Genomic DNA, 83,051 nt, shown 5'->3' with positions numbered 1-83,051 from the left:
GCCATGATGATGTCCTTGTTGCCCGTCGTCGTGATGAAGATGTCCGCGATCTCCACCACGTCGTCGAGGGTGGCGACCTGGTAGCCGTCCATCGCGGCCTGCAGCGCGCAGATCGGGTCGATCTCGGTGACGATGACACGGGCACCCTGGCCGCGCAGCGACTCCGCACAGCCCTTGCCGACGTCGCCGTAACCGCACACGACCGCGACCTTGCCGCCGATCAGCACGTCGGTGGCGCGGTTGATGCCGTCGATCAGCGAGTGGCGGCAGCCGTACTTGTTGTCGAACTTCGACTTCGTCACCGCGTCGTTCACGTTGATCGCCGGGAAGAGCAGGGTGCCCTCGGCCATCATCTCGTAGAGGCGGTGGACACCGGTGGTGGTCTCCTCGGTGACGCCGCGGATCTCGGACGCGAGCTGCGTCCACTTCTGCGGGGCCTCGCCCAGGGTGCGGTTGAGGAGCGTGAGGATGTGGCCGTACTCCTCGGAGTCCGCGGTGGACGGGTCCGGAGCCGCGCCGGCCTTCTCGAACTCGACGCCCTTGTGGACGAGGAGGGTGGCGTCACCACCGTCGTCGAGGATCATGTTCGGGCCGCCGGTGGGGGTGTTCGGCCAGGTCAGCGCCTGCTCCGTGCACCACCAGTACTCCTCCAGGGTCTCGCCCTTCCAGGCGAAGACCGGAACACCCTGCGGGTTCTCCGGGGTGCCGTTCGGGCCGACGGCGATGGCGGCGGCCGCGTGGTCCTGGGTGGAGAAGATGTTGCAGGAGGCCCAGCGGACGTCGGCGCCGAGGGCGACGAGGGTCTCGATCAGGACGGCCGTCTGCACGGTCATGTGCAGGGAGCCGGTGATGCGGGCGCCGGCCAGCGGCTGCGCCTCGGCGTACTCCTTGCGGATCGACATCAGACCCGGCATCTCGTGCTCGGCCAGGGTGATCTCCTTGCGGCCGAAGGCGGCAAGGGAAAGGTCGGCGACCTTGAAGTCCATGGGTGCTGCTCCTCATGGTTCGAGAGGTGGGTACGGCTGGGCCGTGCACGGGGCTGGCCGGTGCACTGAGCACAGTCCGCCGCGGGGCCCTCTCTCCCCTCGGCCGGTCACGAGGACCGCCCGACCGCCATCAGCAGCGACGCCTGACACTGATGACGAATCTACACCGATCGGCGCAGCGGACCCCAGTGGGGACGGGAACAAGTCGCGCTTCGATTTCAGGCCGTCCGGCGGGATGTTCGGGGCCTTTCGGACTTTTGATCCGCCCCTTATCTGTTGCAGGATGCCGGTGGATCGGTTCGTGCTCGCGATCTCGCGGACCCCTGGCGTGAAGGAGATTCAAGTGACCAGTCCAGCCGGCCCTCCCGGTGACCGTGCGAGCGGGCGGAAGCGCCTGAGGCTGCTCGCCGTCACGGCGTGCCCCACGGGGATCGCGCACACCTACATGGCCGCCGAGAAGCTGACGCAGGCCGCCGCCGAGCTCGGCGTGGACATCAAGGTGGAGACCCAGGGCTCGATCGGGGCCGAGAACGTGTTCTCTGACAACGATGTCAGAGAGGCGGACGGGATCATCATCGCCGCCGACAAGGAGGTCGACCGCGAGCGCTTCGCCGGCAAGCGGGTGCTGTCCACCGGGGTCGCCGACGGCATCCACAGGCCGAAGGAGCTGATCGAGGGGGTGCAGAGCGCGCCGGTCCAGACGGGCACGGCCCCGGCGGGCGGCGGCGCGGGCGGCGGCGGCAAGGAGCGGAGCCTCGCGTACAAGGCGCTGATGAACGGCGTCTCGTACATGATCCCCTTCGTGGTGGTCGGCGGTCTGCTGATCGCCATCGCGCTGGCGCTGGGCGGCCACGCCACGGCCGAGGGGTACGCGGTCACGCCGGGCACCTTCTGGGACCACGTGTTCCAGATCGGCGTCCTGGGCTTCACGCTGATGATCCCGATCCTGTCCGGCTACATCGCGTACGCCATCGGCGACCGGCCGGCACTGGTCCCCGGCATGATCGGCGGCTTCATCGCGAACACCGGGGCGCTGTACGACTCGAAGTCGGGCGCCGGCTTCATCGGCGCGATCGTGACGGGCTTCCTGGCGGGCTATCTGGTCCTGTGGATCAAGAAGGTCAAGGTCCCCAAGGTCGTCCAGCCGATCATGCCGATCATCGTGATCCCGATCGTGGCCACGACGGCGCTGGGCCTCTTCTTCATCTACGTCATCGGCAAGCCGATCTCCTGGGTGTTCGAGAGCCTGACCTCCTGGCTGTCGGGCATGACCGGCACCAGCGCGATCCTGCTCGGCGCGCTGCTCGGCCTGATGATCGCCTTCGACATGGGCGGTCCGGTCAACAAGACGGCGTTCCTCTTCGGTACGGGTCTCATCGCCTCCGGGAACTACGCGGTCATGGGCATGTGCGCGGCGGCCATCCCGGTGATGCCGCTCGGCCAGGGCCTGGCGACGGTGCTGCGCCGCAAGCTGTACTCGGAGCAGGAGCGCGACACGGGCATGGCCGCGCTGTTCATGGGCGTGTTCGGCATCTCGGAGGGCGCGATCCCGTTCGCGGCGGCGCGGCCGGCGATCGTGATCCCGGCGAACATGCTGGGCGGCGCGGTGGCGGGTGCGGTCGCCGGTGTGGCGGGCGTGGGCGACCACGTGCCGCACGGCGGGCCGATCGTGGCCGCGCTGGGTGCGATCAGCGGCTGGGCGTGGTTCCTGATCGCGATCGCCACCGGCACGGTGGTGACCGCGCTGACGACGAACGCGCTGATCGAGATCAAGGCGCGCCGGGGCGGGAAGGCCGTGCCCGCCGGGGCCGCGGCGCCGGAGCCGGTGCTCGCCGGCGTGGGCGCCGGAGCCGGGGCCGGGGCCGCCGGGACGGCCGTGCGGACGCACCCGGAGCCGGCGCCCGCCTCCGCCGCGGCGGACGCCGAGCCGGAGGTGCTGTCGGGGTACCTGACCGCGCGGACGGTCAGGACGGAGCTGGTCTCGGACACCAAGGAGGCCGCGATCCGCGAGATGGCGGAGATGCTGGCGGCCACCGGGAACGTGCGGGACGTGGACGAGCTCGTACGGGTGGCCCTCGCCCGGGAGGCCCAGGGCACGACGGGACTCGGCGAGTCGATCGCGATCCCGCACGCCAAGACGGACGCGGTGGCCCGCCCCACGGTCGGCTTCGCCCGGTCCTCGGAGGGCATCGAGTGGGGCGCGCTGGACGGTACGAAGGCCCGCCTGGTCTTCATGATCGCGGTGCCGGAGGCCGCCGCGGGCGACGAGCACCTGCGGATCCTGGCGCTGCTGTCGCGGAAGCTGATGGACGCGGACTTCCGTGAGCGGCTCCGGACCGCGCCGGACGGGCCGGCCGTACTGGAGGTGCTGAGCGAGATCCGGTAGGGGGTGTCTGACGGAGGTCCGTGGGGAAGGAGCGGTGTCCGGTGCGTGCTCTCGGCGTGCCGGCCGGATGCCCGCGTACTGGACGTACGTGGGCTTTCGGCCGGTGCGGCGAGAGTGCGTGCCGGGCATCGCGACGCCGCGGACCTCCGTCAGACACCCCCTAGCCCCGGACCGTACCCCGTACGGGCGAAGGCCCCCGCAGCCGGTGAGCTGCGGGGGCCTTCGCGGGCGTGCGGGGGGCGGTCAGCGGCCGTCGGCCTTGGCGGCCTCGGGGTTGTAGATGTCCGGCTCCAGGTAGATCACGCGGGCGATCGGGACGGAGGCGCGGATGCGGGCCTCGGCGGCGTTGATGGCGTTGGCCACCTCGGTCGCGGTGTCGTCGTGCTGGACGGCGATCTTGGCGGCGACGAGGAGTTCCTCGGGGCCCAGGTGCAGGGTGCGCATGTGGATGACACGGGTGACGGTGTCCCCGTCGACGAGCGCGGCCTTGATCTTCTCGACCTCGGCGGTGCCGGCGGCCTCGCCGAGCAGCAGGGACTTGGTCTCCAGGGCGAGGACGACGGCGATGACGATCAGCAGGACGCCGATGCAGAGGGTGCCGATGCCGTCCCAGACGCCGTTGCCGGTGAGCAGGGCCAGGCCGACGCCGCCGAGGGCGAGGACGAGGCCGACGAGCGCGCCGAGGTCCTCCAGGAGGACGACGGGCAGCTCGGGGGCCTTGGCGCTCTTGATGAACTGCTTCCAGCTCTGGCTGCCGCGGCTCTCGTTGGACTCCTTGATCGCGGTGCGGAAGGAGAAGCCCTCGGCGACGATGGCGAAGAGGAGGACGCCGACGGGCCAGTACCAGGCCTCGATCTCGTGCGGGTCGTGGATCTTCTCGTAGCCCTCGTAGATGGCGAACATGCCGCCGACGGTGAAGAGCACGATGGAGACCAGGAAGGCGTAGATGTAGCGCTCGCGCCCGTACCCGAAGGGGTGCTGGGGGGTCGCCTCGCGCTGTGCCTTCTTCCCGCCGAGTAGCAGCAGGCCCTGGTTTCCGGAGTCGGCGACCGAGTGGACGCTTTCCGCGAGCATCGACGAGGAGCCGCTGAAGAGGAATGCCACGAACTTGGCTACAGCGATGGCGAGGTTGGCGGCGAGTGCCGCCACGATCGCCTTGGTACCGCCCGACGCGCTCATGGGTGCTGGGTTTCCTTCCTGGCCACTGACTACGGCCGCACATTGTTGCAGCTGCGGGTGCGGCCGACGCTACGTCAGAGGACCACGGTGGCCCGGAAGACAGTGCCCGTACCGGACAGTTCGGTCTTTTCGCCCGCGGGGACGAAGACCGACTCGCCGGGGGCGAGGGCCAGTTCGCCGACGCGGGGGGCGCCTGCGGTGCAGAGCAGGATCTGCGGGGTGCCGTCGGGGAGGGTGCGGGGGGCTCCGCCCGGGGCCAGGACGTGGCGGGAGAGCCGGAATTCGTCGATGGGGGTCTCGTAGACCTCCTCGCCGTCGCCCTCGGGGCGCAGGACGCCCGGGGTGCTCGGCTCGAAGATGACGACCTTGAGCAGCTCGGGGACGTCCACGTGCTTGGGCGTCAGCCCGCAGCGCAGCACGTTGTCCGAGTTGGCCATGAGCTCGACGCCGAGGCCGTCGAGGTAGGCGTGCGGGATGCCGGCGCCGAGGAACATGGCCTCGCCGGGCTGGAGCCGGACGTGGTTGAGGAGCATCGCCGCGATGACGCCGGGGTCGCCCGGGTAGTCGTGGACGAGCCCCGCGTAGGCCTCGTACGGGCCCCCGAGGCGCTCGGCGGCGGCCGCGGCCTCCGCGACCGTACGGGCCATCTCCTCGCGGTCGGCGGTGAGGACGGCGGTCAGGACCTCGCGCAGGGCCGCCTCTTCGGGGTGGGCGCGCAGCAGGTCCACGTACGGCTTGAGGGAGTCGACGCCGAGGCCTTCGAGGAGGTCCGCGGCCTCCATCGGCGGGCGGAAGCCGCACAGGCCGTCGAAGGGGGTGAGCGCGCAGATCAGCTCGGGCTTGTGGTTGGCGTCCTTGTAGTTGCGGTGGCCCGCGTCGATCGGGACGCCGCGGCGCTCCTCGTCCTCGAACCCGGCCCGGGCCTGGGCGAGGTCGGGGTGGACCTGGAGGGAGAGGGGGGCGCCGGCGGCGAGGATCTTCAGGAGGAAGGGCAGGCGGGGGCCGAACTTGGCGACGGCGGCGGCACCGAGCTCGCCCTCCGGGTCGGCGGCGATGACGGCCGCCAGGGTGGTCTCGCCGGCTCCGCGGTCGAGGCGGGAGGGGGCACCGGGGTGGGCCCCCATCCACATCTCGGCCTGCGGCTCACCGGTCGGCTCGACCCCGAGGAGGGCCGGGATCGCGCTGGTGGACCCCCACGCGTAGGGGCGGATCGTGTTGGTGAGGCGGTCCATCGTCGTCGTCTTCCTGGATCTGGATGTGGTGCGGGCACGGGTGTGTGCCTAGCTGTGTCCCCGGGCCGCCAGCGCCAGGTAGGCGGTGGCGAAGTCCGTGACGGCGAGGAGTTCGGCGAGCTGTTCGAGGTCGCCGCCCTCCTCCGGTTCGAGCTCGCTGATGGCCGTGTCGTGGCTGAGGGCGAGCTCGCGCGCGGCCGGGGCGGCGGTGAGCCCGCCGGCCGGCCGGTCGCGCAGCAGGACGATGCGGGCGCGCAGGGCCTGGGGCTCCTCGACGCGGTCCCGGAAGAAGTCGTCGGGGTCGGCTCCGGCGGCGAAGGACCCGGCGAGCAGCACCCCGTGGGCGGGCAGCGCCTCGGGGAGGGTCGCGCAGAGCGCGGGGCGCCCGGCCAGTTCGGCGAGGGTGGCGGCGAACCGGCGGCCGACGGGGCCGGCGCCCTCGCCCTCGCTCCAGATCAACGGGAGCGAGTCGGCCAGCTCGGCGGCGAGGGTCTTGGCCGGGTTGGAGTACGTGGTGATGGCCGGGCCGCAGCGCTCGGCGGTGCGGTCGAGCCGGTCGGCGACGCGCTGGAGGGCGTCGGGGGCGGCACTGATCAGGCCGACCTTGTCGAGGAGGACCAGCAGCGGGGTCAGCAGGGCCCAGAGGGCACCGGGACCGGCCGCGGCGGACTCGTCGTACTCCTGGTACGGGGCCTTGGCCATCGGTACGAGGACCCCGTGCGCGCCGTCCACCGCCTCGCTCAGCGGTGAGCGCTCGGGGGCGACGGCGACCACGGCGCAGCCGCGCCGGTAGGCCTGCTCGGCGAGGACCGCCAGGCCGGGCTCGGTGCCGTCGGTGGTGGCGATGAGCAGCAGGTCCACGGGGCCGGCCCAGCCGGGCAGGGCCCAGCGCAGTGCCCCGGCGGCGTGCGCGACGCCGGTGGGGTGCAGGCGGGTGACCGGGGCGGAGGCTCCGGCGAGGGCGCCGAGCAGGTCGGCGACGCCGGTGGCCGCGGTGCCGGACCCGGCGATCAGGACGGCGCGGGGGCGCCCGTCGGGGCGCAGGTCCGCGAGGCCGGCCTCGGTGGCGTGCCGGGCCGCGGTGCGCACTCTGGCCCCGGCCTCGGCGGCACCGCGGAGCAGGCCGCGGCGGTCGGCACGGGCGAGATCGTCCGGTGCGTCGAGGAGTGACTCGTCGAGCATGGGGGCCTCCGGCGGTGTTGACGGATCCAGGCTGGTCGAGCGGCGGGGAACGGGGCCGGTCAGGCGGGGCGGCGGGCCTCGTCCACGAGGAGCACCGGGATGCCGTCGCGGACCGGGTACGCGAGACCGCAGTCCTGGCCGGTGCAGATCAGCTCGGGGGTGGTCTCGTCCGCCGACTCGTCCCGGAGGGGGGCGTGGCAGGCGGGGCAGGCGAGGATCTCCAGCAGGCCGGCTTCGAGCGGCATGGGCGGTTCCCTTCGGGGATGCGGATCGCTTATCGCGGATTGGGCGAGGTCAGCGTACCGCCGAGTCACTGGGCGTGCGGCCTGAAGGGTGTCGGGCTGGGCCCGCCGTCCCGGGTTGCCCTGCCGGCGGGGTGCACGGTTTCTGGTGCGGCGCCTCCCCCGGACTCCGTCCGGGGGGACCCCGAGGGGGCTCTGCCCCCGGGCCCCCGCGCCTCGAACGCCGCGGGGCTGGATCGGCCGGCCCGGCCGGATGTACCGGCCCGGCCGGAATCGTTGCCGGCGCGGGGAACGGGGGCGGTGCCCCCGGACCCCTCTCGAACGCCGGCCGGGCGTCAGGCGCGGACGAGGGCGAGGACCTCGTCGCGGATCTTGGCCAGGGTGGCCTCGTCGCGGGCCTCCACGTTGAGGCGCAGGAGCGGCTCGGTGTTGGAGGGGCGGAGGTTGAACCACCAGTCGGCGGCGGAGACCGTGAGGCCGTCCAGCTCGTCGAAGGTGATGCCGTCCTGGCCGGCGTAGGCGGCCTTGACCTCGGCGGTGCGGGCGGCCTGGTCGGCGACGGTGGAGTTGATCTCGCCGGAGCCGACGTAGCGGTCGTACTCGGCGACGAGGGCGGAGAGGGTGCCCTCCTGGCCGCCGAGGGCGGCGAGGACGTGGAGCGCGGCGAGCATGCCGGTGTCCGCGTTCCAGAAGTCCTTGAAGTAGTAGTGCGCGGAGTGCTCGCCGCCGAAGATGGCGCCGGTGGTGGCCATCTCCTGCTTGATGAACGAGTGGCCGACGCGGGTGCGGACCGGGGTGCCGCCGTTCTCCTTGACGACCTCCGGCACGGACCAGGAGGTGATCAGGTTGTGGATGATCGTGCCGGTGCCGCCGTTGCGGGCCAGCTCGCGGGCCGCGACCAGGGCCGTGATGGCGGACGGGGAGACGCCCTCGCCGCGCTCGTCGACGACGAAGCAGCGGTCGGCGTCGCCGTCGAAGGCGAGGCCCAGGTCGGCGCCCTCGGCGAGCACGCGGGCCTGGAGGTCGACGATGTTCTTCGGGTCGAGGGGGTTGGCCTCGTGGTTCGGGAAGGTCCCGTCCAGCTCGAAGTACATGGGGACGAGGTCCAGCGGGAGGCCCTCGAAGACGGTGGGGACGGTGTGGCCGCCCATGCCGTTGCCCGCGTCGACGACCACCTTCAGCGGGCGGATGGCGGTCAGGTCGACCAGGCCCTTGAGGTGCTCGGCGTAGCCGGTGAGGGTGTCCTGCTCGGTGATGGTGCCCGGGACGGTGCCGGCGGGGATCTCCGGGGCGCCCTCGTCGGTCCACTTCTCGGCGAGCTCGCGGATGGTGGCGAGGCCGGTGTCCTGGCCCACGGGCGCGGCGCCGGCGCGGCACAGCTTGATGCCGTTGTACTGGGCCGGGTTGTGCGAGGCGGTGAACATGGCGCCGGGCAGGTCCAGCTTGCCGGAGGCGTAGTACAGCTGGTCGGTGGAGCACAGGCCGATCAGGGTGACGTCGACGCCGCGGGCGGCCGCGCCCCGGGCGAAGGCGGCGGACAGGCCGGGCGAGGAGGGCCGCATGTCGTGACCGACCACGATCGCCGTGGCGCCGGTGACCTCGACGAACGCAGCACCGAACAGTTCTGCCAGGGGCTCGTCCCACTCGTCGGGTACGACGCCACGTACGTCGTACGCCTTGACGATGTTCGAAAGATCTGCGGCCACTGCCTGCCCTCCTGAAGGTTCTGTGCGGTGGAGCAAACCTACCTTGTACGCAGAGCGGCTTTTCAGACGATCCGTGCGTCAGGAATCGGGCGAACGCAGGACGCGCAGGTGTCCGCGGCGCGTCTCGCCGGCCACGGGGGCACCCGGTCCGGACCCGCCGGCCCCGGCCGCGCGCTCGGGCGGACGGGCCGCCTCGCGGACGGCGTTGGCCAGGGCTTCGAGGTCGTCGCCGCTGGGGCGGGACGGCCCGGAACCGTCCGACAGGCGCACGACTTCCCAGCCGCGCGGGGCGGTCAGGCGCTCGGAGTGCTCGGCGCACAGGTCATAGCAGTGGGGTTCGGCGTAGGTGGCGAGCGGGCCGAGAACTGCGGTCGAGTCGGCGTAGACGTACGTCAGTGTGGCGACGGCAGGGCGGCCGCACGCGGTGCGCGAACAGCGACGTACAAGGCTCACGACGTTGGACGGTACCGCACTCTTGACCGGGCCGCGACGACTCACCCCGGGCCGCTCCCCCGTGTCGTACTCCCGCCCGTGCTCCGCTGCGGGTGACGAAGAGGGGCAACGGGTCGGTAATGCGGCCCGATCTTGGCCGGATCGTTCGGGCGGTGACACCGACGTGACACCAGGTCGTGACCGTATCGGGTCCTGGCCGGCGCGTGAGGGCTACCCTGCGGGGGTGACGGACAGTTCGCTTCCCCCCCGCCCGGCGGTTCCCGCCTCGGCCCCCTCCGAGCCGCGGCAGCGGCGGCGCGACCGGCACGGCCGGGGGATGCGCGGGCCGCTGGCCCCGCCGCAGGTGCCGCTGGCCGCGAGCCGGGCGGAGCTGTTCGGGGACCTCGTACGGGATTCCGTGGAGCGGCTGGAGCGGCGCTGGACGCAGCTGGCCGAGGTGGAGTTCGTGATCGCGGACGTGCCGGGTCCGCCGGGCGGCCCCGACGCGGGCTGGAACGACGAGGCGGTGCCGCTGGGCGGGCTGGTGGAGGCCCGGGACGGGAAGCCGGCGCGGATCGTGGTGTTCCGGCGGCCGGTGGAGATCCGGGCGAAGACGCGGGACGAGCGGGCGCTGCTGGTGCACGAGATCGTGGTGGAGCAGGTCGCGGAGCTGCTCGGGCTGTCGCCGGAGACGGTGGACCCCCGGTACGGGCAGGACTGACGCGCCCGTACCGGGGGTGCCGGGCCCGCGGGCTCAGCGCAGCAGGATCGAGGGGTCCTCGGCGGCCTTGGGGACCGAGACCGTGGAGCGGTCGTCGCCGAAGGCCTGGACGGTGAACATCGGGACCCCGTCGTGCGGCAGGGTCAGGGTGCGGGCCGCGTGGACGGGGCCGCCGGACAGGGTCTCGACGGTCAGGGCGTACGGGCCCTTGCCGCCGGAGGGGGCCGGCGGCGGGGTCACCGCGCGGGTGGTGCCGGCCTTGAGGGTGATCTCCTGGGCGGCGGGCTGCCCGCCCTCGGTGCCCGGGGAGGCGGTGACGCGGACCTTCGCGTCGGCGCCGGAGGCCGTGAGGGTGAGGACGGTGCTCCTGTCGTCGGCCCGGTTGTCGGTGACGGTGGCCCGCTCGCCGACGGGGGTGCTCGCGGGGACGAAGCCCAGGTCCTGTTTGGCGGCGGTGCCGCGGACCACGCGCAGGGCGGCGACGACGGGTACGGCCTTCTCCGGGTCGGCGGGGGCCAGCAGCAGGGAGCCGGCCTCGCCCCGGGTCACGTCGCCGAGGTCCAGGACCGCGGTCATGCCGCCCTTGAGGTGGAGGCGCTCCTTGCCGGCCGGGCTGATGGTGCCGGTCGGGCCGGACAGCTTCACGGTGAGGTCGGCGTCGTCCTCGCCGGGGGCGAAGGCGACCAGCCGTACGGAGGTGGCGTCGGCCGGGATGCCGGGCAGGACGAGGGTGTCCGCCGGGCCCGCGGAGGCGGGGAGCCAGTCGGTGCCGGTGCCGTCCTCGGCGACGTGGGTGGATGCGCCGACCCGGCCGGAGCGCGCCGTGACGTGCGCGGTGGCGTCCGCGAGCTGGCTGTCGGGGGCCAGCTGGGACAGCGACACCTTGGTGGTGGACCGGGGGGCGACCTCGTAGACGGGGTCGGGGGTGCCCGGCTTGTCCTTGAGCAGGCCGTCGGGGCCGTGGAGCTTGACGGCCACCTCGGCGACGGTGTCGTCGGGGTTGGTGAGGTGGACGTAGTCCTGGCGGCCCTTGGCGGTGCTGACGCCGGGGAACCAGAAGTCGGTGCCGGGCGCGGTGCAGGCCAGCCCGAGCAGGCCGCGCGCGTGGCCGACGGAGACCTTGGTGGTCTGCTGGGCGGTCCAGCCGGGGGCCAGGGCGCCCTCGGCTGCGCCCGTCAGCGCCGGTGCCTCCGCGCCGGAGGCGGTGGCCGAGACGGGCTTGCCGGGCTCCTTGGGCTCCAGGACCGCCTTGCCGTCCTTGTCGGCCAGCCGGGCCGTGCCGGCGCCGCCGCCCTCGCCGGGGGTGAGGGAGGTGTACGTCGTCTCGGCGATGTCGGAGGAGCTGGGCGCGGGGCACACCAGCACGGACCGCTCCACCGGCATCCGGGCGGCGGCCGCCCGCCCGGCGGCGGCGCCGGCCGGGGTGGCGGCGGGGGCCGTGAGGAAGGCCAGCCCGGTGGCGGCGGCCAGCGCCGCCGTCACGGCCGCGAGCGTCAGGGGGGCGCGCTGCTTCACTGCTGGTGGCTCCCGTCCGGACGCGGGTGGTGCTGTCCGTAGGCGTCGTACCGCTGCTCGTACTCGTGGGCGGGGGGCTGCTGTTGCTGCGGGAAGTGCGGCTGTGCCCCGGGGTGGGGGTACTGCCCGGGGTACTGCCCGTAGGCGTCGTGGGCGGGCTCCGGCTGGTGCGGCCGCTGCGCCTCGTACGGGTAGGGCTCCTGGTAGGCGTACGACTCCTCGCCGTAGACCTGCTGCGCGGGGATCTGCGCGTACGGGTCGACGACGGCCTCGGCGGGCACCGGCTCGGGGTCGGGCGCGGCGGCCGTGCCGGTCCGGCGGCGGCGGCCGTGGCCGGGCTCGCCGGGGCGGTCCCCGGGGGCGGCGCCGGGCGCGGTCTCCTCGGGCAGGTCGTCGTCGAGGCGGGCGCGGCGGCCGGGCAGGGCCATCACGAGCAGCAGCAGGACGAGGGAGCCCTGTGCCCAGTGCCAGGCGATGCGGGGGAAGGAGTCCTGGTGGACCAGGTCGAGGTGGCCGGCGTCGGTGGGCAGTGCGAAGCCCTGCGCCCAGCCGTCGACCGTCCTGGGGGTGAGGGGCTCGCCGTCGAGGGTGGCCCGCCAGCCCGCGTCGGCCCGGTCGGCGATGCGCAGGGTGCGGCCTTCGGGGCCGGCCGGGAGGTCGGCGTGGACCTCGACGGGACCGGCTTCGACGGTGAGGGTGGCGGTCTGGCCCTGTCGGGCGGGGACGATCGCGACGCGGGAGGTCAGCCGTTCGACCTCCCACAGGGCGGTGCCATCGTTCTGGTGGCGCTGTTTGAGGCCGGGGGTGCCGTCGAGGATGCGGCGCATGGGGGCGGAGCCGCCGGCCGGGGTCATCACGTAGCGCACGGCGAAGGCGCTGAGCTGCTCGGACTGGTTGGCCCCGGAGCCGGAGACCAGGCCGGAGACGGCTTTGGCGAGGCGGGGTTCGGGGCCGGCGGCGGCGAGGAGCTCGCCGTCGCCGAGGCGGGCGCCGGAGCCGCGGACCAGGGCGTAGGAGACGGTGGCGGGCGAGTCTCCGCCGAGGACCAGGGTGCGGGTGCGGTTGGTGTCGTTGGAGTGCTCGGCGACGACGGCCGGGACCTGGACGGGGTCGCGCCGCTTGATCGGTCCGTCGGCGCCGGCCGCCGCCCAGGCGGCGGCGAGGAGCAGCGGGCCGGCCGCGGCGGCGAGGGCGGTCAGGGCGGCGAGCGGCTGGCGCCAGCCGAAGCTGCGGGCGGCGACGCGGTACTTGGCGCCGTCCGCGCCGAGCACGGCGGCCGCGAGCAGCCCGAGCCCGTACAGGAGGGTGCCGGGGCCGCCCCAGCCGGAGCGGTTGAGGAGGACGGCCAGGAGCAGTCCGGCGAGGGCCGCGGTCCAGGCGGTGCGGACGGCGAACCGCCGGTCGGCGCGGAGCAGGGCGGCGAGGGCGGCGAGCAGCACGCCGGTGAGGAGCAGCCGGCCGGTGGTGCCGGGTCCGCCGGGGTCGGCGGTGAGGAGGCCGAGGGGGGTGGCGGAGCCGGTGCCGTAGGGCAGTCCGGCCTCGCGCAGGAAGCGGCCGGGGTGGCTGAGCAGGCCGAGGGACCAGGGCGCGAGGACGGCCAGGGGGACGGCGAGGGTGGCGAGCAGGCGGGGGGCGTACGTCTTCCAGTGCGCGCGGCGTGCGAGGACCGCGGCGGTGCCGAGGACGGCGGCGAGGGGCCACACGACGGGGGTGAAGGCGGTGGCCAGGGTGAGCAGGAGGGTGTACGTCCACACCGCGCGGCGGCCGCCGCCCGGCTCGGCGCCGGTGAAGCCGTGGGCGGTGGCGGCGGAGCGGGCGATGGGCGGCAGGAGCACGGCGAGGACGGCGGTGCCGAGGCGGCCGCCGGCGAGGGCGCCGGTGACGGCGGGGAGGAAGGCGTAGCCGACGGCGGCCCAGGCGCGCAGCAGCCGGGAGGTGACGAGGGGCCGGGAGGCGAAGTAGGCGGTGAGGCCGGCGAGCGGGACCGAGCAGACGAGGAGCAGGGTCAGGGCGGCCTGGGTGGAGCCGAGGAAGAGGGCGGACAGGCCGGCGAGGACCGCCAGGTAGGGGGGTGCGCCGGCGGTGGTGCCGGTGCCGACGCTCTGCCAGTCGCCGGTGTAGGTGTGCCAGAGGCCGCCCGCGCCGGAGGGGGCGGGGAGCAGGGCGCCGCCCATGAGGCTGCCGCCGCCGATGAGGGCGCGGCAGGCGACGAGGGAGACCAGGAGGAGGCCGGCGACGAGGGCGGGTGAGGGGTTGCGGGCGATCCGCTTGAGCCGGCCGGGCCGGCTGGTGTCGAGGTAGTCGGCGTCGTCGACGGGGCCGGGTTCTAGGGCGCCGCCGTGCCGGCCGGCGGGGGCGGGGTCGCTGTCGCGTCCGGAGCCGAGGTAGGCGGCGAGCTGTTCGGCGCTCGCGCGCAGGGTGGCGCCGGGCGGGGGGAAGAGGGTGCGGAGTTCGGCGGCGGCGACCGCGGGGCGGCGGCGGGCCTTGCGGGCGGTGAGGATCCGGCCGGGGCGCAGCAGGGTTACGAGGAGTCCGGTGAGTTCGTCGACGGCCTGGCCGGGGGCTTTGCCGACGAGGTAGCCGAGGGTGCGCAGCAGGGTGCCGAGGACCAGGCGCAGCAGTACGTAGGGCAGGGCGCGGCCGGGGGTGTTGGCCAGCATGGTGTGGACGGCGCCGGCCTTGTCGACGCGGTGGGGGCTGACGGCGGAGCGGCCGGCGCAGTCGACGGTGCGGCGTTCGCGGGCGGCGGCTTCGGCGTGCCGCAGGACGGCGTCGGGGGCGACGAGGACGGTGTGGCCTGCGCTGTGGGCGCGCCAGCAGAGGTCGACGTCGTCGCGCATCAGGGGCAGTCGGCGGTCGAAGCCGCCGAGGGCGTCGTACACGTCGCGGCGTACGAGCATGCCCGCGGTGGAGACGGAGAGGACGGGGCGGACCTGGTCGTGCTGGCCCTGGTCCTGTTCGCGGCGGTCGAGGCCGGTCCAGCGGCGGCCGCTGCGGGCGATGGTGACGCCGGCTTCGAGGAGCTGCTTGCGGTCGTACCAGCCGCGGAGTTTGGGGCCGATGACGGCGGCGTCGGGGTTGCCGTCGGCGACGCGCAGCAGTTCGGTGAGGGCGTCGGGTTCGGGTGCGCTGTCGTCGTGGAGCAGCCAGAGCCACTGGACGGGTTCGCCGTGGGGGAAGTCGGGGAGGTCGTAGGCGTCGTCGCGCCAGGTGCGGCTGACGGGGTCCCATCCGCTGGGGCGCTTGAGGTAGGGGAGTTCCTCGGGGGTGAGGGTGCCGGCGCTGCGGGCGGCCTCGTCGACGGCGGCGCCGAATCCGGTGCGGCGGGCGAGGTGCAGGACGCGGTCGTCGCCGAGGGCTTCGGTGAGGAGGCGGGCGGAGTCGTCGGCGCTGCCGGTGTCGGCGGCGAGGTGGTTCTGCGCGGGGCGTTCCTGGGCGAGGAGTCCTGCGAGGGTCTCGGGCAGCCAGCGGGCTCCGTCGTGGGCGACGAGGACCGCGGTGACGACGTGCCGGGGGAACTCGGGGGTGGCGGCCGCCTGCTGGGAGGCCTGCGAGCTGCTGTGCGGGGACATCGCGGTACGGGCCCTCCGGCCTGGGGATCCGGGGGTGTTGTGCCCTCGGAGGCTGCTGGACAGCGCCCCACACTAACGGCTGGGAAGGGGAGGGTACGCCGCGTCGGGAGAAGGTCCGGAACGCGACGGTCCGCCTCCTGCGGGGAAGGTGCGGGAGGCGGACCGTTTGCTCAGTCTGTCGTTGTTTCCGTTGCTTTCGTTGGTGCTCCGGGACCGTTTCGGATCGCCGGTCGCCGCCGCTCTCAGACCGCGGCCTTTTTCAGCCGCCGCCGCTCGCGCTCGGACAGCCCGCCCCAGATGCCGAATCGCTCGTCGTTGGCGAGGGCGTACTCAAGGCATTCGGAGCGGACCTCGCAGGCGAGGCAGACCTTCTTGGCTTCGCGGGTGGAGCCGCCCTTCTCGGGAAAGAAGGATTCGGGGTCGGTCTGCGCGCACAGTGCGCGCTCCTGCCAACCGAGCTCCTCGTCCGCCTCTTCGACCAGCAGTTCCTGAAACAGCTCGGTCATGTGCGCCCCTCGCTCTGTCTGTGCGTCCCCGTGATGTTGCCGTTACTGATCGCCGAGCAACGACACGAGTGAAATTACAAGTGTGTGGCTCCTGTGCAGTCAAGCCGAGATCTGCTATTGGGGCCCTTATTCACTCTGCGGAACCAAGCGTATACAGAAAGTGTTCATATCGCCAAAAATCGTGACACAAGCCACAGGCTGTCCGCGACTGCCACCCTCGTTCGAGGTCGACGCGTCACCCCGAGGAGGGGTTGCGATTCGGCCGAAGATGCAGCCGAGATCACATTCCGATCACGAGTGACGCCAACGGGTTTGAGGTCGGTTCCCGCGGCTTGGAGCGGCACATCCCCTGGCCGTGAATGCACAAACCTTTCTCCGCGCACAGCAACCGGATGAGGTGAAACTTTTCCCTCAAACCGGACATTGGGTTGACAGTCCGGCCCTCCGCCCGGTCTCCTTGTCCTCATGTCAGCGCCCGCAGCCGCCACCCGGACCCCCATTCGTGGGTTCCTGTGCGCTGCCCAGGTTCGCTGTTGCTGTTGCAGCTGTTGATGCCTCCGGAGCCCCTGGCTCCGCCGAGCTCCGGCCACTCCCCCACAGCAACCGCCCCGCACGACTGACACCCGTCGAGGACACCCCCACGATGAACAGCGCCCCCGCAGCTTCCGCCGTCCCCACCGCTCCCACCGCTCCCGCGACCACCCCGGCCGCCGCCCCGGCCCCGGCCGCCGCCGCAGAGGCCGTCATCGAGAGCGACCTCCAGATCGCCGGCGACATCCTCGCCGTCCAGCACCTCCTCCAGCCCGCCCGCGAACACCCCGTCACCGTCGCCGAGTTCGCCGGCCTCGCCCGTTCCATCGCCGAGGACCGCGCCGACTGGGAACACCTCGTCCAGTACGACGCCACCACCCGCTGGTACCACCGCCTGCGCACCGGCCCCGGCTACGAGGTCTGGCTGCTCAGCTGGGTCCCCGGCCAGGGCAGCGGCCTCCACGACCACGGCAGCTCCTCCGGCATCCTGACCGTCCTCGACGGCGAGCTCACCGAGCACACCCCCCGCGGCCGGCTCAGCCACCGCGCCGGCTCCCAGCGCGTCTTCGCCCCCGGCTACGCCCACGAGGTCGTCAACGACACCCTCGAAGGAGCGGTCAGCCTGCACGTCTACTTCCCCGGCCTGACCCAGATGCCGATGCACAGCTGCTCCCCGGCCCGCGAGGAGCACGTACCCGCCTGACACACTGCGGTGCATGCGCATTGTTGTTCTGGCCGGCGGCATCGGCGGCGCCCGTTTCCTCCGCGGACTCAAGTCCGCCGTCCCCGACGCGGACATCACGGTCATCGGCAACACCGGTGACGACATCCACCTCTTCGGGCTGAAGGTGTGCCCCGATCTGGACACGGTGATGTACACCCTCGGCGGTGGCATCAACGAGGACCAGGGCTGGGGCCGCACCGACGAGTCCTTCACCGTCAAGGAAGAACTCGCGGCGTACGGGGTCGGACCCTCCTGGTTCGGCCTCGGCGACCGCGACTTCGCCACCCACATCGTCCGCACCCAGATGATCGGCGCCGGCTACCCGCTCAGCGCCGTCACCGAAGCCCTCTGCGACCGCTGGCAGCCCGGCGTCCGGCTGCTCCCCATGTCCGACGACCGCGTCGAGACCCACGTGGCGGTCACCGACCCGGAGACCGGCGAGCGCCGCGTCATCCACTTCCAGGAGTACTGGGTCAAGCTCCGCGCCTCCCTCGACGCCGAAGCCGTCGTCCCCGTCGGCGCCGAACAGTCCAAGCCCGCCCCCGGAGTGCTCGACGCCATCGCCGGCGCCGACGTCATCCTCTTCCCGCCGTCCAACCCCGTCGTCTCCATCGGCACCATCCTGGCCGTCCCCGGCATCCGCGAGGCGCTCACCGCCTCCCCGGCACCCGTCGTCGGCCTCTCCCCCATCGTCGGCGGAGCACCCGTTCGGGGCATGGCCGACAAGGTCCTCGCCGCCGTCGGCGTCGAATCCACCGCCGCGGCCGTCGCCCGGCACTACGGCTCCGGCCTCCTCGACGGCTGGCTCGTCGACACCTCCGACGCCGACGCCGTCACCGAGGTCGAAGCCGCCGGCATCCCCTGCCGGGCCGTCCCGCTGATGATGACCGACACCGACACCACCGCCGCCATGGCCCGCGCCGCACTGGAACTCGCGGAGGCCGCCCGGTGACCGTCCCCTCCTACGAGGTACGGGCCGTCCCCGGCATCCCGGAGGTCCGGCCCGGGGACGACCTGGCCCGCCTCATCACCGACGCGGAGCCCGGCCTGCGCGACGGAGACGTCCTGCTCGTCACCTCGAAGATCGTCTCCAAGGCCGAGGGGCGCATCGTCCGCGCCGACTCCCGCGAGGACGCCATAGACGCCGAGACCGTACGGGTCGTCGCGCGCCGCGGCACGCTGCGGATCGTCGAGGACCGGCGGGGACTGGTCATGGCAGCGGCCGGCGTCGACGCCTCCAACACCGAACCCGGCACCGTACTGCTGCTGCCCGAGGACCCCGACGCCTCGGCCGCCGCGATCCGCGCCGGACTGCGGGCCGCGCTCGGCGTCGACGTCGGCGTCATCGTCACCGACACCTTCGGCCGGCCCTGGCGCTCCGGGCTGACCGACGTCGCCATCGGCTCCGCCGGCGTGCGCGTACTGGACGACCTGCGCGGCGGCACCGACGCCCACGGCAACCCGCTCAGCGCGACGATAGTGGCGACGGCCGACGAGCTCGCCGCCGCCGGTGACCTGGTCAAGGGAAAGGCCGCCGGGCTGCCCGTGGCCGTCGTGCGCGGGCTCGGACACGTACTCGGCGACGGCTCCACGGCCGCCGACCTGGTCCGCGCGCCCGCCGACGACATGTTCCGCCTGGGCACCTCGGAAGCCGTACGGGAAGCCGTCACCCAGCGCCGCACCGTACGCCACTTCACCGACGACCCCGTCGACCCCGGCGCCGTACGCCGCGCCGTGGCCGCCGCCGTCACCGCCCCGGCACCGCACCACACCACGCCGTGGCGGTTCGTCCTGCTGGAGTCGGCCGCGGCCCGCCTCGAACTGCTCGACGCGATGCGGGACGCCTGGATCGCCGACCTGCGGCGCGACGGCAAGTCCGAGGAGTCCATCACCAAGCGGGTGCGGCGCGGCGACGTCCTGCGGAACGCCCCCTACCTGGTCGTGCCGTGCATGGTGACGGACGGCGCGCACGACTACGGGCACGCCCGGCGGGACGCCGCCGAACGGGAGATGTTCGTCGTCGCCATGGGCGCGGGCGTGCAGAACTTCCTCGTCGCCCTGGCCGGGGAACGGCTCGGCTCCGCGTGGGTGTCCTCGACGATGTTCTGCCGGGACGTGGTCCGCAAGGTGCTCGCGCTGCCCGACCACTGGGACCCGATGGGTGCCGTCGCCGTCGGCCACCCGGCGGCGCCCGCCGCCGAACGGCCGGCGCGGACGCCGGACGCGTTCATCGAGGTGCGGTAGGGATACCGGCTGCCTACAGCCTGCCGATGTCGCTGCGCGGCATCCGGGGCGTGCGGCGGGGTGGGGTACGGCCCGCCAGCAGCACGAGCCGGGCCGCGCGGTGGCGCTGCCCCTCGTACGGGGCCAGCAGCTCCAGCATCCGGGCGTCGTCGGCGTCCCGCTCACCCGCGAGGGCGAAGCCGATGATGCCGGGCAGGTGCAGATCGCCGGTGGTCACCGCGTCGGGTGCGCCGTTGCTGCGCTGGAGGGTCTCGGCGGAGGTCCACGGGCCGATGCCCGGCACCGCCTCCAGCCGGGCGGCGGCCGGCCCCAGCTCCATCACGGCCGCCTCCTCCAGCCGGGCGGCCACCCGGGCGGCGCGCACGATCGTGCCCGAACGCTTCATGTCCACCCCGGCCCGGTGCCAGTCCCAGGAGGGGATCAGCGCCCAGTCCCGGGCGGCGGGCATCACGTACAGCTCCCCTCCCATCGGCCCGGGCGCGGGCTCCCCGTACTGGCGGACGAGCCGCCGCCAGGCGCGGTACGCCTCGTCCGCGGTGACCTTCTGCTCCAGGACGGTCGGGATCAGCGACTCCAGCACCAGCCCGGTACGGGTCAGCCGCAGCCCCGGCCGACGGCGGTGGCTGGCGTGCACCAGCCGGTGCCGGGGTACGAAAGCGGCCGGATCGTCGCCGGCTCCGAGCAGCGCGGGCAGGTTGTCGAGCACCCACTCCCGCCCCGCCCCCCACGCCTCGGCCTCCACCCCGCCGGGCCCGGCGGCGACCCGCAGCGTGGCGGGGCCGCCGGGGGTACGGGTGGCACGCCAGACGGAACCGTCGGGGGTGGTCCGGAACGTCGGATCCCCGGGCCCCCGGCGGAGCGGGCCGAGCACCAGCCCGAGGTCCACGGGTGCTCCGGGGTCCCAGCTGCGGGTCTTCCCGCCGCCGCCTGCGGGCCGCCCCTGCCCCACGGGCACGGCGGCATGACCACCGCGAACGGTGGTGCGGGTGGAGGGGGTGGAGGGGGTGAACCGGCCGGCCATGCGTCGAGCGTAGCCCGGCGGGGGCGGGGGCCGGTCCCGCGCGGCTGGGGCCGGCTATCTCCCCCTTGAGGGGTGGGGGCGGGGCGGTGTTTGCCGACCCGCCTCCCCGGGTGCGGGGCGGTGGGGGTGGGGAGCGGTGTCCCCTGGGGCGGTCTCATGGCCGGTTCGGGGGTTTCCCGTCAGTCCCATCGTCCTTCCGGTTCGGGCCGGTCCCTCAAGGGCGCTCCCTTCGGTCGCGTCGCTACGCGATGGCCTTCGGCCACCCTTGACCGACCGACCCGCCCCGGAAAGCCGAAAGACTGCCGGGAAACCCCCAAAAGAACGGCACGGTCCAGAGGAGAAGGGACGGCCGTGTCAGGGACCAGGCGAGGGGCCGGGCGCCGGCCCGCCGGGCATCCGGGCCCTCAAGAGTCGAGATTCCGGGCCGGGGCGCGACTAAGCGGACGAGAGGCTGATGAAAGCGACCTCCGGCGCCCCCAGGCGCGTCAGATCGCTACGCGCTCCTCTGATCTTGGCGTCGGACGGCGGTCTGGGGCTGGTCTGTGAGCAGTTGACGTCTGTCATGGCTTCGCACGTGGGGGCTGTTGCCGTCGAGGGCGTCCAGGAGCCGGATGGCGTAGACCTCGGACATGCGCTCGGCCACCTCATCGGGTGTGAGCCACTGGACTGCCGTGCTTTCGCCAGAGAGGCGTTCTGTGCCACCGGAAGGCTTGCAACGGAAGCCCAGTGCCACCACTCCTGCCGTGATGTTCTTGTACACACCGGTGAGCCGGTCTACCTCGACGAGGATGCCGGTTCCTCCAGCACTTCCCGCCGCACGCCGTCCTCAGGGGATTCCGCCGGCTCCAGCACGCCGCCCGGCAGCTCCCACGTCCCGTTGTCGGCTCGGCGGATGGCCAGCAGCCGGCCGTCATCACGCACCACTACCCCGGCGACCGACACGGAATGGCGTGGCGTTGACCTGCCCGGCGGGACGCTGTTACTCATGTAGAGGCAAGGCCGTCCCCCGGTACTTGCAGATCGCCGTCACCACGAGCAGCGGTGCGGCCCTCTCTCGGCCGAATCCCAACGTGCAGCCCGTCAGGTTTTCGCCATCTGACAGTCCATCAACGGACTCCCAAGCACGCCTGGGCGGACTGTCCAGTCACCAATTGATGTTCTTGCCGGCCAAGACGGTCGCGCGTAGTGATCTCACGCGCCCATCCGCTTCCCACACCGCTCTGATCAACCTCTGGTGCGGGTATCAGCCCAAGACGGTCGTCGGACGCTGAGAAATGAGGAGCGCGTAGCGATCTGGTGCGCCTGGGTGCTCCGCAGGTCGCTCTGATCAACCTCTCGTGCGCATAGTCGCGCCGCGGCCCTGGACCAGGGATCACGGGGCCCGGATGCCCGGCCGGCCAAGGCCCGGCCCCGCCGCCTCATCGCTGACAGGCCCGTCCCTCCCCCTCTGGACCGTGCCGTTCTTTTGGGGGCTTCCCGGCAGTCCTTGTCTTTCCGGGGCGGGACGGGCTGTCAAGGGTCGCCGAAGGCGATCACGAAGTGACGCGACCGAAGGGAGCGCCCTTGACAGGCCGGCCCGAACCGGAAGGACGATGGGACTGACGGGAAACCCCCAAACCCTCTCTGATCCCGCCCGAGGAGATCCCGCCCCCACCCCACCGGCCCGCAGGCGAGGAGGCGGGTGGGCAGCCACCGCCCCGCCCCCACCCCTCGAGGGGGAGATAGCGGGCCCGGGCCACGAGGCGACGTACTCCGCCTACCGTCCCTGGAGCTTCGCCGACGAGGCGCGGGTCGGGGGGAGCTGCTTGTAGAGGAGGCGGCCGGGGCATTCGGTGGCGAAGCCGTCGCGGTGGCCCGAGATGACGTTCAGCTTCACGTTGCTGCCCTTCGGGTAGCGGTTGCCGCCGCCCGACTTCAGGGTGGTCTTCGCCCGCGGGTCCGCCCCGAAGATGCCCAGCTTCCAGGCGGTCAGGCGTGCCACCGCGTCCACCGCCGGGGCCGGCGGGGCGGTGGAGGTGTAGCTGCCGATCACCGCGACGCCCATGCTGTCGGCGTTGAACCCCATGGTGTGCGCGCCGAGTACCGGCTTCGCGACTCCGCCCGCCCGGCCCTCGTAGACCGTCCCGCACTTGTCGACGGCGAAGTTGTAGCCGAAGTCCCGCCAGCCGCTGCTCACCACGTGGTAGCGGTACAGGCTCCGCAGCACCGCCGGGGCGTCCTTGCAGGCGTAGTTGTTGCCGGAGGCGGTGTGGTGGACGAAGGCGGCCTTGACGGTGCTGGTGTAGACGAAGCCCGTCTCGCGCAGGGACTCGTCCGCGCCCCAGCCGCGCCGGGTCACGATCTTCGGGCGGGGGCCGATGTACGGCGCGGCGGCGGCCGTGAGTTCGCCGTCGCTCGCGAAGACGGCGTCGGCCGTGGAGTCCGCCTTGTTCAGCGCCGGGATCTCCAGTGCGCCGAGCGGGGCGTGCGGGAGGTTGGCGGAGGAGGCTTCCGCCATCTCCATGGTCATGCCGGTCTGTACCGCCGTGTCGCCCTTGCCGTCGTCCGTCTCATCCGGGTCGTCCGGGTCGTCCGCGGGGCGCTGCGCCGGGCGGGTCGTGGTGCCGCCGGCGCCGTTCTTGCCGTCCAGGACGGCCACGGGCGCCTCCGCCCCCGGGTCGACGAGTTCGATCCGCATGCCCGACGGCAGCCGGGACGCCGACCGGGTGGCCGGGGTCTCCGCCTGGACGCGGACCTCCACGGCGTCGGAGGCGCCGACCCACAGCGGGGCTGTGCTGCCGCGGACGCGGCCGGTGCCGCGTTCCATCGCGTCGGGGTCGGCGGCGTGTTCGCCGTTGTGGGTCTCGATGTCCTGCCAGTGCGACCACTGCCTCGTGGCCACCGCGCGGGTACGGACTTGGACGCGGCCGACGAGCGGGGTGCTGACGTCGTCCCAGACGACGCCGACCAGCGAGAACGTCTTGACCTCGCGCGCGCCCAGGCCCCGGGTCTCGGCCGGGTCCGGGGCGGCGCTCATGCCGGGCACGCCGGGGATGCGGGCGCCCGAGGGTGCCAGGGGGACGAGCGGCAGCGACTGGGTGGAGCCGGCGGGGTCAGCCGGGATCGACTCTGCGAGGGCAGGAGTGGATAGCGCGAGCGGCAGGGCCAGTGCGGCAGCCGTCGCGACGGCGATGGAGGAAGCAAGAAATCCGCGCATGGAAGCGATGCTGGGCACAGCCACCACGAAGCGCCATCGGAGAACTGACGCTCCGTCCGACGATCAGTACGGCCGCCCACCCCCGTACGGACGAGCCGTCGCCCCCCGTACGGGGGACGGGCCCGCGTACGCTGGGCCGGGTGAACGCCACTGACCGCACCCCTGCCGACCTGCTGCGATCCGCGCTCGCCGCCGATCCGGGCCGCCCGCTCGTGACCTTCTACGACGACGCCACGGGCGAGCGCGTCGAATTGTCCGTCGCCACCTTCGCCAATTGGGTGGCCAAGACCGCCAATCTGCTCCAGGGCGACCTGGGCGCCGAGCCGGGTGACCGGCTCGCGCTGCTGCTCCCGGCGCACTGGCAGAGCGCCGTGTGGCTGCTCGCCTGTGCGTCCGTCGGGGTGGTCGCCGAGGTGGGCGGGGATCCCGCCGGTGCCGACCTGGTGGTGAGCGGGCCCGACACCCTGGAGGAGGCCCGTGCCTGCTCCGGGGAGCGGGTCGCGCTCGCGCTGCGTCCGCTGGGCGGGCGGTTCCCGCAGCCGCCGGCCGGGTTCGCGGACTACGCGGTGGAGGTTCCGGGGCAGGGTGACCGGTTCGCGCCCTTCGCGCCGGTCGACGCCGACGGCCCGGGCCTGGTGGTGGGCGGCGAGGAGCTCTCGTACGCGGACGTGGTCGATCGGGCGCGGGCGGACGCGGCCGGCCGGGGCGCGGGCGAGGGCGCCCGGGTGCTGTCGGGCCTGGGCTACGACAGCTGGGAGGGGCTGTCGGCCGGGCTGTACGGGGCGCTGGCCACGGGCGGCTCGGTGGTGCTGTGCCGGAACCTGGACGCGCTGTCGCCGGAGGCGCTGGAGCAGCGCGTCGAGAGCGAGCGCGTCACCCTCAAGGTCTGACCCCACCCGCCGGGGCCTGACCCCACCCACCGGGGTCCGGCCGCATCCGCCGGAGGTCCGGCCGCATCCGTCCGGACGGCGGCTCCGCCGCCATTTGTCACCCACATGGCCCTTGCCGGGCCCCTGCCCCCGGGCCCGCGACGCCGCCCGGGGGCAGGATCGGCTCCAGGCCGTACTCACCCGTACGGCTGGTCGCCGACAGGGTGAGGGGACGGAGCGCGAGTGACGGGCAGCGCGGGCATACCGTTCGGCGCCGGTGTTGACGGAGGCAGCGGGAGGCCTCCGCACGGGCGCCGGCGCCGGCTGCTGCGCTGGATCGGGCTGGGGCTCGTCCTGTTCGTCCTGGCGGGGGCGGCGGCCGGCTGGTGGCTGTACGCCAAGCTCGACGGGAACATCACCGAGGACAGCTCCGCCGAGGCCGAGCTGCGGCGCTACGAGCGCGAGCGCCCGGCGCACTTCGGGGCCGGCGCCCAGAACATCCTGCTGATCGGCTCGGACTCCCGCTCGGGCACGGCCAACTCGCGCTACGGGCAGGACCAGGGCACCCAGCGCTCGGACACCACGATCCTGCTGCACCTTCCGGCGGACCGCGGGAGCGCCACGGCCGTGTCGATACCCCGGGACCTGATGGCGGAGGTCCCGAGCTGCCTGAAGCCGGACGGCACCCGGACCGGCGAGCGGTTCGCGCAGTTCAACTGGGCCTTCCAGTGGGGCGGGGCCGCCTGCACGATCCGTACGGTCGAACGGCTGACCCGGATCCGCATCGACCACCACATGGTGGTGGACTTCGGCGGGTTCAAGAAGATGGTCGACGCGGTCGGCGGGGTGGAGGTGTGCCTGAAGCGGCCGGTGGTGGACGAGGAGGCGCACCTCAGGCTTCCGGCGGGGCGCCAGCTGCTCCAGGGCGAGCAGGCGCTCGGGTTCGTCCGGGCCCGGTACGGCCTGGGCGACGGCAGCGACACCGAACGGATGGAGCGCCAGCAGCAGTTCCTGGGCTCGCTGGTGGAGAAGGTGAAGAGCAACGGGGTGCTGCTGAACCCGGCGCGGCTGTATCCGCTGCTGGACGCGGCCACCTCCTCGGTGACCACCGATCCGGGGCTGGCGTCGCTGCGCGACCTGTATGAACTCGTACGGGGCGTACGGGACATACCGACCGAGCAGGTCAAGTTCCTGACCGTGCCGCGTCGCCCGTACGCGGCGGATCCCAACCGGGACGAGCTCGTGGAGCCCGACGCGGCCCGGCTGTTCCAGCAGCTGCGCATGGACCGGCCGCTGACGATCACCTCTCCGGAGCCCGACCCGCAGGTCCGTCCGGAGCCCGATCCGGCACCCGATCCGGAGCCCCGTCCGCGGTCCTCGGAGCCGGTCCGGGACGGTGCCGGACGGGCCACGGCGACCGGCCCGGCGGCGACTTCGGGGGAGCCCGCGCCGGCGACAAGCGGAGGCTCCGGGGCGGCCACTCCGGTGCCGACTTTCACGGGAACCACGGCGGCCGCGGCCGACTGCCGGTAAAGCAATCCAAAAGCCCGGGGCCGGACCGAGCCCGATGGGCGCTTTGGCCCGTTATAGAGGGAGTGGATTTTGTCACCAGCATGGTTTGGGGCTGACCTGGCCGGATAAGGTGAGCGATCCGGTGCACCGGCCGTGACAGGGGCCGTGCACCAGCAGCCGGATCGTTGACCGCGTGCCTGGGGGGAGGCGCGTCGCGAAGCACCGACGGAGGATTCGAGCAACCGTGGATGCGCAAAGCCGTGGGCGGGCGGACGAGATCGACCCCGCAGACCAGTGGGTGCTCAATCCCCGCACCGGCAACTACGAACTGCGACTGGAGCATTCCGCTGCGCAGCAGCAGACCGTCGCCGCACCCCGCAGATCCCGCAGAACCGCCACCGCCCCCTCCGCGCCGACGGCCCCCTCCCCGGCCGTACCCAAGCCCCGCCGCGGTGAGGGCACGCCCGGCGGGAGGCGCGGCGGGCGCCCGCGCAAGGGCGGCGGCCGGCCCCGGCGCCGCAAGGTCCTGGTGGCGACGGGCGGCACCCTGGCGCTGCTGCTGGTGGCCGGCGGGCTGGGCTCGTACCTCTACTACGAGCACCTGAACGGCAACCTGAAGGTCATCGACACCGGTGGCGCGGGCGGCGGTTTCAAGAAGGACCAGCCGATCAACATCCTGGTGATCGGCACCGACAAGCGCAGCGGCAAGGGCAACGAGGGCTACGGGGACGCGGAGAGCGTCGGCCACGCCGACACCACGATCCTCTTCCACGTGTCCAAGGACCGCAGCAACGCGACGGCGCTGTCCATCCCGCGCGACCTGATCACCGACATCCCGGCCTGCCCGACCAAGCAGTCGAACGGTGCGGTGAAGGACATCCCCGGCACCAAGGGCACCCGCTTCAACAACAGCCTGGGCCAGGAAGGGCGCGACCCGGGCTGCACGATGCGCACGGTCAAGCAGCTGACCGGCCTTGAGGTCGACAACTTCATGATGGTCGACTTCAACGCGGTGAAGAACCTGAGCACGGCGGTGGGCGGGGTGCCCGTCTGCGTGGAGAAGGACGTCGACGACCGCGATTCCAAGCTGAGCCTGAAGGCGGGCGAGCACCGCCTCCAGGGCGAGCAGGCGCTGGCCTTCGTACGGACGCGGCACGCGTTCGGCAACGAGAGCGACCTGGACCGGATCAAGACCCAGCAGCAGTTCCTGGGTTCGATGATGCGGGAGATGAAGTCCAAGGAGACGCTGACCAGTCCGAAGAAGTTCGTGTCGCTCGCGGAGGCGGCCACCAAGTCGCTGACGGTGGACCAGGGGCTGGGGTCGATCGGCAAGCTCACCGATCTCGCCGGTGAGCTGAAGGACATGAACCTCAAGAACATCACGTTCACCACGCTCCCGGTCCTCGACAATCCGAACGAGCCGGCGAACCGCAAGTCGACCGTGGTCCTCAACTCGGCGCAGGCCGAGCCGCTGCTCCAGATGATCCGCGGGGACGTCTCGCTCACCGAGGTCGAGAAGAAGGAGGCGGCGGCGAAGGAAGCGGCCGACGCCGACGCCAAGAGCCGGCAGGACGCGGTGCTCCAGGGCAACCGCGCGCCCGCCGGGGACGTCCGGGTGGACGTGTACAACGGCGGCGGGCCCCCGGGGTCGGCCTCCACTACCCTGACCTGGCTGCAGAACGCCAAGGGCGTCCACAAGGCCAGCAACCACGGCAACGCCTCCACCCGGCTGGGCGCCACCCAGCTGGAGTTCGCCCCGAACCAGGCCGACCAGGCCCGGGCGCTGGCGGACATGATGGGGCTGTCCGGCGCCGCTCTGAAGATGGGTTCCGTGGACGCGGGTCCGAGGACGCCGATGAAGCTGACGCTCGGCTCCGACTTCAAGGAGCCCGGGAAGCCGCTCGGCGCGCCGGAGACTCCGCAGCAGGCGCCCGAGGGGCTCCAGCGGGTCGAGGCGGACAAGGCGGTCTGCGCGAAGTGAGCGGTCTGCGCCACGCGGGCGGACGGCTGTTACGGCACGAGGACGGCACGTACCAGCACCTGCACCAGCGAGCTTTTCGACCGACCGGCGTATGACGGGCGGTAGCCGGTGGGACCGGCACCATACCGACCAGTAGTGATCTTGAGGGGGGACGCGTGAAGCACAGCAGCGTGCGGGGGGAGGGGGCGCCCGACCAGGCCGCCGACGGCATATCCGACGGCGACGGGAAAGCCGCCGCCTCGGTGCCCCCGCCCCGGAAGGGCTCGGGTACGACCCGGCCCCCGGACGGTGGGCGCCCGGTGCGGCGGCGGCGCCGCCGGGTGCTGTTCTGGGTGGCGTCCGTCATGGCGTTCCTGATCCTGGGGACCTCGGCGGCCGGGTACCTCTACTACCGTCATCTCGACGGCAACATCCGCAGCGGGCAGCGCCTGAGCGGAGAGAGCGGCGTGGAGAAGACCCACGCCAACGCCAAGGGCCAGCGGCCGCTGAACATCCTGCTGATCGGCTCGGACAGCCGCAACAAGCCGGAGAACGTCGAACTCGGCGGCAGCCGCGACACCGTGGGGAACCCCCCGCTCGCGGACGTGCAGATGCTGCTGCACGTGTCGGCCGACCGCGAGAACGCCTCCGTGGTGAGCGTCCCGCGCGACACCCGGGTCGAGATTCCCGAGTGCACGGACCCGAAGACCGGTGAGAAGTTCAAGAAGACCCGGGCGATGATCAACGAGTCCCTCGGCCGCGGCGGCCCCGGCTGCACGCTGGCCACGTGGGAGAAGCTGACCAACGTCTACATCGACCACTGGATGATGATCGACTTTTCCGGTGTGGTGCAGATGGCCGACGCGGTCGGCGGCGTCCCGGTCTGCGTCAAGGACAACGTCTGGGACCGGCCGCTGGCCACTTCCGGCGGCGGCTCCGGCCTCAAGCTCCAGAAGGGCACCACCCGGGTCAAGGGCGAGCAGGCCCTCCAGTGGCTGCGCACCCGGCACGCGTTCAGCAGCGACCTGGGCCGGGCGCAGGCCCAGCACATGTACATGAACTCGATGATGCGCGAGCTGAAGAGCCAGAACGCCTTCACCGACGTCGGCCGGATCACGGCGCTGGCGGAGGCCGGGACCAAGGCGCTGGAGGTCTCCGAGGAGATCGGCTCGGTCAAGAAGCTCTACAACCTGGCCATGCAGCTCAAGGACGTGCCGACCAACCGCATCACGATGACGACGATGCCGACCTTCCAGGACCCCTCGGACCCGGACCGGCTCATCGTGAACCCCGCGGACGCCGACAAGCTGTGGGCGATGCTCCGCAAGGACGTGGCCTTCGACAAGAACGGCACTCCGACGGCCCCGCAGAGCCCCTCCGCGCAGGCCTCGCCGTCCGCTCCCGCCCCGGGCGCCTCGCAGCCCGCGCAGCCGGGCCAGTCGGCACAGCCGGGCCAGCCGAGCCAGGAGCCGTCGAAGGAGCCGTCGACCGCCCCGGACAAGATCCAGGTCAACGTGGTCAACGGCACCGCCGTGGAGAAGATGCCGCTGGCGCCCCGGCGGGCGAACGTGGTGGCGGAGGCCCTGGTCTCCAAGGGCTTCACGGGGGCCCGCGCGGACAGCGCGCTGACCCCGGAGAAGACCACCGTGGTGCGCTACCCGACCCCCGACCTGGCCGACGAGGCGCAGAGCGTGGCGGCGGCCATGGGCATCCCGGGCACCGCTGTGCAGCAGTCGGCGGACGTCTCCCGGATCACCCTGGTCGTGGGTGGCGACTGGCGCGACGGCGCCGCCTACCCGCAGCAGGCGCCCCCGGAGGCCGGTTCCGTGCCGGACACGGCCGACGCCCTCAACGGTTCGGACACCGGGGCCTGCATGGAGGTCTACAAGCCGTACCGCTGGTGAGCCGGCCCGGATGAACGCGAAGGGGTGACCCGGTCCGCGAAGGACCGGGTCACCCCTTCCACCGTGTCCGGGTCCGGACGGGAGGTGTCAGACCTGCGAGCGGTCCCGGGCGGGGACCGGGCCCGCAACCGACGGGCGGCGGCTCGCGATGACCTTGCGGGCCAGCGAGCGCGGGCTGGTGAGGAAGCCGAAGCCCCAGCTCATGTGCATGGTGGCGAGGGCGACGGGGATCTGCGCCCGGGCCTTCAGCGGCAGCCCCTTGCCCGCCGGTACGGAGCCGGCGGTGATCGCCGCGAGGTAGCCGGCCGGGACGGCGAAGGCCCACGGGGTGACGGCCACGCCCGCCACCACACCGGCCGCGATCGCGCAGACGGCGGCCGGCGGGGCCAGGTAGCGCAGGTTGATGGAGCCCGAGTGGTAGCGGGCCACGACGTGGCGCCAGCGGCCGTAGTCCTTGTACTGCTTGGCCAGGGCCCGTACGGAGGGCCGCGGGCGGTACTGGACCTTCAGCTCGGGCGAGAACCAGATGAGCCCGCCCGCCTCGCGGATGCGGAAGTTCAGCTCCCAGTCCTGGGCGCGGATGAACTCCTCGTTGTACCCGCCCTGCTGTTCGAGGGCCTCGCGGCGGAAGACGCCGAGGTAGACGGTATCGGCCGGGCCGGCCTGGCCACCGGTGTGGAAGGCCGCGTTGCCGACGCCGATCTTCGAGGTCATCGCGGCGGCGACGGCCTCCTCCCAGGCGTTCTCGCCCTCGGCGTGCATGATGCCGCCGACGTTCTGCGCGCCGGTCTCCTCCAGGAGGCGGACCGCGGTGGCGATGTAGTTCGGGGAGAGCATGCCGTGGCCGTCGACGCGGACGACGATCGGGTGGCGCGAGGCCTTGATCGCGGCGTTGAGGGCGGCGGGGGTCCGTCCGGTGGGGTTCGGGACGGTGTGGACGCGGGGGTCTTCGCGTACGAGTTCGGCGGCGATCTCGTCGGTGCGGTCCGTGGACGGCCCGAGCGCGATCACCACCTCCATCTCGCCTGCGTATTCCTGTCCGAGGATGTGCCGGACGGAGTCACGCAGGTGGCGCTCCTCGTCGAGCACCGGCATGATCACCGAGACTGCGGGCTGCTGGGCGGGCATGGCGTCCTTCACGGTCGGGTATCGGTGTCACGTTACCGCGTACGGGGGAAACGGGTGCGCGGCGGACGAGCGGTACGGACAGCAGCTGATCGTATGGGCCTACTGTTCTGACAAATCTGCCCGATGTGCCGGCCGGTCAGCACCGTGAGCGAACCGCCGGCTCCGTCCCCGTGCTGTCCCCGCGGAGGTGTCCACCGTGCCCCAGCCGCACCGTCCCACCCCACCCGCCAGGTCCTCCCAGCCGCAGCGTGCGCGCGGCGGCGGCCGTCAGGGCCGGCGCCGGGACGGCCGGCCCCGGTGGGGGGTGCGGATCGCGGCCGGGATGTCGCTGGTGGTGCTGGGGTCCGGGGCCGTCGGGCACGCGGTGATGACCGGCCTGGACACCGGGATCGAACGGGTCGACCCCTTCAAGGACATGAAGAACCGCCCGCAGGCCGGGCACGGGATGAACTTCCTGCTCGTCGGCACCGACGGCCGCGACAGGATCAGCCCGGACGAGAAGCGCGAGTACCGGCTCGGCGGCGCCCCCTGCCACTGCACCGACACGATCATGCTGGTGCACCTCTCCGCCGACCGGGAACGGGCCAGCGTGGTCAGCCTGCCCCGGGACAGCTACGCCGAGCTGCCCGCCCACCCCGACCCGGTGACCGGCAAGCCGCACCGGCCCCACCCCGTGAAGCTCAACGCGGCCTACGCCGAGGGCGGGCCGAACCTGACCGTGCGCACCGTGGAGAACATGACCCGGGTCAAGATCGACCACTATCTGGAGGTGGACTTCAGCAGCTTCATGAAGACCGTCGACGCGATGGGCGGCGTGGAGATCTGCACCGTCAAGGCCCTGCACGACCAGAACACCGGCCTGGACCTGCTGCCCGGCACGCACCGGCTCAGCGGCGGCCAGGCCCTGCAGTACGTCCGCTCCCGCCATGTCGACGGGGCCTCCGACCTGGGCCGCATGCAGCGCCAGCAGCGGTTCGTCGCCGCCCTCGTCAAACAGGCCACGGGGGGCGGGGTGCTGCTCAACCCGGTGAAGTTCAAGGAGGTCAGCTCCACCCTGCTGGGGTCGGTGCGGGCCGACCGCGGCTTCGGCTCGGAGCAGATGCTGGCGCTGGGTCAGGCCATGCGCGACTTCACGCCCTCCTCGTCCGAGTTCGCCTCGGTGCCGGTCGGGGACGCGTCGTACCCGGTCAAGGGCATCGGCTCGACGGTGAAGTGGGACGAGCCGAAGGCCGCCCGGCTCTTCGAGTCGCTGCGCCAGGACCGCCCGCTCGCCCCGCCCAGGCCCGGCGGGGGCGCCGGCGGGCGGCAGCGGCCCGCCGCCGTGCCGGTGGACGTGCCGCCGCAGCAGATCCGGGTCCAGGTCGAGAACGGGACCCGGATCGACGGGCTCGGCGGCCGGGTGGACGAGGCCCTGCGCGCCACCGGCTTCGACACCACCCGCGCCCCGGGCAACGCCGCCAGCCGCCACGTCCGGCGCACGGTGATCGCGTACGACCCGCGCTGGGACCGCTCCGCCCGCACGGTGGCGGCGGCGCTGCCGGGCAGCGAGCTGCGCGCGGTCGCCGGGCAGGGCCGCACGGTGCTGGTGACGGCCGGCTCGGACTACCGCAAGGTGGTGCCGGTGCGGGCCGAGGACCCCTACCAGGGCGGGGAGGGCCAGGCCGTCACCGGCGACCAGGTCGTGTGCGGGCCGTGAACAGGCCCTAGGCGGCGCGCTCCAGCAGGGAGACGGTCAGGCCGCGCACCGTCTTGCTCTCGACCACCCGGAAGTGGCTGCGCAGCGCGTCGGCCTGCCCCTTCGGGAACTTGTGGAACGGGTCGTCCGTGCCGCTCCAGGTCACCACCCACACCCGCGGGGTGGCGCGCAGGCACTCCACGGGCCGGGCGCACTCCTTGGGGAACAGGTCGTCGCGCTCCAGCGCCGAGCGCTCCGTGAAGACGTCCCTGAGGTGGACGCGCTCCGGCAGGAAGTACCCCACCTGGAAGTCGATCATGAACACCTTGTCGTCGCCGCGCACGGGCGCGAACCCGTCCCCGGGCCGGTAGCCCTTGGCGATGATCTGCGCCACGGCCTGGCCGTCGAGCTCGACCCTGGCCCACTCGGTACGCATCTGCCGCTGGTCGGGAAGGCCGAGGAGGATCAGCCCGGCCAGCACGAGCGCCCCGGCCCGCGGCGGCCGCAGCGCGGCCAGGGCGGCGGCCGCGAGCACCGCCCAGGCGGGCAGGGTGAAGAGCAGGTAGCGGTCCATGAAGTACGAGGTGCTGCCCTGCGAGACCACCCAGGCGGCCACGATCGGGGCCGCGCCGGTCAGCAGGAGCTCCACGGCGGGCCGCCGGCCCCGGCTCCAGGCGAGCGGGAGCAGCACCAGCGCGGCGAGGGCGAGGGCGACCATCGGGGAGCCGAAGAGGCTGTCCCACAGCTCGGCGACGGTCCGCAGGCGCGGGGTCTTGATCCAGCTGATCTGGCGGCCGACCTGGCGCCGCCCGAGCAGCACCAGCGGGACCACGGGGAGCAGGGCGACGGCCACCGTCAGCGCGAACGCGGCGACGGTGCGCCCGCGCCGGTCCCCCCACCAGCGCAGCAGCACGATCAGGCCGTGCGGCAGCAGGATGAGCAGGGACACGACGTGGAACAGCCCGGCCGCCGCCACGGCGAGGGCGTACGGGGCCCAGCGCCGCAGGACCGGCCGCTCCAGCGCCCGCAGCAGCAGCCAGGTCGCGGCGCTGACGGCGAGCACGACGAAGGCGTACGACCGCGCCTCCTGCCCGTACCGGGACACGGCGGGCACGAAGGCGAAGAGCAGCCCGGTGAAGACGGCCGTCCGGCGGTCGAAGAGCGTACGGGCCGTCAGGACGGCGAAGGCGGCGGCGCCGGCCATGGCGAGCGCCGACGGGAGCCGGAGCATGGCGATGGAGTCCCCGAATACGGAGACCCAGCCGTGCAGCAGGAGGTAGTAGAGGCCGGAGACGGCGTCGACGTGCCGCAGCATGTCGAGCAGCTCGCCGGTGCTCCGCGAGGCGGCGTTCCAGCTGGCGAGTTCGTCCCGCCAGAGCTGGGCGCGGCCGATGCCGAAGGCGGCGACGGCGAGGGTCAGCAGGGCGGCCCACAGCCAGTCGTAGCGGGCCTGCGGCCGACGGGGGGCCGCGGGCTCCTCGCCCGTCCCGGCGCGTCGGCGCCCGGCCGGACCGGCCGGGGAATCGGGCAGCGTGCGTGCGGAGGTCATCGGGTGGAAGTGCCTTCTGCGGAGACGGCAGGGCGCTCGACGGTCGCGGCGCGGCTGCGTACGGGTGGGTCGGACTTCGGCAGGGCAGGGCCGGAGGCGTCCGGCATCCGCCGCATGAGCTTCTCGGGCTTGCCGCCCCACACCGTGACCACCATCGGCGTGGCCGCCGGCCGCGGGCCGTCCAGGGCACGCAGCCGCGGCGGGCGGGCTCCGGGGGTGCCCGTGCGCGGGCCCGGGATCGCCGGCCGGGTCCTCGGATCCGGCGGTGGCGGCATGGCCTTCGGCATCGTGAGTGCATCTCCGCGGCAGCGACTGGTGGGGGCCACGCCACCGCCCGGGTGCCGGGCGGTCGTACGTCAGCGCAGCAGTCTACGGGGGGCCGCTGCCGCCGCCGAATGGATCACTCCTCGATGCCCTCGGCGGCGCGCCGCGCACGCAGCTCGGTGATCGCCTGCCGGCGGGCGAGCCGGTGGGTGCGGCGGATCTGGGCCTCCTGGTAGCGGCGCTCGTCCTGCTCGGTCTCCGGGATCACGGGCGGGACCGTGCGGGGCTTGCCGTCGGAGTCCACGGCCGTGAAGACGAGGTAGGCGCTGCCGACCTGGGTGGCGGGGGTGGACTCGTTCCACCGCTCCGCGAGGACGCGTACGCCGATCTCCATCGAGGAGCGGCCGGTCCAGTTGACCTGGGCCCGGACGTGGACCAGGTCGCCGACGCGGACGGGGGCGAGGAAGGCCATCTCGTCCATGGAGGCGGTGACGGCGGGCCCGCCGGAGTGGCGTCCGGCGACGGCGCCGGCGGCGTCGTCCACCAGCTTCATGATCACGCCGCCGTGCACGGTGCCGAGCAGGTTGGTGTCGTTGGCCGTCATGATGTGGCTGAGGGTGGTCCGGGACGCCGAGATCGGCTTGCCCTCGGGTGCGTCCGGTATCTGTGTCATACAGCCACCTTAAAGGCGGCCCGTAGGCATCAGGTGTGCAACAGGCGCGGTACGAAGCGTGGACCGGGGTGTCGGGCGGCGGTCCCGGGCGGGCATCCTTGTCCGCATGAGTGACTGGGACGGGTACGGCGAGCGCGACGCGCGGGGCCGCCGCGATGACGGGTACGGGCGCGGCAGCGGGCAGGCGCAGCCGGACGGTGCGCAGCGGATGCGCCACGTCCAGCGGCAGCGGCAGCCGCAGCGCCCGCCGGTCCCGCCGCAGGCCCCGCCGCCGGGCGGCCGTCCGGGGTACGGGGTGCCGCAGCAGCAGGCGCAGGGCCCCGACTCCGCGTACGACAGCGGCTACAACACCGGCCAGGTGTACGGCCGTCCCGCCGGCCCCGGCGGGCCGGGTCAGCGGCCGCCCGGCGGGCCCGGCCGGCCGCAGGGGCCGGCCCCGGACTGGCGCAAGCGGATCAAGATCGGTTCGATCGCGGTGGTCTCCGTACTCCTCGTGACCGGCATCGGCACCTACTTCTGGGCGGACTCCCAGGTGCGCCGCGAGGTCGACCTGTCGAAGGTCATCGAACGCCCGAAGGAGGGCGACTGCACCACGTACCTCATCGTGGGCTCCGACAGCCGCGAGGGGATGTCCGACGAGGAGAAGAAGAAGCTCCACACGGGCTCCGCCGAGGGCAAGCGCACCGACTCGATGATGATCCTGGCGAAGTGCTCCAGCGGGAACACGATGATCTCGCTGCCGCGCGACTCGGACGTGGAGATCCCCTCCTTCGTCGGCTCCCAGTCGGGCAAGAAGTTCGCCGGCACCGGAAAGCGGACCAAGCTCAACGCCGCGTACGCGGAGGACGGGCCGGAGCTGCTGGTGCGGACGGTGGAGTTCAACACCGGGCTGCGCATCGACCACTACGCCGAGATCGGCTTCGCCGGCTTCGCGAACATCGTCGACGCGCTCGGCGGCGTGGAGCTGGACATCGAACAGGGCTTCAAGGACGAGAAGTCGGGCGCCGACTTCAAGGCGGGCAAGCAGACCCTCAACGGCGAGCAGTCGCTGGCCTTCGTCCGCACCCGGTACGCCTTCGCCGAGTCGGACCTCCAGCGGACGAAGAACCAGCAGAAGTTCCTCTCCGCGCTCGCGAGCCAGGCGGCCACGCCGGGCACGGTCCTGAACCCGTTCTCCCTCTACCCGGTCATGGGTGCGGGCCTGGACACGCTGATCGTGGACAAGGAGATGGGGCTGTGGGACATGGGGCAGATGTTCTTCGCGATGAAGGGCATCAGCGGCGGTGAGGGCGTGTCGATGAACATGCCGATCTCCGGTCAGCGCGGCGGCAACCTCGTCTGGGACAAGGCGAAGGTGCAGCAGCTGGTCAAGGAGATCCAGAACGACCAGAAGGTGACCGTCAGGGGGCAGTGATCCGGCCCGGGCCCCCGGAGCGGAGACCGCGAGACCGCGACACCGCGAGACCGCGCGGGAAGAAAGGAAGGAGGGGTACCCCGCCCGGGGTACCCCTCCTCCTCGTTCCGTCCTACCGTCCGTGCGCTACTTGCCGGCGCGGGCGCGGAGCTTCCACGGCATGGCGATGGACTCCAGCTGGACGGCCAGGTTCATCTTGGACTCGCCGACGGTGCGGTCCTCGAAGTGGATCGGGACCTCCATCACCTGGAAGCCGCGGCGCAGGGCCTTGAACTTCATCTCCACCTGGAAGCTGTAGCCGGCGCTGCCGATCGACGCGAGGTCGATCGCCTTGAGCGCGCCGGCGCTCCACAGGTTGAAGCCGCCGGTGATGTCGCGGACGCGGGTGCCCAGGATGGTGCTCGCGTACGCGTTGGCCCAGCGGGAGAGCAGCTTGCGGTGCGCGCCCCAGGCGTCGGAGAGGGTGCCGCCCGGCACGTAGCGGGAGCCGACGACGAGACCGGCGCCGGTGGAGCGGGCGACGCCCAGCATCTCGGCGATCTTGCCGGCCGGGTGGGAGCCGTCGGCGTCCATCTGGAGCACGTACTCGGCGCCGTCCTCGACGGCCTTGGCCATGCCCGCCGCGTAGGCACGGCCGAGGCCGTCCTTCGCGGTGCGGTGCAGGACGGACATGCGGGGCTTGCCGTCCTCGGTGAGGAAGCCCTCGGCGAGCTCGTCGGCGATCTTGCCGGTGCCGTCGGGCGAGGAGTCGTCGACGATCAGCAGGCGCAGGCCCGGCTGGTCGAGACCCATGAGCAGCTCCACCATGCCCGGCAGGTTGCCCGCCTCGTTGTAGGTGGGCATGACCACGGTGAGCGGCGTGTCCGCCCAGGTGTCGGGGAGCTTCGTGGTTGCGACGTCGGTCGCGCGGGGAGTCTGCTGCTCGCCTATCACAGGTTGTGCCTCACTGAAGTTGGTCACCGGTCGGAGGAGAAGCGGACGGCGGCGTCGGGCAGTTCAGCCTCGCACCACACCCGCACCCCTGCGCGAAGTTCGTTGTCAGCCCCCACGACGGCACCGTCGCCGATGACCGCGCCCGTCAGCACCGTGCGCGTTCCCACCGAGGCGCCTGCGCCGATGAGGCTGGCGCTCACCACCGTGTCCGCGCCGAGGATCGCGCCGTCCAGCACGATGGAGCCCTGGACGACAGCGCCCGATTCGATCCGGGCGCCGGCACCCACAACGGTACCGCCCGAGAGCTTGGCGCCCTCCGCCACCTCGGCACCGGGGAGCACGAGGGCCTCGCCGCGCGGGCCGGGGACGGCCGGGGAGGCGACGATGCCGCGCACCAGGTCGGCGGAGGCCTGGACGAAGGACTCGGGCTTGCCGAGGTCCAGCCAGTAGGTGTCCTCGGTGACGCCGTGGAGCTTGGCACCGGAGGCGAGCAGGCCGGGGAAGGTCTCGCGCTCGACGGATACCGCCCGGCCGGCCGGGATCGAGTCGATCACGCTGCGGCGGAAGACGTAGCAGCCGGCGTTGATCTGGTCGGTGATGATCTCCTCGGGGGTCTCCGGCTTCTCGGTGAAGGCGAGCACCCGCCCGTCGGAGTCGGTGGGGACCAGGCCGAAGGCGCGCGGGTCCTCGACGCGCACGAGGTGCAGGGAGACGTCGGCGTCGGCCGCCTGGTGCGACTCGACCAGGCCGGCGATGTCGAGACCGGTGAGGATGTCGCCGTTGAAGACGAGGACCGGGGAGTCCGGGCCGCCGGTCAGGCGCTCGGCGGCGTTGCGGATGGCGCCGCCCGTGCCCAGCGGCTCGTCCTCGACGACGTATTCGAGGGTGATGCCGAAGTCGGAACCGTCGCCGAAGTAGGGCTCGAAGACCTCGGCGAGGTAGCAGGTGGCCATCACGATGTGCGTGACACCGGCGGCGGCGGCCCTGGCTATCTGGTGGGCGAGGAACGGGACGCCCGCTGCCGGAACCATCGGCTTGGGGGTGTTCACCGTCACGGGGCGCAGTCGCGTCCCCTGCCCACCGACCAGCAGGATCGCTTCCGTCATTTTGTTCTCTCCCCAACCGGTTCGGGCGTACGAAGCTTCAAAGTTAGCCCATCCCGGGCGGTGCAAAGCCCGGAGGCGGGCCGGGCGGGCCGCCTCCGGCAACGTTCCGGTTACGGCGGGTTCCGCGCTCCGCGCGGGCGCGTGGGCCCGCCCGTCCCCTCTATATGCACGGCGTCCGGGCCGCGCGGCCGAAGACCCGCTGCTCAGCGGCGAAACCCCGCCCGCGAGATCCGCCCGCGGGCCGCGGGCGGTGCGGGCGGTGCGGGCGGACGGGGAGCCTCCCCCTCGGGCGGGGCGCGGCAGCCCACCGGGGGCACGCGCTCGCGGCCCGGCCGCCCGCTGGATCGCAATCGTTACAAAGGAGGGCGACGGAAAGGCCCCCGGCGGATGCGGGGGCCTTTCGCGCGCGTACGGGCCGGGCCGCGTTACGGCAGGTTGCGGGCCATGACGATCCGCTGGACCTGGTTCGTGCCCTCGTAGATCTGCGTGATCTTCGCGTCGCGCATCATGCGCTCGACCGGGTAGTCGCGGGTGTAGCCGTAGCCGCCGAGGAGCTGGACGGCGTCCGTGGTGACCTCCATGGCCACGTCGGAGGCGAAGCACTTGGCCGCGGCGCCGAAGAAGGTCAGGTCCTCCTTTTCACCTCCGGCGGCAACGCGCTCCGACTTGGCGGCGGCCGCGTAGGTCAGCTGGCGGGCGGCCTCGATCTTCATGGCCATGTCCGCGAGCATGAACTGGACGCCCTGGAAGTCGCCGATCGGCTTGCCGAACTGCTTGCGCTCCTGGACGTAGCCCTTGGCGTAGTCCAGGGCGCCCTGGGCGATGCCGAGGGCCTGGGCGGCGATGGTGATGCGGGTGTGGTCGAGGGTCTTCATCGCGGTGGCGAAGCCGGTGCCCTCGGCGCCGATCATGCGGTCGGCGGGGATGCGGACGTTGTCGAGGTAGACCTCGCGCGTCGGGGAGCCCTTGATGCCGAGCTTCTTCTCCGGGGCGCCGAAGGAGACGCCCTCGTCGGACTTCTCGACGACGAAGGCCGAGATGCCCTTGGAGCGCTTCTCCGGGTCGGTGACGGCCATGACCGTGTAGTAGTCGGAGACGCCCGCGTTGGTGATCCAGCGCTTGACGCCGTTGAGCACCCAGAAGTCGCCGTCGCGCACCGCGCGGGTCTTCATGCCGGCCGCGTCGGAGCCCGCGTCGGGCTCGGAGAGGCAGTACGAGAACATCCCGTCGCCCTTGGCCAGCGGGCCGAGGTACTTGGCCTTGAGCTCCTCGGATCCGGAGAGGATCACCGGGAGGGAGCCGAGCTTGTTCACGGCCGGGATGAGGGAGGAGGAGGCGCAGACGCGAGCCACCTCCTCGATCACGATCACGGTGGCGAGGGCGTCGGCGCCGGCGCCGCCGTAGGTCTCGGGCACGTGGACGGCGTGCAGGTCGTTGGCGACCAGGGCGTCGAGGGCCTCCTGCGGGAATCGGGCCTCCTCGTCGACCGCGGCCGCGAACGGGAGGATCTTCGCCTCGCAGAGCGCGCGGACGGACTCGCGGAGCATGTCGTGCTCCTCGGCCGGGCGGTACAGGTCGAAGTCGGCAGAACCCGCCAAGATCTCTCACTCCCCAAGGTCACGCGCCGTGGGGCGCCGACAGCCGTGTGTCTCGCTGTCGCACGCTCGGCGCGGGATGCTAACTACCGTTAAGTAACCCAAATTCTAGTTCCCGGCGTCCTTACAGCGATATGCGGCACGTACGTGAGCTGCGTGACAGCCGGATGCTCCTGGGAACGTCCCCCCGGACCGGCCCGACTATGCTCGGGGGCCGCAAACGGCCCCGCACCTCTGGAGCATCCATGGCCCCCCTCAAGATCACCGTGATCGGTACCGGCTACCTGGGCGCCACCCACGCCGCGGCCATGGCGGAACTCGGCTTCGAGGTACTGGGCCTGGACGTGGTCCCGGAGAAGATCGCGATGCTGGAGGCCGGCCGGGCCCCGATGTACGAGCCGGGCCTGGAGGAGCTGCTCGCCCGGCACGTGGCGGGGCTGCCGGGATCCACCGGGCGGCTGCGGTTCACGCGGTCGTGGGAGGAGCTCGGGAAGTTCGGCGACGTCCACTTCGTCTGCGTGAACACCCCTCAGAAGCACGGCGAGTACGCCTGTGACATGTCGTACGTGGACGCGGCGTTCGAGTCGCTGGCCCCGCACCTGGACAGGCCGGCGCTGGTGGTCGGCAAGTCGACGGTGCCGGTGGGCTCCGCGGCGCGGCTCGCGGCGAAGCTGGCGGAGCTGGCCCCGGCGGGCGCGGACGTGGAGCTGGCGTGGAACCCGGAGTTCCTGCGCGAGGGCTTCGCCGTGCAGGACACCCTGCACCCCGACCGGATCGTCATCGGAGTCCGGGGCGAGCGCGGCGAGAAGCTGCTGCGCGAGGTGTACGAGACCCCGATGTCCGAGGGCAGCCCGCTGGTGGTCACCGACTTCCCGACCGCGGAACTGGTCAAGACGGCCGCGAACTCCTTCCTCGCGACCAAGATCTCCTTCATCAACGCGATGGCGGAGGTGTGCGAGGCCGCGGGCGGCGACGTGGTCAAGCTGGCCGAGGCCATCGGCCACGACGAGCGGATCGGCTCGAAGTTCCTGCGCGCCGGCATCGGCTTCGGCGGCGGCTGCCTGCCGAAGGACATCCGCGCCTTCATGGCCCGCGCCGGCGAGCTGGGCGCCGACCAGGCCCTGACCTTCCTGCGCGAGGTCGACTCCATCAACATGCGCCGCCGCGGCCACATGGTCGAGCTGGCCCGCGAGGCCGTCGGCGGCTCCTTCCTCGGCAAGCGGGTCGCCGTCCTCGGCGCCACCTTCAAGCCCGACTCCGACGACGTGCGCGACTCCCCCGCGCTCAACGTCGCCGGGCAGATCCACCTCCAGGGCGGCCAGGTCACCGTCTACGACCCCAAGGGCATGGACAACGCCCGCCGCGTCTTCCCCACCCTCGGCTACGCGGACTCCGCGCTCGCGGCGGCCCGCGGCGCCGAGGTCGTCCTGCACCTCACCGAATGGCGCGAGTTCCGCGACCTCGACCCCGCCGAGCTCGGCGCCGTCGTCACCGACCGCCTCGTCCTGGACGGGCGCAACGCCCTGGACCCGGTGCGCTGGCGGGCGGCCGGCTGGACGTACCGGGCCATGGGACGGCCGCAGGCGTAGCCCGCTCCCGAACGACCCCGGCCAAAAGATCTCCGCCAAATCGGACAACCGACTGGGTAGGCTTTGCGCCGATGACCACGACCAGCAGCCCTCCGGCCGCCACCGCATCCGCGCCGGCGGTGCCCGCCGCGCGCGGCCGGCGGGCGTCCTTCGAAGCGGCCGCGCGAGGACGCGCGGCCCTGCTCGGCATCGCCGTCTTCTGGCTGGCCAGCCGGGCCGCGATGCTGTGGATGCTCGTCAACGACTTCTTCAGCTCGAACCTCGTACGCGTGGAGGTCACCGGGACCTACCACAACTGGTACGACATCCTCGTCACGTGGACGCTGCCGCAGAACGACATCATGTGGCAGTACCCCCCGGCCGCCGCGGCGATCTTCCTCTCGCCCGACCTGCTGCCGTTCCTCACCTATTTCCAGGCCTTCGTGGCCCTGACGGTGCTCTGCGACGGCGTGGTCCTGCTCGGCCTCGTCCGGGCGGCGCGCAGGAGCGACGGCAGCATGGCCGGCGCCCTGGTGTGGCTGGTGACGCTGCCGATGATGATGGCGACCCCCTTCGCCCGCTACGACATCCAGGTCACCCTGCTCGCGGTCTTCGCGCTGCTCGCCCTGCGCAACCGCCCCAAGGCCGGCGGGGTCGTCGCCGGCATCGGCGCGATGGTCAAGGTGTGGCCGCTGCTGACCCTGCTCGGCACCCCGCGCGGCAAGTCGACGCGGGACGCCTTCGTCGCGGCCGCGCTGTCCTGCGCGGCGCTGCTCGCCGTCTTCGCGGTGCTGTTCCGCGACACCCTCGGCTTCCTCGGCAACCAGGGCGACCGCGGCGTGCAGATCGAGTCCCTCGGCGGCTCCGTGCTGATGGCCGCCCGCTTCCTGGACCTGTGGCCCGGCGGGATCGAGTACCAGTACGGCGCCTTCGAGTACATCGGCCCGTACGTGCCGGACATCGCTCGGGCCTCGCTCGCCCTGACCGTGGCCGGCTTCCTGCTGCTCCTGCTGTGGCGCGTCCGGGCCAACCACTGGACGAGCGCGACGCCTTTCGACGCCGCGCTCTGCGCGATCCTGGTCTTCACGGTCACCAGCCGCGTCATCAGCCCGCAGTACATGATCTGGCTGCTCGGCCTCGCCGCCGTCTGCCTGACCTCCAAGAACACCACCCAGCGTCCGATCGCCTGGCTGCTCGTCGCCGCCAACCCGCTGACCACGCTGATCTTCCCGGTCTCGTACTGGGACATCCTCACCACCAGCACGTTCGGCACGATCCTGCTGTGCGCGCGCAACGGCCTCCTGCTCTACGCCACGGTGTGGTCCGTGATCCGGCTGTGGAAGGCGACCGTCCTGCCCGAGCCGGCGCCGGACAGGCCCTAGGGCGCTCTGCGGTGCTGGGCGGCGCGGGCCGTGAACTCCGCGTCGCGCAGCACCCTCTGGGCGTTGCCCCAGGTCAGCAGGGCCAGGTCGGATTCCGACCAGCCGCGTTCCAGTAGTTCCGCGATCAGGTGCGGGTAGCCCGAGGGGTCCGCCAGGCCGGTCGGGCGGGGGCCGCCCCGTTCGGCGCCGAAGGCCGCGCCGAGTCCGACGCAGTCCGGGCCCGCGACGGCCCGTACGTGGTCCAGGTGGTCGGCCACCGCGTGCAGGGAGTCCCCGGTCCGCGCGGTGTCGAAGGTGACCATCGCCAGTCCGTTCGCCGCCCGCAGCGCGAGCAGCACCTCGTCCGTGACGTTGCCCGGATGCGGGTTGAGGGCGGCGGCCCCCGTGTTCGAGATGATCACCGGCGCCTTGGACGCCGCCGCGAGCTGGCAGGCCGCGGCCGGCGGGCAGCCCGTCAGGTCCAGCAGCATCGCCAGCCGGTTCACCTCCTTGACCACCTCGTGGCCGAAGGCCGTCAGGCCCTCCTCGGCCCAGGGGGCGCCCGCGGGCGCCAGGACGCGGACGCCCAGCGCGTGGAAGGCCCGCAGCGCGCCGAGGGAATCGGTGAGCGTACTGCCGGGGACCGGGCCGAGGAACGAGGCGATCCGGCCCCGGTTGCGGGCGTCGGCCATGTCGTCGGCGCTCAGCGCGAGGCAGAGGCTGTCGGAATAGCGGCGCATCAGGGACCGCGCCACGTCGATCTGTTCGAGGGTGTCGGACACCACCTGGTCGGCGGCCGCGCCCTCGCGCGGCCGGCCCGGGGGCACGAGCAGCGTCCAGAACTGGGCTCCCACCCCGCCGGCGCGCAGCCGGGGGATGTCGGTGTCGACGCCGGTGTCCGGGGTGTCGATGTCGTGGTACGGACTCTGGCGCAGGGTCCAGACGAGGGTGTTGCACCCGTCCGCGACGGGATGGACGGCGAGCAGCGCGGCTGCGCGGTCCAGGGCGCCGCCCGCGAAGGCGGGGGCGGGGACGTCTTCGGCTCCGACGCCCACGGAGTGGGGTTCATCCTGCAGGTCGGCCATGGCAGTGGCTCCGGTCTCGGCGGCAGCAGGGAGAGAAGATGGTGCCACCGTGACACGGAGGGCGCCGGGGCCGCCCGGCAGGTGTGGCATTCGGGTGGTGCCCCGGTGCGGGGGCGGCCTCCGGGGGTCCGGGGGCCGGACCGGGCCGGGGGCCGGGAGCCGGGCCGGGCCGGGAGCCGGCAGCCGGACCGGGCCACGGTCCTGGCGGGGTCCGGGCGCGGTCCGGGCCGGGGTCCGGGCGCGGACCGGGCCGGGCCGGGGTCCGGGGTTGGGCCCGGGCCCCGTACGCCGGGGCCGTCAGGGGCGGGCGTTGGACGGGCCGCTGAGCGCCGAGAGCTCCCGGGCCGCCGATTCCGCGTCGCGCAGCACCCGTACCGCGTTGGACCAGGTCAGCTTCGCCAGGTCGGCCCGGGACCAGCCGCGCCCGATCAGTTCCGCGATCAGGTTCGGGTAGCCCGACACGTCGTCCAGGCCCTCCGGGGTGAACGCCGTGCCGTCGAAGTCGCCGCCGATGCCGATGTGGTCGACGCCGGCCACCTCGCGCATGTGGTCCAGGTGGTCGGCGACGGTGGCGGCGGTGGCCACCGGGCGCGGACGGGCCGCTTCGAACTCCCGGTGCAGGGCCATCGCCTCCGGGGTGGTGTCGAGGTGGTGGAAGCCGTGCGCGCGCAGGTTCTCGTCCGCCGCGAGGGTCCACTCGACGGCGGCGGGGAGGATGAACTTGGGCACGAAGGTGGCCATCGCCACCCCGCCGTTGCCGGGCAGCCGCTCCAGCACGTCGTCGGGGACGTTGCGCGGGTGGTCGCAGACCGCGCGCGCCGAGGAGTGCGAGAAGATCACCGGCGCCCGCGAGGTGTCGAGGGCGTCGCGCATCGTCGTCGGGGCGACGTGCGAGAGGTCCACGAGCATGCCGATGCGGTTCATCTCGCGCACCACCTCGCGGCCGAAGCCGGTGAGGCCGCCGTGCCGGGGTTCGTCGGTCGCCGAGTCCGCCCAGTCGATGGTGTCGTTGTGGGTGAGCGTCATGTACCGCACGCCCAGCTGGTGCAGGGCGCGCAGGGTGGCGAGCGAGTTGTTGATGGAGTGGCCGCCCTCGGCGCCCATCAGCGAGGCGATCCGGCCTTCGGCGCGGGCCGCCTCCATGTCGTCCGCCGTCAGCGCGCGCACCAGCGAGCCGGGGTAACGGGTGATCAGCTGGTCGACGGCGTCGATCTGTTCCAGGGTGGCGCTGACCGCCTCGTCGCCGCTGTAGTCGGAGCGCACGTACACGGACCAGAACTGGGCGCCGACCCCGCCGGCGCGGAGCCGGGGGAGGTCGGTGTGCAGGTGGTCCGACTGGTCGCCGGCGATGTCCCGCCGGTCGAGGTCGTAGCGGACCTGCTGGCGCAGCGCCCAGGGCAGGTCGTTGTGCCCGTCGACGACCGGGTACTCCGTGAGCAGCTCCCGGGCCTGCGCCAGCAGGTCCGCCGCGCTCACTTGCCGAACCCGAAGGACTCCGCGCCCGCGACCTTCGTACGCAGCCGCTTGCCCTTCTCGGTGGCCTGGTCGTTCAGCTCCTGCTGGAAGTCGCGCATCCGGCCGAGCAGCTCCGGGTCGTGCGCGGCCAGCATGCGTACGGCCAGCAGGCCCGCGTTGCGCGCCCCGGCGACGGAGACGGTGGCGACGGGGACCCCGGCGGGCATCTGGACGATCGACAGCAGCGAGTCCATGCCGTCGAGGTACTTCAGCGGGACCGGTACGCCGATGACGGGCAGCGGGGTGACCGACGCGAGCATCCCGGGCAGGTGGGCGGCTCCGCCCGCGCCCGCGATGATCGCCTTCAGGCCGCGGTCGGCGGCCTGCTCGCCGTACGCCACCATCTCGCGCGGCATGCGGTGGGCGGAGACGACGTCGACCTCGTAGGGGATCTCGAACTCGTCCAGGGCCTGGGCGGCGGCCTCCATGACGGGCCAGTCGGAGTCCGAGCCCATGACGATGCCCACGACGGGGGAAGTGCTCATTCGGTGATCGTCCCTCTGAGGTAGCCGGCTGCGTGACGTGCGCGCTCCAGCACATCGTCCAGATCGTCGCCGTAGGTGTTGACGTGGCCGACCTTGCGGCCGTGTTTCACGTCCTTGCCGTACATGTGGATCTTCACCTGCGGGTCGTGGGCCATGCAGTGCAGGTACGCCGCGTACATGTCGGGGTAGTCCCCGCCGAGCACGTTCGCCATGACCGTCCAGCGGGCCCGGGGGCGCGGGTCGCCCAGGGGGAGGTCCAGGACCGCGCGGACGTGGTTGGCGAACTGGGAGGTGACCGCGCCGTCCTGGGTCCAGTGGCCGCTGTTGTGCGGGCGCATGGCCAGTTCGTTGACGAGGATGCGGCCGTCGGTGGTCTCGAACAGCTCCACGGCCAGGTGGCCGGTCACGTCGAGCTCACGCGCGATGCGCAGGGCGAGGGTCTGGGCCTCGCCCGCGAGGGACTCGGACAGGTTGGGGGCGGGGGCGATCACCGTGTCGCAGACCCCGTCCACCTGGATGGACTCGACGACGGGGTAGGCCACCGCCTGGCCGTGCGGGGAGCGGACGATGTTGGCCGCGAGCTCGCGGACGTAGTCCACCTTCTCCTCGGCGAGGACCGGGACGCCCGCCTTGAAGGGGGCCTCCGCGTCCTCGGGGGTGCGGACGAACCACACGCCCTTGCCGTCGTACCCGCCGCGCACCGTCTTGAGGATGACGGGGAACCCGCCGACCTCTTCCGCGAAGGCCGCCACGTCCGCCGGATCGCTCACGATCCGGTGGCGGGGGCTGGGCGCGCCGATCTCGTCGAGCTTGGCGCGCATCACCCCCTTGTCCTGGGCGTGCACCAACGCGTCGGGCCCCGGCCGGACGGGGATGCCGTCCGACTCCAGGGCCCGGAGGTGCTCGGTGGGTACGTGCTCGTGATCGAAGGTGATCACGTCGCAGCCGCGCGCGAAGGCGCGCAGCGTCTCCAGATCGCGATAGTCGCCGATGACGACGTCGCTCACGACCTGGGCCGCCGAGTCCTGTGGGGTGTCACTGAGGATCTTGAATCTGATGCCGAGGGGGATACCCGCCTCGTGGGTCATGCGGGCGAGCTGACCGCCGCCGACCATGCCGACTACCGGGAACGTCACGCCTCCAGGGTATCCGCCGGTATTCCGCCATTCGGACGGGACCCTGGCGCGGACCCGTCGGTCGTCCCCCGGAGGCAGCCGTGTGCCGTGCGTCGCACGGGGTGCCGGGGCGCGGACTCCCGCCACGGGGGACACTTAGCATGGTGTGATTGACGACATCGGGTGACGCGCCGCCCCGGGGGCGACGACGACGGACAGGACTGAACCATCACATGAGCAGCACGCCGAACGCCGTACCGCTGTCCGAGCGCTTCCGCGGTCTGGCCCGGGAGGTCGTCAAGTTCGGGGCGGTCGGCGGTGCGGGCGTCCTGGTCAACTTCGGCGTCTTCAACCTGCTGCGCAGCACGACCGACCTGCAGACGGTGCGCGCGAACGTGATAGCCATCGTGGTCGCGATCATCACGAACTACGTGGGGTTCCGCTACTTCACCTACCGTGACCGCGACCTGGGCAGCCGGCGCCGCGAGATGGTCCTCTTCGTCCTGTTCAGCCTGATCGGCATGGTCATCGAGAGCGGTGTGCTCTACGTGGGCACGTACGGCTTCGGCTTCGACAGCTCGCTCGCCAACAACGTCTTCAAGTTCGTCGGCATGGGCGTGGCGACCGTGTTCCGCTTCTGGTCCTACCGGACCTGGGTCTTCAAGGCCCTGCCCACGCCGGCCGCGCACTCGCTGGTCGTCGAGCAGCGCGACGGGCACGAGACGCCCGCCGCCCCCCGCGCCCCCGAGCCCGCGGCCAACCAGGGCTGACGCCTACCTGACCGTACGCTCCGGCTCCGCGCGCTCCGGGGCGGTGCGGCTGAGGAAGAGCGCGAACACCGGCGGCCGGCTCTGGAGGAGTTCCAGACGGCCGCCGTCCGCTTCCGCGAGGTCCCGGGCGACGGCCAGGCCGATGCCGGTGGAGTTGCGGCCGCTGATGGCCCGCTCGAAGATCCGGTTGCCGAGGTCGGCCGGGACGCCGGGGCCCTCGTCCGTGACCTCGATGACCGCCTGGTTGCCGGTCACGCGGGTGCGCAGGGCGACGGTGCCGCCGCCGTGCATCAGCGCGTTCTCCACGAGCGTCGCCAGGACCTGGGACACCGCCCCGGGGGTGCCGACGGCCCGCATGCCGGTCTTGCCGGAGCGGACCACGGCCCGTCCGGCGCTGCGGTAGGCGGGCCGCCACTCCTCCACCTGCTGCTTGACGACCTCGTCCAGGTCGAAGGGGACCGCCGAGCCGGTCCGCGGGTCCCGGGAGTTCGTGAGCAGCCGCTGGACCACGTCCGTGAGCCGCTCCACCTGGGTGAGGGCGATGGTCGCCTCCTCCCGCACGGTCTCCAGGTCGTCGGTGACCGTGATCTCCTCCAGCCGCATCGACAGGGCGGTGAGGGGGGTGCGCAGCTGGTGGGAGGCGTCGGCGGCCAGGCGCCGCTCGGCGGTCAGCATGCGGGCGATCCGCTCGGCGCTGGAGTCCAGTACGTCGGCGACCCGGTCCAGCTCGGGGACCCCGTAGCGCTTGTGCCGGGGACGGGGGTCGCCCGAGCCGAGCCGTTCGGCGGTCTCGGCGAGGTCGGTGAGCGGGGAGGCCAGCCGGTTGGCCTGGCGTACGGCGAGCAGTACGGCCGCCACGACGGCCAGCAGCGCCACCGCGCCGACCACGGCCAGGGTGCGCCCGACCTCCTTGGTGACGGTGGCGCGGGACTCCTCGACCACCACGAGCATGCCCTGCTCGCCGCGCGCGGTGCCCCGGATGACGCTGCCGTCGATCCGGTCGCCGACCTCGACGGCCGGCCGGCCGGGGATGGTGATGCGGGCGTACGTGCCGAGGTCGAGCTGCTCGGCGAGTGCGCCCGCGTCGACCGGCTTGTGCTCCAGGGCGTCCGCCTCGACGATGCCGAGCAGCCGCAGCGCCTCGGAGCCGATGCGGTCCTGGGCGCTGCTGGTGATGGTCCGGGTCTCCACGATGACGAGGGAGACCCCGAACACGGCGATCACGACGAGCACCACGGCGAGCGTGGAGTTGATGAGGCGGCGGCGCATGCCTTAGAGGATGCCCGATGCGCCGGAGGGCCGAGGTCCGCCAGGGTGGACCTCGGCCTTGAGGGGGGTCAGCTCTTCTCGAAGCGGAAGCCGACGCCCCGGACGGTGGCGATGTACCGGGGGTTGGCGGCGTCGTCGCCCAGCTTCTTGCGCAGCCAGGAGATGTGCATGTCGAGGGTCTTGGTGGAGGACCACCAGGTGGTGTCCCAGACCTCGCGCATCAGCTGGTCGCGGGTGACGACCCGGCCGGCGTCGCGGACCAGGACGCGCAGCAGGTCGAACTCCTTGGCGGTGAGCTGGAGCTCCTCCTCGCCCATCCAGGCGCGGTGCGATTCCACGTCGATGCGCACGCCGTGGGTGGCGGGGGCCTGGCTGGCCTCGGCGGCGCCGCGCCGCAGCAGGGCCCGTACGCGGGCCAGCAGCTCGGCGAGCCGGAAGGGCTTGGTCACGTAGTCGTCGGCGCCGGCGTCGAGGCCGACGACCGTGTCGACCTCGTCGGCCCGGGCGGTCAGTACCAGGATCGGGAAGCCGTGGCCTTCGGCGCGCAGTCGCCGGGCCACCTCCAGGCCGTCCATGCCCGGCAGGCCCAGATCCAGGACGACGAGGTCGACGCCGCCCTGCAGTCCGGCGTCCAGGGCGGTGGGGCCGTCCTCCCGGACCTCGACCTCGTAGCCCTCCCGGCGCAGGGCGCGGGCGAGGGGTTCCGAGATGGATGCGTCGTCCTCGGCGAGCAGTACACGCGTCATGTGGGTGATGGTAGTCCGCGGCGGCTGAAAGCAGGCGCTTGCCCGCACACCCCTCTCGAACTGGGGTTATGAACTACTACCCGCCTTCGAACATGACGGATCGGTTCCCCGGAAGCCTGTGATCCATATCTCAAGGGCTTCCATATGCGGCGGTGTCCTGTCGTATGGTGGCGAGACGCCTGATGCACTACTCAGGGGATCTTTGTGCCGAAATCCGAGCCAAAGACCTCAAATTCTGCTCTGGTCGGTTGGATCCGGCCCAGATGACAGTGAATGACCTATGGGCCGGGCCCGGCGCGCGAGGAGGCGCGCAGGGCGTGGATCCCGGTTACGGCTGCCCCTTCACCCCCGCACCGCGGGGGACGAAACCCCAGGGCGTGGGGTGGGACGGCCGTCGCCGGTGCCGGCCGCCCCCCACCGGGCGCTGAACAGCTCACGAAGCCAAGCGTCCCGAGCAAGCAAGGATCGACCATGGCTTCCAGCCTGACGAAGGACTCGGCGACTCCGGCGCCCGAAAAGACCTTCTTCGGCCACCCCCGTGGCCTGGCCACTCTGTTCATGACCGAGATGTGGGAGAGGTTCTCCTACTACGGCATGCGGGCCCTTCTCGTCTACTACCTGGTCTCGGGCGGCGCGGACGCCGCCACGGGCAGCCAGGGCGGCGGTCTGGCCATGACCGCGGCGACGACCACGGCGATCTACTCCGTGTACGTCTCGATGGTCTACCTGATGGCCATGCCCGGCGGCTGGTTCGGCGACCGCGTCTGGGGTGCCCGCAAGACGGTCACCATCGCCGGTTTCATCATCATGGCGGGCCACCTCTCCCTGGCGCTCCCCGGCCAGGCGATGTTCTTCGTCGGTCTGATCCTGGTCGCGGCCGGCTCCGGTCTGCTGAAGGCCAACATCTCCACGATGGTCGGCCACCTCTACGACGGCCCGGACGACCCGCGCCGTGACGGTGGCTTCACCCTCTTCTACATCGGCATCAACCTCGGCGCCTTCGTCGCTCCGTTCGTCGTCGGCACGATCGGCAAGGAGCACAACTGGCACCTGGGCTTCGCGCTCGCGGCCGTCGGCATGGGCCTGGGCCTCGCCCAGTTCCTGATCGGCACCAAGAACCTGAGCCCGAAGAGCAGCCAGGTCCCGAACCCGCTGTCGCCGGAAGAGCGCAAGGCCGTCCTGACCAAGGCCGCCCTGGTCGCCGTGGTCATCGCCGTCTTCTACGGCGCCGTCGTCGCCCTCGGCATGTACACGCTCAACTGGGCCCTGGTCCCGCTGACGCTGGCCGGCCTGATCATCCCGATCGCCGTCCTGGCGCGCATCAAGCGCGACAAGGACCTGTCGGGCGCCGAGCAGTCGAAGATGACCGCCTACATCTGGTTCTTCATCGCCGCCGCCGTCTTCTGGATGATCTACGACCAGGGTGGCTCCACGCTGTCCCTGTTCGCGGACTCCAAGACCGCCGACACCGTCTTCGGCTTCGAGTTCTCGGCCACCTGGTACCAGTCGCTGAACCCGCTGTTCGTGATGGCGCTGGCCCCGGTCTTCGCCTGGCTGTGGCTGTGGCTGGCGCGCAAGAACCAGGAGCCGAACACCATCGTGAAGTTCGCGATGGGCCTGGTCCTGATCGGCGCCTCGTTCTTCGTCTTCATCGTCCCGATGGGCATGGCGACGGGCGACACCAAGGTCTCCCCGATGTGGCTCGTCTCGATCTACATGATCCAGACCATCGGCGAGCTGTGCGTCTCCCCGGTCGGCCTCTCGGTCACCACCAAGATGGCTCCGCAGAAGTACGCCTCCCAGATGATGGGCGTCTGGTTCCTCGCGGTCACCGCCGGTGACTGCACCACCGGTCTGCTGTCCATCGCCGGCGTCGACCTCAACGGCACGTGGGTGATCGGCTTCCAGGCCGCCGCCGCGGCCCTGGCCGGCTTCGCGGTCTACACGTACCGCAAGAAGGTCCAGGCCCTCATGGGCGACGTGCACTGACACACCCCGCGCGAGCGCTGAACGGCCCGGCACACCGGAAGGTGTGCCGGGCCGTCCTGCTGTCAGCGGGTGCCGCGCAGGCGGCGCCACGGGGTGAGGGTGAAGACCGCGCCGCCGAGGAGGATCACGGTGCCGGCGATCAGGGCCAGGGCCTTGATGCCGCCGTCGTCGTCGGCGCCGGTCTCGGCGAGACCGCCCGAGGTGCCGGAGCTGCCGGAGGCCGCGGAGCCCGAGGAGGTGGAGCCGGAGCCGCCCGGCTGGGCGGTGGTGTCCAGCTCCAGGGAGACGCCGCTGCTGGCCGCCTTGCAGGGCACGTTGATCGGGGTGGAGCCCGGGGCCATCGTGACGTCGATCGTCAGCTGGTCGGGGCTCAGCGTCACCTTGCCCGACTTGCCGGGCTTGTAGGTGCCCGTCATGTCGCTGAGGCTGACCGGGGCCTTGTCCGGGATCGGCTCGGCGTTGGCCGGGCCGGTGACCTTGACCGAGCCGCTGTCGGCGCCGCCGAGCTTGATGTCCATCGAGGGCTTGAGGGCCCCCGCGGGCAGGGCCATGGGGGCGGCCATGGCCCCCTTCGCGGTCTTGACCGTGAGGTCGAAGGCGCCGCTCGCGTTCTTCTTGGCGTTGACGGTGACCGGGGTCTTGATGCCGCCGGGGACGACCGCGCCGCAGTCGTAGGCCACCTCGACCGCCTTGCCCGGGAAGTCGGTCTGGCCGCCGCTGCCGCCGGAGCCGCCGCCGGAGCCGGAGCCGCCCGAGGTCGTGGTCGAGCCGCCCGTGGTGGTGGAGCTGCCGGTCGTGGTGCCTCCGGTGGCCGTGCCGCCCGTCGTCGTACCGCCCGTCGTCGTACCGCCGGTGCTTCCGCCGCCGTCCGTCACGTCGATGACCGCCCCGCCCTTCACCTCGCCGACCGGGGAGCACTTGGTGACGAAGGTGCCGAAGGAGAAGGTCACCGCGACCTCGTACTTGCCGGGGGTGACGGTGATCTTGCCGGCCTTGGTCAGCTTCAGCTTGCCCTTCATGGTGGACATGACCATGGGGGCCTTCTTCGGGATCTCCGGGTTCTTCTTCTCCCCGACGACCTTGACCTCCCCTCCCCCTCCGCCGACGGTGAGCCAGCCGGTGGGCTGGACGGAGTCCTTGGGGATCACCATCAGGTCGGTGTTGTTCGAGGCCGGCTTCACCGTCTCCCACGACACGTCGACCTCTTCGCCGACCTTGGCCGTGGCCGGTGCGGTGATCTTGGCGGTGGTCTCGCCCTCCACCGGGTCGCCGCCGCCGGCCGGCGGTACGCACTTCACCTTGAACGTGGCTTCGGCGGCCTGGGCGGGGGAAGCCGCCACGGCGATACCCGCGCCGCTGAGCAGCAGCGCGGCCAAGGCCGCGCTCGCCCTCCGTTGGGTCTTCACGATGGTCCCTTCGTCGTCGGACTGTGATCGGACGGTGCGGATGTCTGCGGGGGTCCTGCGTCCTGCGGGTGCGGCCCGGATTCCGGCGGCTGCGGGGTCGGCTGCGGGGTGAACCACGGGAGGGCCGGCGGCGCGGCCCCGGGAGCCCCGGCGGCGGTGACCTCGGGGAGGCGGGCGGTCACCGCCCGGGCCGGGTCCGGGGCGGGCTTCGGGCCCCGGTGGCGGCCGGCGGCCCCCGCGCGGGGGCGGACCCGGTCGACGACGGCCATGCCCGCCCGGAAGAGCCCCGTCGGGATCACCACCAGCAGCAGGCCCCAGAAGAGCAGCACCCCGTACGGGCGGTCCACGCCCCAGGGCTGGGCGGCCAGGACCGTGTCCCCGTACTTGAGGGAGACGGTGTAGTCGCCGTGGGCGCCCGCCGGCAGGGCCACGTCCAGCGCGACCTCCGCCTTCCCGCCGGGCGGGATCGTCCCCTTCCAGCGGGCCTCCTCCCACACCGGGGCGAACACCCCCCGCGCGGTGCCGAGCTGGAAGACGGGGTCCTTGACCGGGGCCGAGCCGAGGTTGCCGACGGTGGCGGTGAACGTGCGGCCGGGCGGGGCGCCGAACCAGGTCAGCACCCCGTCCTCGCCCTTGAGCCGGACCCCCGTCAGCATCGCGAGGCGGGCCGTGCCGGACTCGGCGGGCAGCTCGGCCACCGGGTGGCCGGTGATCCTGATCGGCACGGCCACCGTGGACTGGTCCCCGTTGACGGAGGTCACGTTGACCACGCAGGGGCAGGGCTTGGGCGGTTCCGCGACCGGCAGCCGGGCGGTGAAGCGGCCGTCGTCGGTGACGGAGACGGCCGCTCCGTCGGCGTTGGCGCAGCTGTTGGTGCCGCCGATCATGTTCTGGCCGCAGACCAGCAGCATGACGAGGGTCTTCGGCCGCCAGCCGGTGCCGGTGACCGTGATCTCGGTGCCCTTGGCCGCCTCCTGGAGCGAGAGCGTCGCGGCGGGCTTGCCCTCGGCCGCCGCGGCCGGGGCGGCCGCCGGGAGCAGCGCGAGCAGCGGGAGCAGCGCCAGGGCGAGTGCCGACAGGGCCGCGGCGAGGGGGGATGCGGCCTTCGCGCCGACCGTGCGGCTCACCTGGTTGCTCCCGTCAGCTCGTGCGTGTGCGCGTGCGCTTCCGCGTCCTCGTGGGCCGGTGCCCGGGCCGGTGGGCGCCGCGGTGCCCCGGGGGCCTCCTCGCGCCGGGTGCGCCGGGTGCGCCGGGCCCGTACGAGGAGCAGCGCGGCCAGGACGGTCCCGCCGAGGGCGAGCAGGGCGCCGGCGGCCAGGCCGGCGGTGCCGCCGGGTGCCAGCCAGGCCGGGGCGGTGGCGGTGGCCGGGGCGGCGCCGGGGGCGGTGGCGGTGAGGGTGAGTGCGACCCGGTCGAGGGCGGGCGCGCCGGGCCAGGGTTCGCTCAGCCGGGCCCGCCGGCCGGGCAGCAGCTCGACGGGCAGGGCGCGGGCGGGCCGGCCGGGGAGCTCGTGCAGGGTGCCCTCGGCGCTCAGGGCGAGCTCGGGGGCGAGGGCCACGTTGCCCCGGTTGACCAGGGTGTAGTCCACGACGGTGGCCGCGCCGTGGCCGCGTACGGAGACGTCCTCGACAGTGAGGGCGGCCAGGGCCGGGCCCCCGACGCGCAGGTGGATCCGTACGCCCGCCTCACGGCCGGCCTCGGTGGCGACGACGGCGGCCGGGTGGTCGCCGGGCGGGGCGGCGGGCGGCACGGTGACGGTGAAGGGGACCACCGCGCGGGTGCGGGGCGGGAGCTTGACGGTGGCGGAGCCGCCGAAGCTGATCCAGGAGCCCGCGCCGGAGGCCCCCGGCGCGGCGGGGCGCACGGCGAGGGCGCCGTCGGGGGTGTTGTAGGCGTCGGCCCCGCGCAGGGTGACGGTGTGCTCGCGGTCGCCGGGGTTGTCGAGGGTGAGGCGGTCCTCCAGGACGGTGCCGGCGGGGCCCGCGAGGTAGAAGTACGGGCGCGCGGAGCCGGGGCGGGCGGTGGCCGGCCCGGCGGTCCAGCCGGGCGCGGCGGGCTCGTCGGCGGCCGCGGCCGGGGCCCCGTACAGGGCGGCGGCGAGGAGTACGGCGCCGAGCCGCCCGGGGCCGCGTCGTCTGAGGGTGGGGAGCACGGGCGGACGCTCCGTTCAGGACCGGGTCCGCTGGGGCTGCCGGCCGCGCCGGGTCAGCCAGAGGACTCCGGCGGCGCCGGAGAGGAGCACGGTGGCGCCGAGGGTGCCGAGGGCGAGGGCGGAGTCGGCGGGGCCGGTCTGCGGGAGGGCGTCCCCGCCGTCCCCGTCGCCGCCCGTCTGGGAGGCTCCGCCACCGGCCGCCGTGACGTCCATCTCCAGGGACGGCTTGGGGCTGTTGCCCGGGGTGCAGGTGGTGGTGGTCCCCATGGCCTTGATGGTGAGGACGCCCGCGGTGAAGGTGACCTTGCCGCTCTTCTTCGGGGTGTACGTGCCCGACAGATCGGTGATCTTGATGGGGGTGTTGGCGGGCGCGGCCTCGGGGTTGGGCGGTCCGGAGACCGGTACGGAGGCCTTCTCGGCGCCGTCGGCCATGATCACGGCGCTGGGGTTCATCGCGCCCTTGCCGAGCTCGATGGGGCTGGAGGAGACGCCCTTCTGGAAGGACATCGTCAGCTTGTAGCCGTCGCCCTCCTTGACGGCCTTGATGTCGATGGGCGAGACCGCCGACTTGTCCCCGATCGGGGTCTGGCATTTGTACTCGACGTCGACCACGTCGGCGTGGGCCGCGGGGGCGGCGAGCAGGACCGCGGACCCGGCGAGCGCGAGCGCGAGTGCCGGCGCGAGTGCGGTGGAGCGTTTCCGGTCGGACACCTTCGTCTTCCCCTCGGGCCACAAGTTACTGACGACACATCAGATGGGTGGCACAAGGTACGCCCGGGACCCTACGGAGGGAAGACAAAGGGCGAACGGTACTTCGGGCGGTCCGGCGGGCGGCGCCCGGCCGCCGGTCAGGCGGCGCGGACCCCCCGCTGCCAGACCGCGGAGACGAGCGGGACGCCCGGGCGGTACGCGAGGTGGACGTGGCTCAGGGCGTCGAGCAGGGCCAGGTCCGCGCGGGCGCCGGGCGCCAGGCGGCCGATGTCGCCGCGGCGCAGCGCGCGGGCCCCGCCGGCGGTGGCGGCCCACAGGGCCTCGTCGGGGGTCATGCCCATGTCCCGGACGGCGAGCGCGATGCAGAACGGCATGGAGCTCGTGTACGAGGAACCGGGGTTGCAGTCGGTGGACAGGGCGACGGTGACGCCCGCGTCGAGCAGCCGGCGGGCGTCGGGCCACTGGGCGCGGGTGGAGAACTCGGCGCCGGGCAGCAGGGTCGCGACGGTGGTCCCGGCGGCCTGGGCGAGGGCGTCCACGTCGGCGTCGGTGAGGTGGGTGCAGTGGTCGGCGGAGGCCGCCTCCAGCTCCACGGCGAGCTGCACGCCGGGGCCGTGGGAGAGCTGGTTGGCGTGCACGCGCGGGATCAGCCCGGCGGCGGCGCCGGCGGTCAGGATCGCGCGGGCCTGGTCGCCGTCGAAGGCGCCCTTCTCGCAGAAGACGTCCACCCAGCGGGCGTACGGGGCGCAGGCCGCCAGCATCTCGCCGGTGACGAGGTCCACGTAGCCGGCCGGGTCGTCGGCGTAGTCCGGGGAGACGATGTGCGCGCCGAGGTAGGTGACCTCCTCGGTGTGCGCGGAGGCGATGCGCAGGGCGCGGGCCTCGTCGGCGACGGTGAGGCCGTAGCCGGACTTGGTCTCGAAGGTGGTGGTGCCCTGGCGGCGGGCCTCGTCGAGGTGGCGCAGCAGGTTGGCCTCGAGCTCCGCGTCGGTGGCGGCGCGGGTGGCGGCGACGGTGGTGCGGATGCCGCCGGCGGAGTAGCTGCGGCCGGACATGCGGGCGTTGAACTCGGCGGTGCGGTCGCCGGCGAAGACGAGGTGGCTGTGCGAGTCGACGAAGCCGGGGATGACGGCGCGGCCCTGCGCGTCGAAGGACGCGTCGGCGGCGGGCGCGTCGGCGGCGGGGCCGGTCCAGGCGACGGTGTCGCCGTCGAGGACGAGGGCGGCGTTCTCGATCAGGCCGAGGGGGGTGCCGTCGCCGAGGGCGGGGTCGTTGGTGACGAGGCTGCCGATGTTGGTGATCAGGGTGGTGGACACGGGGTTCCTCTCGGAGGGTTCTGTTCCCCCACCCCGCCCTTTCTCCGTTTCCCGGGGCTCCGCCCCGGACCCCGCGCCTCAAACGCCGGCGGGGCTGGATCTCGTGGCGGGGTGGGGGAAGCTCCAGGCTGTCAGCCTCGGACGGCGGCGATCGATTCGGCCAGGGCGGCGGCCACGTCCCCGACCAGGGTGTGGGCGCCGTCGCGGACCACGTGGCGGCCGCCGACCACCGTGTGGCGGACGTCGGCGGCCGAGGCGGCGAAGACGGCCGTCTCCGCGCCGAGGCGCGGCAGCGGACCGGCCGTGCGTACGGAGTCCAGTGCGACGGTGGTGAAGTCGGCGAGGGCGCCCGCCTCCAGGCGGCCCGCGTCCGGCAGGCCGAGCGCGGCGTGGCCGTCCTCGGTGGCGGCCCGGAGCAGGGCGTTCGCCGTCCAGTGGCCCCGGGTGCGGCTGGCGAGGCGCTCGTTGAGCTCCATCGCGCGGGCCTCCTCCAGGAGGTCGATCACGGCGTGGCTGTCGCTGCCCAGCGACAGCGGGCTGCCCGCCCGCTGGAGCCGGCCGGCCGGGCCGATGCCGTCGGCGAGGTCGCGTTCGGTGGTGGGGCACATGCAGGTGCCGGTGGTGGTCCCGCCGAGCAGGGCGATGTCCGCGTCCGTCAGGTGCGTGTTGTGCACGCCGGTGGTGCGCGGGCCGAGCACCCCGTGGTCGGCGAGCAGCTGCGTGGGCGTGCGGCCGTGGGCGGCCTGGCAGGCGTCGTTCTCCGCCGTCTGCTCCGACAGGTGCACGTGCAGGGGGGCCTGCCGCTCCTGCGCCCAGCCGGCGACCGTGGCGAGCTGGTCCGCCGGGACCGCGCGCACGGAGTGGACGGCCGCGCCGATCAGCGCGTGCTCGCGGGGCTTGAGGGCGGAAACCCGCTCGGCCCAGGCGCCGGCGGTGCCGTCGGAGAACCGCTTCTGGTGCTCGTTGGGGGCCTCGCCGAAGCCGGAGGAGAGGTACGCGGTGTCGAGGAGGGTGATGCGGATGCCCGCCGCGGCGGCGGCCTCGATGAGGGCCTCGCCCATGGCGTTGGGGTCGGCGTACGGGGTGCCGCCGGGCGCGTGGTGGACGTAGTGGAACTCGCCGACGTTGGTGATGCCGGCCAGGGCCATCTCCGCGTACACGGCGCGGGCCAGGTCGAAGTAGGTCTCGGGGGTGAGGTTCTGGGCGACCTTGTACATGACGTCGCGCCAGGTCCAGAAGGTGCCCGAGCCGACCTGGACGACCGAGCGCAGGGCCCGGTGGAAGGCGTGGCTGTGCGCGTTCGCCAGGCCGGGGAGGGTCAGGCCGCGCAGTACCTCCGCGCCGGGGGGCGGGGTGTCCGTCCCGGTGCGCAGGGCGGCGATCCGCCCGTCGGCCGAGACCTCGAGGGCGACGCCGGGCTCGACGGTGTCGCCGAGCCAGGCGTGCTCCAGCCAGTACGTCTTCAGCGGCATGCCAGGCCTTCCAGTACGTCGGCGAGTGCGAGGACTCCGGCGACGCAGTCGTCCTCGGCCGCGAACTCACGCGGCGAGTGGGAGACGCCGGTGGGGTTGCGTACGAACAGCATCGCGGTCGGGACCGACGCGGAGAGGATTCCGGCGTCGTGTCCCGCGCCCGTGCCGAGGACCGGGACGGATCCACCGAGGATGCGGTTGAGCTCGTCGCGCAGGGCGTGCTCGAACTCGACGACGGGGGTGAAGGACTCCCGTACGACGTTCAGGTCGATGCCGTCGCGGTCGGCGTGCTCGCGGGCGGCCTTCTCGACGGCCGTGACGACCGTGTCGAGGGTGGCCTGGTCGGCGGCGCGGGAGTCGAGCCAGCCCCGGACGAGTGAGGGGATGGCGTTGACGCCGTTCGGCTCGACGGAGATCTTGCCGAAGGTGGCGACGGCGCCGGCGAGGGCCGCCTCCTGCCGGGCGGCGAGCACGGTGTGCGCGTACGACAGCATCGGGTCGCGGCGGTCCACCAGGCGGGTGGTGCCCGCGTGGTTGGCCTCGCCGTGGAAGTCGAACCGCCAGCGGCCGTGCGGCCAGATCGCGGAGGCGATGCCGACGCGGTCGCCGGACAGGTCGAGGGCGCGGCCCTGTTCGACGTGGAGTTCGACGAAGGCGCCGATGCGGGAGAGGCGTTCGGGGTCGGCGCCGATGGACGCGGGGTCGTACCCGGCGGCCTCCATGGCCTGCGGGAGGCTGACGCCGTCGGCGTCGCGCAGTTCGTACGCCTTCTCCTTGGTCAGCTGTCCGGCGGCGAGCCGGGAGCCGACGCAGGCCAGCCCGAAGCGGGCGCCCTCCTCGTCACCGAAGTTGGTGATGGCCAGGGGCCGGGTGAGGGCGGTGCCGCGGGCGCGGAGCTCGTCCAGGGCGGCGAAGGAGGACACCACGCCGAGGGGGCCGTCGAAGGCCCCGCCGTCGGGGACGGAGTCCAGGTGGGAGCCGGTGACCACGGCGTCGCCCGCGAGGGGGTCGCCGAGCCAGGCCCACTGGTTGCCGTTGCGGTCCACCTCGTACGTGAGCCCGCGCGCCTCGGCCTGCCCCCGGAACCAGGCCCGGCAGTCGGCGTCGGCGCCGGTCCAGGCGTAGCGCCGGTAGCCGCCGGTGTCCGTGTGGCGGCCGATGGGGCGCAGCTCGTCCCACATGGCGTGGAAGGAGGACCCCTGCGAGGGCCCCTGGGAGGGCCCCGTCCCCGGCCGTGCGGCCGGGGACGGGTCGTGCGGCAGGCTCACGCGGAGTCACCCTCGCGCATCGGGACGCGGACGCCGCGCTCGCCGGCGACGTTCTCGGCGATGTCGTAGCCGGCGTCGACGTGGCGGATGACGCCCATGCCGGGGTCGTTGGTGAGGACGCGGCGGATCTTCTCGCCGGCCAGCGGGGTGCCGTCGGCCACGGTGACCTGGCCGGCGTGGATGGAGCGGCCCATGCCGACGCCGCCGCCGTGGTGGATGGAGACCCAGGAGGCGCCGGAGGCCACGTTGACCATGGCGTTGAGCAGCGGCCAGTCGGCGATCGCGTCGGAGCCGTCGAGCATGGCCTCGGTCTCGCGGTACGGGGAGGCCACGGAGCCGCAGTCGAGGTGGTCGCGGCCGATGGCCAGCGGGGCGGCCAGCTCGCCGCTCGCGACCATGTCGTTGAAGCGCTCGCCGGCCCGGTCGCGCTCGCCGTAGCCGAGCCAGCAGATGCGGGCGGGCAGGCCCTGGAAGTGGACGCGCTCGCCGGCCATCTTGATCCAGCGGTGCAGGGACTCGTTCTCCGGGAAGAGCTCCAGCATCGCCTTGTCGGTCTTGGCGATGTCCGAGGCCTCGCCGGACAGGGCGGCCCAGCGGAAGGGGCCCTTGCCCTCGCAGAACAGCGGGCGGATGTAGGCGGGGACGAAGCCGGGGAAGGCGAAGGCGCGGTCGTAGCCGGCCAGCTGGGCCTCGCCGCGGATGGAGTTGCCGTAGTCGAAGACCTCGGAGCCGGCGTCCATGAAGCCGACCATGGCCTCGACGTGCTTGGCCATGGACTCGCGGGCGCGGGTGGTGAAGCCGGCCGGGTCCTTGGCGGCGGCGTCGGCCATGTCCTCGAAGTCGACGCCGATCGGCAGGTAGGCCAGCGGGTCGTGGGCGCTGGTCTGGTCGGTGACGATGTCGATCGGCGCGCCCTCGGCCAGCATCTGCGGGAGCAGCTCGGCGGCGTTGCCGAGGAGGCCGATGGAGAGCGGACGGCGGGCGTCGCGGGCCTCGGTGGCCAGCTGGAGGGCGTGGGCCAGGCTGTCGGCCTTCACGTCCAGGTAGCGGTGCTCGATGCGGCGCTCGATGGCGCGCGGGTCGACGTCGATGCAGATGGCGACGCCGTCGTTCATCGTCACGGCCAGCGGCTGGGCGCCGCCCATGCCGCCGAGGCCGGCGGTGAGGGTGATGGTGCCCGCGAGGGTGCCGCCGAACTTCTTGGCGGCGACGGCCGCGAAGGTCTCGTAGGTGCCCTGGAGGATGCCCTGGGTGCCGATGTAGATCCAGGAGCCGGCCGTCATCTGGCCGTACATGGTCAGGCCGAGGTGCTCCAGGCGGCGGAACTCCTCCCAGTTGGCCCAGTCGCCGACCAGGTTGGAGTTGGCGAGCAGGACGCGCGGCGCCCACTCGTGGGTCTGCATCACGCCGACCGGGCGGCCGGACTGGACCAGCATGGTCTCGTCCTGCTTGAGGGTGCGCAGGGTGCGGACCATCGCGTCGAAGGAGCGCCAGTCGCGGGCGGCCTTGCCGGTGCCGCCGTAGACGACGAGCTTGTCGGGGTGCTCGGCGACCTCGGGGTCGAGGTTGTTCTGCAGCATCCGGAGGGCGGCCTCCTGCTGCCATCCCAGGGTGCTGAGCTCGGTGCCTCGCGCGGCCCGTACGGGGCGGGGTCCTGACATGGCTGTTGCCTCCTCCGGTGTTGGTCAATCCATTCACATCCTCGCGGTATGAATAGTTCCAGTCAACAGCTGCGGGCGGGTCGGCCTGATGATGGGATGGCGGACATGGCTGGCGACACGCACACGCAAGGCGCCGCGGAGCGCCGTGACCGGGCCGTACGGGCCGCCGTGGAGCAGGGGCTGCTGGAGCGCGAGCCGGTGGTCTGCCTGCTCGACACGGCCGGTATCCGCGCCTCCGCCGCCGCCCTGGCCGGCGCCTTCGGGGCCGCGGTGGCGCCGGGGACGCCCGTCCTGCACACCTTCGCGGTGAAGGCCGCCCCGCTGGTGCCCGTGCTGCGGCTGCTCGCGGACGCCGGGCTCGGCTGCGAGGTGGCCAGCCCCGGCGAGCTCGCGCTGGCCCGGGCGGCCGGGGTCCCGGCGGAGCGGACGGTGCTGGACTCCCCCGTGAAGACGACGGCCGAGCTGCGCGGGGCACTGGCCCTGGGGATCGCCGTCAACGCCGACAACCGGCAGGAGCTGGAACGCCTCGACGCCCTGGTGGCGGCGGCCCCCACCCGCTCCCCGGCCGGGCTGCGGATCAACCCGCAGACGGGCGCCGGGTCCATCGGCGCCCTGTCCACGGCCACCGCCACCTCCAAGTTCGGCTTCGCACTGCGCGATCCGGGGGCGCGCGAGGGGCTGGTACGGGCCTTCGCGGAGCGGCCCTGGCTGACCCGGCTGCACGTCCACTCGGGCTCGCAGGGCGTAGCGCTGGAGCGGATCGCCGAAGGGGTGCGGGAGCTGTACGGGCTGGCCGAGGAGATCAACGCGGCGGCCGGGGAGCGCCGGGTCGACACCCTCGACATCGGCGGCGGGCTGCCGGTGGACTTCGCCTCGGACGAGCACGCGCCGGGGTACGGGGAGTACGTGGCGGCCCTGCGCGAGGCCGTACCCGCGCTCTTCGACGGCTCGTACGGGCTGGTCACCGAGTTCGGGCGGTCACTGCTGGCCAAGCACGGGCTGGTGCTGGCGCGGGTCGAGTACACGAAGACGGCCGGCGGCCGCCGCATCGCCCTGACCCACGCGGGCGTCCAGCTGGCCACCCGCACCGTGTACGCGCCGGCGGCCTGGCCGCTGCGGATCCTGGCGTACGACGCCAAGGGCGCGCCCAAGGCCGGCGCCCCGGTGGCCCAGGACGTCGCGGGCCCGGCCTGTTTCGCGGGGGACCTCCTCGCCACCGCCCGGGAGCTGCCGGGGCTCTCCCCGGGCGACGTGATCGCGGTCCCGGACACGGGCGCGTACGCCTTCACGGCCCACTACGGCTACAACAGCCTCCCCCGCCCGGCGGTCCACGGCTTCACGGCCGCCCCCGGCCCGGGCGGCGGGGTCCGCTTCAGCCTGGCCCGCCCGGCCCAGTCCCCGGCGCAGATCGTCGCGGAGGCGGGCGGCGGCTACCGGGACGCGCTGCTGTAGGGGCGGCCGGGGCCTGCCCGGCGCCGCGGCCCGGCAGCCCGGCGGGTGGTGGCCCTCACCGACCGGACGACCCGGATCGCGACCACCCGCACCCGGCCCTGCGCGCCGTACGCGACACCCCGCGCCCGCCCCGTCCCGGATCCCCGCGCCGCGCGGCCGGCCGGCCGCGGAGCCGGCCGGGCTCGACTGCCGCCGAGGGCCCGCGGGGGTGGCGGCTACTCCACGAACAGCCCGCGCGCCGCGGCCCGCGCGTCGAAGTCCTCCAGCCGCGCCTGCGCGTCCGGCAGGGCGTCCGCCATCGCCTCCAGCAGCACCCGGCCCAGCAGCATCGGCGCGCACGCCGTGTCGAAGGCCAGCCCGGTGCCGACCGGCGCCGGGATCAGCAGGTCCGAGTGCCGGGCGACGGGCGCGAAGGCCGAGTCGGCGACCGTCACCGCCGTCAGCCCGGCCGCCCGCGCGTGCTCCAGGGCCTCCACCACCTCGCGCGGGTGGCGCGGCAGCGCGAAGCACAGCAGCGCCGAGGCCCCGGCGGCGGCCGCCGCGTCGATCCGGTCGGCGAGCATGGAGCCGCCCTCGTCGAGGAGGCGTACGTCCGGGTGCACCTTGGCCGCGAAGTACGCGAACCCGCGCGCCTGCGAGGACGCCGCCCGCAGCCCCAGCACCGGCAGCGGCGCCGAGGCCGCGAGCACCCGGCCCGCCTCCTCCACCGGCGCCGGGTCCGCGAGCATCGCCGAGAGCCGCTGGAGGTTCTCGATCTCGCCCTGCACGGCCTGCTGGTACTCGTTGTACTCGCCCTCGCGCGCGGGCTCGGGACGCCCGGCCGGAGCCACCTCGCGCAGGTGCCGGCGCAGGGCCGGGTACCCGTCGAAACCGAGGGCCACGGCGAACCGGGTCACCGAGGGCTGGCTCACGCCGGCCAGCTCGGCGAGTTCCACGCTCGACAGGAAGGGCACCTCCGCCGCGCCGCGCACCATGCAGTGCGCGATGCGCCGCTGGGTCGGCGTCAGCCGGTGTCCCTCGAACAGCCGTTGCAGCCGTGCGGCCGGGCTGTCGTTCATCGCCGCCCCCTCCGTCCCGTCCCCGGTGAGATATTCAGTCACCCTGCACTCTGCATGTGTCTATGCAGCTCGGCAAGCCGTGACCGCGATCCGGATACGGGGGCTACCCCCAGTGCGGGCCGCCGCGGCGCCTCCTACGGTGGCCGCATGACAGACCTCGAGAAGGAACTCGCGGCGACGCTGGAGGCCCGGCGGGAGCTCGGACCCGAGTACGAGGCCGCGCTCGTGGAGTCCTTCGTGGACAAGGTCGACACCCAGGTCCGGCGCAGGCTCGCCGAGGAGCGGCTGCTCCAGGCCCGCGGCGGGCAGGGCCCCGGCGGGTCACCGGTGAGCGCCTTCGGGGAGCGCTTCGGCTTCGCGATCGTCACGCTGGTACTGGCGGTCCCGCTGTCGGCCATCGGCATCACCCAGGGCATCGGCGGCCTGGTGGCGACCTGGGCGGGCATCGTGGGCGTGAACCTCGCCCACACCGGCCGGCTCCGCCGGCCGGGCCGCGACCCGCGCGCCTAGGCCCTGTCCGGGCGATCTCGTGGATCAGCACACGCCTGCCCCGGCTACCGCGGGGAGGGGCCCAGGCGCGGTGCATCGCAAGGGGCGCGGCTCGTACTGGACGTACGGGCGCGGACCGACAACGCGGCGAGGTGCCGTGCCTGGGGGCCCCTCCCAGCGTTAGCTGGGGGAGGCGTGGGCCCGCGAAGATCGCCCGGACAGGGCCTGGCGACCGGCCCGCACCCTTCGCGCAAACGGTACGGGGGCGACACGTGACGGCAGCACCGGCTTAACACGGCTGCGCCACAGTGGTGTCGTCGGCAGGGAGCCCGGGAGACCGGGCAGGCAGCGAACCCGGCCGACGCCTCGCACGGCGCCTGCGCGCCTCCGGAGCGGCTCCCGGAACGCGCCGGTGACGCGGGGGGTGTCTTGTGGATCAGGACGGATCAGCTCGCGGTGCCCGGCGCCGTGCACCGCAAGACGGACGAAGGAGTCCGTGCGGAGCCCCGGCGACTGAGGACGACGCGGCGAGGCGCGGTGCCGGACACCGCGGGCCCGCCATGATCCACAAGGCATCCCCCAGGACGCGGCCGGCCCTGACCCGGCCCGCGTCCCGGGCGGGGACCGCCGTCGTCCCGCCCCCCGGCCCGCCGGGGGTGCGGCGGTCCCCGTCCCCTGCGCGAGCGCGGGGAGGCGGCGGCCCCGCGGCCCGCCGCCTCCCCGGCCGCGTACGCGGGGACTCCCGGACTACTTGGCCGTCTTGGCCAGGAACGCCAGCAGGTCCTGGCGGCTCACCACACCGGTGGGCTTGCCCTCGACCAGCACGATCGCCGCGTCGGCCTCGCCGAGCACCGCCATCAGCTCGGACACCGGCTCACCGGAGCCGACCTGCGGCAGCGGCGCGCTCATGTGCTTCTCCAGCGGGTCGCCGAGCGAGGCCCGCTGCGCGAACAGCGCCGCGAGGAGCTCCTTCTCCACGACCGACCCGATGACCTCGGCGGCCATCACGTCGGGGTGGCCGGCGCCCGGCTTGACGATCGGCATCTGCGAGACGCCGTACTCGCGCAGCACCTCGATGGCCTGGCCGACGGTCTCCTCGGGGTGCATGTGGACGAGCGACGGGATGCCGCCCTCCTTGTCGGCGAGGACGTCCCCGATGCGCGCGGCGGGACCCGCCTCCTCCAGGAAGCCGTGCCCGGCCATCCACTCGTCGGAGAAGATCTTGCTGAGGTAGCCGCGGCCGCTGTCCGGCAGCAGGACGACGACCACGTCGTCCGGGCCCAGGCCCTCGGCGGCGCGCAGCGCGGCGACGACCGCCATGCCGCAGGAGCCGCCGACCAGCAGGCCCTCCTCCTTCGCCAGGCGGCGCGTCATCTGGAAGGAGTCCTTGTCGGACACCGCGATGATCTCGTCGGTGACGTTCGGGTCATAGGCCGTCGGCCAGAAGTCCTCGCCGACACCCTCGACGAGGTACGGGCGGCCGCTGCCGCCGGAGTAGACGGAGCCCTCCGGGTCCGCGCCGATGACCTTGACCTTCCCGCCGCTGACCTCCTTGAGGTAGTTGCCGGTACCGGAGATCGTGCCGCCGGTGCCGACGCCCGCCACGAAGTGCGTGATCTTCCCGTCCGTCTGCTCCCACAGCTCGGGACCGGTGGTCTCGTAGTGCGAACGGGGGTTGTTCGGGTTGCTGTACTGGTCCGGCTTCCAGGCGCCCGGGGTCTCGCGCACGAGGCGGTCGGAGACGTTGTAGTACGAGTCCGGGTGCTCGGGGTCGACGGCGGTCGGGCAGACCACGACCTCGGCACCGTACGCGCGCAGCACGTTGATCTTGTCGAGGGAGACCTTGTCAGGGCAGACGAAGATGCACTTGTAGCCCTTCTGCTGGGCCACGATGGCGAGTCCCACGCCGGTGTTGCCGCTGGTGGGCTCCACGATGGTGCCACCGGGCTTGAGGGCACCGCTCTGCTCGGCGGCCTCGATCATCCGAACGGCGATGCGGTCCTTCACCGAACCGCCGGGATTGAAGTACTCGACCTTGGCAAGCACGGTGGCCTGCAGGCCTTCGGTCACGCGGTTGAGCTTCACCAGCGGGGTGTTGCCGACGAGGCTGATCATCGAGTCGTGGAATTGCACCATGTTCTCCAAGAAGGGGACTCCACGGGTTCTCCGGGAGGTCCGGCCAGAGTATGCGGAAAGGGATTGGCCGACCGGCAGTACGGGGCAGGTAGGTCAACACGACGCAGGAGGTGGCTGCAAGGGTGTCCAGGGCGAGGACGGCCCGCCGGATCGCGGCGGGGGCAGCGTACGGCGGAGGCGGACTCGGACTGGTCGGAGTCGCCGCGTTCGGGCTGGTGCTGGCGGAGGTGCAGTTCGCGAAGCGCACGGTGGGCAACGGGCTGGGTGAGCCGCCGCGCGCGGACGGCCTGTACGGGAGCGAGTTCAGCGGGCCGGAACTGAGCCCGGGCCCGCTGCGGATGGGCATGCTGGGCGACTCCACGGCGGCCGGGCTGGGCGTCCGCCGGGCCCGCCAGACCCCGGCCGCGCTGCTGGCGTCCGGGCTGGCGGCGGTGGCCGAGCGGCCGGTGGAGCTGCGCAACGTGGCGCTGTCCGGGGCCATGTCCGACGACCTCGACCGCCAGGTGAGCCTGCTGCTGGACGGGCGCGGGCCGGCGCCGGACGTGTGCGTGATCATCATCGGCGCGAACGACGTGACCAGACGGATGCCGCTGACGCAGTCGGTGCGGCTGCTGACGGCGGCGGTACGGAGACTGCGGCTCGCTGGTTCGGAGGTGGTGGTCGGGACCTGCCCCGACCTGGGCACCATCGAGCCGGTGTACCAGCCGCTGCGGTGGATGGCCCGCCGGGTCTCGCGGCAGCTGGCGGCGGCACAGACGATCGGCGTGGTCGCGCTGGGGGCGCGCACGATCTCGATGGGGGACCTGCTGGGCCCGGAGTTCGCGGCGAACCCGCGTGAGATGTTCGGCCCGGACTCCTACCACCCCTCGGCGGAGGGGTACGCGACGGCGGCGATGGCGGTGCTGCCGACGCTGTGCGCGGCGCTGGGGCTGTGGCCGGGGTCGGACCGGCTGGACGTCTCGCGGGACGAGGACATGCTGCTGGTGGCGAAGGCGGCGTCCGCGGCGGCGGGCGAGCCCGGTACGGAGGTCACCCCGGCCCGCGGCCCGTGGGCCCTCCTGAAACACCGCCGCCGCCGGCGCCTCCCGGAACCGGAATCCCCAGCCCCGGCCACCACCCCCGCCGCCGCCCCGGAGGACCCGGCGTAACCCCGTCCTCTGCCGAGCCTCGATCGGCCGCTGCGCGGGGCTGGTCCCCTACCCGCCCTTCCACCGTTCCTCCCCCAGCTACCGCTGGGAGGTGCCCCCAGGGCTCCGCCCGGACCCGCGCCTCAAACGCCGGCGGGGCTGGAAAATCCAGCCCCGCCGGCGTTTGAGGCGAGAACGGTTGAAGGGCGGGTAGGGGACCTCGTCCCGCGTAGCGGGCCACCCACCCGCACACGCCCCACCGGCCCCACCACCGACCCCGCCCCAGGTCCGACGGCCGGAGGCTGTCGCAGCGGCGCGAAGCCGGGGAGGCCGCTCGCGGCCGAGCCGTGCGAGCGGCGCGTCAAGAAGGAGAAAGAGGGCGGCATCACATGCCGAGCACGGTGACCCCGACCGTACGGGGCGGTAACTTCGCTTGCGGTCCCGCAACGACGCACCCCCTTGGAGTCCCGATGCCCGAAGCCGTCATCGTTTCCACCGCCCGCTCCCCCATCGGGCGCGCCGGCAAGGGCTCGCTCAAGGACGTCCGCCCGGACGACCTCACCGCCACGATCATCCAGGCCGCCCTCGCCAAGGTCCCCGAGCTGGACCCGCGCCAGATCGACGACCTGATGCTCGGCTGCGGCCTCCCCGGCGGCGAGCAGGGCCACAACCTCGCCCGTATCGTCGCCGTGCAGATGGGCATGGACTACCTGCCCGGCACCACGATCACGCGCTACTGCTCCTCCTCCCTCCAGACCTCCCGCATGGCGCTGCACGCCATCAAGGCGGGCGAGGGCGACGTGTTCATCTCCGCCGGCGTCGAGACCGTCTCCCGGTTCGCGAAGGGCTCCTCCGACGGCCTGCCGGAGACCCACAACCCGCTCTTCGCCGACGCCGAGGCCCGTACCGCCGCCGTCGCGCAGAGCGAGGGCAGCGACTGGCACGACCCGCGCGAGGACGGCCTGATCCCCGACGCGTACATCTCCATGGGCCAGACCGCCGAGAACCTGGCCCGCCTCAAGGGCGTGACCCGCCGTGACATGGACGAGTTCGGCGTGCGTTCGCAGAACCTCGCCGAGGAAGCCATCAAGAACGGCTTCTGGGCGCGCGAGATCACCCCGGTCACCACCCCTGACGGCACGGTCGTCAGCAAGGACGACGGCCCGCGCGCCGGCGTCACGCTGGAGGGCGTGGAGGGCCTCAAGCCCGTCTTCCGCCCCGACGGCCTGGTCACGGCCGGCAACTGCTGCCCGCTCAACGACGGCGCCGCCGCGCTCGTCATCATGAGCGACACCAAGGCGCGGGAGCTGGGCCTGACCCCGCTGGCCCGGATCGTCTCCACCGGCGTGACCGCCCTGTCCCCCGAGATCATGGGCCTCGGCCCGGTCGAGGCGTCCAAGCAGGCCCTGAAGCGGGCCGGGCTGACCGTCGGCGACATCGACCTGTTCGAGATCAACGAGGCCTTCGCGGCCCAGGTCATCCCGTCCTACCGCGACCTTGAGATCCCGCTCGACAAGCTGAACGTCAACGGCGGGGCCATCGCCGTCGGTCACCCGTTCGGGATGACCGGTGCCCGTATCACCGGCACCCTGATCAACAGCCTCCAGTTCCACGACAAGCAGTTCGGCCTGGAGACGATGTGCGTCGGCGGCGGCCAGGGCATGGCCATGGTGATCGAGCGCCTGTCGTAGTCACGGACGGCCCCGCCGATCACCGGATCGAGCGGGGCCCCCAGGCCCCGCAAGGGATCCTCCAGGTCCGTGCGCTCTACTGACGGCGAATCCAATCCCGTCGCGGCCGACCTGTGACCGAATCTCCCCCAGGATGTGACCTTTGTCCTGGGGGATCGGTATTTGCCCAGGTCAGAAGCCATCCCCCTTGGTCCGCAAGGACGAAAGACCTGTCCATTTCATGACGTAATGCACTGCACGCCATTCACAGCACGGGACAAGCTGATGTAGGAAGTCGGGGGATCGAATCAACCAGGAGTTAGTCAGTGAGCGCCATGTCTCTTGCCCTGCTGCTGACCACGGCCGCTGCCACGGCCGTGGGCGCTGCTGCGCTGCACGCCGTCCACGGACTGCGCAAGCAGGTCACCGCCCTGCGCGGTGAGCTTGCGGTGTCGGCCCACCCGCGCGCCGCGACCGTCCCGCACGCCCGCGCCGCGGTGCAGTCCCCCGCCGCCGAGATACGAGCCGCCGTGGCCGAGGCCCTGGCCGAGGAGCGCGAGCGCGAGCTGGCCGAGGCGCGGGCCTTCTGGGCCGCGCAGGAGGCCCGCGACGCAGCCGACGCCCCCTCGCTGCTGGGCGGACTGCCCGGCCTCGGCGAGGACAGCCCGGTCTTCCTGCCCCGGCAGGCGGACATGGTCGGCCTGGAGCCGGTCCTGGGCGACGACCTCGCCGACGAGTACCCCGAGGACTCGGCGGAGCTGGCCGCGGCCCGCCGCCGCCACCCCTCGCACCCCGACTTCGTCCCGGTCCAGCCCGGCCCCGGCGCCGACCACGAGCGCACCGTCAACCGCCTGGAGGAGCTCGCGGAGGCCCGTACGGCCCTCGCGGACGTCCGCCCGGGCCCCCTGGGCACCCTCGACGTGTACGTCTTCACCGACGGCACCACGCTCTGCATGACCCCGGGCCACCGGGAGACCGCGGAGCGCCTCGCCGAGGCCCTGCGCTCGGGCACCGCCCCGGTCCTGCTGGGCGGCTCCGGCATCTCCGGCGCCTACGCGCTGACCTTCTCCTGCGGTGACGCCGAGGACCCCGACAGCAACGTCTACATCCTCGCGGACCGCGTCATCGCATCGCTCTGACTTCCGCCTGCTCCACCAGCGCCACGGCCTCGTCCAGTACCTCGGACGGGGCCTTCGCGCCGTCCGGGCCGGTTCCGGGGGCGGCCGCGCGCAGCGCCTCGGCGAGGTCGAGGCCGGCCACCGCCACCTGGTCCCCCACGACGAAGAGGCCCGCGTCCGGCATCACACGCGCCGGAGCCGCCCCCTCCGGCTCCTCCAGCCGCTGGGCGCGCAGCGCGAGCTCACGGGCCAGCTCCAGGGCCTCTGCGGCCGCACCCCGCTGGAGCCTGCTGTGCGGGGCGGCCCGCAGCCGGTCGGCGAAGCGTTCCACGGCGGCGTTCAGGGGTGAGGTATCGAGCACCCGGCCGACCTTACGCGCCGCCCCGGCACCATTGCCAACGGGCGAACTCTGCGGCACGGTGACGTGAAGAGAACAGCACGGCGACACCCCCGGAGGCGCCCATGTCCGTAGAGTTCTCCGAGAAGACCCACCGCAACATGATCGACAGAATCCCCCAGACCACCGGTCGTGAGATCTCCGACTGGCTCCGTACCGTGGACGAAGGCCCCTCCCTCGTCCGGTTCGAGGAGAAGGTCAGCTGGCTGCTCGGCGCGCACGACCTGTCGTACGGCCAGGCCAAGGCGATCATCCACGAGTACGGCCTGCGCAGAGCCGCCCGCAGGTTCGGCTGACCGGCACCGAGACGACCCGTTGTCCCCCTTACGGGCCCAGGACGCGGGAAGGCCCCGCGAGCGGTCCGCTCGCGGGGCCTTCCCCTTCGCTCCTACCGGTACGGCTAGTCGTCGCCCGAGAGGATCTGGAACAGGCGCAGCAGCTCCAGGTAGATCCACACCAGGGTCAGCGTGAGGCCGAAGGCCGCCAGCCAGGCCTCCTCGCGCGGAGCGCCGTACGTCACGCCGTCCTCGACCTGCTTGAAGTCCATGGCGAGGAAGCAGGCGCCGAGGATGACGCCGACGATGCCGAAGACGATGCCGAGCGGGCCGCTGCGGAAGCCGAGGCCGTCACCGCCGCCGAACAGCATGAACAGCGAGTTCGCCAGCATGAGCAGGACGAAGCCGAGGGCCGCGGCCATCACGAAGCCGGTGAAGCGGCGGGTGACGCGGATCCAGCGCATCTTGTAGGCGACGAGCACCGCCGCGAAGACGCACATCGTGCCGAGCACGGCCTGGACGACCACGCCGGGGCTGATGTAGGTGCTGGTCACCATGGAGATGACGCCGAGGAAGACACCCTCGAACGCCGCGTAGCCGAGGATCAGCGCCGGCGTGGGCTTGCGCTTGAAGCTCTGGACCATGGCGAGCACGAACGCCACGAGCGCCGAGCCGACGGCGATGCCGTACGACTTGCCGACGTTGGCCGCGTCGACGGGCAGGGCGATCCACGCGAGGGTCGCGGTGACGATCAGGGTGCCGAGCGTCATGGCCGTACGGGTCACGACGTCGTCGATGGTCATCGCGCCGCCGCGGACCGGGGCCGCCGGCATGCCGGTGGTCGGGTCGGTGGCGTAAGGATTCGTCGCGTACGGGTTGGTCGCGGTCCCGGCCTGCGCGTGCTGCGCCTCGAAGCCCGCGTAGCCGCCGTTGTCGCGGCTGAACCCCCGTCGCGAGAAGACCGGGTTACTGCTCCTCATCTCACTCCTCCATGGCCACCGGGCGCGGCCTTGCTTCAAGAGTAATGCGCTCGCAAAAAAAGCACCCTACTGCTGGAGGAGGATCTTAGGAGAAGGCGCGGCGAACCGCCGCCGATAAACGGAAGAGCCGCATGTGTGCCCGGAGCCGGACTTGAACCGGCACGGCCCGAGGGCCAGCGAGGTTTAAGCTCGCCGTGTCTGCCATTCCACCATCCGGGCAAGGCGCGACGGGCCCCGTGGAAAATGCCTTGAAGGCAGTGATGAGCCTATCCGGAACACCCTGGCCGGCAGAGGGCTCTCTATCCGATGTTGTCTGATTTTATTGGCGATTGAGTGGCCGTCAGACCCGATAAGTCGCGGTCGGCCCCCTTCCGGAGGATGCGCCGCACCGCCCCGGGATTGACCTGATTCCGTTGCCCTCGCGCCACCCCGCCCGCCACCCCGGGCCACCCCGGGCCACCCCCGCGCGCCGGACCCCCGTGGGGCCCCGCGGCCGCCTCCTGTCATACCAAAGGAGGAGACGGGGCCGCCTGTGGTCAGACTCCAGTGGGCCGTGGAACGGGCACCTCGGCTGATCCCCGGCGGGGGTGCCCGCCGTGAGGATGGAAAGGTCCCGCCCCATAGCAGAACCGTTCGACAGGAGTCCCCCCGTGACCGCCATGAACTACGCCCGGCAGCACACCGCACAGGCCGTGGCCGCCCGCGCCGCGCAGCTCTCCAAGGTGTACGGCCAGGGCGAGACCCAGGTGGTCGCGCTCGACAACGTCTCCGTCGACTTCGCCCAGGGCCAGTTCACCGCGATCATGGGCCCCTCCGGCTCCGGCAAGTCCACCCTGATGCACTGCGTGGCCGGCCTGGACACCTTCTCCTCCGGCTCCGTCCGCATCGGCGACACCGAGCTCGGCTCCCTCAAGGACAAGCAGCTCACCCAGCTGCGCCGGGACAAGATCGGCTTCATCTTCCAGGCCTTCAACCTGCTGCCGACCCTGACCGCCCTGGAGAACATCACCCTCCCCATGGACATCGCCGGCCGCAAGCCCGACAAGCAGTGGCTGGACACCGTGGTGGACATGGTCGGCCTCTCCGGCCGCCTCTCCCACCGCCCCACCCAGCTCTCCGGCGGCCAGCAGCAGCGCGTCGCCGTGGCCCGCGCCCTGGCCGCCCGCCCCGAGATCATCTTCGGTGACGAGCCGACCGGAAACCTGGACTCCCGCTCCGGCGCCGAGGTCCTCGGCTTCCTGCGCAACTCGGTGCGCGAGCTCGGCCAGACCGTCGTGATGGTCACCCACGACGCGGTCGCCGCCTCCTACGCGGACCGCGTCATCTTCCTCGCCGACGGCCGCATCGTCGACGAGATGCACGCGCCCACCGCCGACGGCGTGCTCGACCGGATGAAGGCCTTCGACGCCAAGGGCCGCACCAGCTGACCCGGAGCCGGACCGCCCCGCCCCGCGGAGCTACCGCAGCCCTCCTCACAGACTTCCAGCCCCAGGACTGAGATCCCCATGTTCCGTACCGCCCTGCGCAACGTCCTCGCGCACAAGGCGAGGCTGCTGATGACGGTGCTCGCCGTCACCCTCGGCGTAGCCTTCGTCTCCGGCACCCTCGTCTTCACCGACACCCTCGGCAAGGCCCTGTCCGGCCAGTCCGCCAAGAGCTACAGCGGCGTCGCCGTCTCCGTCACCTCGTACGGGCAGGCCCGCTCCGAGGACGGCCAGAAGGAGGGCGACCCCGGCATCAGCCAGCAGACCCTGGACAAGGTCAAGGCCGTCAAGGGCGTCGGCTCGGTGTCCGGCCGCGTCTCCGGCTTCGCCGGCGTCGGCGACGAGAACGGCAAGCTGATCGGCACCGGCTGGGCCAACAAGGGCTCCAACCACGCCCCCGTCAAGGACGGCAAGGACCCCCGCTACACGTTCACCGACGGCACCGGGCCGGTCAGGGACGACCAGGTCGCCCTCGACAAGGAGACCGCGTCCAAGGGCGGGTACAAGACCGGCGACAAGGTCCGCGTCGCCACCAACGGCCCGGTCCGCGAGTTCACCCTCGCCGGCGTCTTCACCACCGAGGACGGCGCCGTCAACGCCGGCGGCAGCCTGGTCCTCTTCGACACCAAGGTCGCCCAGGAGCTCTACCTCCAGCCCGGCTTCTACGACGAGCTCTCCGTCGCCGCCGCCCCCGGCGCCTCCGCCGACCAGCTGCTCGCCGACATCAAGCCGCTGGTCGACGGCAAGACCACCAAGGCCCAGACCGGCGCCGCACTCGCCGCCCAGCAGGCCAAGGACATCGAGAAGGGGATGAGCAGCATGAGCAACATGCTGCTCGCCTTCGCCGGCATCTCCCTCTTCGTCGGCATCTTCCTGATCTACAACACCTTCACCATGCTGGTCGCCCAGCGCACCAAGGAGCTGGCCCTGCTGCGCGCCGTCGGCGCCAACCGCGGCCAGGTCATGCGTTCGGTGCTCGCCGAGGCCCTGGTCGTCGGCGCCCTCTCGGCCGCCATCGGCCTCGCCGCCGGCGTCGGCCTCGCGGTCGCCATGCGCTCCCTGATGGACACCATCGGCGCCAAGATCCCCGCCGGGGACCTGGTCATCGCCCCGGGCACGATCATCGCCGCGCTGGTGATCGGCGTCCTCGTCACCACCGTCGCCGCCCTGCTGCCCGCCTGGCGCACCGGCCGGATCGCCCCGGTCGCCGCCATGGGCAGCGCCCACCTGCCGGCCTCCGCCAAGTCCCTCGTGGTCCGCAACGTCATCGGCTCCGTGATCAGCCTCGCCGGCATCGGCGTCGTCCTCCTCGGCGTCTCGATGGGCGGCGACGGCCGCATGGTCATCGGCGGCGGCGCCTTCCTCATGCTCGTCGGCATGATCGTGCTGCTCCCGCTGCTCTCCAAGCCGGTCATCGCGGCCGTCCGCCCGGCCCTGCAGAAGGTCTTCGGCGTCCCCGGCAAGCTGGCCGCCCAGAACGCCGTGCGCAACCCGCGCCGCACCGCCGTCACGGCCGCCTCCCTGGCGATCGGCCTCACCCTCGTCACCACCATGTCCGTCCTCGGCGTCACCATGGGCAAGGCCATCGACCGGATGAGCACCGACAAGCTCAAGGCGGACTACAAGGTCACCATGTCCGGCGGCATGGGCAGCCTCGACAAGTCGGTCGTCGAAACCCTGGCCAAGGCCCCCGGCGTGCAGGCGGTCTCCCCGCAGGCCGCCGGCTACTTCAAGGTCGGCGACAGCTTCCGCGCCGCGTCCGGCGTCAGCCCTGCCGCCATCGGCCGGCTGCTGAACATCAAGGTCGTCAGCGGCTCCCTGGACAGCCTCGGCAAGGGCGAGGTCGCCGTCGCCGAGAAGACCGCCAAGAAGCAGAACCTGACCGTCGGCTCCGCCCTCCAGGCCCAGTTCGAGGACGGCAAGAAGGCCACGCTGAAGGTCGGCGCGGTCTACGAGGACCTCGACGGCCTGCTGTCCCCCTTCGTCCTCGACAACAAGATCCTCGCCGAGCACACCGACCAGCAGCTCATCCCCGAGGTCTACGTCAACACCACCGGCGGCCAGTCCAAGGCGAGCCAGCAGGCCGTCATCGACGCCCTCGGCAAGAACCCGGCGATGACCGTCGCCACCCAGCAGGACATGCGCAACGAGATGGGCGGCATCATCAACACGATGCTCAACATCATGTACGGCCTGCTCGGCATGGCGCTGATCATCTCGGTGCTCGGCGTGGTCAACACCCTGGCGATGTCCGTCTTCGAGCGGACCCAGGAGATCGGCATGCTGCGGGCGATCGGCCTCGACCGGGCCCGGGTGAAGAACATGATCCGCCTGGAGTCCGTGGTCATCTCGCTCTTCGGCGCGGTCCTCGGCGTCGGCATCGGCGTCTTCCTCGCCTGGGCCGTCGGCTCCACCCTCACCAAGTCGGTGCCGAACTACGAACTGGTCCTCCCCTACGACCGGATCGGCATCTTCCTCCTGCTGGCCGCCGTCGTCGGCGTCCTGGCCGCCATGTGGCCGGCCCGCAGCGCCGCCCGGCTGAACATGCTGACCGCCATCAAGACCGAGTAGCCGTACGGACGTACACGGCGCGCGCGGCGCACGCCGAAGGGCCCCGGGGCAACACGCCCCGGGGCCCTTCCCGTTGCCCGGCCGCGGGCGACCGGACGGCCGCCGGGCTACGAGGGCCCCGCGCCCCAGACGCGCGCCCGCAGCGGCAGCCCCGAGGCCCCTCCGTCCCCGGGGCGCACCGCCAGCACCTGGTTGACCCCCAGCCGGCCGTGCTCGAAGCCCAGCGCGGAAGCCGCCATGTACAGCAGCCACACCCGGGCCCGGCCGGGCGAGGTGAACCGTACGGCCTCGTCCCAGTGCCGCTCCAGGCGGGCCACCCAGGCCCGCAGGGTCAGCGCGTAGTGCTCGCGCAGCGCCTCCACGTCGCGGACCTCGAAGCCGGCCCGCTCCAGCTCGCCGACGGTGGTGCCGATCGGGGAGAGCTCCCCGTCCGGGAAGACGTACGCGTCGATGAACTCGTCGACCTCGTACGCCTGTTCGTCGGGCTCCGGGGGCCGGCCGATCTGGTGGTTGAGCAGCCGGCCGCCGGGGGCCAGCAGGGCGTGCAGTATCCCGGCGTACTCGCGGTAGCGGGCGGAGCCCACGTGCTCGGCCATGCCGATCGAGGAAATCGCGTCGTACGGGCCGTCCTTGACGTCCCGGTAGTCCTGCACCCGGATCTCGACCCGGTCGGTCAGGCCCTCCTCGGCGATCCGCTTGCGGGCGTACGCGGCCTGCTCGCGCGAGAGCGTGATGCCGGTGACGCGCACCCCGTACTCGCGGGCCGCGTGCAGGGCCATGGAGCCCCAGCCGCAGCCGACGTCCAGGAGCCGCTGTCCCGGCTCCAGGCCGAGCTTGCGGCAGACCAGGTCGAGCTTGTCCCGCTGGGCGTCCTCGAGGGCGCCGTCCGGGGTCCAGTAGGCGCAGGAGTAGACCATCGAGGGGCCGAGGACCCGCTCGTAGAAGTCGTTGCCCACGTCGTAGTGGTGGCTGATCGCCTCGCTGTCGCGCCGCTTGGAGTGGCGCGGCCCGCCGCCGCGGACGGCCTCCTCCGGCGGCGGCGCGGGCGCCGTCCACGGGCGCGCCAGGGCCACGAGGTCGCGTACGGCGGCCCGTGCGGCCGGGTCGCGCAGCAGCGCGGCGGTCCCGGCGGGGCCGGAGCCGTGGCCGGGCAGGTGCGGGCGCAGGGCGGCGAGCCTGCCCAGCCCCGCACGGGCCGGGGCGGGGGCGGGCACGGGGTGCTCCCGCTCCCACAGCAGGCCGGCCACCCGGTCGAGCAGGGCGAACAGGTCGCCGTGGACGGTCAGCTCCCCGGCGACCCAGGCGCGGGCGAGCCCCAGCTCGCCCGGCTTCCACAGGATCCGGCGCAGGGCGCGCCGGTGGTTGATCACCAGCACGGGGCCGGCGGCCGGGCCGGCCTCACTGCCGTCCCAGGCCCGTATCCGCACGGGCAGGGGGGCGCCCAGCAGGGTTTCGGCAATCGCTGCCAGCCGCGGCGCGGCGTCGGTCATTTCAGGCACCTCCAGAAGTTCCGTGGAACGACTTCCCACTTCCCCTCTGGGGCAATCACGGCCGGTTTGCCCGCTGGACCGTCCCTCGACCGGGGCTCCAGCCGGCCGCGCCGGACCCGCGGTAAGGGGGCGGGTCCGGCCACGCCCCCGCCCGGATCCGGTCACCCCGCCCCCTGGCCCCGGGCCGGCCCGCCCGACGGTCCCCGGGTACGCCGAAGGGGCCGCCCGCACCACGGATGGCGGGCAGCCCCTTCGGGGACGTGCTCAGTGACCTGCCGGACCGGTCAGGGTCAGGAGGCCTTGGCCTTCTCGGCCGGGGCAGCGGCGGCGGCCGGAGCCGGCGCCGGCTTGGCGGCCTCGTAGAACTCCTCGCGCGGGGTCTCCAGCGCTCCGAGGGAGACGACCTCGCGCTTGAGGAACATGCCGAGGGTCCAGTCGGCGAAGACGCGGATCTTGCGGTTCCAGGTCGGCATGGCCATGCCGTGGTAGCCACGGTGCATGTACCAGGCGAGCCGGCCCTTGAGCTTGATCTTCATCTTGCCCATGACGATCATCGCGACGCCCTTGTGGAGGCCGAGGCCCGCCACCGCACCCTTGTTGGAGTGCGCGTACTCCTTCTGCGGGAAGCCCCGCATGCCGGAGACCACGTTGTCGCCGAGGACCTTGGCCTGGCGCAGCGCGTGCTGGGCGTTCGGCGGGCACCAGGCGTTCTCGACGCCGGCCTTGCGGGCGGCGACGTCCGGGACCTGGGCGTTGTCGCCCGCGGCCCAGATGTAGTCCGTGCCCTGGACCTGGAGGGTCGGGGCGGTGTCCACGTGGCCGCGCGGGCCCAGCGGCAGGCCGTAGCGGGCCAGCGCCGGGTTCGGCTTGACGCCCGCGGTCCACACGATGGTGTTGGAGTCGACCTCGAGGCCGTTCTTCAGCACCACGTGGCCGTCCACGCAGGAGTCCATGGAGGTGCTGAGGTAGATCTCGATGCCGCGGGACTCGAGGTGCTCCTTGCCCCAGGTGCCGAGCTTGGGCCCGACCTCGGGAAGGATCTTGTCCGCCGCGTCGACCAGGATGAAGCGCATGTCCTCGCGCTTGATCGTGGAGTAGTACTTCACGGCGTCGCGGGCCATGTCCTCGACCTCGCCGATCGTCTCGGCGCCGGCGAAGCCGCCGCCGACGAAGACGAAGGTGAGTGCCTTGCGGCGGACGTTCTCGTCCGTCGTGGACTCGGCCTTGTCGAGCTGCTCGAGGACGTGGTTGCGCAGGCCGATGCCCTCTTCGACGCCCTTCATACCGATGCCCTGTTCGGCCAGGCCGGGGATCGGGAAGGTGCGGGAGACGGCGCCGAGCGCGATCACCAGGTAGTCGAAGGGCAGCTCGTACGCCTCGCCGACCAGCGGCGTGACGACGGCGACCTTGCGGTCCTGGTCGATGGTGGTGACCCGGCCGGTGAGAACCTCAGCCTTGGGCAGCACGCGTCGCAGCGGGACGACAACGTGCCGAGGCGAGATGTTGCCTGCGGCCACTTCGGGGAGGAAGGGCTGGTAGGTCATGTACGACCGCGGGTCGACGACCGTGACGGTCGCCTCGCCGTAGCGCATCTTCTTCATGATGCGCTTGGCTGCGTACAGGCCTACGTACCCACCTCCTACTACGAGGATCCTGGGACGCTCCGTGGTGCTCATGGAATGAGTATCCAGCACCCCAAGGGGTGACGCTCGTGAGCCCCTTCACAAGGTGCCCCAAGGTCTCTGCTACACTGCGCGGCCCGCGTGACCCAGATCATGGCGCGCAACGGGAACCAACGTATAACGGGAGTCGTTGTTCACCCGGTCTGAACTGGCCTCCAAGGCCTCAACCGGACTGGACCACTGGGGTTCGTCCTTACCTCCGATACGAAACCCGTCGCGGCCGCGCATCGCACAAACAGGTGCCGAAACGACCCTGCGACCCCCGAGAAGGGCCCGTAGGGCCTCCCTGTTGACCCAGCAGACGCATTTTCCTTGTGAAGAACTTCACGAACCTGGTTCCCGGAGGGGTGCTTTCGGCCGCTCCGGGGGCCCCGCACCGCCCCCGCACTGCCGCCGCACCGGCCCCGCTCCCCCCGCCCACCAGCCACCCATCGGGCGGAACGCGATGTTCAGCCACACGACCGCACGACGGCCGGTGCACGGCCGCCCGGGAACCGGTCGAGGCGGGGTGGCCGAACCGGACCGGAAGGACCCGGCCCGCTCGTACGCTGGCCCCATGATCGAAAAGGACACCCTGGAAGCGCGGCTCACGGAGCTGCGCGCCCTCATGGCCGAGCACATCGGTGCCGCCCTGGCACACCTCGACGACATCCAGGACCCGCTGGAACGCGAGCGCGCGGCACGCCTGCTGTCGGACGACCTGCTCCCCCGCGCCGTGCGCTCCGCGAGGCAGGCGCGGACCGGCGCGGTGCTGGAACTGCGCCACGGGCGGACGCTCAGGGAGGTGGGGGAACTGCTGGGCCTGTCCATACCGAGGGTCGACCAGCTGGCCAAGGGCAAGTAGCCGGCGGGCGGGGGCAGGGGGCCAGGGTTTTCGATCATGGATCCGAGGCTGTCGGGGCACTCCGCCCCGGGCCGGGAACGGGCGGGAACGACGAGGGGCCCCGCGATCCACGGGGGCCCCTCGTGGCGCTGAGCCGGGTCAGGCCGCGGACCAGGCGATGCCGTCCGGCATTACCGGTGAACCCACACCCGTTTGCGCGACATCCGGCAGGTGTACACGTTCGCGCGTACACTGGCTTTCATGAGTGATGAGAACGCCGTGACCGTGCGCGAAGCCCGCGCCCATCTTGCGGACCACATCAACCGTGCCGAGCAGGGCGCCCCGACCATAATCACGCGGAACGGCGCTCCGGTGGCCGCCCTCGTCCCCATCGCGGACTTCAACGCGCTCGAAGAGGCGGCAGACGAGCTGCTCGCACGCGAGGCGGAGGCGGTACTCGCCGAGGGCGGATCGACGGTGACGATGGCCGAGCTGCTGGCCGACCTGTTCAGCGAACGGGGTGACGGCGCGGCGTGAAGTACGCCTTTCGGTTCACGACCGCGGCGCAACGGCAGCTCCGGGCGATCGACAGGCCGGCAGCGATGCGGATCCTCGCCGCCCTGACCACGCTGGGAGACGATCCGTACCGCGAGGACGCCGACATCAAGAAGCTCACCGGCCCCTCCGGCCTGTACCGGCTCCGGGTCGGCAGCTACCAGATCGCCTACCAGGTCCTGGACGGCGAGCTCGTCATCCTCGTCGTCAAGGTGGGCGACCGCCGCGACATCTACCGCACCATCTGAATCCCAGGCAGACGGCGGCGCTCCGGTCGACTGACCGGAGCGCCGCCGTTCGGCATTTCCGCGGGTCAGGAGCGCTACTTGTCCGTCTCGACCTCTTCTGCGGTCTTCCAGGCGATGCCGTCCAGGATGTCGTGCTCGGAGACCACGACCTCGGCGGCGCCGATGCGCTCCATGATCGCGAGCAGGACCAGCGCGCCCGCGCCGATCACGTCGACCCGCCCCGGGTGCATCACGGGGATGGCGGCGCGTTCGGCGTGGGTGGCGGTCAGCATGCGCTCGCTGATCTCGCGGACCTGCTCGTAGGAGATCCGGGCGTGGTGGATCGCCGACGAGTCGTACTCGGCCAGGCCCAGCGCGATCGCGGCGACCGTGGTCACCGAGCCCGCGAGGCCCACCAGGGTGCGGGCCCCGGCCAGCGGGACCGTCTCGGCGGCCAGGTCCAGGGCCGCCTCGATGTCGGCCCGCATGGCGGCGATCTGCGCCGGCGCCGGCGGGTCGGTGACCTCGCCGTCCACCACCAGGTGGCGCTCGGTCATCCGTACGCAGCCCACGTCGACCGAGCGGGCGGCGCGTACGCGGTCCTCGCCGACGACGAACTCGGTCGAGCCGCCGCCGATGTCCACCACCAGGAACGGCCGCTCCAGGTGCTCGTGCGCGACGAGCTCCTTGGTGGCCCCGGTGAAGGAGAACTCCGCCTCCTGCTCGCCGGAGATCACCTCGGGCTCGACGCCGAGGATGTCCAGGACCCCCCGGACGAACTCGTCCCGGTTCTCCGCGTCGCGCGAGGCCGAGGTGGCCACGAAGCGCACCCGCTCGGCGCCGAACTCCTTGATCACCCCGGCGTACTCGCGGCAGGCCGCGAAGGTGCGCTCCAGCGCCTCCGGGGCCAGCCGGCCGGTCTTGTCCACGCCCTGCCCGAGCCGGACGATCGTCATCCGCCGGTCGAGCTCGACCAGCTCGCCGGTGGCCGGGTCGCAGTCGGCGACCAGCAGGCGGATGGAGTTCGTACCGCAGTCGATGCCCGCGACCCGGGTCATGCGGACTCCTCCCCGGTCTCCTCTTCCTTCGTCTCCCCGCACGGGGTGACGCAGGCGCCCTTGGCCCACCACTCCGGCAGCATGGCCAGCGCCTCGTCGCCGAACGGGTTCACCCCGGGGCCGGCGGCCAGCGAGTGGCCCACCAGCACGTGCAGGCACTTGACCCGGTCCGGCATGCCGCCGGCGCTCGGGAAGCCCTGGAGCACCTCGATGGCGTCGCGGCGCCGGATGTAGTCCTCGTGCGCCTTCTGGTACGCGGCGGCGAGCTCCGGGTCCTCGGCGAGCCGGGCCTGCATCTCCTTCATCACGCCGTTGGCCTCCAGCGTGCCGATCGCGGAGGCCGCGCGCGGGCACGTCAGGTAGTACAGCGTGGGGAAGGGGGTGCCGTCGGGCAGCCGGGGTGCGGTCTCGACGACGTCCGGCTGTCCGCAGGGGCAGCGGTGCGCGATGGCGCGCAGCCCGCGCGGCGGGCGGCCGAGCTGCTGCTCGAACGCCTCGATGTCCGCGTCGGTCGGCTCGGTCCGGTCGGTCTGGGGCGGGGGCGTCTGCATGCCTGGAGGAAGTCTCTTCGTTCGGTCGTGCGTGATGGGTGGGTCAGTGGGTCATTCGCCGG

68 protein-coding genes, 1 tRNA gene and 1 pseudogene (1 of these 70 running past the window's edge) are annotated in these 83,051 nt (G+C 72.8%); 26 read left to right on the top strand and 44 right to left on the bottom strand.

What is annotated here, in order from left to right; translation table 11 throughout:
* The coding region (locus ACZ518_RS27885) for an adenosylhomocysteinase (RefSeq protein WP_469115743.1) at positions 1–986 on the bottom strand (986 nt) is incomplete at its 3' end.
* A 343-nt stretch (positions 987–1,329) separates the two neighbouring features.
* On the opposite strand from ACZ518_RS27885, the gene ACZ518_RS27880 reads away from it, so the two are divergent.
* Positions 1,330–3,372 (top strand): fructose-specific PTS transporter subunit EIIC, encoded by a 2,043-nt coding sequence (locus ACZ518_RS27880; RefSeq protein WP_469115742.1) that lies wholly within the window; start codon positions 1,330–1,332, stop codon positions 3,370–3,372.
* 243 nt (positions 3,373–3,615) lie between these two features.
* On the opposite strand, the gene ACZ518_RS27875 is transcribed toward ACZ518_RS27880, so the two are convergent.
* The 6 genes from ACZ518_RS27875 to ACZ518_RS27850 all read right to left on the bottom strand — a co-directional run bounded on the left by ACZ518_RS27875 (position 3,616) and on the right by ACZ518_RS27850 (position 9,411).
* Complete coding sequence (locus ACZ518_RS27875; RefSeq protein ID WP_469115741.1) at positions 3,616–4,551, bottom strand: cation diffusion facilitator family transporter; 936 nt, start codon at positions 4,549–4,551, stop codon at positions 3,616–3,618.
* A 74-nt stretch (positions 4,552–4,625) separates the two neighbouring features.
* Positions 4,626–5,783: a mannose-6-phosphate isomerase, class I gene (gene manA, locus ACZ518_RS27870; RefSeq protein WP_469115740.1), complete on the bottom strand. Its 1,158-nt coding sequence runs from the start codon at positions 5,781–5,783 to the stop codon at positions 4,626–4,628.
* Between the two features lie 48 nt (positions 5,784–5,831).
* A complete protein-coding gene (locus tag ACZ518_RS27865; RefSeq protein WP_469115739.1) occupies positions 5,832–6,965 on the bottom strand; it encodes an SIS domain-containing protein in 1,134 nt (377 codons plus the stop codon).
* Positions 6,966–7,024: 59 nt separating this feature from the next.
* On the bottom strand, positions 7,025–7,210 hold the full coding sequence (locus tag ACZ518_RS27860) for a Trm112 family protein (RefSeq protein ID WP_469115738.1): 186 nt from the start codon (positions 7,208–7,210) through the stop codon (positions 7,025–7,027).
* A 332-nt stretch (positions 7,211–7,542) separates the two neighbouring features.
* On the bottom strand, positions 7,543–8,913 hold the full coding sequence (locus ACZ518_RS27855) for a phosphomannomutase/phosphoglucomutase (protein WP_469115737.1): 1,371 nt from the start codon (positions 8,911–8,913) through the stop codon (positions 7,543–7,545).
* A 78-nt stretch (positions 8,914–8,991) separates the two neighbouring features.
* Positions 8,992–9,411 carry a DUF3499 domain-containing protein gene (locus ACZ518_RS27850; RefSeq protein WP_469115736.1) on the bottom strand — a complete coding sequence of 140 codons (420 nt, stop codon included), beginning with the start codon at positions 9,409–9,411 and terminating at the stop codon, positions 8,992–8,994.
* A gap of 178 nt (positions 9,412–9,589) precedes the next feature.
* Here ACZ518_RS27850 and ACZ518_RS27845 point away from each other — a divergent pair, with 178 nt between their 5' ends.
* Positions 9,590–10,066 carry a metallopeptidase family protein gene (locus ACZ518_RS27845; RefSeq protein WP_469115735.1) on the top strand — a complete coding sequence of 159 codons (477 nt, stop codon included), beginning with the start codon at positions 9,590–9,592 and terminating at the stop codon, positions 10,064–10,066.
* 33 nt (positions 10,067–10,099) lie between these two features.
* On the opposite strand, the gene ACZ518_RS27840 is transcribed toward ACZ518_RS27845, so the two are convergent.
* The 3 genes from ACZ518_RS27840 to ACZ518_RS27830 all read right to left on the bottom strand — a co-directional run bounded on the left by ACZ518_RS27840 (position 10,100) and on the right by ACZ518_RS27830 (position 15,659).
* Entirely contained in the window at positions 10,100–11,581 is a 1,482-nt protein-coding gene (locus ACZ518_RS27840; protein WP_469115734.1) for a DUF5719 family protein, read from the bottom strand.
* A complete protein-coding gene (locus ACZ518_RS27835; RefSeq protein ID WP_469115733.1) occupies positions 11,578–15,153 on the bottom strand; it encodes a glycosyltransferase family 2 protein in 3,576 nt (1,191 codons plus the stop codon). The genes ACZ518_RS27840 and ACZ518_RS27835 overlap by 4 nt, the downstream gene beginning before the upstream one ends.
* 242 nt (positions 15,154–15,395) lie before the next feature.
* Positions 15,396–15,659 carry a WhiB family transcriptional regulator gene (locus tag ACZ518_RS27830; RefSeq protein ID WP_003983763.1) on the bottom strand — a complete coding sequence of 88 codons (264 nt, stop codon included), beginning with the start codon at positions 15,657–15,659 and terminating at the stop codon, positions 15,396–15,398.
* A 643-nt stretch (positions 15,660–16,302) separates the two neighbouring features.
* Between ACZ518_RS27830 and ACZ518_RS27825 the strand changes: the two genes are divergently transcribed.
* The 3 genes from ACZ518_RS27825 to ACZ518_RS27815 are packed head-to-tail and all read left to right on the top strand — an operon-like array spanning position 16,303 to position 19,158.
* Positions 16,303–16,893: a cysteine dioxygenase gene (locus ACZ518_RS27825; protein ID WP_469115732.1), complete on the top strand. Its 591-nt coding sequence runs from the start codon at positions 16,303–16,305 to the stop codon at positions 16,891–16,893.
* Positions 16,894–16,906: 13 nt separating this feature from the next.
* Positions 16,907–17,866, top strand: a complete 960-nt coding sequence (gene cofD / locus ACZ518_RS27820) for a 2-phospho-L-lactate transferase (RefSeq protein ID WP_469115731.1) — start codon at positions 16,907–16,909, stop codon at positions 17,864–17,866.
* A complete protein-coding gene (locus ACZ518_RS27815) occupies positions 17,863–19,158 on the top strand; it encodes a coenzyme F420-0:L-glutamate ligase (RefSeq protein WP_469115730.1) in 1,296 nt (431 codons plus the stop codon). Before cofD ends, ACZ518_RS27815 begins: the two co-directional genes overlap by 4 nt.
* Before the next feature lie 13 nt (positions 19,159–19,171).
* Here the strand turns inward: ACZ518_RS27815 and ACZ518_RS27810 are convergent, their stop codons facing one another.
* The 3 genes and pseudogenes from ACZ518_RS27810 to ACZ518_RS27800 form a co-directional block, all read right to left on the bottom strand.
* On the bottom strand, positions 19,172–20,179 hold the full coding sequence (locus ACZ518_RS27810) for a DNA-3-methyladenine glycosylase family protein (RefSeq protein ID WP_469115729.1): 1,008 nt from the start codon (positions 20,177–20,179) through the stop codon (positions 19,172–19,174).
* A gap of 493 nt (positions 20,180–20,672) precedes the next feature.
* A pseudogene (locus tag ACZ518_RS27805) lies at positions 20,673–21,166 on the bottom strand (NUDIX hydrolase).
* 769 nt (positions 21,167–21,935) lie between these two features.
* Entirely contained in the window at positions 21,936–23,375 is a 1,440-nt protein-coding gene (locus ACZ518_RS27800) for a peptidoglycan recognition protein family protein (protein ID WP_469115728.1), read from the bottom strand.
* A 140-nt stretch (positions 23,376–23,515) separates the two neighbouring features.
* On the opposite strand from ACZ518_RS27800, the gene ACZ518_RS27795 reads away from it, so the two are divergent.
* The 4 genes from ACZ518_RS27795 (at position 23,516) to ACZ518_RS27780 (ending at position 29,620) form a co-directional block, all read left to right on the top strand.
* Complete coding sequence (locus ACZ518_RS27795) at positions 23,516–24,265, top strand: TIGR03089 family protein (protein WP_469115727.1); 750 nt, start codon at positions 23,516–23,518, stop codon at positions 24,263–24,265.
* Between the two features lie 222 nt (positions 24,266–24,487).
* Positions 24,488–25,777 (top strand): LCP family protein, encoded by a 1,290-nt coding sequence (locus ACZ518_RS27790; protein WP_469115726.1) that lies wholly within the window; start codon positions 24,488–24,490, stop codon positions 25,775–25,777.
* 223 nt (positions 25,778–26,000) lie between these two features.
* The gene (locus tag ACZ518_RS27785; RefSeq protein WP_469115725.1) at positions 26,001–27,737 is read left to right on the top strand and encodes an LCP family protein; all 1,737 of its coding nucleotides are present in this window, start codon (positions 26,001–26,003) and stop codon (positions 27,735–27,737) included.
* A gap of 155 nt (positions 27,738–27,892) precedes the next feature.
* A complete protein-coding gene (locus tag ACZ518_RS27780; RefSeq protein ID WP_469115724.1) occupies positions 27,893–29,620 on the top strand; it encodes an LCP family protein in 1,728 nt (575 codons plus the stop codon).
* 87 nt (positions 29,621–29,707) lie between these two features.
* Here the strand turns inward: ACZ518_RS27780 and ACZ518_RS27775 are convergent, their stop codons facing one another.
* A complete protein-coding gene (locus ACZ518_RS27775) occupies positions 29,708–30,748 on the bottom strand; it encodes a glycosyltransferase family 2 protein (protein WP_469115723.1) in 1,041 nt (346 codons plus the stop codon).
* Positions 30,749–30,935: 187 nt separating this feature from the next.
* On the opposite strand from ACZ518_RS27775, the gene ACZ518_RS27770 reads away from it, so the two are divergent.
* A complete protein-coding gene (locus ACZ518_RS27770; protein WP_469115722.1) occupies positions 30,936–32,444 on the top strand; it encodes an LCP family protein in 1,509 nt (502 codons plus the stop codon).
* 7 nt (positions 32,445–32,451) lie between these two features.
* Here ACZ518_RS27770 and ACZ518_RS27765 read toward each other — a convergent pair whose 3' ends face one another.
* The 3 genes from ACZ518_RS27765 to ACZ518_RS27755 all read right to left on the bottom strand — a co-directional run bounded on the left by ACZ518_RS27765 (position 32,452) and on the right by ACZ518_RS27755 (position 34,909).
* On the bottom strand, positions 32,452–33,972 hold the full coding sequence (locus ACZ518_RS27765) for a glycosyltransferase family 39 protein (RefSeq protein WP_469115721.1): 1,521 nt from the start codon (positions 33,970–33,972) through the stop codon (positions 32,452–32,454).
* Positions 33,969–34,259 (bottom strand): hypothetical protein, encoded by a 291-nt coding sequence (locus ACZ518_RS27760; RefSeq protein WP_469115720.1) that lies wholly within the window; start codon positions 34,257–34,259, stop codon positions 33,969–33,971. The genes ACZ518_RS27765 and ACZ518_RS27760 overlap by 4 nt, the downstream gene beginning before the upstream one ends.
* Positions 34,260–34,372: 113 nt before the next feature.
* Positions 34,373–34,909, bottom strand: a complete 537-nt coding sequence (locus tag ACZ518_RS27755) for an acyl-CoA thioesterase (RefSeq protein WP_469115719.1) — start codon at positions 34,907–34,909, stop codon at positions 34,373–34,375.
* 106 nt (positions 34,910–35,015) lie between these two features.
* On the opposite strand from ACZ518_RS27755, the gene ACZ518_RS27750 reads away from it, so the two are divergent.
* Entirely contained in the window at positions 35,016–36,323 is a 1,308-nt protein-coding gene (locus tag ACZ518_RS27750) for an LCP family protein (protein ID WP_469115718.1), read from the top strand.
* A 126-nt stretch (positions 36,324–36,449) separates the two neighbouring features.
* Here the strand turns inward: ACZ518_RS27750 and ACZ518_RS27745 are convergent, their stop codons facing one another.
* From ACZ518_RS27745 to ACZ518_RS27735, 3 genes are all read right to left on the bottom strand, one after another.
* Complete coding sequence (locus ACZ518_RS27745; RefSeq protein WP_427715320.1) at positions 36,450–37,166, bottom strand: polyprenol monophosphomannose synthase; 717 nt, start codon at positions 37,164–37,166, stop codon at positions 36,450–36,452.
* A 113-nt stretch (positions 37,167–37,279) separates the two neighbouring features.
* Positions 37,280–38,362, bottom strand: coding sequence for a mannose-1-phosphate guanylyltransferase (gene manB, locus ACZ518_RS27740; RefSeq protein ID WP_469115717.1), 1,083 nt, complete (start codon positions 38,360–38,362; stop codon positions 37,280–37,282).
* 425 nt (positions 38,363–38,787) lie between these two features.
* Entirely contained in the window at positions 38,788–39,960 is a 1,173-nt protein-coding gene (locus ACZ518_RS27735; protein ID WP_469115716.1) for an acyl-CoA dehydrogenase family protein, read from the bottom strand.
* A 242-nt stretch (positions 39,961–40,202) separates the two neighbouring features.
* Between ACZ518_RS27735 and ACZ518_RS27730 the strand changes: the two genes are divergently transcribed.
* Together ACZ518_RS27730 and ACZ518_RS27725 are read left to right on the top strand one after the other, a co-directional pair.
* Complete coding sequence (locus ACZ518_RS27730; protein WP_469115715.1) at positions 40,203–41,546, top strand: UDP-glucose dehydrogenase family protein; 1,344 nt, start codon at positions 40,203–40,205, stop codon at positions 41,544–41,546.
* Between the two features lie 71 nt (positions 41,547–41,617).
* Positions 41,618–42,907, top strand: a complete 1,290-nt coding sequence (locus tag ACZ518_RS27725; RefSeq protein WP_469115714.1) for a glycosyltransferase 87 family protein — start codon at positions 41,618–41,620, stop codon at positions 42,905–42,907.
* On the opposite strand, the gene ACZ518_RS27720 is transcribed toward ACZ518_RS27725, so the two are convergent.
* The 4 genes from ACZ518_RS27720 to ACZ518_RS27705 form a co-directional block, all read right to left on the bottom strand.
* Entirely contained in the window at positions 42,904–43,971 is a 1,068-nt protein-coding gene (locus tag ACZ518_RS27720) for a membrane dipeptidase (protein WP_469115713.1), read from the bottom strand. The two genes, ACZ518_RS27725 and ACZ518_RS27720, sit on opposite strands and share 4 nt — an antisense overlap.
* A 297-nt stretch (positions 43,972–44,268) precedes the next feature.
* Positions 44,269–45,447: a dipeptidase gene (locus tag ACZ518_RS27715; protein ID WP_469115712.1), complete on the bottom strand. Its 1,179-nt coding sequence runs from the start codon at positions 45,445–45,447 to the stop codon at positions 44,269–44,271.
* Positions 45,444–45,971: a 5-(carboxyamino)imidazole ribonucleotide mutase gene (gene purE, locus ACZ518_RS27710; RefSeq protein WP_469115711.1), complete on the bottom strand. Its 528-nt coding sequence runs from the start codon at positions 45,969–45,971 to the stop codon at positions 45,444–45,446. Before purE ends, ACZ518_RS27715 begins: the two co-directional genes overlap by 4 nt.
* Positions 45,968–47,086 (bottom strand): 5-(carboxyamino)imidazole ribonucleotide synthase, encoded by a 1,119-nt coding sequence (locus ACZ518_RS27705; protein ID WP_469115760.1) that lies wholly within the window; start codon positions 47,084–47,086, stop codon positions 45,968–45,970. The genes purE and ACZ518_RS27705 overlap by 4 nt, the downstream gene beginning before the upstream one ends.
* Before the next feature lie 233 nt (positions 47,087–47,319).
* Here ACZ518_RS27705 and ACZ518_RS27700 point away from each other — a divergent pair, with 233 nt between their 5' ends.
* On the top strand, positions 47,320–47,856 hold the full coding sequence (locus ACZ518_RS27700) for a GtrA family protein (protein WP_469115710.1): 537 nt from the start codon (positions 47,320–47,322) through the stop codon (positions 47,854–47,856).
* A 3-nt stretch (positions 47,857–47,859) separates the two neighbouring features.
* On the opposite strand, the gene ACZ518_RS27695 is transcribed toward ACZ518_RS27700, so the two are convergent.
* The gene (locus ACZ518_RS27695; protein WP_469115709.1) at positions 47,860–49,125 is read right to left on the bottom strand and encodes an ATP-binding protein; all 1,266 of its coding nucleotides are present in this window, start codon (positions 49,123–49,125) and stop codon (positions 47,860–47,862) included.
* 68 nt (positions 49,126–49,193) lie between these two features.
* Positions 49,194–49,871, bottom strand: coding sequence for a response regulator transcription factor (locus ACZ518_RS27690; RefSeq protein ID WP_469115708.1), 678 nt, complete (start codon positions 49,869–49,871; stop codon positions 49,194–49,196).
* Between the two features lie 471 nt (positions 49,872–50,342).
* On the opposite strand from ACZ518_RS27690, the gene ACZ518_RS27685 reads away from it, so the two are divergent.
* On the top strand, positions 50,343–51,860 hold the full coding sequence (locus ACZ518_RS27685; protein ID WP_469115707.1) for a peptide MFS transporter: 1,518 nt from the start codon (positions 50,343–50,345) through the stop codon (positions 51,858–51,860).
* A gap of 62 nt (positions 51,861–51,922) precedes the next feature.
* Here ACZ518_RS27685 and ACZ518_RS27680 read toward each other — a convergent pair whose 3' ends face one another.
* The 8 genes from ACZ518_RS27680 to hutU form a co-directional block, all read right to left on the bottom strand.
* Entirely contained in the window at positions 51,923–53,266 is a 1,344-nt protein-coding gene (locus tag ACZ518_RS27680) for a hypothetical protein (protein ID WP_469115706.1), read from the bottom strand.
* Positions 53,263–54,393 (bottom strand): neocarzinostatin apoprotein domain-containing protein, encoded by a 1,131-nt coding sequence (locus ACZ518_RS27675; RefSeq protein WP_469115705.1) that lies wholly within the window; start codon positions 54,391–54,393, stop codon positions 53,263–53,265. Before ACZ518_RS27675 ends, ACZ518_RS27680 begins: the two co-directional genes overlap by 4 nt.
* On the bottom strand, positions 54,390–55,418 hold the full coding sequence (locus tag ACZ518_RS27670; RefSeq protein WP_469115704.1) for a COG1470 family protein: 1,029 nt from the start codon (positions 55,416–55,418) through the stop codon (positions 54,390–54,392). Before ACZ518_RS27670 ends, ACZ518_RS27675 begins: the two co-directional genes overlap by 4 nt.
* A 15-nt stretch (positions 55,419–55,433) precedes the next feature.
* Positions 55,434–56,129, bottom strand: a complete 696-nt coding sequence (locus tag ACZ518_RS27665) for an LPXTG cell wall anchor domain-containing protein (RefSeq protein ID WP_469115703.1) — start codon at positions 56,127–56,129, stop codon at positions 55,434–55,436.
* 137 nt (positions 56,130–56,266) lie between these two features.
* Complete coding sequence (hutI, locus tag ACZ518_RS27660) at positions 56,267–57,445, bottom strand: imidazolonepropionase (RefSeq protein WP_469115702.1); 1,179 nt, start codon at positions 57,443–57,445, stop codon at positions 56,267–56,269.
* 131 nt (positions 57,446–57,576) lie between these two features.
* Positions 57,577–58,917, bottom strand: a complete 1,341-nt coding sequence (locus tag ACZ518_RS27655; protein WP_469115701.1) for a formimidoylglutamate deiminase — start codon at positions 58,915–58,917, stop codon at positions 57,577–57,579.
* Positions 58,908–60,098 (bottom strand): allantoate amidohydrolase, encoded by a 1,191-nt coding sequence (locus ACZ518_RS27650; protein WP_469115759.1) that lies wholly within the window; start codon positions 60,096–60,098, stop codon positions 58,908–58,910. The genes ACZ518_RS27655 and ACZ518_RS27650 overlap by 10 nt, the downstream gene beginning before the upstream one ends.
* A gap of 83 nt (positions 60,099–60,181) precedes the next feature.
* A complete protein-coding gene (gene hutU / locus ACZ518_RS27645) occupies positions 60,182–61,846 on the bottom strand; it encodes a urocanate hydratase (protein ID WP_469115700.1) in 1,665 nt (554 codons plus the stop codon).
* A gap of 105 nt (positions 61,847–61,951) precedes the next feature.
* On the opposite strand from hutU, the gene ACZ518_RS27640 reads away from it, so the two are divergent.
* Positions 61,952–63,298, top strand: a complete 1,347-nt coding sequence (locus ACZ518_RS27640) for a type III PLP-dependent enzyme domain-containing protein (protein WP_469115699.1) — start codon at positions 61,952–61,954, stop codon at positions 63,296–63,298.
* Between the two features lie 215 nt (positions 63,299–63,513).
* On the opposite strand, the gene ACZ518_RS27635 is transcribed toward ACZ518_RS27640, so the two are convergent.
* On the bottom strand, positions 63,514–64,356 hold the full coding sequence (locus tag ACZ518_RS27635; protein ID WP_125603246.1) for a MurR/RpiR family transcriptional regulator: 843 nt from the start codon (positions 64,354–64,356) through the stop codon (positions 63,514–63,516).
* 147 nt (positions 64,357–64,503) lie between these two features.
* On the opposite strand from ACZ518_RS27635, the gene ACZ518_RS27630 reads away from it, so the two are divergent.
* Positions 64,504–64,866, top strand: a complete 363-nt coding sequence (locus ACZ518_RS27630; protein WP_469115698.1) for a hypothetical protein — start codon at positions 64,504–64,506, stop codon at positions 64,864–64,866.
* Between the two features lie 726 nt (positions 64,867–65,592).
* On the opposite strand, the gene ACZ518_RS27625 is transcribed toward ACZ518_RS27630, so the two are convergent.
* Positions 65,593–66,978: a cystathionine beta-synthase gene (locus ACZ518_RS27625; protein WP_045947585.1), complete on the bottom strand. Its 1,386-nt coding sequence runs from the start codon at positions 66,976–66,978 to the stop codon at positions 65,593–65,595.
* Positions 66,979–67,103: 125 nt separating this feature from the next.
* Here ACZ518_RS27625 and ACZ518_RS27620 point away from each other — a divergent pair, with 125 nt between their 5' ends.
* The 3 genes from ACZ518_RS27620 to ACZ518_RS27610 all read left to right on the top strand — a co-directional run bounded on the left by ACZ518_RS27620 (position 67,104) and on the right by ACZ518_RS27610 (position 70,917).
* The gene (locus ACZ518_RS27620) at positions 67,104–68,129 is read left to right on the top strand and encodes an SGNH/GDSL hydrolase family protein (protein ID WP_469115697.1); all 1,026 of its coding nucleotides are present in this window, start codon (positions 67,104–67,106) and stop codon (positions 68,127–68,129) included.
* A 449-nt stretch (positions 68,130–68,578) separates the two neighbouring features.
* Positions 68,579–69,799: an acetyl-CoA C-acetyltransferase gene (locus ACZ518_RS27615; RefSeq protein ID WP_469115696.1), complete on the top strand. Its 1,221-nt coding sequence runs from the start codon at positions 68,579–68,581 to the stop codon at positions 69,797–69,799.
* Positions 69,800–70,113: 314 nt separating this feature from the next.
* Positions 70,114–70,917: a hypothetical protein gene (locus ACZ518_RS27610; RefSeq protein ID WP_469115758.1), complete on the top strand. Its 804-nt coding sequence runs from the start codon at positions 70,114–70,116 to the stop codon at positions 70,915–70,917.
* On the opposite strand, the gene ACZ518_RS27605 is transcribed toward ACZ518_RS27610, so the two are convergent.
* Positions 70,901–71,257, bottom strand: a complete 357-nt coding sequence (locus tag ACZ518_RS27605) for a hypothetical protein (RefSeq protein WP_469115695.1) — start codon at positions 71,255–71,257, stop codon at positions 70,901–70,903. The two genes, ACZ518_RS27610 and ACZ518_RS27605, sit on opposite strands and share 17 nt — an antisense overlap.
* A gap of 101 nt (positions 71,258–71,358) precedes the next feature.
* Here ACZ518_RS27605 and ACZ518_RS27600 point away from each other — a divergent pair, with 101 nt between their 5' ends.
* Positions 71,359–71,589: a DUF4287 domain-containing protein gene (locus ACZ518_RS27600; RefSeq protein ID WP_469115694.1), complete on the top strand. Its 231-nt coding sequence runs from the start codon at positions 71,359–71,361 to the stop codon at positions 71,587–71,589.
* 104 nt (positions 71,590–71,693) lie between these two features.
* Here ACZ518_RS27600 and ACZ518_RS27595 read toward each other — a convergent pair whose 3' ends face one another.
* On the bottom strand, positions 71,694–72,548 hold the full coding sequence (locus ACZ518_RS27595) for a Bax inhibitor-1/YccA family protein (RefSeq protein WP_469115693.1): 855 nt from the start codon (positions 72,546–72,548) through the stop codon (positions 71,694–71,696).
* A gap of 136 nt (positions 72,549–72,684) precedes the next feature.
* Positions 72,685–72,767: transfer RNA gene (locus ACZ518_RS27590), tRNA-Leu, on the bottom strand.
* 440 nt (positions 72,768–73,207) lie between these two features.
* Here ACZ518_RS27590 and ACZ518_RS27585 point away from each other — a divergent pair.
* Entirely contained in the window at positions 73,208–73,975 is a 768-nt protein-coding gene (locus ACZ518_RS27585) for an ABC transporter ATP-binding protein (RefSeq protein ID WP_469115757.1), read from the top strand.
* Positions 73,976–74,053: 78 nt separating this feature from the next.
* Positions 74,054–76,603 carry an ABC transporter permease gene (locus ACZ518_RS27580; RefSeq protein WP_469115692.1) on the top strand — a complete coding sequence of 850 codons (2,550 nt, stop codon included), beginning with the start codon at positions 74,054–74,056 and terminating at the stop codon, positions 76,601–76,603.
* Positions 76,604–76,710: 107 nt separating this feature from the next.
* On the opposite strand, the gene ACZ518_RS27575 is transcribed toward ACZ518_RS27580, so the two are convergent.
* Positions 76,711–78,093: a class I SAM-dependent methyltransferase gene (locus ACZ518_RS27575; RefSeq protein WP_469115691.1), complete on the bottom strand. Its 1,383-nt coding sequence runs from the start codon at positions 78,091–78,093 to the stop codon at positions 76,711–76,713.
* Between the two features lie 290 nt (positions 78,094–78,383).
* Positions 78,384–79,769, bottom strand: coding sequence for an NAD(P)/FAD-dependent oxidoreductase (locus ACZ518_RS27570; protein WP_469115690.1), 1,386 nt, complete (start codon positions 79,767–79,769; stop codon positions 78,384–78,386).
* A 562-nt stretch (positions 79,770–80,331) separates the two neighbouring features.
* Between ACZ518_RS27570 and ACZ518_RS27565 the strand changes: the two genes are divergently transcribed.
* The 3 genes from ACZ518_RS27565 (at position 80,332) to ACZ518_RS27555 (ending at position 81,401) form a co-directional block, all read left to right on the top strand.
* Complete coding sequence (locus ACZ518_RS27565) at positions 80,332–80,619, top strand: hypothetical protein (RefSeq protein WP_469115689.1); 288 nt, start codon at positions 80,332–80,334, stop codon at positions 80,617–80,619.
* A gap of 240 nt (positions 80,620–80,859) precedes the next feature.
* Positions 80,860–81,135 (top strand): type II toxin-antitoxin system Phd/YefM family antitoxin, encoded by a 276-nt coding sequence (locus ACZ518_RS27560; protein WP_031150838.1) that lies wholly within the window; start codon positions 80,860–80,862, stop codon positions 81,133–81,135.
* Complete coding sequence (locus tag ACZ518_RS27555; RefSeq protein ID WP_469115688.1) at positions 81,132–81,401, top strand: type II toxin-antitoxin system RelE family toxin; 270 nt, start codon at positions 81,132–81,134, stop codon at positions 81,399–81,401. The genes ACZ518_RS27560 and ACZ518_RS27555 overlap by 4 nt, the downstream gene beginning before the upstream one ends.
* A gap of 74 nt (positions 81,402–81,475) precedes the next feature.
* On the opposite strand, the gene ACZ518_RS27550 is transcribed toward ACZ518_RS27555, so the two are convergent.
* The 3 genes in view from ACZ518_RS27550 to ACZ518_RS27540 are tightly spaced (at most 51 nt apart) and all read right to left on the bottom strand, a layout consistent with a single transcriptional unit that may run on beyond the window.
* Positions 81,476–82,438 carry a Ppx/GppA phosphatase family protein gene (locus ACZ518_RS27550; protein WP_469115687.1) on the bottom strand — a complete coding sequence of 321 codons (963 nt, stop codon included), beginning with the start codon at positions 82,436–82,438 and terminating at the stop codon, positions 81,476–81,478.
* Positions 82,435–82,989, bottom strand: coding sequence for a DUF501 domain-containing protein (locus ACZ518_RS27545; protein ID WP_469115686.1), 555 nt, complete (start codon positions 82,987–82,989; stop codon positions 82,435–82,437). The genes ACZ518_RS27550 and ACZ518_RS27545 overlap by 4 nt, the downstream gene beginning before the upstream one ends.
* A 51-nt stretch (positions 82,990–83,040) precedes the next feature.
* A protein-coding gene (locus ACZ518_RS27540; RefSeq protein ID WP_469115685.1) for an FtsB family cell division protein crosses the window boundary here: on the bottom strand, positions 83,041–83,051 show its final stretch. It continues 478 nt past the right edge of the window; only the last 11 of its 489 coding nucleotides appear in the window; its start codon lies off the right edge, out of view; it ends in the stop codon at positions 83,041–83,043.

It is taken from the genome of Streptomyces sp. NPDC033966 (genome assembly GCF_055575955.1).
This window is presented reverse-complemented; position numbering and strand designations above follow the sequence as displayed.

Bases quoted from the DNA above. Each gene is read 5' to 3' on its own strand.
- ACZ518_RS27875 (WP_469115741.1), bottom strand. From the start codon at position 4,551: ATGAGCGCGTCGGGCGGTACCAAGGCGATCGTGGCGGCACTCGCCGCC.
- manA (WP_469115740.1), bottom strand. From the start codon at position 5,783: ATGGACCGCCTCACCAACACGATCCGCCCCTACGCGTGGGGGTCCACC.
- ACZ518_RS27865 (WP_469115739.1), bottom strand. From the start codon at position 6,965: ATGCTCGACGAGTCACTCCTCGACGCACCGGACGATCTCGCCCGTGCC.
- ACZ518_RS27860 (WP_469115738.1), bottom strand. From the start codon at position 7,210: ATGCCGCTCGAAGCCGGCCTGCTGGAGATCCTCGCCTGCCCCGCCTGC.
- ACZ518_RS27835 (WP_469115733.1), bottom strand. From the start codon at position 15,153: ATGTCCCCGCACAGCAGCTCGCAGGCCTCCCAGCAGGCGGCCGCCACC.
- ACZ518_RS27830 (WP_003983763.1), bottom strand. From the start codon at position 15,659: ATGACCGAGCTGTTTCAGGAACTGCTGGTCGAAGAGGCGGACGAGGAG.
- ACZ518_RS27825 (WP_469115732.1), top strand. From the start codon at position 16,303: ATGAACAGCGCCCCCGCAGCTTCCGCCGTCCCCACCGCTCCCACCGCT.
- cofD (WP_469115731.1), top strand. From the start codon at position 16,907: ATGCGCATTGTTGTTCTGGCCGGCGGCATCGGCGGCGCCCGTTTCCTC.
- ACZ518_RS27810 (WP_469115729.1), bottom strand. From the start codon at position 20,179: ATGGCCGGCCGGTTCACCCCCTCCACCCCCTCCACCCGCACCACCGTT.
- ACZ518_RS27800 (WP_469115728.1), bottom strand. From the start codon at position 23,375: ATGCGCGGATTTCTTGCTTCCTCCATCGCCGTCGCGACGGCTGCCGCA.
- ACZ518_RS27775 (WP_469115723.1), bottom strand. From the start codon at position 30,748: ATGCCCGCCCAGCAGCCCGCAGTCTCGGTGATCATGCCGGTGCTCGAC.
- ACZ518_RS27765 (WP_469115721.1), bottom strand. From the start codon at position 33,972: ATGACCTCCGCACGCACGCTGCCCGATTCCCCGGCCGGTCCGGCCGGG.
- ACZ518_RS27760 (WP_469115720.1), bottom strand. From the start codon at position 34,259: ATGCCGAAGGCCATGCCGCCACCGCCGGATCCGAGGACCCGGCCGGCG.
- ACZ518_RS27755 (WP_469115719.1), bottom strand. From the start codon at position 34,909: ATGACACAGATACCGGACGCACCCGAGGGCAAGCCGATCTCGGCGTCC.
- ACZ518_RS27750 (WP_469115718.1), top strand. From the start codon at position 35,016: ATGAGTGACTGGGACGGGTACGGCGAGCGCGACGCGCGGGGCCGCCGC.
- ACZ518_RS27745 (WP_427715320.1), bottom strand. From the start codon at position 37,166: ATGCCCACCTACAACGAGGCGGGCAACCTGCCGGGCATGGTGGAGCTG.
- manB (WP_469115717.1), bottom strand. From the start codon at position 38,362: ATGACGGAAGCGATCCTGCTGGTCGGTGGGCAGGGGACGCGACTGCGC.
- ACZ518_RS27730 (WP_469115715.1), top strand. From the start codon at position 40,203: ATGGCCCCCCTCAAGATCACCGTGATCGGTACCGGCTACCTGGGCGCC.
- ACZ518_RS27725 (WP_469115714.1), top strand. From the start codon at position 41,618: ATGACCACGACCAGCAGCCCTCCGGCCGCCACCGCATCCGCGCCGGCG.
- ACZ518_RS27720 (WP_469115713.1), bottom strand. From the start codon at position 43,971: ATGGCCGACCTGCAGGATGAACCCCACTCCGTGGGCGTCGGAGCCGAA.
- purE (WP_469115711.1), bottom strand. From the start codon at position 45,971: ATGAGCACTTCCCCCGTCGTGGGCATCGTCATGGGCTCGGACTCCGAC.
- ACZ518_RS27705 (WP_469115760.1), bottom strand. From the start codon at position 47,086: ATGGTCGGCGGCGGTCAGCTCGCCCGCATGACCCACGAGGCGGGTATC.
- ACZ518_RS27700 (WP_469115710.1), top strand. From the start codon at position 47,320: ATGAGCAGCACGCCGAACGCCGTACCGCTGTCCGAGCGCTTCCGCGGT.
- ACZ518_RS27695 (WP_469115709.1), bottom strand. From the start codon at position 49,125: ATGCGCCGCCGCCTCATCAACTCCACGCTCGCCGTGGTGCTCGTCGTG.
- ACZ518_RS27690 (WP_469115708.1), bottom strand. From the start codon at position 49,871: ATGACGCGTGTACTGCTCGCCGAGGACGACGCATCCATCTCGGAACCC.
- ACZ518_RS27685 (WP_469115707.1), top strand. From the start codon at position 50,343: ATGGCTTCCAGCCTGACGAAGGACTCGGCGACTCCGGCGCCCGAAAAG.
- ACZ518_RS27655 (WP_469115701.1), bottom strand. From the start codon at position 58,917: ATGCCGCTGAAGACGTACTGGCTGGAGCACGCCTGGCTCGGCGACACC.
- ACZ518_RS27650 (WP_469115759.1), bottom strand. From the start codon at position 60,098: ATGTGGGACGAGCTGCGCCCCATCGGCCGCCACACGGACACCGGCGGC.
- hutU (WP_469115700.1), bottom strand. From the start codon at position 61,846: ATGTCAGGACCCCGCCCCGTACGGGCCGCGCGAGGCACCGAGCTCAGC.
- ACZ518_RS27640 (WP_469115699.1), top strand. From the start codon at position 61,952: ATGGCTGGCGACACGCACACGCAAGGCGCCGCGGAGCGCCGTGACCGG.
- ACZ518_RS27635 (WP_125603246.1), bottom strand. From the start codon at position 64,356: ATGAACGACAGCCCGGCCGCACGGCTGCAACGGCTGTTCGAGGGACAC.
- ACZ518_RS27630 (WP_469115698.1), top strand. From the start codon at position 64,504: ATGACAGACCTCGAGAAGGAACTCGCGGCGACGCTGGAGGCCCGGCGG.
- ACZ518_RS27615 (WP_469115696.1), top strand. From the start codon at position 68,579: ATGCCCGAAGCCGTCATCGTTTCCACCGCCCGCTCCCCCATCGGGCGC.
- ACZ518_RS27610 (WP_469115758.1), top strand. From the start codon at position 70,114: ATGTCTCTTGCCCTGCTGCTGACCACGGCCGCTGCCACGGCCGTGGGC.
- ACZ518_RS27600 (WP_469115694.1), top strand. From the start codon at position 71,359: ATGTCCGTAGAGTTCTCCGAGAAGACCCACCGCAACATGATCGACAGA.
- ACZ518_RS27595 (WP_469115693.1), bottom strand. From the start codon at position 72,548: ATGAGGAGCAGTAACCCGGTCTTCTCGCGACGGGGGTTCAGCCGCGAC.
- ACZ518_RS27585 (WP_469115757.1), top strand. From the start codon at position 73,208: ATGAACTACGCCCGGCAGCACACCGCACAGGCCGTGGCCGCCCGCGCC.
- ACZ518_RS27580 (WP_469115692.1), top strand. From the start codon at position 74,054: ATGTTCCGTACCGCCCTGCGCAACGTCCTCGCGCACAAGGCGAGGCTG.
- ACZ518_RS27575 (WP_469115691.1), bottom strand. From the start codon at position 78,093: ATGACCGACGCCGCGCCGCGGCTGGCAGCGATTGCCGAAACCCTGCTG.
- ACZ518_RS27570 (WP_469115690.1), bottom strand. From the start codon at position 79,769: ATGAGCACCACGGAGCGTCCCAGGATCCTCGTAGTAGGAGGTGGGTAC.
- ACZ518_RS27565 (WP_469115689.1), top strand. From the start codon at position 80,332: ATGATCGAAAAGGACACCCTGGAAGCGCGGCTCACGGAGCTGCGCGCC.
- ACZ518_RS27560 (WP_031150838.1), top strand. From the start codon at position 80,860: ATGAGTGATGAGAACGCCGTGACCGTGCGCGAAGCCCGCGCCCATCTT.
- ACZ518_RS27550 (WP_469115687.1), bottom strand. From the start codon at position 82,438: ATGACCCGGGTCGCGGGCATCGACTGCGGTACGAACTCCATCCGCCTG.
- ACZ518_RS27545 (WP_469115686.1), bottom strand. From the start codon at position 82,989: ATGCAGACGCCCCCGCCCCAGACCGACCGGACCGAGCCGACCGACGCG.